The 112,151-nt window shown below is 70.0% G+C and carries 113 protein-coding genes, 1 tRNA gene and 2 riboswitches (2 of these 116 only partly in view); of the genes, 45 read left to right on the top strand and 69 right to left on the bottom strand.

What is annotated here, in order from left to right; all coding sequences use genetic code 11:
• Positions 1-140, top strand: the end of a protein-coding gene (locus ACIBI9_RS34610; protein WP_397228310.1) for an ABC transporter permease. The gene continues 610 nt to the left of window position 1, outside the view; only the last 140 of its 750 coding nucleotides appear in the window; the start codon falls outside the window, past its left edge; the stop codon is at positions 138-140.
• Here the strand turns inward: ACIBI9_RS34610 and ACIBI9_RS34605 are convergent.
• From ACIBI9_RS34605 to ACIBI9_RS34595, 3 genes are all read right to left on the bottom strand, one after another.
• Positions 120-959, bottom strand: coding sequence for a MurR/RpiR family transcriptional regulator (locus ACIBI9_RS34605; RefSeq protein ID WP_397228308.1), 840 nt, complete (start codon positions 957-959; stop codon positions 120-122). The genes ACIBI9_RS34610 and ACIBI9_RS34605 overlap by 21 nt on opposite strands.
• Positions 960-1,062: 103 nt before the next feature.
• Complete coding sequence (gene hutU / locus ACIBI9_RS34600; protein ID WP_397228306.1) at positions 1,063-2,712, bottom strand: urocanate hydratase; 1,650 nt, start codon at positions 2,710-2,712, stop codon at positions 1,063-1,065.
• Positions 2,713-2,815: 103 nt separating this feature from the next.
• Complete coding sequence (locus tag ACIBI9_RS34595; RefSeq protein ID WP_397228304.1) at positions 2,816-4,525, bottom strand: ABC transporter ATP-binding protein; 1,710 nt, start codon at positions 4,523-4,525, stop codon at positions 2,816-2,818.
• A gap of 228 nt (positions 4,526-4,753) precedes the next feature.
• Between ACIBI9_RS34595 and ACIBI9_RS34590 the strand changes: the two genes are divergently transcribed.
• The 5 genes from ACIBI9_RS34590 to ACIBI9_RS34570 all read left to right on the top strand — a co-directional run bounded on the left by ACIBI9_RS34590 (position 4,754) and on the right by ACIBI9_RS34570 (position 10,417).
• Positions 4,754-6,130 carry a DUF4331 domain-containing protein gene (locus tag ACIBI9_RS34590; protein ID WP_397228302.1) on the top strand — a complete coding sequence of 459 codons (1,377 nt, stop codon included), beginning with the start codon at positions 4,754-4,756 and terminating at the stop codon, positions 6,128-6,130.
• A gap of 154 nt (positions 6,131-6,284) precedes the next feature.
• Entirely contained in the window at positions 6,285-7,484 is a 1,200-nt protein-coding gene (locus ACIBI9_RS34585; protein WP_397228300.1) for a tetratricopeptide repeat protein, read from the top strand.
• Positions 7,481-8,944, top strand: coding sequence for a nickel/cobalt transporter (locus ACIBI9_RS34580; RefSeq protein ID WP_397228298.1), 1,464 nt, complete (start codon positions 7,481-7,483; stop codon positions 8,942-8,944). Before ACIBI9_RS34585 ends, ACIBI9_RS34580 begins: the two co-directional genes overlap by 4 nt.
• A gap of 59 nt (positions 8,945-9,003) precedes the next feature.
• Positions 9,004-9,579: a PadR family transcriptional regulator gene (locus tag ACIBI9_RS34575; RefSeq protein ID WP_397228296.1), complete on the top strand. Its 576-nt coding sequence runs from the start codon at positions 9,004-9,006 to the stop codon at positions 9,577-9,579.
• A 37-nt stretch (positions 9,580-9,616) separates the two neighbouring features.
• Positions 9,617-10,417, top strand: a complete 801-nt coding sequence (locus ACIBI9_RS34570) for an SGNH/GDSL hydrolase family protein (RefSeq protein ID WP_397228294.1) — start codon at positions 9,617-9,619, stop codon at positions 10,415-10,417.
• Here the strand turns inward: ACIBI9_RS34570 and ACIBI9_RS34565 are convergent.
• The 4 genes from ACIBI9_RS34565 to ACIBI9_RS34550 are packed head-to-tail and all read right to left on the bottom strand — an operon-like array spanning position 10,384 to position 12,909.
• On the bottom strand, positions 10,384-11,076 hold the full coding sequence (locus ACIBI9_RS34565; RefSeq protein ID WP_397228292.1) for a nucleotidyl transferase AbiEii/AbiGii toxin family protein: 693 nt from the start codon (positions 11,074-11,076) through the stop codon (positions 10,384-10,386). The genes ACIBI9_RS34570 and ACIBI9_RS34565 overlap by 34 nt on opposite strands.
• Entirely contained in the window at positions 11,076-11,399 is a 324-nt protein-coding gene (locus ACIBI9_RS34560; RefSeq protein ID WP_397228290.1) for a hypothetical protein, read from the bottom strand. The genes ACIBI9_RS34565 and ACIBI9_RS34560 overlap by 1 nt, the downstream gene beginning before the upstream one ends.
• A 3-nt stretch (positions 11,400-11,402) precedes the next feature.
• Complete coding sequence (locus tag ACIBI9_RS34555; protein WP_397228288.1) at positions 11,403-12,158, bottom strand: hypothetical protein; 756 nt, start codon at positions 12,156-12,158, stop codon at positions 11,403-11,405.
• Between the two features lie 46 nt (positions 12,159-12,204).
• Positions 12,205-12,909, bottom strand: a complete 705-nt coding sequence (locus tag ACIBI9_RS34550) for a FadR/GntR family transcriptional regulator (RefSeq protein ID WP_397228286.1) — start codon at positions 12,907-12,909, stop codon at positions 12,205-12,207.
• A 125-nt stretch (positions 12,910-13,034) separates the two neighbouring features.
• Here ACIBI9_RS34550 and ACIBI9_RS34545 point away from each other — a divergent pair, with 125 nt between their 5' ends.
• Genes ACIBI9_RS34545 through ACIBI9_RS34530 form a run of 4 tightly spaced genes read left to right on the top strand, consistent with a single transcriptional unit; the run spans position 13,035 to position 17,253 of the window.
• On the top strand, positions 13,035-14,405 hold the full coding sequence (locus ACIBI9_RS34545; protein WP_397228284.1) for a glutamine synthetase family protein: 1,371 nt from the start codon (positions 13,035-13,037) through the stop codon (positions 14,403-14,405).
• 9 nt (positions 14,406-14,414) lie between these two features.
• Positions 14,415-15,758, top strand: a complete 1,344-nt coding sequence (locus tag ACIBI9_RS34540; protein WP_397228282.1) for an aldehyde dehydrogenase family protein — start codon at positions 14,415-14,417, stop codon at positions 15,756-15,758.
• Between the two features lie 13 nt (positions 15,759-15,771).
• On the top strand, positions 15,772-16,536 hold the full coding sequence (locus tag ACIBI9_RS34535) for a 3-oxoacyl-ACP reductase (RefSeq protein ID WP_397228280.1): 765 nt from the start codon (positions 15,772-15,774) through the stop codon (positions 16,534-16,536).
• Between the two features lie 27 nt (positions 16,537-16,563).
• On the top strand, positions 16,564-17,253 hold the full coding sequence (locus tag ACIBI9_RS34530) for a gamma-glutamyl-gamma-aminobutyrate hydrolase family protein (RefSeq protein ID WP_397228278.1): 690 nt from the start codon (positions 16,564-16,566) through the stop codon (positions 17,251-17,253).
• 6 nt (positions 17,254-17,259) lie between these two features.
• On the opposite strand, the gene ACIBI9_RS34525 is transcribed toward ACIBI9_RS34530, so the two are convergent.
• Complete coding sequence (locus tag ACIBI9_RS34525; protein WP_397228276.1) at positions 17,260-18,090, bottom strand: hypothetical protein; 831 nt, start codon at positions 18,088-18,090, stop codon at positions 17,260-17,262.
• A 94-nt stretch (positions 18,091-18,184) separates the two neighbouring features.
• Positions 18,185-18,282, top strand: a riboswitch (glycine riboswitch).
• Positions 18,283-18,312: 30 nt separating this feature from the next.
• Positions 18,313-18,412: riboswitch (glycine riboswitch) on the top strand.
• A 34-nt stretch (positions 18,413-18,446) separates the two neighbouring features.
• On the opposite strand from ACIBI9_RS34525, the gene gcvT reads away from it, so the two are divergent.
• From gcvT to ACIBI9_RS34510, 3 genes are read left to right on the top strand one after another with little or no spacing between them, the layout of a single operon-like run.
• Positions 18,447-19,532 (top strand): glycine cleavage system aminomethyltransferase GcvT, encoded by a 1,086-nt coding sequence (gene gcvT, locus ACIBI9_RS34520; RefSeq protein WP_397228274.1) that lies wholly within the window; start codon positions 18,447-18,449, stop codon positions 19,530-19,532.
• Positions 19,529-19,918: a glycine cleavage system protein GcvH gene (gene gcvH, locus ACIBI9_RS34515; RefSeq protein ID WP_397228272.1), complete on the top strand. Its 390-nt coding sequence runs from the start codon at positions 19,529-19,531 to the stop codon at positions 19,916-19,918. Before gcvT ends, gcvH begins: the two co-directional genes overlap by 4 nt.
• A gap of 55 nt (positions 19,919-19,973) precedes the next feature.
• Positions 19,974-21,350 (top strand): L-serine ammonia-lyase, encoded by a 1,377-nt coding sequence (locus tag ACIBI9_RS34510; protein WP_397228270.1) that lies wholly within the window; start codon positions 19,974-19,976, stop codon positions 21,348-21,350.
• Positions 21,351-21,359: 9 nt separating this feature from the next.
• Here ACIBI9_RS34510 and ACIBI9_RS34505 read toward each other — a convergent pair whose 3' ends face one another.
• The 4 genes from ACIBI9_RS34505 to ACIBI9_RS34490 form a co-directional block, all read right to left on the bottom strand.
• Entirely contained in the window at positions 21,360-21,749 is a 390-nt protein-coding gene (locus ACIBI9_RS34505; RefSeq protein WP_397228268.1) for a hypothetical protein, read from the bottom strand.
• A 2-nt stretch (positions 21,750-21,751) separates the two neighbouring features.
• Positions 21,752-21,916, bottom strand: a complete 165-nt coding sequence (locus ACIBI9_RS34500; protein ID WP_397228266.1) for a hypothetical protein — start codon at positions 21,914-21,916, stop codon at positions 21,752-21,754.
• Positions 21,917-22,058: 142 nt separating this feature from the next.
• Positions 22,059-22,610, bottom strand: coding sequence for a hypothetical protein (locus ACIBI9_RS34495; protein ID WP_397228264.1), 552 nt, complete (start codon positions 22,608-22,610; stop codon positions 22,059-22,061).
• Positions 22,607-23,206, bottom strand: a complete 600-nt coding sequence (locus ACIBI9_RS34490; protein WP_397228262.1) for a DUF6286 domain-containing protein — start codon at positions 23,204-23,206, stop codon at positions 22,607-22,609. The genes ACIBI9_RS34495 and ACIBI9_RS34490 overlap by 4 nt, the downstream gene beginning before the upstream one ends.
• A 136-nt stretch (positions 23,207-23,342) precedes the next feature.
• Here ACIBI9_RS34490 and ACIBI9_RS34485 point away from each other — a divergent pair, with 136 nt between their 5' ends.
• The gene (locus ACIBI9_RS34485; protein WP_397228260.1) at positions 23,343-24,536 is read left to right on the top strand and encodes an amino acid deaminase/aldolase; all 1,194 of its coding nucleotides are present in this window, start codon (positions 23,343-23,345) and stop codon (positions 24,534-24,536) included.
• Between the two features lie 24 nt (positions 24,537-24,560).
• Here ACIBI9_RS34485 and ACIBI9_RS34480 read toward each other — a convergent pair whose 3' ends face one another.
• Positions 24,561-24,890, bottom strand: a complete 330-nt coding sequence (locus ACIBI9_RS34480) for a DUF3618 domain-containing protein (RefSeq protein ID WP_397228258.1) — start codon at positions 24,888-24,890, stop codon at positions 24,561-24,563.
• A 152-nt stretch (positions 24,891-25,042) separates the two neighbouring features.
• On the opposite strand from ACIBI9_RS34480, the gene bcp reads away from it, so the two are divergent.
• Together bcp and ACIBI9_RS34470 are read left to right on the top strand one after the other, a co-directional pair.
• Positions 25,043-25,516: a thioredoxin-dependent thiol peroxidase gene (gene bcp, locus ACIBI9_RS34475; protein WP_397228256.1), complete on the top strand. Its 474-nt coding sequence runs from the start codon at positions 25,043-25,045 to the stop codon at positions 25,514-25,516.
• Between the two features lie 106 nt (positions 25,517-25,622).
• Positions 25,623-25,705: transfer RNA gene (locus ACIBI9_RS34470), tRNA-Leu, on the top strand.
• Between the two features lie 474 nt (positions 25,706-26,179).
• On the opposite strand, the gene ACIBI9_RS34465 is transcribed toward ACIBI9_RS34470, so the two are convergent.
• Entirely contained in the window at positions 26,180-26,659 is a 480-nt protein-coding gene (locus tag ACIBI9_RS34465) for a hypothetical protein (protein WP_397228254.1), read from the bottom strand.
• A 176-nt stretch (positions 26,660-26,835) separates the two neighbouring features.
• Here ACIBI9_RS34465 and ACIBI9_RS34460 point away from each other — a divergent pair, with 176 nt between their 5' ends.
• The 4 genes from ACIBI9_RS34460 (at position 26,836) to ACIBI9_RS34445 (ending at position 32,030) form a co-directional block, all read left to right on the top strand.
• On the top strand, positions 26,836-28,008 hold the full coding sequence (locus ACIBI9_RS34460) for a sensor histidine kinase (RefSeq protein ID WP_397228252.1): 1,173 nt from the start codon (positions 26,836-26,838) through the stop codon (positions 28,006-28,008).
• A 14-nt stretch (positions 28,009-28,022) separates the two neighbouring features.
• Positions 28,023-28,673, top strand: coding sequence for a response regulator transcription factor (locus tag ACIBI9_RS34455; RefSeq protein ID WP_397228479.1), 651 nt, complete (start codon positions 28,023-28,025; stop codon positions 28,671-28,673).
• Positions 28,674-28,780: 107 nt separating this feature from the next.
• Positions 28,781-29,536 (top strand): ABC transporter ATP-binding protein, encoded by a 756-nt coding sequence (locus ACIBI9_RS34450; RefSeq protein ID WP_397228250.1) that lies wholly within the window; start codon positions 28,781-28,783, stop codon positions 29,534-29,536.
• A 4-nt stretch (positions 29,537-29,540) separates the two neighbouring features.
• Positions 29,541-32,030 (top strand): ABC transporter permease, encoded by a 2,490-nt coding sequence (locus ACIBI9_RS34445; protein ID WP_397228248.1) that lies wholly within the window; start codon positions 29,541-29,543, stop codon positions 32,028-32,030.
• An 83-nt stretch (positions 32,031-32,113) separates the two neighbouring features.
• Here ACIBI9_RS34445 and ACIBI9_RS34440 read toward each other — a convergent pair whose 3' ends face one another.
• From ACIBI9_RS34440 to rph, 5 genes are all read right to left on the bottom strand, one after another.
• A complete protein-coding gene (locus ACIBI9_RS34440; RefSeq protein ID WP_397228246.1) occupies positions 32,114-32,383 on the bottom strand; it encodes a hypothetical protein in 270 nt (89 codons plus the stop codon).
• On the bottom strand, positions 32,380-33,039 hold the full coding sequence (locus tag ACIBI9_RS34435) for a toxin glutamine deamidase domain-containing protein (RefSeq protein WP_397228477.1): 660 nt from the start codon (positions 33,037-33,039) through the stop codon (positions 32,380-32,382). Before ACIBI9_RS34435 ends, ACIBI9_RS34440 begins: the two co-directional genes overlap by 4 nt.
• 531 nt (positions 33,040-33,570) lie before the next feature.
• Positions 33,571-35,286, bottom strand: coding sequence for a molybdopterin-dependent oxidoreductase (locus ACIBI9_RS34430; RefSeq protein ID WP_397228244.1), 1,716 nt, complete (start codon positions 35,284-35,286; stop codon positions 33,571-33,573).
• A gap of 46 nt (positions 35,287-35,332) precedes the next feature.
• The gene (gene rdgB, locus ACIBI9_RS34425; protein ID WP_397228242.1) at positions 35,333-35,923 is read right to left on the bottom strand and encodes an RdgB/HAM1 family non-canonical purine NTP pyrophosphatase; all 591 of its coding nucleotides are present in this window, start codon (positions 35,921-35,923) and stop codon (positions 35,333-35,335) included.
• Complete coding sequence (rph, locus tag ACIBI9_RS34420; RefSeq protein WP_397228475.1) at positions 35,920-36,639, bottom strand: ribonuclease PH; 720 nt, start codon at positions 36,637-36,639, stop codon at positions 35,920-35,922. The genes rdgB and rph overlap by 4 nt, the downstream gene beginning before the upstream one ends.
• A 53-nt stretch (positions 36,640-36,692) precedes the next feature.
• On the opposite strand from rph, the gene ACIBI9_RS34415 reads away from it, so the two are divergent.
• Positions 36,693-37,946, top strand: coding sequence for an MFS transporter (locus tag ACIBI9_RS34415; RefSeq protein WP_397228240.1), 1,254 nt, complete (start codon positions 36,693-36,695; stop codon positions 37,944-37,946).
• Here ACIBI9_RS34415 and ACIBI9_RS34410 read toward each other — a convergent pair.
• The 3 genes from ACIBI9_RS34410 to ACIBI9_RS34400 all read right to left on the bottom strand — a co-directional run bounded on the left by ACIBI9_RS34410 (position 37,931) and on the right by ACIBI9_RS34400 (position 40,486).
• Positions 37,931-38,683 (bottom strand): MBL fold metallo-hydrolase, encoded by a 753-nt coding sequence (locus ACIBI9_RS34410; protein ID WP_397228238.1) that lies wholly within the window; start codon positions 38,681-38,683, stop codon positions 37,931-37,933. The two genes, ACIBI9_RS34415 and ACIBI9_RS34410, sit on opposite strands and share 16 nt — an antisense overlap.
• Positions 38,680-39,591, bottom strand: a complete 912-nt coding sequence (murI, locus tag ACIBI9_RS34405) for a glutamate racemase (RefSeq protein ID WP_397228236.1) — start codon at positions 39,589-39,591, stop codon at positions 38,680-38,682. The genes ACIBI9_RS34410 and murI overlap by 4 nt, the downstream gene beginning before the upstream one ends.
• 103 nt (positions 39,592-39,694) lie before the next feature.
• Complete coding sequence (locus tag ACIBI9_RS34400; RefSeq protein ID WP_397228234.1) at positions 39,695-40,486, bottom strand: thioesterase family protein; 792 nt, start codon at positions 40,484-40,486, stop codon at positions 39,695-39,697.
• A 110-nt stretch (positions 40,487-40,596) separates the two neighbouring features.
• On the opposite strand from ACIBI9_RS34400, the gene ACIBI9_RS34395 reads away from it, so the two are divergent.
• Both ACIBI9_RS34395 and ACIBI9_RS34390 read left to right on the top strand, forming a co-directional pair.
• Positions 40,597-40,923: a hypothetical protein gene (locus ACIBI9_RS34395; RefSeq protein WP_397228232.1), complete on the top strand. Its 327-nt coding sequence runs from the start codon at positions 40,597-40,599 to the stop codon at positions 40,921-40,923.
• 85 nt (positions 40,924-41,008) lie between these two features.
• Positions 41,009-42,907, top strand: coding sequence for a hypothetical protein (locus ACIBI9_RS34390; protein ID WP_397228474.1), 1,899 nt, complete (start codon positions 41,009-41,011; stop codon positions 42,905-42,907).
• Positions 42,908-42,971: 64 nt separating this feature from the next.
• On the opposite strand, the gene ACIBI9_RS34385 is transcribed toward ACIBI9_RS34390, so the two are convergent.
• The 5 genes from ACIBI9_RS34385 to clpS all read right to left on the bottom strand — a co-directional run bounded on the left by ACIBI9_RS34385 (position 42,972) and on the right by clpS (position 45,591).
• Positions 42,972-43,919, bottom strand: a complete 948-nt coding sequence (locus tag ACIBI9_RS34385) for a PLP-dependent cysteine synthase family protein (RefSeq protein WP_397228230.1) — start codon at positions 43,917-43,919, stop codon at positions 42,972-42,974.
• Position 43,920: 1 nt separating this feature from the next.
• Entirely contained in the window at positions 43,921-44,193 is a 273-nt protein-coding gene (locus ACIBI9_RS34380; protein WP_185071430.1) for a MoaD/ThiS family protein, read from the bottom strand.
• A gap of 140 nt (positions 44,194-44,333) precedes the next feature.
• The gene (locus tag ACIBI9_RS34375; protein ID WP_397228228.1) at positions 44,334-44,735 is read right to left on the bottom strand and encodes a Mov34/MPN/PAD-1 family protein; all 402 of its coding nucleotides are present in this window, start codon (positions 44,733-44,735) and stop codon (positions 44,334-44,336) included.
• 9 nt (positions 44,736-44,744) lie between these two features.
• A complete protein-coding gene (locus ACIBI9_RS34370; protein ID WP_397228226.1) occupies positions 44,745-45,269 on the bottom strand; it encodes a DUF2017 domain-containing protein in 525 nt (174 codons plus the stop codon).
• A gap of 28 nt (positions 45,270-45,297) precedes the next feature.
• Entirely contained in the window at positions 45,298-45,591 is a 294-nt protein-coding gene (gene clpS / locus ACIBI9_RS34365) for an ATP-dependent Clp protease adapter ClpS (RefSeq protein ID WP_394495657.1), read from the bottom strand.
• A 46-nt stretch (positions 45,592-45,637) separates the two neighbouring features.
• Between clpS and ACIBI9_RS34360 the strand changes: the two genes are divergently transcribed.
• The 3 genes from ACIBI9_RS34360 to ACIBI9_RS34350 all read left to right on the top strand — a co-directional run bounded on the left by ACIBI9_RS34360 (position 45,638) and on the right by ACIBI9_RS34350 (position 48,198).
• Complete coding sequence (locus ACIBI9_RS34360) at positions 45,638-46,921, top strand: nicotinate phosphoribosyltransferase (RefSeq protein WP_397228224.1); 1,284 nt, start codon at positions 45,638-45,640, stop codon at positions 46,919-46,921.
• A 61-nt stretch (positions 46,922-46,982) separates the two neighbouring features.
• Positions 46,983-47,552 (top strand): nicotinamidase, encoded by a 570-nt coding sequence (locus tag ACIBI9_RS34355; RefSeq protein ID WP_397228222.1) that lies wholly within the window; start codon positions 46,983-46,985, stop codon positions 47,550-47,552.
• Positions 47,553-47,685: 133 nt separating this feature from the next.
• Entirely contained in the window at positions 47,686-48,198 is a 513-nt protein-coding gene (locus ACIBI9_RS34350; protein WP_397228220.1) for a hypothetical protein, read from the top strand.
• Here ACIBI9_RS34350 and ACIBI9_RS34345 read toward each other — a convergent pair whose 3' ends face one another.
• Positions 48,199-48,576, bottom strand: coding sequence for an STAS domain-containing protein (locus ACIBI9_RS34345; RefSeq protein ID WP_397228218.1), 378 nt, complete (start codon positions 48,574-48,576; stop codon positions 48,199-48,201).
• A gap of 173 nt (positions 48,577-48,749) precedes the next feature.
• Positions 48,750-48,974, bottom strand: coding sequence for a hypothetical protein (locus ACIBI9_RS34340; RefSeq protein ID WP_397228216.1), 225 nt, complete (start codon positions 48,972-48,974; stop codon positions 48,750-48,752).
• A gap of 394 nt (positions 48,975-49,368) precedes the next feature.
• Here ACIBI9_RS34340 and ACIBI9_RS34335 point away from each other — a divergent pair, with 394 nt between their 5' ends.
• From ACIBI9_RS34335 to ACIBI9_RS34325, 3 genes are read left to right on the top strand one after another with little or no spacing between them, the layout of a single operon-like run.
• Positions 49,369-50,466 carry a helix-turn-helix domain-containing protein gene (locus ACIBI9_RS34335; protein ID WP_397228214.1) on the top strand — a complete coding sequence of 366 codons (1,098 nt, stop codon included), beginning with the start codon at positions 49,369-49,371 and terminating at the stop codon, positions 50,464-50,466.
• Positions 50,459-51,601: a hypothetical protein gene (locus tag ACIBI9_RS34330; RefSeq protein WP_397228212.1), complete on the top strand. Its 1,143-nt coding sequence runs from the start codon at positions 50,459-50,461 to the stop codon at positions 51,599-51,601. Before ACIBI9_RS34335 ends, ACIBI9_RS34330 begins: the two co-directional genes overlap by 8 nt.
• A 26-nt stretch (positions 51,602-51,627) precedes the next feature.
• Positions 51,628-52,128 carry a GNAT family N-acetyltransferase gene (locus ACIBI9_RS34325; protein WP_397228210.1) on the top strand — a complete coding sequence of 167 codons (501 nt, stop codon included), beginning with the start codon at positions 51,628-51,630 and terminating at the stop codon, positions 52,126-52,128.
• Between the two features lie 11 nt (positions 52,129-52,139).
• Here the strand turns inward: ACIBI9_RS34325 and ACIBI9_RS34320 are convergent, their stop codons facing one another.
• The 6 genes from ACIBI9_RS34320 to ACIBI9_RS34295 form a co-directional block, all read right to left on the bottom strand.
• The gene (locus tag ACIBI9_RS34320) at positions 52,140-53,891 is read right to left on the bottom strand and encodes a DEAD/DEAH box helicase (RefSeq protein ID WP_397228208.1); all 1,752 of its coding nucleotides are present in this window, start codon (positions 53,889-53,891) and stop codon (positions 52,140-52,142) included.
• A gap of 209 nt (positions 53,892-54,100) precedes the next feature.
• Complete coding sequence (locus tag ACIBI9_RS34315; protein ID WP_397228206.1) at positions 54,101-55,021, bottom strand: hypothetical protein; 921 nt, start codon at positions 55,019-55,021, stop codon at positions 54,101-54,103.
• An 82-nt stretch (positions 55,022-55,103) separates the two neighbouring features.
• Complete coding sequence (locus ACIBI9_RS34310; protein ID WP_397228204.1) at positions 55,104-56,486, bottom strand: MFS transporter; 1,383 nt, start codon at positions 56,484-56,486, stop codon at positions 55,104-55,106.
• A gap of 25 nt (positions 56,487-56,511) precedes the next feature.
• Positions 56,512-57,381 carry a zinc metalloprotease gene (locus tag ACIBI9_RS34305; RefSeq protein ID WP_397228202.1) on the bottom strand — a complete coding sequence of 290 codons (870 nt, stop codon included), beginning with the start codon at positions 57,379-57,381 and terminating at the stop codon, positions 56,512-56,514.
• A 93-nt stretch (positions 57,382-57,474) separates the two neighbouring features.
• Positions 57,475-57,738, bottom strand: a complete 264-nt coding sequence (locus tag ACIBI9_RS34300) for a DUF3039 domain-containing protein (protein WP_376775871.1) — start codon at positions 57,736-57,738, stop codon at positions 57,475-57,477.
• An 89-nt stretch (positions 57,739-57,827) separates the two neighbouring features.
• Entirely contained in the window at positions 57,828-59,423 is a 1,596-nt protein-coding gene (locus ACIBI9_RS34295; protein ID WP_397228200.1) for a DHA2 family efflux MFS transporter permease subunit, read from the bottom strand.
• Positions 59,424-59,581: 158 nt separating this feature from the next.
• Between ACIBI9_RS34295 and ACIBI9_RS34290 the strand changes: the two genes are divergently transcribed.
• Positions 59,582-60,190 carry a TetR family transcriptional regulator gene (locus tag ACIBI9_RS34290; protein ID WP_397228198.1) on the top strand — a complete coding sequence of 203 codons (609 nt, stop codon included), beginning with the start codon at positions 59,582-59,584 and terminating at the stop codon, positions 60,188-60,190.
• Here the strand turns inward: ACIBI9_RS34290 and ACIBI9_RS34285 are convergent, their stop codons facing one another.
• A complete protein-coding gene (locus tag ACIBI9_RS34285) occupies positions 60,191-60,769 on the bottom strand; it encodes a YqgE/AlgH family protein (RefSeq protein WP_185071411.1) in 579 nt (192 codons plus the stop codon).
• Positions 60,770-60,880: 111 nt separating this feature from the next.
• On the opposite strand from ACIBI9_RS34285, the gene ACIBI9_RS34280 reads away from it, so the two are divergent.
• Entirely contained in the window at positions 60,881-61,390 is a 510-nt protein-coding gene (locus ACIBI9_RS34280) for a hypothetical protein (protein ID WP_397228196.1), read from the top strand.
• A 1-nt stretch (position 61,391) separates the two neighbouring features.
• Here ACIBI9_RS34280 and ACIBI9_RS34275 read toward each other — a convergent pair whose 3' ends face one another.
• Positions 61,392-62,012 carry a TetR/AcrR family transcriptional regulator gene (locus ACIBI9_RS34275; RefSeq protein ID WP_397228194.1) on the bottom strand — a complete coding sequence of 207 codons (621 nt, stop codon included), beginning with the start codon at positions 62,010-62,012 and terminating at the stop codon, positions 61,392-61,394.
• Between the two features lie 159 nt (positions 62,013-62,171).
• Between ACIBI9_RS34275 and ACIBI9_RS34270 the strand changes: the two genes are divergently transcribed.
• Genes ACIBI9_RS34270 through ACIBI9_RS34255 form a run of 4 tightly spaced genes read left to right on the top strand, consistent with a single transcriptional unit; the run spans position 62,172 to position 66,558 of the window.
• Positions 62,172-62,924: an IclR family transcriptional regulator gene (locus ACIBI9_RS34270; protein WP_397228192.1), complete on the top strand. Its 753-nt coding sequence runs from the start codon at positions 62,172-62,174 to the stop codon at positions 62,922-62,924.
• A gap of 56 nt (positions 62,925-62,980) precedes the next feature.
• Positions 62,981-64,453, top strand: coding sequence for a glycerol kinase GlpK (gene glpK, locus ACIBI9_RS34265; RefSeq protein WP_397228190.1), 1,473 nt, complete (start codon positions 62,981-62,983; stop codon positions 64,451-64,453).
• A gap of 32 nt (positions 64,454-64,485) precedes the next feature.
• Positions 64,486-66,042 carry a glycerol-3-phosphate dehydrogenase/oxidase gene (locus ACIBI9_RS34260; protein WP_397228188.1) on the top strand — a complete coding sequence of 519 codons (1,557 nt, stop codon included), beginning with the start codon at positions 64,486-64,488 and terminating at the stop codon, positions 66,040-66,042.
• 36 nt (positions 66,043-66,078) lie between these two features.
• On the top strand, positions 66,079-66,558 hold the full coding sequence (locus ACIBI9_RS34255) for a hypothetical protein (protein WP_397228186.1): 480 nt from the start codon (positions 66,079-66,081) through the stop codon (positions 66,556-66,558).
• Positions 66,559-66,680: 122 nt separating this feature from the next.
• Here ACIBI9_RS34255 and ACIBI9_RS34250 read toward each other — a convergent pair whose 3' ends face one another.
• From ACIBI9_RS34250 to ACIBI9_RS34230, 5 genes are read right to left on the bottom strand one after another with little or no spacing between them, the layout of a single operon-like run.
• Positions 66,681-66,863: a hypothetical protein gene (locus ACIBI9_RS34250; RefSeq protein ID WP_397228184.1), complete on the bottom strand. Its 183-nt coding sequence runs from the start codon at positions 66,861-66,863 to the stop codon at positions 66,681-66,683.
• Between the two features lie 48 nt (positions 66,864-66,911).
• Positions 66,912-68,321 carry an NAD-dependent malic enzyme gene (locus ACIBI9_RS34245; RefSeq protein WP_364840052.1) on the bottom strand — a complete coding sequence of 470 codons (1,410 nt, stop codon included), beginning with the start codon at positions 68,319-68,321 and terminating at the stop codon, positions 66,912-66,914.
• Positions 68,322-68,376: 55 nt separating this feature from the next.
• A complete protein-coding gene (locus ACIBI9_RS34240) occupies positions 68,377-69,006 on the bottom strand; it encodes an AAA family ATPase (protein ID WP_397228182.1) in 630 nt (209 codons plus the stop codon).
• Positions 69,007-69,015: 9 nt separating this feature from the next.
• Complete coding sequence (locus tag ACIBI9_RS34235; protein ID WP_397228180.1) at positions 69,016-69,954, bottom strand: tetratricopeptide repeat protein; 939 nt, start codon at positions 69,952-69,954, stop codon at positions 69,016-69,018.
• Positions 69,955-69,989: 35 nt separating this feature from the next.
• A complete protein-coding gene (locus tag ACIBI9_RS34230; RefSeq protein ID WP_318787341.1) occupies positions 69,990-70,511 on the bottom strand; it encodes a MarR family transcriptional regulator in 522 nt (173 codons plus the stop codon).
• A 230-nt stretch (positions 70,512-70,741) separates the two neighbouring features.
• On the opposite strand from ACIBI9_RS34230, the gene ACIBI9_RS34225 reads away from it, so the two are divergent.
• The 3 genes from ACIBI9_RS34225 to ACIBI9_RS34215 all read left to right on the top strand — a co-directional run bounded on the left by ACIBI9_RS34225 (position 70,742) and on the right by ACIBI9_RS34215 (position 73,164).
• Positions 70,742-72,103 (top strand): hypothetical protein, encoded by a 1,362-nt coding sequence (locus ACIBI9_RS34225; RefSeq protein WP_397228178.1) that lies wholly within the window; start codon positions 70,742-70,744, stop codon positions 72,101-72,103.
• Between the two features lie 77 nt (positions 72,104-72,180).
• Positions 72,181-72,852 (top strand): DUF4230 domain-containing protein, encoded by a 672-nt coding sequence (locus ACIBI9_RS34220; RefSeq protein ID WP_397228176.1) that lies wholly within the window; start codon positions 72,181-72,183, stop codon positions 72,850-72,852.
• A gap of 159 nt (positions 72,853-73,011) precedes the next feature.
• Entirely contained in the window at positions 73,012-73,164 is a 153-nt protein-coding gene (locus ACIBI9_RS34215; protein ID WP_363962810.1) for a hypothetical protein, read from the top strand.
• A 161-nt stretch (positions 73,165-73,325) separates the two neighbouring features.
• On the opposite strand, the gene ACIBI9_RS34210 is transcribed toward ACIBI9_RS34215, so the two are convergent.
• Complete coding sequence (locus ACIBI9_RS34210) at positions 73,326-73,838, bottom strand: zinc-binding dehydrogenase (protein ID WP_397228174.1); 513 nt, start codon at positions 73,836-73,838, stop codon at positions 73,326-73,328.
• A gap of 42 nt (positions 73,839-73,880) precedes the next feature.
• Positions 73,881-75,068: an acetyl-CoA C-acetyltransferase gene (locus tag ACIBI9_RS34205; RefSeq protein WP_397228172.1), complete on the bottom strand. Its 1,188-nt coding sequence runs from the start codon at positions 75,066-75,068 to the stop codon at positions 73,881-73,883.
• A gap of 84 nt (positions 75,069-75,152) precedes the next feature.
• Between ACIBI9_RS34205 and mce the strand changes: the two genes are divergently transcribed.
• The 3 genes from mce (at position 75,153) to ACIBI9_RS34190 (ending at position 78,323) form a co-directional block, all read left to right on the top strand.
• On the top strand, positions 75,153-75,575 hold the full coding sequence (gene mce, locus ACIBI9_RS34200; RefSeq protein ID WP_397228170.1) for a methylmalonyl-CoA epimerase: 423 nt from the start codon (positions 75,153-75,155) through the stop codon (positions 75,573-75,575).
• 206 nt (positions 75,576-75,781) lie between these two features.
• The gene (locus ACIBI9_RS34195) at positions 75,782-77,065 is read left to right on the top strand and encodes a DivIVA domain-containing protein (RefSeq protein WP_397228168.1); all 1,284 of its coding nucleotides are present in this window, start codon (positions 75,782-75,784) and stop codon (positions 77,063-77,065) included.
• Between the two features lie 121 nt (positions 77,066-77,186).
• Positions 77,187-78,323, top strand: a complete 1,137-nt coding sequence (locus ACIBI9_RS34190) for an AI-2E family transporter (protein WP_397228166.1) — start codon at positions 77,187-77,189, stop codon at positions 78,321-78,323.
• Positions 78,324-78,539: 216 nt separating this feature from the next.
• Here the strand turns inward: ACIBI9_RS34190 and ACIBI9_RS34185 are convergent, their stop codons facing one another.
• From ACIBI9_RS34185 to ACIBI9_RS34155, 7 genes are all read right to left on the bottom strand, one after another.
• Positions 78,540-79,325, bottom strand: coding sequence for an alpha/beta fold hydrolase (locus ACIBI9_RS34185; RefSeq protein ID WP_397228164.1), 786 nt, complete (start codon positions 79,323-79,325; stop codon positions 78,540-78,542).
• A gap of 160 nt (positions 79,326-79,485) precedes the next feature.
• The gene (locus ACIBI9_RS34180) at positions 79,486-80,244 is read right to left on the bottom strand and encodes an SDR family NAD(P)-dependent oxidoreductase (protein WP_350730050.1); all 759 of its coding nucleotides are present in this window, start codon (positions 80,242-80,244) and stop codon (positions 79,486-79,488) included.
• Between the two features lie 108 nt (positions 80,245-80,352).
• Positions 80,353-86,640, bottom strand: coding sequence for an RHS repeat domain-containing protein (locus tag ACIBI9_RS34175; protein ID WP_397228162.1), 6,288 nt, complete (start codon positions 86,638-86,640; stop codon positions 80,353-80,355).
• A 52-nt stretch (positions 86,641-86,692) separates the two neighbouring features.
• Entirely contained in the window at positions 86,693-89,905 is a 3,213-nt protein-coding gene (locus ACIBI9_RS34170; RefSeq protein WP_397228160.1) for a LamG-like jellyroll fold domain-containing protein, read from the bottom strand.
• 235 nt (positions 89,906-90,140) lie between these two features.
• The gene (locus tag ACIBI9_RS34165; RefSeq protein WP_397228158.1) at positions 90,141-90,845 is read right to left on the bottom strand and encodes an alpha/beta hydrolase; all 705 of its coding nucleotides are present in this window, start codon (positions 90,843-90,845) and stop codon (positions 90,141-90,143) included.
• Between the two features lie 14 nt (positions 90,846-90,859).
• Positions 90,860-91,150: an ATP/GTP-binding protein gene (locus tag ACIBI9_RS34160; RefSeq protein WP_319720101.1), complete on the bottom strand. Its 291-nt coding sequence runs from the start codon at positions 91,148-91,150 to the stop codon at positions 90,860-90,862.
• Positions 91,147-92,592 carry a 3-hydroxybutyryl-CoA dehydrogenase gene (locus tag ACIBI9_RS34155; RefSeq protein ID WP_397228156.1) on the bottom strand — a complete coding sequence of 482 codons (1,446 nt, stop codon included), beginning with the start codon at positions 92,590-92,592 and terminating at the stop codon, positions 91,147-91,149. The genes ACIBI9_RS34160 and ACIBI9_RS34155 overlap by 4 nt, the downstream gene beginning before the upstream one ends.
• Positions 92,593-92,628: 36 nt before the next feature.
• Between ACIBI9_RS34155 and nucS the strand changes: the two genes are divergently transcribed.
• Complete coding sequence (gene nucS, locus ACIBI9_RS34150; RefSeq protein WP_397228154.1) at positions 92,629-93,291, top strand: endonuclease NucS; 663 nt, start codon at positions 92,629-92,631, stop codon at positions 93,289-93,291.
• A gap of 83 nt (positions 93,292-93,374) precedes the next feature.
• Here nucS and ACIBI9_RS34145 read toward each other — a convergent pair whose 3' ends face one another.
• Positions 93,375-94,526 (bottom strand): nucleotide disphospho-sugar-binding domain-containing protein, encoded by a 1,152-nt coding sequence (locus tag ACIBI9_RS34145; RefSeq protein ID WP_397228152.1) that lies wholly within the window; start codon positions 94,524-94,526, stop codon positions 93,375-93,377.
• A gap of 152 nt (positions 94,527-94,678) precedes the next feature.
• Between ACIBI9_RS34145 and ACIBI9_RS34140 the strand changes: the two genes are divergently transcribed.
• Together ACIBI9_RS34140 and ACIBI9_RS34135 are read left to right on the top strand one after the other, a co-directional pair.
• On the top strand, positions 94,679-96,151 hold the full coding sequence (locus tag ACIBI9_RS34140; RefSeq protein ID WP_397228150.1) for an aldehyde dehydrogenase family protein: 1,473 nt from the start codon (positions 94,679-94,681) through the stop codon (positions 96,149-96,151).
• Between the two features lie 144 nt (positions 96,152-96,295).
• Positions 96,296-96,838, top strand: coding sequence for a TetR/AcrR family transcriptional regulator (locus tag ACIBI9_RS34135; protein ID WP_363962798.1), 543 nt, complete (start codon positions 96,296-96,298; stop codon positions 96,836-96,838).
• A gap of 102 nt (positions 96,839-96,940) precedes the next feature.
• On the opposite strand, the gene ACIBI9_RS34130 is transcribed toward ACIBI9_RS34135, so the two are convergent.
• The 4 genes from ACIBI9_RS34130 to ACIBI9_RS34115 form a co-directional block, all read right to left on the bottom strand.
• Positions 96,941-97,258, bottom strand: coding sequence for an STAS domain-containing protein (locus ACIBI9_RS34130; protein WP_397228148.1), 318 nt, complete (start codon positions 97,256-97,258; stop codon positions 96,941-96,943).
• A gap of 76 nt (positions 97,259-97,334) precedes the next feature.
• Positions 97,335-98,501, bottom strand: a complete 1,167-nt coding sequence (locus ACIBI9_RS34125) for a sensor histidine kinase (RefSeq protein ID WP_397228146.1) — start codon at positions 98,499-98,501, stop codon at positions 97,335-97,337.
• Positions 98,502-99,611: an ABC transporter permease gene (locus ACIBI9_RS34120; protein ID WP_397228144.1), complete on the bottom strand. Its 1,110-nt coding sequence runs from the start codon at positions 99,609-99,611 to the stop codon at positions 98,502-98,504. It abuts the gene before it with no gap.
• Positions 99,608-100,504, bottom strand: coding sequence for an ABC transporter ATP-binding protein (locus ACIBI9_RS34115; protein ID WP_397228142.1), 897 nt, complete (start codon positions 100,502-100,504; stop codon positions 99,608-99,610). Before ACIBI9_RS34115 ends, ACIBI9_RS34120 begins: the two co-directional genes overlap by 4 nt.
• Before the next feature lie 127 nt (positions 100,505-100,631).
• Between ACIBI9_RS34115 and ACIBI9_RS34110 the strand changes: the two genes are divergently transcribed.
• Positions 100,632-101,222, top strand: a complete 591-nt coding sequence (locus ACIBI9_RS34110) for a cob(I)yrinic acid a,c-diamide adenosyltransferase (RefSeq protein ID WP_397228140.1) — start codon at positions 100,632-100,634, stop codon at positions 101,220-101,222.
• Positions 101,223-101,283: 61 nt separating this feature from the next.
• Here the strand turns inward: ACIBI9_RS34110 and ACIBI9_RS34105 are convergent, their stop codons facing one another.
• The 13 genes from ACIBI9_RS34105 to glyA form a co-directional block, all read right to left on the bottom strand.
• On the bottom strand, positions 101,284-101,652 hold the full coding sequence (locus tag ACIBI9_RS34105) for a DUF2550 domain-containing protein (protein WP_397228138.1): 369 nt from the start codon (positions 101,650-101,652) through the stop codon (positions 101,284-101,286).
• 32 nt (positions 101,653-101,684) lie between these two features.
• The gene (locus tag ACIBI9_RS34100; RefSeq protein WP_043616272.1) at positions 101,685-102,086 is read right to left on the bottom strand and encodes a F0F1 ATP synthase subunit epsilon; all 402 of its coding nucleotides are present in this window, start codon (positions 102,084-102,086) and stop codon (positions 101,685-101,687) included.
• A 101-nt stretch (positions 102,087-102,187) separates the two neighbouring features.
• Positions 102,188-103,636 carry a F0F1 ATP synthase subunit beta gene (atpD, locus tag ACIBI9_RS34095; RefSeq protein ID WP_397228136.1) on the bottom strand — a complete coding sequence of 483 codons (1,449 nt, stop codon included), beginning with the start codon at positions 103,634-103,636 and terminating at the stop codon, positions 102,188-102,190.
• A 1-nt stretch (position 103,637) separates the two neighbouring features.
• Positions 103,638-104,540: a F0F1 ATP synthase subunit gamma gene (locus tag ACIBI9_RS34090; protein WP_397228134.1), complete on the bottom strand. Its 903-nt coding sequence runs from the start codon at positions 104,538-104,540 to the stop codon at positions 103,638-103,640.
• A 3-nt stretch (positions 104,541-104,543) separates the two neighbouring features.
• A complete protein-coding gene (gene atpA, locus ACIBI9_RS34085; protein ID WP_397228132.1) occupies positions 104,544-106,193 on the bottom strand; it encodes a F0F1 ATP synthase subunit alpha in 1,650 nt (549 codons plus the stop codon).
• 23 nt (positions 106,194-106,216) lie between these two features.
• Positions 106,217-107,026 (bottom strand): F0F1 ATP synthase subunit delta, encoded by an 810-nt coding sequence (locus ACIBI9_RS34080; protein ID WP_397228130.1) that lies wholly within the window; start codon positions 107,024-107,026, stop codon positions 106,217-106,219.
• Complete coding sequence (locus tag ACIBI9_RS34075) at positions 107,026-107,574, bottom strand: F0F1 ATP synthase subunit B (protein WP_397228128.1); 549 nt, start codon at positions 107,572-107,574, stop codon at positions 107,026-107,028. Before ACIBI9_RS34075 ends, ACIBI9_RS34080 begins: the two co-directional genes overlap by 1 nt.
• 34 nt (positions 107,575-107,608) lie before the next feature.
• Positions 107,609-107,839: an ATP synthase F0 subunit C gene (gene atpE, locus ACIBI9_RS34070; protein WP_344876161.1), complete on the bottom strand. Its 231-nt coding sequence runs from the start codon at positions 107,837-107,839 to the stop codon at positions 107,609-107,611.
• A gap of 71 nt (positions 107,840-107,910) precedes the next feature.
• A complete protein-coding gene (atpB, locus tag ACIBI9_RS34065; protein WP_350730018.1) occupies positions 107,911-108,711 on the bottom strand; it encodes a F0F1 ATP synthase subunit A in 801 nt (266 codons plus the stop codon).
• A gap of 73 nt (positions 108,712-108,784) precedes the next feature.
• Positions 108,785-109,000, bottom strand: coding sequence for an AtpZ/AtpI family protein (locus ACIBI9_RS34060; protein ID WP_350730017.1), 216 nt, complete (start codon positions 108,998-109,000; stop codon positions 108,785-108,787).
• 67 nt (positions 109,001-109,067) lie between these two features.
• On the bottom strand, positions 109,068-109,490 hold the full coding sequence (locus tag ACIBI9_RS34055) for a hypothetical protein (protein ID WP_397228125.1): 423 nt from the start codon (positions 109,488-109,490) through the stop codon (positions 109,068-109,070).
• Positions 109,491-109,620: 130 nt separating this feature from the next.
• Complete coding sequence (locus ACIBI9_RS34050; RefSeq protein WP_397228123.1) at positions 109,621-110,901, bottom strand: glycosyltransferase family 4 protein; 1,281 nt, start codon at positions 110,899-110,901, stop codon at positions 109,621-109,623.
• Between the two features lie 57 nt (positions 110,902-110,958).
• Positions 110,959-112,151, bottom strand: partial view of a serine hydroxymethyltransferase gene (glyA, locus tag ACIBI9_RS34045; RefSeq protein ID WP_397228121.1) — the 3' portion only. Its footprint extends 73 nt past the window's final position; only the last 1,193 of its 1,266 coding nucleotides appear in the window; the start codon falls outside the window, past its right edge; its stop codon occupies positions 110,959-110,961.

The following is a 112,151-nucleotide window of genomic DNA, read 5'->3' as shown; positions in this document are numbered from 1 at the left end:
ACGCGGTCGAGGCGGGGCGGGCGCTGTTCGCCGGCCGGTTGTCGGATTCGTCGATCCCGATCGCGTTCGCGGTGTTCATCGTGCTGGCGGTGCTCACCACGATCTGGTCGATGCGCTCGCTACGCAGGATCGCCGGGTAGGAACGTACCGGTCTCGTCGGTCATCCGCTCGTACTCCTCCAGTCGGGCCTGGGTGCGCAGCGGCGCCGCGTCGGCCATGGCCTCGACCAGGGCCATGGCCAGGGCGAGCGGCGCCGCGTGCGAGTCGAACACGAGCCGGTCGCCGACGGGGGCGTCCAGCACGACCTCCGCCGGAAAATCCGACTTATCCGTTATCGCGGCCACCCGCAGCCCCATCTTCTCCGCGTACTCCAGCGCCTGCACGGCCTCCGCCGGATATCTCGGCAGGACCACGGCCACCACCCACTCCGCGCCCGCCCTGCGGGCGGCGTGCAGCCCGTCGACCAGCTCCGACCCGCCGTGCGTGAGCAGCCGCACGTCGGGGTGGATGCGGCGGGCGTAGTACGCGAAGGTGGTGGCCAGCCCGCAGGAGACCCGCAGCCCCACCACGGGCAGCGGCTCGGTGGCGGCCAGCTGCTCGCCGAGCTCCTTGAGCGGGAAGGCCGCCAGCCGCTCCCTGACGATCGCGAGGTTGCGGATCTCGCAGTCGATGGCCCCGCGCAGCAGGCTCTCCTGCGGCTCCGCCACCCCCGCGCCGCCGCCCAGCACGAGCGGGCGCAGCGCCTGGCGCAGCTCGGGGTATCCGGCGAACCCCAGCACCATGGCGAACCGGGTCACGGACGGCTGGCTCACCCCGGCCCGCTCGGCCAGCTCAACGCTGGACAGGAAGATCGCCTCATCGAGATGCTCGGTGAGGTAGTGCGCGATCCTCCGCTGCACGGGCGACAGCCTCCGGCCATCCAGCAGCACACCCAGCCCACCGTGATATCCGTCCGCCACGCCACCTCCAACGCTTCCCGCCCCGCATTCTCATCCCACCACCCTCACAACCCCCATCCCACCCACCGCGCGCGGGGTCGGTGGATGGCGGAGGGGCGGAGGGTCAGGACTCGCGCATCGGGATGCGGACGCCGCGGGCGGCGGCCACGTCGGCGGCCTCCTCGTAGCCCGCGTCCACGTGCCGCATGACCCCCGTCCCGGGGTCGTTGGTCAGCACGCGGTTCAGCTTCTCCCCCGCCAGCGCCGTCCCGTCGGCCACCGTCACCTGGCCGGCGTGGATGGAGCGCCCGATCCCGACCCCGCCCCCGTGGTGGATGGACACCCAGGCGGCCCCGGAGGCCGTGTTGAGCATGGCGTTGAGCAGGGGCCAGTCCGCGATCGCGTCCGACCCGTCCGCCATGGCCTCCGTCTCGCGATACGGCGAGGCCACGGAGCCGCTGTCGAGGTGGTCGCGCCCGATCACGATGGGCGCCCGCAGCTCGCCCGAGGCCACCATGTCGTTGAAGCGCTCTCCCGCGACGTTCCGCTCGCCGTACCCGAGCCAGCAGATCCGCGCGGGCAGCCCCTGGAAGTGGACCTTCTCCCCGGCCTTCCTGATCCACCGGGCGAGTGGCTCGTTGTCGGGGAAGAGCTCCAGGATGGCCCGGTCGGTCGCGGCGATGTCGGCGGGATCGCCGCTCAGGGCGGCCCACCGGAACGGGCCCTTGCCCTCGCAGAACAGCGGCCTGATGTACGCGGGCACGAACCCCGGGAAGTCGAAGGCCCGCCCGTAGCCGGCCAGCTGCGCCTCGCCCCGGATGGAGTTGCCGTAGTCGAACACCTCCGCCCCGGCGTCCTTGAACCCGACCATCGCCTCCACGTGCCGCGCCATCGAGGTCCGGGCCCGCTCGGTGAAGCCGGCCGGGTCCTTGTCCCGCTCCGAGGCCATGTCCTCGAAGGCGACCCCCAGCGGCAGGTACATCAGCGGGTCGTGCGCCGAGGTCTGGTCGGTGACGATGTCGATCTCGGCCCCGCGGGCGAGCAGGTCGGGCACGGCCTCCGCGGCGTTCGCGACGACCCCGATGGACAGGGGACGGCGCTCGTCGCGCGCCGCGTACGCCAGCCGCAGCGCCTCGTCCAGCGACGACGCCTCCACGTCGAGGTAGCGGTGCTCGATCCGCCTGGCCACCGAGCGCGGGTCGCAGTCGACGCAGATCGCCACCCCGCCGTTCATGGTGACGGCCAGGGGCTGGGCGCCGCCCATCCCGCCGAGCCCGGCCGTCAGCGTGATCGTCCCGGCCAGCGACCCGCCGAAGCGCTTCGCGGCCACGGCCGCGAACGTCTCGTACGTCCCCTGCAGGATGCCCTGCGTGCCGATGTAGATCCACGACCCGGCGGTCATCTGCCCGTACATGGTGAGCCCGGCCGCCTCCAGCCGCCGGAACTCCTCCCAGTTGGCCCAGTCGGGCACGAGGTTGGAGTTGGCGATGAGCACCCGGGGCGCCCACTCGTGGGTGCGGAACACGCCCACCGGGCGCCCCGACTGGACCAGGAGGGTCTCGTCGCCCTCGAGCGTCGTCAGCGTCCTGACCATCGCGTCGAACGACGCCCAGTCACGCGCGGCCTTGCCCGAGCCGCCGTAGACGACCAGCTGCTCGGGGTGCTCGGCGACCTCCGGGTCCAGGTTGTTCTGGAGCATGCGGAGCGCCGCCTCCTGCGGCCACCCCTTGGCGGTGATCGTCGTGCCTCGCGGCGCGCGCACGCTGCGGCTCATCGTGACCCTCCTGAATGAAAACATTCACATTTGTCACCCGCAGGGTACAACGGACCGCGTTCCAGCGGTCCGTTGCAGGCAGCGGAATCTGCGCCTACGACGATCAGCTGACGAGGAACTGGGTGGCGGCCAACTCCCGGTACAGCTCGTCCTCGCCGACCAGCGAGTCGTGCGTCCCGACCGCCCGTACGCCGCCCCCTTCCATGACCACGATCCGGTCCGCGTTCGTCACGGTGGACAGCCGGTGGGCGATCACCAGCACGGTCGTCTCCGTGGCCACCTCGGCGATGACCTCGCGCAGCCGCAGCTCGTTGACCGCGTCGAGCTGGGAGGTGGCCTCGTCGAGCAGCAGCAGCCGGGGCTTGCGCAGCAGCGCCCTGGCGATGGCGACGCGCTGACGCTCGCCGCCCGACAGCAGCACGCCGCGGTGCCCGACCGGCGTCTCCAGCCCTTCGGGCAGCCTGTCCACCAGGTCGTCGAGCCGGGTGCGGGCGACGGCCCGGCGCAGCTCGTCCTCGGTGGCGTCCTGGGCGGCGAAGAGCAGGTTCTCCCGGAGGGTGCCGGCCAGCACGGGGGCGTCCTGCTCGACGTACCCGAGGGCGGCCCGCAGCTCGCCCAGCGGCCAGTCGCGGATGTCGCGCCCGCCGACGGTGATCAGCCCCTTCTGGTGGTCGTAGAAGCGCTCGATCAGCGCGAACACCGTCGACTTGCCCGCGCCCGACGGCCCCACCAGCGCGGTCAGCCCGCCGGGCGGCACCTCGAAGGTGACCCCGTCGTGCACGGTCGGCCGGTCGTCGCCGTACTTGAAGACCACGTCCTGGAACGTCACCCCGACCGGCTCGGGCGTGGTCCCCGCGACGGCGGCGCTGACCGGCTCAGCGGGCAGGTCCTCGATCTCCTTGATCCGCTTCATCGCGGCCAGCCCCTGCTGGAGCTGGACGCCGCCCTGGACGAGCTGCCCGATCGGCGGCACCAGGTAGAACAGGTACAGCAGGAACGCGATCAGCGACGACACCTCCAGCGTGCCCGACGCGACCCTGGCCCCGCCGACGGCCAGCACGGCGAGGAACGCGATCTGCACCGCCATCCACGTCGCCACTCCCGCGAGCGACGTCCAACCGGCGACCTGCAGCCCCCGGTCGCGGGCGCGCACCGCCGCGTCGCCCACCACCGCGATCTCCCGCTCCTCCGCGCCGCTGGCCTTGACGGTCCGGTACGCCTGCAGCGCCCGGTCCAGCACGGCCCCCATCTCGCCCACGGCCTCCTGGGCATGGGTCTGCGCGCGCTGGATCCTCGGCATGATCAGCGAGACGAGCCCGCCGATCACCATCACTATGAGCAGCGTGACCAGCAGCAGCACGCCGTCCATGGTCGCCATCATGACGATGGCCCCGACCAGCATGAACGCGGCGCTGACGGACTCGACGATCCCGTTGGTCAGCACGGCCCGCAGCAAGGTCGTGTCACCCGTCACCCGCGACAGCAGGTCGCCGGGCTTGAGCCGGTCCACGTCGGCGACCTTGAGCCGCAGCATCCGGTCGACGAGCTTGCGCCGGGCGCCGAGGACGATGCCCTCGCCCGTGCGCTCCATCAGATAGCTTCCGGCGGCCGACACGACCGCGCCGATCAGCACCGCCGCGGTCAGCCCCAACAGCGGCCCGGCCATCGAGCCGGCCTTGCCGAACGCGTCCACGACGTACTTGGCCAGCAACGGCATCGCGAGGCCCGCCGCCGAGCCGATCAAGCCCAATAATCCGCCCAGAAGCAGGATCTTCCGGTGCGGGCGGACGTAGGCGAGCAACTCCTTGACCACCACATCTCCTTCCACGACATGTCTCGATTTGCTTCAACGAACGGGACCGCGCGATCCGCACCGCTTCGACAGGGTCAACCTAAATTGACGACCTAAGTATGTCAACTTTCATTGACCCTCATTCTTGAGGAGGAGACGACATCCGGAAGCGTCCGGCAGACGAATAGGGCGTCGAGGAACCCGGCCGGAACCTCGCAGTACACGATCAGCCCTTCGAAAGGACCGAAAATGGAGCTCCGGATCAACCGGCGCGCTCTAGTCGGACTTGGCCTCGCCGCAGCTGTCGCCGCGTCGTCGTTGGCCGTGCTCCGCACCGACTCCGGCATCGCTTCCTCGCACCGCGAGGCTCCCATGATCGCGGGCGACCCCCAGCACGACAACACGGACGTGTACGCGTTCGTGAGCCCTGACAAGGCCGACACGGTGACCCTGCTGGCCAACTGGATCCCGTTCGAGGAGCCGCACGGCGGCCCGAACTTCTACCCGTTCGCCACCAAGTCCCGCTACAACATAAAGATCGACAACGACGGCGACGCCAGGCCCGACATCACGTACGAGTGGACGTTCCGCAACGAGGACAAGCGTGGCAACACCACGTTCCTGTACAACAACGGCCCCGTCACCTCGCTCGACGACCCCAACCTGCTCTTCCGCCAGCGCTACACGCTCAGGAAGATCACCCCCAGCGGCACCCGGACGCTGGTCGGCGACGGCATCGTCGCGCCGAGCAACGTCGGCCCGGCCTCGATGCCCGACTACGGCACCCTGCGCGCCCAGTCCATCAAGAGCCTGCCCGGCGGCGGCAAGTCCTTCGCCGGCCAGGCGGACGAGGCGTTCTTCCTGGACCTGCGCGTGTTCGACCTGCTCTACGGCGGCAACCTGTCCGAGGTCGGCCAGGACACCACCAGGGGCTACAACGTGAACAGCGTCGCCCTCCAGGTGCCCTCCTCCGAGCTGGCGCTCAAGGGCGACGTCAGGCGCAACCCGGTGATCGGCGTCTGCTCGACCACCGACAAGTTCAACGGCAGCAGGTACGTGCAGGTCTCGCGCCTGTGCAACCCGCTGGTGAACGAGGTCGTCTCGCCCGCCGGGCTCAAGGACGCCTTCAACGCCCTGCCCCCGGAGAAGGACGCCGACGTGGCACCGCTGGTCAAGCGGGTCACCGACCCCGAGGTGGCCAGGCTGCTGGAGGCCATCTACGGCATCAAGGCCCCCGCGACCCCGCGCAACGACCTGGTCGAGATCTTCCTGACCGGCATCGCCAAGCAGAACGGCCCGATCAAGGCCGACCTGAACTCGCAGGTGCTCAACAAGGACGCGGGCAAGCTGCGCCCCTCCGAGATGCTGCGGCTGAACATGGCGATCCCGCCCGCGAAGGACCCGAACCGCCTCGGCGTGCTGGCCGGTGACCTGCAGGGGTTCCCGAACGGCCGCCGCCTCATCGACGACGTCGTTGACATCGAGCTGCAGGCCGTGGCCGGCGCCGCGCTGACCGGCAAGCTCGTGCCCGGGCTGACGGACAAGGTGGACAAGAACGACAAGCCGATTCTGCAGTCGTTCCCGTACATCCCGCTGCCCAGCAACGTCGCGGTGAACCAGCGCTGACTCCCCGACCGGCCTGCTCCCTCTCCAAGCGGGCCGGTCAGCCCCCGGCGGCAGGCCACCCGTCTCCCACCGTCTGCCGCCGACATGAGGCCGGCCGGCCGTGCTCCCCGTCACGGCCGGCCGGCCGACTCCCCAGCACCCTGGAGCCTTGGACATGCGTGCCTTCGTGATATTCGCCGGGCTTGCCCTTCTCGGGGCCATGGCCTTCACGATCTTCTCCTTCTCGGCGGCGCCCGCGCCGGGGCCGGTGGCGGACAAGCCGTCCACCGAGACACTGCAGGAGCGGCTCAAGCGCCTGCCGGGCGACTACCGCGGCTGGGCCCAGCTCTCCTCCCAGTACGTCGACCAGGCCAGGATCACCGGCGACCCGTCGTACTACACGAAGGCGGAGGGCGCGATCACCACCGCCGCCAAGCTGAAGGCCGAGGACGACACGGTGCTCACCGGCCAGGCGGCGCTGGCCGCCGGCCGCCACGAGTTCGCCGAGGCGGTACGGCTGGCCGAGCGCGCGATCGACGCCAACCCGTACGGCGCCCCGGCCTACGGCGTGCTGGCCGACGCGAAGACGCAGCTCGGGGACCTGCCCGGAGCGCAGCGAGCCGTGGACGAGATGCTGGGCCTGCGCCCCGGAGTGGCGGCGTTCGCCCGCGCCTCGTACGCGGCCGAGCTACGCGGCGACAGGGCCGGAGCCCGCAAATACCTCGAAATGGCGCAGAGCGACGCGTGGCAGCCGGCCGACCTCGCCTACGCCCGCTACTACCTGGGCGAGCTGGCCCTCCACTCCGGCGACCTGGCCACGGCGGCCGACTGGTACGCCAAGGCCCTGCAGGCCTACCCCGGCTACACCCCGGCGCTCGCCGGCCAGGCCAGGACCGCCGCGCTGAGCGGCCGGCTGACCGAGGCGCTCGACCTCTACCGGAGCGTCGTCGAACGTCTCCCGCTCCCCCAATACCTGATCGAGCAGGGCGAGACCCAGATCAAGGCGGGCCGGCCCGCCGACTGGACCCTGCTGAAGGCGCAGCGCGAGCTGTTCCAGGCCGCGGGCGTGCGTGACGACCTGACCTGGGCCGAGTTCGAGGCCGACCACGGGGACCCGGCGCTGGCAGTCGAGCACGCCAGGGCCGAGTACGCGCGCAACCCGAACCTCGTCGCCGCCGACGCCCTCGCCTGGGCCCTGTTCAAGGCGGGCAAGCCGGCCGAGGCGCTGCCGTACGCCAAGAAGGCCACGGCGACCGGCTGGCAGAACCCGCTGCTGAAGTACCACCGCGCCAAGATCGAGCAGGCGCTGGGCCGGTCCGTCAAGGTGGACACCGGCTTCGACCCGACACTGTCCGCACTGGCGAGGTTCTCATGAGAGTCATCCGGCTCGGCCTGCTGTCCGTCGCGACGGGCCTGGTGCTGTCGCTGTGCCTGAGCGTCGTCCTGGTCGCCGCGGCCAAGGCGGCGCCCGTGGTGATGCACCCGCTGGGCAGCTTCACCGTCAACCACTACAACGGGCTGCGGATCTCGCCCTCTGACGTGCGCAACCTCGCCGTCGTGGACGCGGCCGAACTGCCCACGCTGCAGGCCAAGCCGCAAGTGGACGCCTCGTACGCGGCCCGCCGCTGCGGCGCGCTGGCTGCCGCCCAGCGGCTCACGGTGGCGGGCAGGACGGTGCCGTGGCGGGTGGCCGGCTCCGACTTCGCCTATGTGCCCGGCCAAGGGGGTCTCCAGACCAGCCGCCTGACCTGCCGGCTTGTGGCCGGAGTCCGTGCCTCGGGGGCCGTGGAGTTCGCCGACGGGTTCGAGCAGGACAGGATCGGCTGGCGGGAGATCACGGCGGTGGGCGACGGGGTGCGCCTGGCCCGCTCGTCGGTGCCGTCGGTGAGCGTGAGCAAGGAGCTGCACGCGTACCCCGAGGACCTGCTGGCCGACCCGCTCGACCAGCGCACCGCGACGATGACCGTCGTACCCGGCGCGGGCCTGCCCGGTCAGGCCGGCTCCGGCGCTCCCGGCGGCACCGTGCCCGGCGGGATCGGCATCGGCGGGCCGATCGGGGACGCGCTGGCCGCCCTGGACCGGACGTTCGCCGGGCTGATCGGCTCAGACACGCTGACGCTCCCGCTCGGGCTGCTGGCGGTCGGGCTGGCCGTGGTGCTGGGCGCCGGGCACGCGCTGATCCCCGGGCACGGCAAGACCATCATGGCCGCGTACCTGGCCGGGCGGCGCGGGCGCCCGCGCGACGCTCTCGTGGTGGGCGCGACGGTGACGGCCACGCACACGGTCGGGGTGCTGGTGGTGGGGCTGCTGCTGAGCGCGTTCACGGCGCTGGCGGGCGAGTCCGTGCTGGCGTGGCTGGGGGTGGCCAGCGGCGCGCTGATCGCCGTCATCGGCTTCCGCCTCCTCCTGAACGCCCGCCGCGGCACCTCCCCACACGGCCACGGACACGACCACGGACACGGACACGGTCATGGGCACGGCCACGGACATGGCCACGGCGGCGAGGAGGCGACAAAACGAACAGGGCTGGTGGGGCTCGGCATCGCGGGCGGGCTCGTCCCCAGCCCCTCGGCCCTCGTCGTCCTCCTCGGCGCCATCGCGCTCGGCCGCACCTGGTTCGGCGTGGCGCTGGTGACCGCGTACGGCATCGGCATGGCCGCCACCCTCACCGTCACCGGCCTCCTGCTGGTCAAGCTGGTGGACCGCCTGGAACAGCGCGCCTCGGCGGGCCGCCGCCTGGCCGCCAGGCTCTCGGGCCTGGCTCCGGTGGGCACGGCCGCGATGGTGGTGCTGCTCGGCGCGGGCCTGGCCCTCCGCTCGGTGGCCACCCTCTAGCGCCGGTACGCCCGCGCGCCTATAGTCACATCCGTGACTACTCAAAAAGTTGAGTATCCATGGCTCTGAAGCACGCCGTGCTGGCGGCGCTGCTCGGCGGCGAGTACAGCGGCTACCAGCTCACCAAGATCTTCGACGTCGGCGTCTCCAACTTCTGGTACGCCTCCCCCCAGCAGCTCTACGCCGAGCTGACCAAGCTGGAGGCCGACGGGCTGATCGCGGGCCGCGAGGTCGTCCAGCGGGGCCGCCCCAACAAGCGGGTGTTCACGGTCACCGAGGCCGGGGCCGCCGAGCTGGCGGCCTTCGCGGCGACCCCGTCCAAGCACCTGCTCATCCGCGACGACCTGGCCGTCAAGGTGCACGCCGTGGACCGGGTCGACCCCGCGCCGGTGATCGAGCAGCTCCTGGAACGCGCCGAGGAGGCCGCGGCCAAGCTCGCGTTCTTCGAGCAGGCCCTGCTGCGCATGCGCGGCGACCTGGACGAGGAGACGTTCCTGCGCCGGGGCGAGCACGTCGGCCCCTACCTGTCCTGCCTGGCCGGCTGCCGCCTGGAACGCGAGATGCTCGACTGGTGCCGGGAGACCGCCCGGACCCTGACCGAACGCGCGGCCCGCGCGGAGAGGACGAGACCATGACCCGCACGCGCCGCGTCCCGGCCGGAAGGACCGCCTCATGACCTACGCGCGTTACGTCGCCATCGGTGACAGCCAGACCGAGGGGCTCGGGGACGGCGACGACGTCACCGGCCACCGCGGCTGGGCCGACCGCCTCGCCGAGCACCTGGCCGCCGCCAACCCGGACCTGCTCTACGCCAATCTCGCGGTCCGCGGCCGCCAGGCGGCTGAGATCCAGGCCGAGCAACTGCCCGCCGCCCTGGCACTGCGCCCCGACCTGGTCACGGTCATGGCGGGCATGAACGACATCATCCGCCCCGGCTTCGACGCCGCCAGGGTGGCGGGCATCGTGGAGGACATGATCGTCCAGTTGACGGCCGCGGGCGTGCACGTGGTCACCATGACCTTCCCCGACATCGCCAGGATCGCCCCGATGGCCCGCCCGCTCCGGCCCAGGCTGATCGACTTCAACGCCCGCGTCCGCGTCGCCGCCGCCCGCCCGGGGGTCACGCTGCTGGACACGTTCCCGCTCGACTTCACGGACGCCCGGATGTGGAGCGCCGACCGGCTGCACGCGAGCCCGGCCGGGCACACCCGCTTCGCCGCCGCCGTCGCCCATGCTCTGGAGCTGCCCGGCAGCGACGACACCTGGATGGCACCCCTGACGCCGCTGCCCGCCCTGGGCACCTGGCGCGCGGCGTCGGTGGAGCTGCGCTGGCTGGCCACCTTCGCCGGCCCGTGGATCGGCCGCCGCCTCCGCGGCCGCTCCTCCGGCGACGGTCGCACCGCCAAACGCCCGCTGCTCACCCCGGTGATCATCGGAAATCAGTCGATATCCGGCAAATCCGGGTCGTCGTAGTCGATGTCCCCGTCATCCAGCCGCCGCAGCTTGATGTCCTCCACCCACTCCTGTGTGAACCGGCGGATCTCCTTGATCCGGTCCTCGTCCACGCCGTAGGCCTCGAACGCCTCGTCCGCCATGATGTCGACGAATTCCAGCCGTGCGAGAAGGTCATGCACCGAGAAGTATTCGTGGTGCATGGCGGCGAGTTGCTCAAGCGCGCGATAGGTGTAAAGGTGCCCCACGGCGGCGATGTCGATGATGTCGCGGGCGAGGCTGCGCTCGTGCACGGCGCGCATCTTCAGCCCGACGGCGTCGTCCAGGCCGACCACTTGCAAGGTGCCGCACGTGATGGGCGGCTGCTGGAGCGCCTCGCGGAGCAGGTCGAACTCACAGGCCTCACCGGTCGCCAGGTCCTCGACCATCAAGCGACCCATACGCGGCGTGACCTCGATGACCGACGCGCGTAACCCGGCGTTCTGGAACGCTCCAACAACGCCTTGGGCCACATCGGGCAGCGGCATCTCCACTGCGGTGGCGAAATCAAAGTCCTTGCTCGGCCGGTCGGTGAAGCCATGAGCCTTGATCGCATGGCCGCCTGCGAGCACCAGACCGTAGCGCTCGCAGACCGGCAGCACGGCATGAAGCAACCGCTCCTGAAAGGGCGGGAAGCGCATCAGGCACACGTCTCCCGCGGCAGCGAGAGCTTCTTCTCCCAGACATGGCGGTAGCCGGGTCCGAGCCCCCTTCTCAGCACGGGCCAGTCACCGACGAGGAGATCCGCGTTCAGGTACGTCTCGTAATCGACCCGCCGGCCAGTGGTGATCACGGTGCGGTACATCTCCATCCGCACCCCGGGCTTGGACAGGTCGAACTCTGTCAGCCCCGACCACGCCAGATGCATCGGCAGCGCGACGACGCCCTCGGCCGGGCCATGAAGGTCGCCCAAGGAATCCGGGACCTTCTCCTCAAGCCCCTCGTAGATCGAAGGAAGTGCCATGACTCAAGTATGCCGACGGCCGCGCCGCGTGGAAGGGAGATCGTGACGCCCTGAGAGGAACTCCTGGAAGGCGATCTTGGCCCTGATCGCCGGCCGCCGCCACCGCTCCTCCCGGTGGATGGCCCTGGCCATCTTGCGCGGCGAGCGCTGGGCGAAGAACCAGCGGGCCCACGGGGAGCCGGGGCGGGCCAGCCGCAGCGCGCCCACCACCAGCATCGGCGGCACGAACAGGCCGGCCATCCCCGTCCAGATCTTGCCCTTGAGCAGGGTGACGACGGCGAGAGCCAGGTTGGCCACGATGAGCGCGGCCGGATTGACCGGGGTGCCGTAGTCCCAGGTCAGGGGGCGCAGGCCGATGAGGAGCAGGCCGGTGACGGCGATCGCGATGAAGACCGCGTCCACCGAGGTCCGTCCCTCCTCCTCCCAGTAGACGTCGTGCAGGTGCAGGATCAGCGCGAACTCGTCCAGCACGAGCGCGGATCCTATGCCGAAGATGCAGGCCGCGGCGGCGTAGCCGACCTGCGAGGCGGAGGACACGATGAGCCCGCTGACCCCTCCGACCAGCATCAGCACGACTCCGAACACCACGTGGTGGATGTGCATCTCGCCCACGTTCACGTTGCGGAACCAGCCGACCTTCGCCCTGATCAGGCGGACGTTGATGCGCGTGGCGATGAACGCCACGATGAGCGTGACGAAATAACAGAACAGCGGCAGCCGTCCTGTGGCGACGATGTTGTGCTCGAACCAGTTCCCCATGACTCTAGAAAGAGATGGTACGAGGACCCCTGCACCTTCTTGACCGTCAAGCGAGGAAGGCCCGCAAAAGAGCTGCTGTGCCTTCTAGATGCTCGGTGACCGCCCGGCGGGCCCCGTCGGGGTCGCCGGCCAGGATGGCGTCCACGATGGCCTGGTGCTGGATGGCGGCGTGATCCAGGTTGACCTGGAGCATGGGGATCGCGTTCAGCAGGTCGCTCACCCGCGAGCGGGCGTCCGCGCACGCCGTGGCGAGCAGGGTCGAGCCGGTCAGCTCGGCGATGGACAGGTGGAAGGCCGTGTCGAGGCGGCGGTAGTCCTCGATCGGGGCCTCGTTCAGCTCCGACAGCCGGTGCAGGAGCATCTCCCGCCTGTCCTCCGAGAGGCCGGACGTGGCCAGCACCTGGGCCGCCCCGCACTCCACCGCCAGGCGGAACGTGAGCGCGTCCGACAGGTCGTCGCTACCCATCTCCGCCACGACCTGCCGCAGGTCGCCCGCGTCCGGTTTGGGCGGGACGTACGTGACGAAGGCACCCCCATACCGGCCCCTCCGCACGTCGAGGTAGCCCGCGTCCGACAGCGCGCGGATCGCCTCGCGCAGGGTGACCCGGCTGATGCCGAGCTGCACGGCCAGCTCGCGCTCCGGCGGAAGCTTGTCGCCGGGCGGGACCACACCGAGCTTGATGGCCTGGAGCAGCCGTTCCACCGTCTCCTCGAAGGCGTTGCCGGCCCGCACCGGGCGCAACACCGTCATCAAACGCGCCGACTCGTCCAACGTGTCCTCAGGTCTTGACAACGGATCCCGCCATACACATCAATGGTCTAAGACTAGCCCAATCAACGGGAAAGCGCCTCTGGCCAGATCGGAGCGGGGATAGCGTGAGCGAGAGATCGAGCACCGGGTTCCTTTCCGTCAGCGAGCTGCGCGACGAGGTGGCGCTCGGGCGCATCGACACCGTGCTCCTCGCGATCGCCGACATGCAGGGCAGGCTGCAGGGCAAGAGGCTGTCCGCCCGCTATTTCCTCGAAGAGGTGCTGAACCACGGCTCCGAGGGGTGCAACTACCTGCTCGCCGTGGACGTGGACATGAACACCGTCGACGGGTACGCGATGTCGTCCTGGGAGCGGGGCTACGGCGACTTCGTGATGAAGCCGGACCTCGCCACGTTGCGCAGGGTGCCGTGGCACGAGGGGACCGCCATGCTGATGGCCGACCTCGCCTGGGAGGGCGGCGGCGACGTGACCGCCTCGCCCCGGCAGATCCTGCGCAGGCAGCTCGCCCGCCTCGCCGAGCGGGGGCTGGGCGCGTACGTGGGCACCGAGCTGGAGTTCTGCGTCTACGAGGACAGCTACGAGGACGCCTGGAAGCGCGGCTACCGGGACATGTCACCGTCCAACCTCTACAACGTGGACTATTCGCTGCTCGGCACCGCCCGCATCGAGCCGCTGCTGAGGCGGATCCGCCGCAACATGGAGGGCGCCGGCCTGTACGTCGAGTCCGCCAAGGGCGAATGCAACCTGGGCCAGCACGAGATCGCCTTCCGCTACGACGAGGCGCTCAGGACCTGCGACCACCACGTCATCTACAAGAACGGCGCGAAGGAGATCGCCGCCCAGGAGGGCAAGTCGATCACCTTCATGGCCAAACCCAACCAGCGCGAGGGCAACTCCTGCCACATCCACATCTCGCTGCGCGGCAGCGACGGGGATCCGGTGATGGCGGGCGACGGGCCGTACGGGCTCTCCCCGCTCGGCGCCCACTTCATCGCCGGGCAGCTCGCCTGCCTGCGCGAGCTCACCCTCCTGTACGCCCCCAACATCAACTCCTACAAGCGCTACGTCCCCGGCAGCTTCGCGCCCACGGCCGTCAAGTGGGGCGTGGACAACCGCACCTGCTCCCTCCGGCTCGTCGGCCACGGCCTGTCGCTGCGCGTGGAGAACCGGGTGCCGGGCGGCGACGTCAACCCGTACCTCGCGGTGTCCGCGCTGATCGCGGCCGGGCTGCACGGCATCGACAACGAGCTGCCGCTGGAGAGCGCGTTCGAGGGCAACGCCTACGACTCCGGCGCCGAGAGCGTGCCCCACACGCTGCGGGACGCGCTGGCGCTGTTCGAGGGGTCGAAGCTGGCCCGCGAGACGTTCGGCGAGGACGTGGTCGAGCACTACGCGAACAACGCGCGCGTGGAGCTGGCCGCGTTCGACGCGGCGGTGACGGATTGGGAGCTGTTCCGTGGTTTCGAGCGGATGTGAAAGAAGCACATGAAGATCGTTAATCCGGCGACGGAGGACGTCCTCGCCGACGTCGAGCTGGCCGACGCCGCCGAGGTGGACCGGGCGGTGGAGCGTGCCAGGGACGCGTACGTGACCTGGCGCGAGGTGTCGCCCGGGGACCGGGCGCGGCTGCTGCGCAGGTTCGCCGACCTGGTGGACGAGCACGGCGACGAGCTGGCCCGGCTGGAGCTGGCCAACGCCGGGCACCCGATCGGGAACGCCCGGTGGGAGGCCGGCAACGTACGCGACGTGCTGCACTTCTACGCCGGCGCCCCCGAGCGCAACCACGGCAAGCAGATCCCGGTGCCGGGCGGCGTGGACATCACGTTCCAGGAGCCGCTGGGCGTCGTCGGCGTCATCGTGCCGTGGAACTTCCCCATGGTGATCATGACCTGGGGCGTCGCCCCGGCGCTCGCGGCCGGCAACACGGTGATCGTCAAGCCGGCCGAATGGACCCCGCTGAGCGCGCTGAGGCTGGCCGAGCTGGCCCTCGCCGCGGGCCTCCCCGAGGGGGTGCTCCAGGTGCTGCCTGGGGCAGGGGAGGTCGCGGGGGCCCGGCTCGTCGAGCACCCCGGCGTGGCGAAGATCGTCTTCACCGGCTCGACCGAGGTGGGCAAGGAGATCGCCGCCAAGGCGGCGCGGCAGGTCAAGCGGGTCACGCTGGAGCTGGGCGGCAAGTCCGCCAACATCGTCTTCGCCGACGCGGACCTCGACAAGGCCGCGAGGACGGCGCCGTACGCGGTCTTCGACAACTCGGGCCAGGACTGCTGCGCCCGCTCCCGCCTCCTCGTCCAGGCCGAGGTGTACGACGAGTTCATGGAGCGCCTGTCGGCGGCCGTGCGGGGCGTCAAGGTCGGCGACCCGCTCGACGAGGGCACCGAGATGGGCCCGCTGATCAGCGCCGAGCACCTCGACCGGGTGCGCGGCTTCGTCCAGGGCACCCCCTACCTGCAGGGGTCCTGTCCCGAGGGCAGGGGCTACTGGTTCCCGCCGACCGTGCTGACCCCGGAGCTCACCGACCCGGCCTTCACCGAGGAGATCTTCGGTCCTGTCGTGTCCGTGGTGCGCTTCGAGGACGAGGCGGAGGCCGTGCGCATCGCGAACGACACCCCGTACGGCCTGAGCGGCTCCATCTGGACCCGCGACGTCGGGCGGGCACTACGCGTGGCCAGGGCCGTCGAGTCGGGCGCGCTCTCGGTCAACTCGCACTCGTCGGTCCGCTACTGGACCCCCTTCGGCGGCTTCAAGCAGTCCGGTCTCGGCAGGGAGCTCGGCCCTGACGCCCTGGCGGCGTTCACCGAGACCAAGAACGTCTTCATCGCATCGGAGTGAACAGGTGACTTATATGCGGCGTTTGCAGGATCGGGTGGCCGTCATCACCGGCGCGGGCAGCGGCATCGGGCTGGCCACGGCACGCAGGTTCGCCGAGGAGGGCGCCAAGGTCGTCTGCGTGGACGTCGACGAGGAGGCGGGCGTCAAGGCCGCGAACGAGGTCGGCGGCCTCTTCGTCAAGGCCGACGTCACCGACGAGGACGACGTCGTCAGGATGTTCCGGACGGCCTTCGACACCTACGGCAGCGTGGACATCGCCTTCAACAACGCCGGCATCTCGCCGCCCGACGACGACTCGATCCTGGAGACCGGCATCGACGCCTGGCGCCGGGTCCAGGAGGTGAACCTGACCAGCGTCTACCTCTGCTGCAAGCACGCCATCCCGTACATGCGGCGGCAGGGCAAGGGCTCGATCATCAACACCGCGTCGTTCGTGGCCGTCATGGGGTCGGCGACCTCGCAGATCTCCTACACGGCGTCCAAGGGCGGCGTGCTGGCCATGTCGCGCGAGCTGGGCGTGCAGTTCGCCCAGGAGGGCATCAGGGTGAACGCGCTGTGCCCCGGGCCGGTGAACACGCCACTGCTGCAGGAGCTGTTCGCCAAGGACCCGGAGCGGGCGCAGCGGCGGCTGGTGCACATCCCCGTCGGGCGCTTCGCCGAGGCCTCGGAGATCGCGGCGGCGGTGGCGTTCCTGGCCAGCGACGACGCGTCGTTCATCACGGGTAGTGAGTTCCTGGTGGACGGGGGCATCTCCGGCGCCTACGTCACGCCGCTCTAGCTCTGGTCCGGGTTCTCGGGGGTCATCGTGCAGCGTCCCGTCATCGGCATCACGTCGTACGTCGAGCCGGCGAAGTTCACGGTCTGGGACATGACCGTGGCGCTCCTGCCGTACATGTACGTGGAGCAGGTCGTACGCGCCGGCGGGCAGCCCATCGTGCTGCCGCCGGCCGGCGAGCCGGCGCAGGTCGTCGGCCGCCTGGACGGCCTGATCCTGGCCGGTGGCGGGGACGTCGATCCGGCCCGGTACGGGCAGGAGCCGGGGGATCAAACCGGCTATATCCGCAAATTTCGGGATGAGGCCGAGTTTGGGCTGATCGCGGCGGCCCTCGACGCCGGCCTCCCCTACCTCGGCATCTGCCGCGGCCTCCAGGTGCTCAACATCGCCCTCGGGGGCAGCCTCCACCAGCACCTCCCCGACGTCGTGGGACACACCGGCCACTCCCCCGCCCCCGGCCGGTTCGGCCCGCTGCCCGTCACGCCCGTCCCCGGCAGCCGCCTGGCCAAGGCGCTGGGCACGGAGCCCGTGACCGTCCCCCACTACCACCACCAGGCCATCGACCGGCTCGCGCCCGGCCTCACGGTCACCGCCACCGCCGATGACGGCACGATCGAGGCGGTCGAGCTGGACTCGGCCCCCTTCGCCGTGGCCGTGCAGTGGCACCCCGAGGCGGCCGAGGACGGCGCCCTCTTCGAGGCGCTCGTGGCGGCCTGCTGACCGCTCTCACCCCACGGGTCTGAGCACGCCGTTCAGGGCCACGGCCCCGGCTCCGTGCCTGGCGTCGAGGTCGCGGCGCTGCTCGTCGGTGACCACCCAGACCTGCGCGTTCACCTGGTTGCTCCGCACGCCGGACGACACCGAGACGAGACGGTCGCCCAGTTCGGCCTGGACCTCCCGCTGGATCGCCTCCAGCTCGCTCTGGCTGCGCGCCGCGCCGCTGACGCACAGCGCGCCGCCCCACACCTCGCGGATCCACGCCTCGCGGCCGGACAGGTCGCCCGTGAACTTCAGGTTGAGCACCAGCCGCCGCGGGTCGTTGGCCTCCGGCGACTCCGCGGGGAGCCCCTTCATGTAGCTCTGGTCCAGCCAGGCGCCCGCGAACTCCCCTGCCGTGCCGGCCCGCGCCAACGCCTGGTCCAGCGCCTGCTGGGTCGCCTTGGCGGGATCGACGGGCCGCCAGCCGCCCTCCGGCGCCGGGCACGGGCTGGTGAGGTCCTCCTCCTGAGCGGGGGCCGACTTCGCGGGAGCGCCCGGCGGCTCGGTGAGCGTCAGTCTGGTGCCGTCCCAGGTGCCCACGACGCGGTACCGGCCCCACTTCACGCCGCCCTGCGACTCGTGATCCACCTTGCCCCAGTCCCAGCCGACGACGTCAGGACCGCCGCACTGCGGCGGCAACGACTCCATGACCATCATGCACAGCTGCGGGCCGTGCCCGCCGCCTTCGAGCACCGTCAGGTTCGCCTCATAACGGGGCGGGGACGCGGCCTCCGATGCGCCGCAGCCCGTGAGGGCCAGGGTGGTCAGCAGGCCGAAAGCCGTCGTTCGCCGATTCATACCCCTTCGACGTCACCACCCCCCGGAGTGGTTCATGAGCGATCAGAACGCGACAACAACCCCATCACGGCACTAGGCTGACGGGCATCACCGGCGAAACCGTGCGGGAGAGTGCCCTGACAGCCGGTCAGGGTCCCTGAAGGAGCAAGCCCTCCCCGCAAACCTCTCAAGGCAAAGGACCGCGCGGACGCCGGACGGGAAATCTGCCACGCTTCCCGTCCGGAGGTGACCTCTGGAAAGCAGGCCCGCGGGGCCTCGCCGAAGGTGAAAGTCCGGCAAAACTCGGGCGAAGCTCTCAGGCATCGATGACAGAGGGGGAGGATGCTGGCATCCAATCCTGTGCAGAGGTGCGACAAATGTCCCGATCTACACCGCTACGAGACGTTCACGAGAGCCTCGGCGCCACGCTCACCGACTTCGCCGGGTGGCTCATGCCGCTCCGGTACGGGAGTGAGTCCGCGGAGCACAACGCCGTTCGCCAGGCGGCCGGGCTGTTCGACCTCTCCCACATGGGCGAAATCTTCCTGACCGGGCCGCAGGCCGGGCAGGCGCTCGACTACGCGCTGGTCGGCCACCTGTCGGCGCTGGCGACAGGGCGGGCCAGGTACACCATGATCGTCAACGAGCGCGGCGGGGTGCTCGACGACCTCATCGTCTACCGGCTCGACGACGACGAGTTCATGGTCGTGGCAAACGCCTCGAACTACGAAAAAGTGGCAAAAGAGCTGATTGAGCGGTCGAAGGCGTTCGACGTGCTGGTCGAGGACCGGTCGGACCAGTACGCGCTGATCGCCGTACAGGGGCCCCGATCCCAGGAGATCCTCGCCACGCTCACCGACGCCGACCTCGACGGGCTCAAGTACTACGCGGGCCTGCCCGACCTGGTCGACGGGCGGCAGGCGCTGATCGCCCGCACCGGCTACACCGGCGAGGACGGGTTCGAGCTGTTCGTCGCCAACCAGGACGCGGTGCCGCTCTGGCACGCCCTCATGGCGGCGGGTGAGCCGTACGGGCTCAAGCCCGCCGGCCTGTCCAGCCGCGACACCCTCAGGCTCGAGGCCGGGATGCCGCTCTACGGCAACGAACTGAGCGCCGAGCTGACCCCGTTCGACGCGGGGCTGGGCAGAGTGGTGAAATTCGACAAGCCGGGCGACTTCGTCGGCCGGTCGGCGCTCGAGGCGGTCAAGGACGACCCGCCCCGGCGCCGGCTCGTCGGCCTGGTCGCGCGGGGACGCCGGGTGCCGCGCCACGGCTACCCGGTCACCAAAGACGGCGCCGTCGTCGGCGAGGTCACCAGCGGTGCGCCCTCCCAGAGCCTGGGCAGGCCCATCGCGATGGCCTACGTGGACACCGGCGCCGAATCAGGCCTGGCCGTGGACATCCGGGGCAGCCATGAACCTATGGATTTGGTAGAGCTGCCCTTCTACAGGAGGAACAAGTGAGCAACATCCCTGACGACCTGAGCTACACCAAGGAGCACGAGTGGGTGGCCGGCCTCGACGACGGCCTCACCGTGACGATCGGCGTCACGGCCTTCGCCGCCAACTCTCTTGGTGACGTCGTCTTCGTGCAGCTCCCCGACGTCGGCTCGACCGTGGAGCCGGGCGACTCCGTCGGCGAGGTGGAGTCGACCAAGTCGGTGAACGAGATCTACACCCCCGTCGGGGGTGAGGTCGTCGAGGTGAACCAGGCCGTGGTCGACGACCCCAGCCTGGTCAACAGTGACCCGTACGGCGATGGCTGGATGTTCCGGGTGCGCGTCGAGGGCGACGCCGAGGACGTGCTCTCCGCCGAGGAGTACACGGCGCTCACCTCAGGCGATTCCTGACCTTTTTGCCGGGGCCCTGCGCGGGGCCCCGGCCCCAGCATGAAAGGCGCCATCAATGGCGATCAGCGTCTTCGACCTTTTCAAAATCGGCATCGGCCCGTCGAGCTCCCACACGGGAGGCCCGATGGCGGCCGCGCACAAGTTCGCCCGCGGGCTGCACGACGACGGCCTGCTCTCCCGGGTCACGCGGGTCGAGGCCATCCTGTACGGCTCGCTCGGCCTGACCGGCAAGGGCCACGGCAGCGACAAGGCGGTCCTGCTCGGCCTGTCCGGTGAGAAGCCCGAGCTGGTCGACGTCGACTCCATCGACGGCCGCCTGGCCGAGATGCGCGAGTCGGGCACGGTCAAGCTGTACGGGACGCACGAGATCCGCTTCGTCGTGGGCGAGCACCTCGTCTTCGAACGCAAGATCTCGCTGCCCGAGCACCCGAACGGCATGCGCTTCACCGCGTACGACGCCGACGGCGAGAAGCTGAGGGAGAAGGTCTACTTCTCGGTGGGCGGCGGCTTCGTCGTGGACGAGAAGGCCACGGGCGCCGACCGCATCAAGCCGGACGACACCGTACTGCCCCACCCCTTCACCACGGGCGAGGAGCTGCTCAAGCACTGCTCGAACACGGGCCTGTCGATCTCCGCGCTGATGCTGGAGAACGAGAAGGCGTTCGGACGCACCGAGGAGGAGATCCGCTCGGGCCTGCTGCGGCTCTGGGCGGTCATGTCGGAGTGCGTGCGCCGCGGCATCTCCAAGGAGGGCGTCCTGCCCGGCGGTCTCAAGGTCAAGCGCCGCGCCAACCAGCTCCACCGCCGCCTGCAGTCGGAGCCGGCGGAGAAGGACCCGCTGCAGGCCATGGACTGGGTCACGCTGTTCGCCTTGGCGGTCAACGAGGAGAACGCCGCCGGGGGCCGCATCGTCACCGCGCCCACCAACGGCGCCGCCGGCATCATCCCGGCTGTCCTGACGTACTACACCCGTTTCGTCCCGCACGCGGACGAGGAGGGCGTGGTCCGCTTCCTGTTGACGGCGGGCGCGATCGGCGTGCTGTTCAAGGAGAACGCCTCGATCTCGGGCGCCGAGGTCGGCTGCCAGGGTGAGGTCGGCTCCGCCTGCTCGATGGCCTCGGCCGGCCTCACGGAGGCCCTCGGGGGCACGCCCGAGCAGGTCGAGAACGCGGCCGAGATCGGCATCGAGCACAACCTGGGCCTGACCTGCGACCCGATCGGCGGCCTGGTCCAGATCCCGTGCATCGAGCGCAACGCGGTGGCCTCCAACAAGGCCATCACGGCCGCCCGGATCGCCCTGCGCGGCGACGGCCGCCACTTCGTGCCGCTGGATCGTGCCATCAAGACGATGCGGGACACCGGGCGGGACATGCTGGACAAGTACAAGGAGACCTCGCGCGGCGGCCTGGCCGTGAACGTGATCGAGTGCTGACCCCGGGAGCTAGGACAGCCTGGCGCAGGTCGCGTACGGAGTCACCCTGAATTGTGTGCTGCCGGCGGTCAGGAATTGAAGTCGCCATCCGTCGTTCGCGGCGGTGGGCGCATCGATGATCTCGTCGATGTTGGCGTTCGGCGGGATGTTTCCGCTGATGATATATCCGCCACCGAGCACCACTTTGCCGGCGGGGCACATGACGGTGATGACATTCGACAGGCCCATCGGGAGCGTCACTTCCGCCCCGGTGACTTTCTCATAATCTCTGGGCGCGTTCGTCGTCTGCTGGGCGGTCTGCGTGCAGTTGATGGTCTGGCTGTTGCCCACCTGGTTGCGGTCGCCATGGGCGCCGTTGGTGTTCTGTGCCGTGGGGATGCACAGCACCGACGGTGACACGTTCAGGTTCGGAGCAGGTCCGAGAGCACCCTCGGGTTCGGTACGACATTGTCGATGACGTCTATGACCGGACGGCCGTCGGCCAGGGCCGGTGACGAAATGCCGCCGGAAATGGCGGCACCGGCCGAAATGGCGAGAGCCGCGGCGAGTTTTCCTGTTCCGTTCATGCGAATCTCCTGTTTTTGCGCGTCCGCGCCGACAGGATGAAAAGTAGTCTCCGCCGATCACCGGCCGGCCTGATCGACACGCGGCCGGAGATCGTTGGCGAATGTTTTATGCGGAACGCCGCCGGGAATATCCACCCGCGTTTCAGCGGCGGACGTGCAGGCGGACGACGGTGCACGCGTCGTCGTCGCGGACCTCGCGGCGGATCCTGCCGACGATGTCGTGGTCCAGTTTGCTCACCACCGCGCCCACGTCCGCGGTGGACGGGCACGTCAGGGTGACGCGCAGGCCGTTCTCGGCGACCCGGACCGCCGACCGGCCGAGTCCTTCCACGCCCTTCAGCCCGACGAAGAGCATGGCGGTGCCCGTGCCGTCGCGGGCGCCGCGGCGGCCCCAGCCGAGGCTGAGCAGGAACCAGCGGAGCGAGACCAGCGACAGGAGCAGGAAGCTCAGCGCCAGCATCCACAGGGGCCAGGGCTCGTCGGCGAGCACCCGGCGGGTCTGGGCCGGGAGGAGCTTGGCGGTGGCGGGCAGGTCGAAGAGGTGGCCGTGGCCGCGGAGCCAGGCGTACGCGCCCAGGCCCAGCAGCGTGCCGCCCACGATGGCCAGGCCGACGCGGTTGCCCGCGTACTGCCGCATCCCGGCCCCCTTGCCGCGGGAGGGCGTTCGTTGCGCGTCCGTACGTTCGGGCATCATGCGCCCTTTCTGCGCAGCCGGACCACGACCTCGCCCGTGCCGAGCGTGCCCACGCCCGCCAGCCGGTCACCCACCGCCGTGCCGACCTGCCTGAGCATCGCGCCGGAGCTCTCCGTCCCCGTCATGACCGTGACCTCGATGGTGCTCCTGCGCAGCCGTACCTGTGCCCGGTCGACGCCGGACACCTGCTGGGCGGCCGCGCGGAGCGTGCGGCGCAGGCCCGAGCGGGTGATGCCGATGACGATCCGCGGGTCGGACGTCTCCACCGGCACCAGCCTCGACTGGCCGGGCACGATCGCCAGCAGCAGCATCAGCGTGCCCGCGCCCGCCACGGCCACGGCGGCGGTGGACAGCTCGGGCCAGGTGGTCCTGCCCGCGAGCTCGACCAGTTTGTTCACGGGGACCCAGCCGAGCCGGTGGCCGAGCAGCCCCGACACGATCTCGGCCGCCGTCGCTCCCAGCCCGGCGGCCAGCGTGAGCGCGACGAGGGCTCCAGGGAGGGTTCGCGCCGGTCTGAGCGCCCTGCTCGCCCGGCGCAGCCCGGTGTGCCGCGCGGGGACGGCGGCGCCGGGGACTGTCTGCTGAAGCGTGGTCATCACAACGACACACGTACACGGGTCCCGCGTGGCCGGAACCGCGCCCCCGCCGCCCGTTTGCCCGAACATTACGGGGCAGGCAACAAGGTGAACAACACTCATATTCTTTTGCCCGATATGCCGTTACGCTGCCCATATGGACGACCGCCAGCGCTATGACCGCGCCACGGCGGCCCTCGAGCCGCCGTTCGCGATCCTCGATCTGGCGGCCATGCGGGCCAACGCGGCCGACCTCGTACGGCGGGCGGCGGGCAAGCCGATCCGGGTGGCCAGCAAGTCGGTCCGCAGCCGTCCCGTGCTCGAACGCATCCTGGCCATGGACGGCTTCCGGGGCATCATGGCCTTCACGCTCCCCGAGGCGCTGTGGCTGGCCTCCCACGGGTTCACGGACATCCTGGTGGCCTACCCGACGGCCGACCGGCACGCGCTGGCCGAGCTGGCCGGGGACGAGAACGCGGCCAGGCACATCACCGTGACCATCGACTCGACCGCCCACCTGGACTTCGCCGAGGCGGCCGTGGCCGGGGTGAAGCCCCGGGCCGAGATCCGGACCTGCATCGACATCGACGCCGGATATATCGCCTTTGGCGGGAAATTTCGGGCTGGGGTGCTCCGCTCGCCGATCCGCGAGCCGGAAGAGGCCGCCGACCTGGCCGCCGCCGTCGCCAAGCGCCCCGGGTTCCGGGTGGCCGGACTGATGGCGTACGAGGCCCAGATCGGCGGGGTCGGCGACGCCCCGCCCGCGAACGCCGTCTACACCCGCGCCGTCCGCATCATGCAGGCCCGCTCCGCCAGGGACCTCATCCTCAGGCGCGGCCGCATCGTGAACGCCGTCCGCCAGATCACCGACCTGGAGTTCGTCAACGGCGGCGGCACCGGGTCCGTCGAGCGCACCGTACGCGAGAAGGCCATCACGGAGGTGGCGGCCGGATCGGGATTCTTCCACCCGAGGCTGTTCGACTTCTACCGCCGCTTCACCGGGCACCCGGCCGCGCTCTTCGCCCTGCCGGTGGTGCGCCGCCCGAACGTGGACACCGTGACCGTGCTCGGCGGCGGCTACCTGGCCTCGGGCACGCCGGACGCGAGCCGCCTGCCCCAGCCGTACCTGCCGGCCGGGCTGCACTACGCCCGCGACGAGGGGGCGGGAGAGGTGCAGACCCCGCTGCTCGGCCAGGCCGCCCAGGACCTGCGGATCGGGGACCGGGTGTGGTTCAGGCACGCCAAGGCGGGCGAGATGTGCGAGCGCTTCGACGCGCTCCACCTCATCGACGGCGACACGCTGGTGGAGACGGTGCCCACGTACCGGGGCGAGGGCCGGACCTTCCTCTGACCGCCCCCGCCGGGCCCCCGCGGGTCAGCGGCGTCTGCGGCGGCGCCAGAGCACGATGGCCGCCCCCACGACCAGCACCGCGCCGATCCCGATCAGCACCGGCGCCAGGTCGGGCCGCTCCTCCTCCCACATCTGGTCGGGATGGTCGCCGGCTTCGACCGGCCGCGGCGTCACCCCCAGCGCGTCGCCGACGGACGCCACGAAATGCGTGGCCCTGCTCTTGACGTCGGACACCGTGCGCTCGGCGACCCGCTTGGGGCTCACCCGGTCGGCTATGGCGTCGACCGTCTGCGCCAACTCCGCGCGCGTCCGCGCGATCCGTCGCTCCAGCTCGTCCGGATCGGTGTCAGCCATGGCTCTCCTCTCGGCCTCACACGTGGCCGCGCCCGCTCCGCGTGCCGTGCGAGCTCGGTCGTTCGTGGTGCTGATCAGTCTGTCAGGTCGGCGCACCGTACGGCACGGCGGCCAGGCCGGTAGGTTGGCGGGAAGGAACTCAGGAGGGCCCATTGACCGAAACCAAGCTCGCGCCCGGCGACGCCGCGCCCGAGTTCACGCTACCCGCCGCCGACGGCGAGACCGTCTCACTTGACGCCTACCGCGGCAAGCGGGTGATCCTCTATTTCTACCCTGCCGCGATGACGCCCGGCTGCACCAAGCAGGCCTGCGACTTCCGCGACAATCTCGGCCAGCTGACGGCCGAGGGTTTCGTCGTTCTCGGCGTGTCTAAGGACAAACCGGAAAAACTTGCCAAATTCGCCGAACATGACGCACTGACCTTCCCCTTGTTGTCCGACCCCGACCTGACCGTGCATCAGGCCTACGGCGCGTACGGCCCGAAGAAGCTGTACGGCAAGGAGGTCGTGGGGGTCATCCGCTCGACGTTCGTCATCGACGCCGACGGAAAGGTGGAGCAGGCGCTCTACAACGTGAAGGCCACGGGCCACGTGGCCGGGCTCAAGAAGAAGCTCGGCCTGAGCTGAACACCCCGGCGGGCCCTCCGCCGAGGGCCCGTACCCGTCTTCACATGCGCTCCTCTTCCCCGCTGAGAGCGCTAAACTATGTCAGGCCCGCATTGGCGGGGGCTGCGCGGGCGTGGCGAAATGGCATACGCGGCAGGTTTAGGTCCTGTTGGTGGAGACACCGTGGGGGTTCGAGTCCCCCCGCCCGCACACCTGTACGCCGGATCGGCCTCTGTTTCGCCCGGCAAAAGTCGCTGTCTGCGAGTGGCGGTTCGGGCACAACAGCCTCAGGTTCTCTCGCCGGATTGTCCAGCGGATTGCCATTGATGTGGTCCACCTCAAGGATCAGTGGTTTTCCTTGCCAGGTTTCTCCGGTCCCGCACATGACGCAACGTGAGGGCACGCCGATCTCGTCCAGAGCACGTCGCAGCACCGCGACTGGAGTACGACTCGCCCGAAGGGGGCGCTCCGAGAGAACGGCAGCGCGCTCTCTCGATGCCCGGGAAGGTGATTGAAATGTGATGCATACTTTGATCCGACGGCTGATATGCGAATGCGCCCCACCACTACGTGGAATTTCGAGGTGACCGAGCACTTCGCAAACACTCGTCGATACCGACAGGGCTTCGGTAATCGACCGAGCCCGGCACACGAATCCGGCATCGACCATTTACCGCACCGCGCCTAGCCGCTGCTGGTGGGAACGGGAATCGGGGCCGGTGGGATGTCAGCCCGCGGGGCCTTCGGCACCACCCAGCCGCACGAGACGCCGTCCTTCTCCTCCTCGCAGGCGGACTCGAGGCGCTCGGGCACCTGGAAGCGCCTGGGCAGCCGGTCCGGCTCCTGCCAGTACATCCCGTGCACCTCGTCCCGGTGCGCGAATCCGCTGACCACGGCCACGGCGGTGCCGCCCAGCAGGGCGCCGATCACGAGGCCGATGAGTCCGGCGCCAAGGACCTGGGCCTGCTTCTGCCGGAAGAACTCCCGGTAGGAGTCAGGGCGCCGGGGCGGCGCGAGAGGCATCGTGAAGCCGGGGCCCGGAGGGGCCTCGCCGTACTTCAGCCTGCTCGGCTCTCCAGGCTCGTGAAGCTCGTCCGCAGGGGTCGGGTCGCGCGGTGCTTCCTCTTCACCGCGCGACCCGGCGTCGCGATCATGATCCGCCATCACGATCTCCCTTTACTCGCCCGCTAGAGGGGCGCTCCCAGAGACAAGAATGCCCAAGTCACCGTAAGCCCGGCGTAAGACCCCGGTCTGTCCCCCGCCACGTAAGACCTGGGTCGTAGACACACTTCCACCTCCAGGCGGAACAACGGTCAGACGGCGGTACATATCGTGATGGTGTGTTCGGCAAGGTGCGGGCGTGGTCGAGACGCCACGAGAAGCTGGCGGGCGTCCTCCGGGTCGCCCCGCTCGCCACGCTGTGCGCGATCCTGGCGATCCCGTACGCGTCCGTCCCCGCGACCGCGGCCAGCGGCCCCTACCTGGGCGTGGCCGGATACGCGGCCCTGTCGGCGGCGCTGCTGCTGCCGCTGCTCTGGCGCGACCGCGCGGTCGCCTCGTTCGCCGCGATCGCGCTGATCAGCTTCGGGCAGTGGCTGGCGGGCGTCAACCCGCTGGCCGCCAACCTCGCCGTGCTGGTCGCGCTCTGGGCGGTGGCGTACCGGTGCTCGTTCCGCTGGTCGCTGGCCGCGGGGCTGGTGACGGAGCTGGGGGTGTTCCTGGCCCTGGCCAGGTGGGACACGCCCACCTTGGGGATGTTCCTCAGCGCCTCGATCTTCACGGTGACGGTCTGGCTGACCGGCCTGTACGCCAGCACGCGCCGGCGCTACCTGGAAGGGCTCGAAGAGCGCGCGGAACGGGCGGAACGCGAGCGCGACCAGCAGGCCAGGATGGCCGCCGCGGCCGAGCGCGCCAGGATCGCCAGGGAGCTGCACGACGTCGTGGCCCACAACGTCAGCGTGATGGTGGTGCAGGCCGACGGCGCGGGCTACGCCCTCGACAGCGATCCCGAGCAGGCCCGCGAGGCCGTCAGGGCCATCTCCAAGACCGGCCGCGCCGCGCTCGCCGAGATGCGCAGGCTGGTCGGCGTCCTGCGCGAGGGCGAGCAGGCGAGCACCGACTACACCCCTCAGCCGGGCCTCGGCCAGCTGGAGGACCTCGTGCGCGGCTCGGCCGTGCCCGCGCGGCTCCAGGTCGGCGGCGCGCCCGTCGAGCTGCCCGAGGGCCAGCAGCTCGCGGTCTACCGCATCGTCCAGGAGGCCCTCACGAACGCGCTCAAGCACGGCGGCCCGGGCGTCCAGGCGCTCGTGGAGATCGACTACAGCGGCCCCGAGCTCGTCGTACGCGTGACCGACGACGGCAGGGGCGCGTCGGCCCCCAGGAGCGTCGACGGTCACGGCCTGATCGGCATGCGCGAGCGGGTCGGCATGTACGGCGGCGCCGTGTCGGCGGAGCCCCTGCGGGGCGGCGGGTTCGAGGTTCTGGCCAGGTTGCCCATGATCAAGGCGGCATAGAGGAGGTGACCGGGTTGATTCGCGTGATGCTGGTCGACGATCAGGAGCTGCTGCGTGCCGGGTTCAGGATGGTGCTCGCGGCCCAGCCGGACATCGAAGTGGTGGCCGAGGCCGGCGACGGGGCCGCGGCGCTGGAACTGCTGGAGACCACCGAGGTGGACGTCGTGCTCATGGACGTGCGCATGCCGGTCATGGACGGCGTCGAGGCCACCAGCCGCATCCAGGGCCCGAAGGTGCTGATCCTGACCACGTTCGACCTCGACGAGTACGCGTTCGCCGCGGTCAAGGCGGGGGCCGCCGGGTTCCTGCTGAAGGACGTGCCGCCGGCCGACCTGGTCGACGCGATCAAGATCGTGCACGCGGGCGACTCGGTGGTGTCGCCGAGCACGTTACGGCGGATGCTGGACAGGTTCGCCGCGCAGCTCCCGACGGACGAGCCGGTGGCGACGGCCGACCTGACGCCACGCGAGCGCGAGGTCCTGCTCATGGTGGGCCGAGGCCTGTCCAACATGGAGATCGCCGGCCGCCTGCAGGTGGCGGAGGCGACGGTGAAGACGCACCTGGGGCGGGTGCTGGCCAAGCTCGGGCTGCGGGATCGGGCCCAGGTCGTGGTGTACGCGTACGAGGCCGGGCTGATCGTGCCGTCACATCGGCCGAAAGTCTGACCGGAGTCATCTGAAGTCCTACACGAAGTCCATCCGCAGGTCCCATGGATCTCGAAATTTCCACTCCTAGCGTGGTTCGCGTTGAAAAACCGCGACAAGGAGTGAAAGTGACGCTCACCGATACCCGGCGCCAGGCACCGCCCGCGGTGGTGGCCAGAGATCTGACCAAGGTGTACGGCGAAGGCGACGCCCGGGTGCACGCCCTGCGCACGGTGAACGTGTCCTTCGCCACCGGGGCCTTCACCGCCATCATGGGCCCGTCGGGCTCCGGCAAGTCCACGCTGATGCACTGCCTGGCCGGACTCGACGCCGCCACCTCGGGCACCGTGCACATCGGCGACGTGGAGCTGACCGGGCTGACCGACCGGCAGCTCACGCTGCTGCGCCGCGAGCGGATCGGGTTCGTCTTCCAGGCCTTCAACCTGCTGCCCACGCTCACCGCCGAGCAGAACATCCGCCTGCCGCTGGACATCGCCGCCCGCCAGGCGGACCAGCAGCTGTTCGACCGGGTGATCGAGACCGTCGGGCTGAAGGACCGGCTCGGGCACCGGCCGAGCGAGCTGTCCGGCGGCCAGCAGCAGCGCGTGGCCGTGGCCAGGGCACTGATCAGCAAGCCCCAGGTGATCTTCGCCGACGAGCCCACGGGGAACCTGGACTCCCGCAGCGGCGCCGAGGTCCTGTCCTTCCTGCGCACCTCCGTACGCGAGCTGGGCCAGACCATCGTCATGGTCACGCACGACCCGGTGGCCGCCTCGTACGCCGACCGCGTGGTGTTCCTGCGCGACGGCGAGTTGGTCAGCGAGATCGGCGCACCGACGCCGCAGTCCGTGCTGGACACGCTCGTGCAGCTGGAAAGGGCGTGACGAGGTGCTGAAGACGGCACGGGCCGGGCTGCGCGCGCACAAGCTCAGGCTGCTGCTCACCTCGCTGGCGATCATGCTGGGCGTGGGGTTCATCGCGGGCACGTTCGTGCTCAACGACACGGTGCAGGCCGGGTTCGCGCAGCGTGTCACGGCCGACGCGGGCAAGGTGGACGTGGCCGTGCTGACCAAGGGCTCCGACGCGGTGCTGCCGGAGCGCGTCCTGGAACAGGTGCGCGCCCTGGAAGGCGTCACGGAGGCCCAGGGCCTGATCCGCGCCGCCGCGCCCGTGCTCGGCAAGGACGGCAAGGCCGTCGGGAACGCCCCCACCACGGCCCTGTCCGTCGTCCAGGGGCCGCTCGACCGCACCGACATCGTCTCGGGCACCGGCCCCGGAACCGACGACCAGGCCGCCGTGCTGGACGAGAACACCGCCAAGGCCCAGGGCTTCAAGCTCGGCGACACGATCACGGTGCTCGACGCCAAGCAGCGCAAGCACCAGTTCAGGCTCGTCGGTCTGCTCGACCCCGGCGTGGACCAGGAGCTCTCCTACACCGGCGCGGTGGGCTTCACCGCCGCCACCGCGCAGCGGATGACGGGCGCGGAGGGCTACCGCGAGATCGACGTGGCGGGCCGGGCCCCCGGGCTGAAGGAGGCCGTCGCGGCGGCCGTGGGCGGCGCGTACGTGGTCAAGACCGGCGACGAGCTGGCCGACGACCTGGCCAAGGCGGCCGGGGTTGAGACCCGCATGCTCACGCTGGGCCTGCTGATGTTCGGCGTCGTGGCGATGATGGTGGCCGCGCTGGTCATCTACAACACCTTCAACATCCTCGTCGCGCAGCGCACCAGGGAGATGGCGCTGCTGCGGTGCATCGGGGCCACGCGCGGGCAGGTGTTCGGCTCGATCGTGCTGGAGTCCGCGGTGGTGGGGCTGATCGCCTCCGCGCTCGGCCTGGTCATCGGGTACGGCCTGGCCTCGCTCACGCTGACGGTCCTGGCCTCGTTCGACGCCCCGCTGCCCACGGACGCGGCCGTCGCCCTCAGCCCCGCCACGATCGGGATCGGCCTGGCCGTCGGTCTGGCGGTCACGTTGGGCGCGGCCCTGCTGCCCGCCAGGTCGGCCACCCGGGTCGCGCCGATCGCGGCGCTGCGCAGCCAGGTGGAGGAGCAGACGTTCCGGGCGAGCCTCGTACGCGGCGTCTTCGCCGCGCTCTTCCTGGTGGCGGGCCTCGGCACGACGGCCGTCGGCGTCTTCGCGCTCCCGCCCGGCCAGCAGGTCTCGCTCTTCGTCGTCATGGCCGGGGGCGTGCTGACGTTCCTGGCCGTGCTGATCCTGGGCCCGGTGCTGATCAAGCCGCTGAGCACGCTGGTCGGCTGGATCCCCGGCAGGCTGTTCGGGGTGCCGGGGCGGCTCGCGGTGGACAACTCGGGCCGCAACCCCAAGCGGGCCGCGACCACCACGGTCGCGCTGACCATCGGCGTGACGCTCATGACGCTGATCTCGGTGGTGACCGCGTCCACCAGGCTGACGTTGACGGCCAAGCTGGACGACCAGTTCCCGATCGACTACATGCTGGCCGGCCAGCAGCGCGACGCGGTCATCCCCCGGTCCGTGGCCACGGAGCTGCGCGGCAAGCCGGAGCTGGCCTCCGTGGCGCAGCTGCGCGCCACCAAGGCCGAGGTCTCGGGCCGGCGCCTCGACGTCGGCACGTTCAGCGGGGCGATCAACCCGTACGTGACCTCCGGCTCCATGAAGGGCTTCGGCCCCGGGCAGGTGGCGGTGGACGACAGCGTGGCCAAGGAGCTGGGCGTGCGGCTCGGCGACTCCGTCCCGCTGAGGACCAAGGGCGCCGGGGTCGTCTCGCTGAAGGTGGTCGCGCTGCTCGACGGGAGCCAGTCGTCACTGTCTCCGGTCACGGTCGCGGAGGCGGCGTTCGACACGTACTTCGGCGCTCTGCCCGACTCCCGCGTCCTGATCAACATCAAGGACGGCGTGCCGCCCGAGCGGGCCCGCAAGGTGGTGGACACCGCCGTCGCGGCCTACCCGACCGTGCAGGTGTCCAGCTCGACGGAGGTACGCGGCCAGTTCGACGAGACGCTGGACATGCTGCTGATGATCATCACTGGGCTGCTGGGGCTGGCGATCCTGATCTCGCTCCTGGGCATCGCCAACACGCTCTCCCTGTCGGTCCACGAGCGCACCAGGGAGTCGGCGCTGCTGCGCGCCCTTGGCCTGACCCGGCCGCAGCTGCGCCGGATGCTGTCCGTCGAGGCGCTGGTGCTCGGGCTGATCGGAGCGCTGGTGGGGGTGGTGCTCGGCGGGGTCTTCGGCTGGGCCGCGATCACGGCGATGCTGGACGGGGCCGTCCTGTCGGTGCCCACCGGGCAGATCGCGCTGTTCGTGCTGCTGTCGGGGGCGGCCGGCGTGCTGGCCGCCGTACTCCCGGCCCGCCGCGCGGCCCGCGCCTCGATCGTCGGCTCCCTCGCCTCCGGCTGACCTCGGCGAAGGCGGTCGGGCGCCCCACGCGGAGGCGGTGCCCGGCCCTCATGGCCCAGCCCTATCGCGGGCCGGTGGCGGGCTCAGCGTGGCGTGCGGCCGGGCCAGAGGTCGGCGATCGACTCGGGGTCGAGGAGCGGCCGGGCGACCACCTCGCCGGTGGCGCGGTCGATCACGATGCACCCGCCCCCGATCGTCTCCGGCAGCGTGGCCGGGTCGTCGGGTTCGAGCTCGCGTACCCACGCCACATATCCGTCGCGGAACCCGTGCACCCCGACCGGCACCGCCTCGTCGGGCGACAGCACGCCGTTGAAGTACTCCTCGGCCAGCGCCCGAGCCTGGTCGAGGTTCACCGTGGCCGTCCCTGCCGGTCGAGTATCACGCAGAACACCCCGGTCACCGTCATGTAGGCCGGTTCGACGGACATGTGCCCCCTCTGAGCGTCGATCCAGATCACCTCGCCGTCGTAATTGACCGCGTTCCAGGCGTGGGAGCCGCCTCCGGGCCAGCGCACCACGATGACGGCACCGGCCCCGTGCCCGGCGTCGCGCAGCCGCCGCGCGATCATCGGATAGGCGTGCCGTCCCTGCCCCGTGTACTGGAAGCGCTGCCCGATCCACCGCTCGATCCTGGTCAGGCTCCCCTGCTCTCCGGTCAGCAGGGGCCGGCCGATCCGGTCGTACTCCGGGAATCTGGGCGCGGCCGTGGCGGGCTCGCCGTGCCAGGTGGACAGCACGGCCAGCGCGCAGTCGGCGGCGTTGGAGGCCCGGAACGGGTCGTCGGCGGGCCCGCCGCCGTTGATCAGCCGCACCCAGGTGCCGCGCGGGTCGGGGAAGCGATCGCCGGGCCGCAGCGCCTCGGCGAGGTCCTGCTCCACCTGCGGGTCCGGCTGGGCGAGCCCGCCCGGCTCCCCGTACGGCCTGCAGTCGGCGAGCCTGGACGGCCGCCGCGTCCGGTCGAACCAGTCGCCCTCCTCGACGTCGAGGAGGTCACCCGGCGTGTCGGACATGTCGGACACGCAAGGACGCTCGAACCGGAGGTCGCGATCGTGCCGAGACCGATGATCGCTGTCGGGCCCATGATCGTGCCTGGACCAGTGATCGTGCCCGGACCGATGATCGCGGTCGTATCGGGGATCGCGATCGGACCCAGAGTCCCGGCCGGGCCGGCGGTCGCGGTCAGAACCGGAGTCGCGGTCGGGTCGACGGTCGCGGTCAGACCCGGGGTCTCCGTCGGGCCGGGGGTCGGCGGGTGCTTCGGGCTCTAAGGTGGCCGGGCCTCCCGGAGAGCGCGCGGAGGTGGTGCCGGTCTCGGCGGCGCGCTCGTAGTCGAGCCACCGCACCCCCTCCGCCACCACAGGGTTGTACTGTCCGTCTGGAAGGACCCACCGGACGCCCGGCTTGCGCTCGCGGAACACGTCCTGCCTCCTGTCATGCTCGACGACCGATCGTAGAGGGGTCGCCGTGGCGGGGAGGGGAAGTCCGCAAGATTCTCCGCCAGAACCACCGGCCGTACCTGCGGAAACAGGGACAAGCGGGACTCAGGTCACCTTGACCGTGATGGTGTGCCACCCGGTCGCGCCGTCGGGCGCGGGCGGGGCCTCCTGCTCGGTCTGGGTACGCCCGGCGGCGTCGGTCGCCCGCACCTGGATCGTGTGCTCCCCCGCCGTGGCGTCCCAGTCGATCGACCACTGCCGCCAGGTGTCGGGCCCCGCTACCACGGCCAGCCTCGCCTGCCGCCACTGCCCCTGATCGACCCTGACCTCCACGGCGTCCACCCCGGTGTGCTGCGCCCAGGCCACACCGGCGATCGTGGCACGTCCGGCCTTCAGTGAATCGCCCGACTTGGGCACGTCGATCCGCGACTGCGTCTTGATGGGGCCCTTGGCCGCCCAACCGCGCGGCGTCCAGTACGCCTCGTCCTGGTCGAACCTGGTCACCTTGATGTCCACGACCCACTTGGTGGCCGACACGTACCCGTACAGACCGGGCACCACCTGGCGCACGGGGAAGCCGTGAGCCACGGGGAGGGCCTCGCCGTTCATCGCGATCGCGAACAGCGCGTCGCGGCCGTCCATGATTACGTCGACCGGGGTGCCGCAGGTGAAGCCGTCGGCCGAGGTGGACAGGAGCATGTCGGCGCCGGACCGGAGCCCGGCCCGGCGCAGCACCTCGGCCATGCGGACGCCGAGCCAGCGGGCGTTGCCGACGTACTCGCCGCCGACCTCGTTGGAGACGCAGGTGAGCGTGACGTCGGCCTCGGTGAGCGGCATGCCGAGAAGCTCCTGGTACGTGAGCTCGACCGGCCGGGCGACCATTCCGTGGATGCGCAGCTTCCAGGCGTTGGGATCCACCTGGGGGACGACCAGCGCCGTGTCGACCCTATAGAAGTCCCGATTATTCGTAATAAATGGAGACAAGCCCCTGATGTGGAGATCCGCGCCTGCCGGAATGGGCTTGGCCGGGGTCGCGGGCCTGGGCAGCGCCACCCTCACCCGCGCGGCGTCCACGGCCCGCCGCCCACCGAGCGACTGCCCGAGCACGGCGCTCCCGATCGCGACCACCGCCCCACCGGTGGCTCCGGTCAGCAGCCGCCGCCGGTCGAACGTCCACAGGTCCGCCCCGGCCAGCATCACCGCGGGCCGCTCCACACCGTCACGGCCCTCGCCACGACCGTCCGCAGGGGCACCGGCAGTGTCAGCGGCACCGGCGTTTTCGGCGGCGCCGGCAGACTCCGTGGCTTCGGCTGACTCCCTGGCATCGGCCGACTCAGTGGCATTGGCGGACCGGCCCGTCGGAGGGGTGAAGGACTCGCCCGCTGCTCGCCGTACCAGCCATCTCAGTGTCCAGGCGCCGGCCGCCGCGCCCACCACGGTCGGCAGCGCGTCCAGGATCCCGGCACCGGGCCGGGTCAGCACCGCCACCAGGCCGATCGCCGCGAAGACGGCCAGCCCGGCGAAGCCGTAGGCGAGCCTGCGGACGGCCAGCGTCCCGATGAGGGGCGCGATCCCGCCGAGCACCACGATCAGCACGCCGGCGATGAGGACCGTCTTGTCGTTCTCGCCGAACGCCCTGATCGCGAAGTCCTTGACCGGAGCGGGCGTCAGATCGATCGTCGCGTCGCCCACCGCCACCACGGGCGATGACTTGGGCCCGGCGAACGCGGCCACGAGCTGCGCGATCCCGAGAGCCACGCCCCCGGTCACCAGCCCCATCAGGGCCCTCGCCCAGGCGGGCACCACCGAATTACTCTGCACAGTCCGACGTTACGCCGCCCGGCGCCGAGCGGTTCTTACACGGTGGTTACGAGCTGAGCAGATCGCGTACGAGGGGCTCCAACGCGCGGAAGGCCCGGCCCCGGTGGCTGATCGAGTCCTTCTCCTCCGGCGACATCTCGGCCGTCGTGCGCTCCTCGCCGTCGGGGACGAAGATCGGGTCGTAGCCGAACCCGTTGGACCCCCGGCGGGCGGAGATCAGGTGACCCTGGAGCGCGCCCTCCACCACCCGGGACTCCCCCGAAGGCAGCGCCAGCGCGGCGGCGCAGGCGAAGTGCGCGGTCAGCTTGTCGGCGGGCACGTCGGAGACCTGCGCGAGCAGCAGGTCCAGGTTGGCCTGGTCGTCGCCGTGCCGCCCCGACCAGCGGGCGGAGAAGACGCCAGGCATGCCGCCCAGCACGTCGACGCAGAGCCCCGAGTCGTCGGCCACCGCGGGCAGCCCCGACCCCTGAGCCACGGCGTGCGCCTTGAGCAGCGCGTTTTCCTCGAACGTGACGCCGGTCTCGGCGACCTCGCCGATCGAGGGGAACTCCTCGAGCCCGACGATGTCGAACCCGGACAGGATCCGGCGCAGCTCCGCTATCTTGCCCGCGTTGCGGGTGGCCAGGACGATCCTCATGAGCCCAGGGCCTCCTGCTGGATCAGCGCCAGCTCCTCGCAGCCGCCCGCCGCCAGGTCGAGGAGCTGGTTGAGCGCCGCGCGGTCGAAGGGGGCGCCCTCGGCGGTGCCCTGCACCTCGACGAAGCTGCCCTCGCCGGTCATCACGACGTTCATGTCGGTCTCGGCGGCGACGTCTTCGGTGTAGCAGAGGTCGAGCATCGGGACCGAGCCGACCACCCCGACGGACACGGCCGCGACCGAGCCGATCAGCGGCTCGCCCGGGCACATCCGGCGCTCGCGCATCCAGGCGATCGCGTCGGCGAGCGCGACATAGGCACCGGTGATCGCGGCGGTCCTGGTGCCGCCGTCGGCGTCCAGCACGTCGCAGTCGAGCAGAATGGAGTTTTCCCCCAACGCTTTGTAATCGACGCAAGCGCGGAGCGAACGCCCGATCAGCCGGGAAATCTCGTGGGTCCGGCCGCCGATTTTGCCGCGGACCGATTCGCGATCGTTACGAGTATTGGTCGCCCTGGGCAGCATGGCGTATTCGGCCGTAACCCACCCTTGACCGCTGCCCCTGCGCCACCGGGGAACGCTGTCCTGGACCGAGGCCGCGCACAACACCCGCGTGTTGCCGAATTCGACCAGCACTGATCCCTCGGCGTGGGCGAGCCAACGCCTGGTGATGGTTATGGGACGAAGCTGGTCAGGGTTGCGGCCATCCTGTCGGGACATGCAGATCACCCTATCTCCGCGCCACGACACTCTTGACCAAATGTGTCCGCCACATGGATCCTTACGCAATGACAACGGGGGTGTTGCGTAACCCTGACTTCCTCCGGTTCCTCGGTTCGCACGTTGCCAGTGAACTCGGGGCGAATATTTCCCGTGTTGCGCTCCCTCTGGCTGCCGTGCTCGCGCTGAATGCCGGTCCGGTGGAGATCGGGGTCCTGTCAGCACTGCAGACGACGGCGTTCCTGCTGATCGGCCTGCCCGCGGGGGTGTGGGTCGACCGCATGCGCCGGCGGCGCGTGATGCTGGTCTCCGACCTGGTCAGGTTCCTGCTGCTCACGAGCATCCCGCTGGCCGCGGAGCTGGGGCTGCTGACGATCGGCCTGATGTTCGCCGTCGCGCTGCTGGCCGGCGTGGCCCAGGTCTTCAACGACGTGGCCGACCAGACGTACCTGCCGGAGCTGGTCGGCACCGCGCAGCTCAGCGACGGCAACTCCAAGCTGGAGATCGTGCGGTCGGGCTCGTTCCTGTCCGGGCCGGCCGTGGGGGGCGCGCTGGTGCAGCTGCTGGGGGCGCCGCGCACGCTGTTCGCCACCGCGCTCGGCGCGCTCGCCTCGGTGCTCTTCCTGGGCACGATCAAGGTCCCCGACAAGCCGCCCGCCGTCGCCGAGCGCACCCCGCTGCTGCGCGGCATCGGCGAGGGCCTCTCGTACCTGTGGCGAGACCGGCTGCTGCGCATGTTAGCCACCTCGACGGTGGCCGGAAACCTGTGCACCAGCGCCGTGCTCGGCCTGTCGGTGCTGTTCCTGGCCCAGGTGGTCAAGCTGCCCCCCAGCACCATCGGCCTGCTGCTCATGTCGGGCGGCATCGGCGGCCTGATCGGCGGCCTGACCGGCTCGTGGCTGTCCAGGCGGTACGGCACCGCCAGGATGACCTGGCTGGCGGTCACCCTGGGCTCGCCCTTCGGCCTGCTGCTGCCGATGACGCAGGCCGACTGGCGCGTGGTGTGCTTCGCGATCACTTCGATCGCGCTCACTTGGAGCGCGACATTGTCGAACGTGGGCCAGATCACCTACCGGCAGACCGTGACCCCCGAGCACCTGCTCGGCCGGGTCAACGCGTCGGTGAGGTTCGTGACCTGGGGCATCATGCCGCTGGGCGCGCTGCTCGGCGGCCTTCTGGCCCAGCAGATCGGGGTGCGCGAGGCCCTGTGGGTGATCATGGCGGCCCGGCTGCTGACCTTCGTGCCGCTGCTGTTCTCCCCGTTGCCCCGCATGCGCGACTTCACCCAGGTTCAGGCCAGGTCGTAGACCGCCCCGCTGCGGGCCAGCTCGATCGGGCCGCCGAAACCGCCTCCCATCGCCTCCTCGAGCACGGTGGCCTGATCGTTCCACGGGACGAGGTGGGTGAGCACGAGCCGGTCGACGCCGGCCTCGGCCGCGTGCCGGGCGGCCTGGCGGCCGGTCAGGTGCAGGTCGGCGGGCAGGTCCGGGCCTTCCACGAACGACGCCTCGCACAGCAGCAGGTCGGCGCCCGTGGCCAGCTTCACCAGCTCGCTCGACTCGCCGGTGTCGCCGGAGTAGGCCACGCACCGGCCGCCGCCGGTCACGCGGAAGCCGTACGCCTCGACCGGGTGGTTGACCAGCCCGGCGGTCAGCGTGAACGGCCCGATCTCGAACGAGCCCGGCGCCAGCGGCACGAAGTCGAACGCGGTCTCCAGGCCAGGCTCGTCCGGCATCCCGTAGGCGGCCGACAGCCGGGCGGGCGCGTCGGCCGGCGCGTAGACGGGCACGGTGGGGTACGGCGCGCCGGGCCCGTACGTGCGGACCACGTGGTAGGAGCACAGGTCGAGACAGTGGTCGGCATGCAGGTGTGACAGGCAGATCGCGTCCACCTCGTACGGGCTGATGTGGCGTTGGAGCGCGCCGAGCGACCCGTTGCCGAGGTCGAGCAGCATCCTGAACCCGTCGACCTCGAGGAGGTAGCAGGACGCGGGGCTGTCGGGCCCGGGGAAGCTGCCCGAGCACCCGACGATGGTCACCTTCATGTGGGCTCCTTCCCGATGCGACGCTCCGCGTCGCGACCCGGCCGCAGGAACCCGGTGTCGTCGCTTCTCAGTCCCGACACCGGCGCGGCCGAGTGGCCGTTAGAGGTAGTACCCCCCACTGGTGCGACTTCGACCACATCGATCTCCGGCCCCAGGAAACGTCGCCCGAGCCGGGCGAAGAGCAGGGAGTCGCCGGTGGCGCGGAAGCGGTGCCGGGGGGTGGCCTCGCCTCCTGCCGCCAGATCGCGGTCGTGCAGGATCCGATAGACGTCCTTGGCCGTCTCTTCGGCGCTGGAGACCAGCGTGACACCGTCGCCGACGACATAGGAGATGGCGCCGGTGAGCAGCGGGTAGTGGGTGCAGCCGAGGATGAGGGTGTCGCACCCGGCGGCCCTGATGGGCTCCAGGTACTCGCCCAGGACCTCGATGAGCTCGTCGCTCATCGTCTCCCCGCGCTCGACGTACTCCACCAGGCGTGGGGCGGCCACGCCGGTGAGGTGCACGTCGGGCGCCGCGGTGAAGGCGTCGTGGTAGGCCATGGACTCGATCGTGGCCCTGGTGGCGATCACGCCGACCCTGCCCGTACGGGTGGCTCGCACCGCGCGCCTGGTGGCGGGCTGGATCACCTCGACGACCGGCACGTCATAACGCTCGCGGGCGTCGCGCAGCACCGCGGCGCTGGCGCTGTTGCAGGCGATCACGAGCATCTTCACGCCGTGCTCGACGAGGTGGTCCATCACCTCCAGGGCGTAGGCGCGGACCTCCGCGATGCGTTTCGGCCCGTACGGCTGACGGGCCGTGTCGGCCACGTACGTAATGGACTCATGGGGCAACTGGTCGATGATCGCGCGAGCGACCGTCAGGCCGCCGACCCCGCTGTCGAAGATCCCAATACTCGCGTCCGGCACGCTCTAGAGGGTAGGCGACCTGCACGATCAACTCTGCGTAAGAATGCTCACAGGTACGCCACGCAGGCGTGCGGCGGTGTTGCGTTGGTCACATCCGGGCCGGTCAGCCGCGTCCGACCCGGGCGAGTTGGCGCGACTGGGCGACGAGGCGGCCCGTGGAGTCGCGTACCTCGACCTCCTCGTCGAACCAGCCGTCCGAGATCAGCCGGCCGCTGCCGAGCAGGGTGAGCCAGCCGGGGGCGGGCAGCGCCCGCAGGTGCCAGGTGAGGTCCACGGTCGGCGCCCAGCCCCGCGCGCCCGCCGAGAACACCACCGGCGGCAGCGCGTCCACGGCCAGCGCCAGCACGTACGGGTCCGGGTCCTGCGGCTCGGCCATCCTGAAGTACGCCCGCGACTCCGGCCTGCCGCTGGGCTCGCCCTTCAGCCAGCCGATCGTGGGCGGGTCGAAGAGCAGCTCCATCCGGGCGTTCAGGTTCATGCCCGACTCGGGCTTGGGGTCGGGGAGCTTGGCGCAGTCCTCGATGCTGGGCATGTCGTACGCCGGTTTTTCAGCATAAATCGGCTCGACCTCGTTCAACGTGGCCGTCGTGATCAGTCCCTCGATGTGCGCCACGTCGTCCTGCACCAGCGTGGCCCTGGCGAACGCGGCCGTCCTGCCCGCCTTGAGCGGCTCGATCCTGACCTGCGCGGGCCCGGCGACCGGCGCCTTCAGGAACTGCGCCGTCGTGCTCACCGGATGCTCGAACGGCGAGGCGTCCACCGCCGCGCGCAGGATCACGGCCATCAGGTAGCCCCCGTTGAGCGGGCCGCCGATCGCGTATCCGGGGTCGAGGCACACGTCGTACGTCCCCTCGTCGATCCTGATCGCCTGAGTCGCCTCGTCGAACTTGGTCATCCGCGCCTGCCTCAACTCCGGAATTATGTTCTAGCGCTCGCATAGTCTATGACATCCCCTCATCAGCGTGCCTACCTGCGAAAACGTGATCCGGTTGAGAAAGTTCGATCATGGCAAGTGTCACCGAACTCCTCGGTCAGTCCGTCTGGGACTCCGACGGGATATGGGTCGGCCACGTGGTGGACATCCGCGTGATCAAGCACAAGGGCGAGCTCCAGAAGAGCCACACCGTCTACGGACTGATCGTCTCCAGCCGCCGCGCGCCGCTGCTGCTCGGTCTCACCCGGGACAACCAGGACCGCGCGTCCTGGTTCTCCCGCACGCTGTCCCGTCTGGTCTATGTGGGCTGCACATTCGTGCCGTGGTCGTGCGTCGCCGACTACGGAACCGGCGAGGTCCACATCAATGCGCTCAGAAAGGAACTCAGCAGGGTGTGAATCTCACTTCAGCACATTGCAAGCGCCCGTCTAGCAACATCAGCTAACTTCTCTGTGGTCAAAAGTCCACATTGTGAGTTGAGTGATGTCTGCGAATAATCCCCCCTACGGCCAAGATCCCGACCGGACCACGGCGTACAACTGGAACCAGGGGCAGCAGCCGGAGAACCCCCCGACGATGCCTCAGTCATCGGGACAGCCGTACCCGCCGCAGCAGCCCTACCAGCAGGGGGGTTACGGCCAGCAGGCGTCCTACGGGCAGCAGCAGCCGTACAACCCGCAGCAGGGTTACGGGCAGCAGCAGCCCACCCATGACGCCGGCTACGGGCAGCAGAGCTCGTACGGCCAGCAGCAGAACTGGCAGCAGGGCCAGCAGCAGGCCCAGCAGCAGGCCCAGGGCGGCTGGCAACAGCAGCAACCGCAGCAGGGCTGGCAGCAGCAGGGCCAGGGCTGGCAGCAGGAACAGCAGCAGCAAGGTTGGCAGAACGACCAGTACGCCCAGGGCGGCTGGCAGCAGCAGGGTCCCGAGGGGTTCGGCCCGGCGCAGCCGGCCAAGAAGGGCCGCAAGACCTGGATCGTCGCCGCGGCCGCCGCGCTCGCGGTGATCCTGCTCGGCGGCGGCGCCGTGTGGGCCATGGGCGCCATCGGCGGCGGCGGCACGCAGCCGAACGAGGTCCTGCCCGCCAACTCGATCGCCTACGCCCGGCTCGACCTTGACCCGGCCGCGAACCAGAAGCTGGCGCTGTTCCAGATCGCCAGGAAGTTCACGGTCACCAAGGACTCCTTCACCGGCGAGGACCCGCGCAAGGCGCTCTTCGACACGATCAACTCCGACTCCGAGTCCAAGGTCGACTTCGCCAAGGACGTCGACCCCTGGCTGGGCAGCAGGGTCGGCTTCGCCGCCGTGCCCTCGGGCAAGGAGGAGCCCGACTTCGCGGTGGCCGTCCAGATCAAGGACGAGGCGCAGGCCAAGGCGGGTATCGCCAAGCTGATGAAGGACGAGAAGTACGGCCTCGCCTTCCGCGAGGACTACGCGCTGCTGAGCTCGACCCAGGAGCTGGCCGACAAGTACGCGAAGTCCGAGGGCAGCCTGGCGGACAACGCCGAGTTCAACGACGACATGGGCGCGGTCGGCGAGCAGGGCGTGCTGTCGTTCTGGGCCGACATGGGCGGGCTCATGGAGGTGGCCAAGAAGGAGGTCCCGGCCGAGCAGGCCGCCCTCGTGGACCAGGTCAAGGACGCCAGGTTCGCCGGCGCGCTGCGCTTCGACAGCGCGTACGTCGAGCTCGCCGGCCTCGTGCGCGGCGCCAAGGGCATGACCCCCGAGGGCGACCTGCCCAAGGCCAGCCTGGGCACGCTGCCCGCCACGACGGCGGCCGCCGTGTCGATCTCCGGCCTCGACCAGATGGTCACCAAGCAGTGGGATCAGATCCAGAAGCAGGCCGCGGCGACCGGTGGCGCCGAGGTCAAGCAGATGCTGGAGCAGGCGCAGAGCCAGCTCGGGCTGCAGCTGCCCGGCGACCTGGCCACGATCTTCGGCAAGAACTTCACGCTCGCCGTGGACAGCCAGGGCCTGGGCGGCGACCAGATCAAGGGCGGCGTGCGCATCGTCACCGACCCGGCCAAGGCGCAGGCCATCGTCGACAAGGTCCAGAAGGCGCTGACCTCCCAGGGCCAGACCGCGCCGCAGATCGCCAAGGTCGCCGGCGACGGCGTCTTCACCGTGGCGACGACGGACGAGTACGCCAAGCAGCTGGCCGGTGAGGGCACGCTGGGCGACTCGGAGACGTTCCAGACGGCGATCCCCAACGCGGACGACGCCAACTACGCCGTCTTCGTGGACCTGGACAAGGTGGAGAGCCTTTACCTCAAGTCCATGGAGGGCGACGACAAGGCCAACCTGCAGGTGCTGCGTGCCGTCGGGATGAGTGGCACGCAGACCGACACCGAGGCGACGTTCTCGCTGCGGCTCCTGTTCAACTGAGCGGCTTCAACGAATGAGACAGGCGGCCGGTCCTTCGTGGACCGGCCGCCTGTCTCATGCTGTCTCAGGCCCAGAGCTGGCCTTCGAGGCGCTCTTCCGCCTCCTCCAGGGTGCCCTCGTAGGCGCCCGTGGACAGGTATTTCCAGCCGCCGTCGGCCACCACGAACACGACGTCGGCGCGTTCGCCCGCCTTGACCGCCTTCCTGGCCACGCCCAGCGCCGCGTGCAGCGCCGCGCCGGTCGAGACGCCGGCGAAGATGCCCTCGGAGGCCAGCAGCTCGCGCGTGCGCCGCAGCGCGTCGGCCGAGCCCACGGAGAAGCGGGTGGTCAGCACGGACTCGTCGTAGAGCTCGGGGATGAAGCCCTCGTCGACGTTGCGCAGCCCGTAGACCAGCTCGCCGTAACGCGGCTCGGCGGCGACGATCTGCACGCCCGGCACCCGCTCGCGCAGGAACCGCCCGACGCCCATCAGCGTGCCCGTCGTGCCGAGCCCGGCCACGAAGTGGGTGACGGTGGGCAGGTCCTCGAGGATCTCCGGGCCGGTGGTCTCGTAGTGCGAGCGCCAGTTGGCCGGGTTTCCGTACTGGTAGAGCATCACCCAGGAGGGATTCTGGGCCGCCAGCTCCTTGGCCACGCGCACGGCCTCGTTGGAGCCGCCCGCCGCGGGCGAGGAGATGATCTCCGCACCCCACATGCGCAGGAGCTGACGGCGCTCCTCCGAGGTGTTCTCGGGCATCACGCAGATCAGCTTGTAGCCCTTGAGCTTGGCCGACATGGCGAGCGAGATGCCGGTGTTGCCGCTGGTGGGCTCGAGGATCGTGCAGCCGGGCGTGAGCCGGCCGTCCTTCTCGGCCTCCTCGATCATCCACAGGGCGGGCCTGTCCTTGATCGACCCGGTCGGGTTGCGGTCCTCGAGCTTGGCCCAGATCCGCACGTCGGCGGAGGGCGACAAGCGCGGCAGCCCCACGAGGGGCGTGCGGCCGACCGAGTCGATCAGCGAGTCGAACCGCATGTCACCCGCCGGCGACGGCAGGCAGCACGGTCACCGTGTCGCCGTCGGACAGCGGCGTGCCCAGGCCGCCCAGGAAGCGCACGTCCTCGTCGTTCAGGTAGACGTTGACGAAGCGGCGCAGGCTGCCCGCGTCGACCAGGCGCTCCTTGATGCCGGGGTGGCGCGACTCCAGATTGCTGATCAGCTCTTCGAGGGTGGCGCCCTCGGCGTCGACGGCCTTGGCGCCGCCGGTGTAATTACGCAGGATGGTCGGAATGCGAACCTCGATGGCCATCGCGCTCAGTCTCCTCAGATCAGGTCGTCGTCCCATCGGCAGCAACACCGATGGCTGAATGGGGATTCCGGGCTAATGACAGTCGTACACAACGACAGCCGGAGTATGCGCGAAGAGGAAGCTCTGCACCGGCCTGGCCATCATGGGAGAAACCTTACCTCTTCCTCAGTAATCACTCCGTCGAGGATCCGGTAGGAGCGGAACTCCACCTCGACCTCGTCCCGCGTGGAGACCAGGACGTAGTGGGCGTTCGGCTCGGAGGCGTAGGAGACGTCGGTGCGTGACGGGTACGCCTCGGTGGCCGTGTGGGAGTGGTAGATCACGACGGGCTCCTCGTCGCGGTCGTCCATCTCACGCCAGACGCGCAGCTGCTCCATGGAGTCGAAACGGTAGAAGGTGGGCGAGCGCTCGGCGTTCTCCATGGGGACGAACCGCTCGGGGACACCGTCCTTGCCCGCGATCACCCCGCACGCCTCGTCGGGGTGGTCGGCACGGGCATGGGCGACGATCTTGTCCACCAGTTCCTGCGAGATCGACAGCATGCCCGGAAGTTACCAGAGCGCCCGGACCAGGCTGTCCTGGAGGTAGGTCAGCCAGTCATAGGTGAGGTAGGCCGGGTAGCGGGGGTCGTCCTCGGACATCACGGCGATCTCGTCGTGGACCTCCTCGGTCACGTCGAGCTTGGTGCCGAGCGTCAGGCGCACGTCGTTGAGCGAGCGCAGCCAGGCCTGGGCCTGCTCGGGCGTGAGCTCCGCGCGGCCGGACCTGGCGGTGTCGAAGACGGTCTGCGCGTCGGACCGTTTGCCGTCGCGCAGGGTGGCCTCGGTGTAGCGGCGGAACTCCGCCGAATCCTTCTCGTCCTCGTACGCCGACGGGAACAGCCTGGCCAGCACCGGGTCGGTCGGCGCCTCTCCCTCGCCGATGCCCAGCGCCCGCTCCAGCGGGTCGTCGCTGGTCCGCCCCGGCTCCACGATGCCCAGCATCATCGACACGAGCGAGCGCAGGAGCGAGACCTCCGCGGCCTCGAACTCCGCGACGACGACGCCGCCCTTGCCCGGCGAGAACCCCGATGTCACCCGCGCCGCCTCACTGACCTCATGTGCCTCACTTGACCGAATCCGGCTGGACCGTCGCCCACAGGCCGTAGGAGTGGAGAATCTGCACATCGCGTTCCATCTCTTCCCGCGTGCCACTGGACACGACGGCCTTGCCCTTCTGGTGTACGTCCAGCATGAGTTTTTCGGCCTTCTCCCTCGTGTAGCCGAAGACCGATTGGAAGACATAGGTCACGTAGGACATGAGGTTGACCGGGTCGTTCCAGACGATGGTCACCCATGGCAGATCGGGTCGGACGTCCGATGACGGACGCTCAACGGCGATTGGAGCGGTGCTACCCACATCCCCGAGTCTGCCCTATCTGGGCCGTAGTCTTCGAGTCGTGACAATGACCATGAGCACTGCGTTGCTCACAGATCACTATGAGCTGACGATGCTCCAGGCGGCGCTCCGGAGCGGGGCGGCGCACAGGCGCGCCGTTTTCGAGGTGTTCGCCAGACATCTGCCGGGTGGCAGGCGCTACGGGGTTGTCGCCGGGACAGGACGTGTCCTGGACGAGCTAGAACGCTTCCGTTTCAGTGAGGAAGAACTCACCTATTTGCGGCAGAGGCATGTCGTCGACGACGACACTCTGGCGTTTCTCGCCGATTACCGGTTTTCCGGGAACGTCTACGGCTACCGCGAGGGCGACCTCTACTTCCCCGCTTCCCCGATCATGATCGTGGAGGGCACCTTCGCGGAGGCCGTGCTGCTGGAGACCCTCACGCTGTCGATCCTGAACCATGACTGCGCCATCGCCTCGGCAGCCTCCCGCATGACCAACGCCGCGGGCAAGCGGCCGATCATCGAGATGGGCTCGCGCCGCACCCACGAGGGCGCCGCCGTGGCCGCCGCGCGGGCCGCGTACATCGCCGGTTTCGCCTCCACCTCCAACCTCATGGCCGGGTACGTCTACGGCGTGCCCACGGCCGGTACGGCGGCGCACGCGTTCACGTTGCTGCACGACTCGGAGAAGGACGCGTTCGAGGCCCAGATCGCCTCGCTCGGCCGCAAGACGACGCTGCTGGTGGACACGTACGACGTGACCGAGGCGGTGCGCACGGCCGTGGAGCTGGCGGGGCCCGAGCTGGGCGCGGTCCGCATAGACTCCGGCGACCTGGCCGCCGCCGCGCAGGAGGTGCGCGAGCAGCTCGACGCGCTCGGGGCCTTCGACACCCGCATCCTGGTCACCTCCGACCTGGACGAGTACGCCATCGCCGCGCTCGCCGCCGCCCCCGTCGACGGTTACGGCGTCGGCACGTCCCTGGTGACCGGCTCCGGCGTGCCCACGGCGGCCCTGGTGTACAAGCTGGTGGCGAGGGAGACGGCCATGGGCAAGCTGGAGGCCGTGGCCAAGCGCTCGGTGGGCAAGCCGTCGCGCGGAGGTCGCAAGCAGGCGTACCGGCTCCTGGACGAGACGGGCAACGTGGAGACCGAGCTGATCACCACCGGCGGCCTGGCCCCGGAAGGCGGCATCCCCTTGCTGCACGAGCTGGTGCGTGACGGGCAGGTCGTGGGCAGGGAGCCCCTGTCCGCCGCCCGCGAGCGCCACGCCACCGCCGTCGCCAGCCTCCCCCAGGAGGCCCTGCACCTCGGCAGGGGGTACGCGGCCGTCCCCACGGAGTTCGCCTGAGGCGCCCCGCGGCAGTGGGGTGACGAGGTGAAAGGCGGGCCCTGTTATTAGAGTGCTGAATATGGGGACCGCATTGATCATCGTCGATGTGCAGAACGACTTCTGCGAGGGCGGCAGCCTGCCCGTGGCCGGCGGCTCGGAGGTGGCGGCGGCGATCACTCGCCACGTGACCGAACACGGCTATGACCACGTGGTGGCGACCCGCGACTACCACATCTCGCCCGGCGACCACTTCGCCGAATCACCCGATTACGTCTCCACGTGGCCGGCGCACTGCGTGGCCGGCACCCCGGGGGCCGACTTCCACCCGTCGTTCGACGTGTCGGAGGTGGAGGAGGTGTTCAGCAAGGGCGCCTACGCCGCCGCGTACAGCGGTTTCGAGGGCCTTTCGAGCGACGGGGTCCCGCTGGCCGAGTGGCTCGGGGAGCGCGGGGTGCACGAGGTGGACGTGGTCGGGATCGCCACGGACCACTGCGTGCGCGCGACGGCGCTCGACGCGGTCAAGCACGGGCTGGCGGTGCGGGTGCTGCTGGACCTGACGGCCGGCGTCGCCCCGACGACCACGGAGGTGGCGCTGGCGGAGCTGAAGGACGCGGGCGCCACCCTCCGGGGAGCGCCCGTCCTGGGCTGATCAGCAGCACCCTTGATCGCGAAGCGTATGCGATAGGCAACGCTGCGTTCATGTGATATTCAAGAGGACGAACCCCCTCCGGAGCCGTAGTAATACGGAGAGTCACAAACTCCTTTTCGCGGGAGGTAGATACATGCTGGCCATCTCCCTGGGCGTGGCCTGGCTCGTCCTCGGCCCGCTCTGCCTGTGGCTGCTGGTCCGGGGCAGCACCGGCGAGCGGTTGGCCGCGATCGTGACGCTGGCGCTGCTGGAAGGCGGGACGATCGCGATGGGCGCCGAAGAACGGCCGCCGCCCGCCCCTCAGGCGATCGTGGCGAACGTCATGCCTTCCTGCCAGGAGCGCGTCCCGGTCCCCCGTTCGGCGAAGGTGGCCCACGAGATCGTGCTGACCTGGGCGGCGGCGCCGCAGGAGTGCGGGGCGGCCGAGGTCGTGGTCCGGGCCGAGGGACGCAAGCTGCGCCTGTGGCTGTACGAGGGGCCCAACGTCGGCAGGCACATGGCCGCGCTCACCACGCACCACCAGCGCGTGTTCACGCTGCCCGTGCACGTCGAAGGCGGCAGGGCCGCGCTGAGGCTTCCCCTGCGGGAGAAGCCGGATTACGTCCTGACCGATGGCCGCACCGGGCGGCGCATCCCCCAGACGTAGTCAGGGCTTGGCCACGGCGAGCCGCAGCGCGTCGTCGAACCGGGCGAAGACCTCGAACGCGTGCCGCAGCCCGGTGATCGACAGCACTCTGGCCATGACCCCCTGAACCCCTCCGAGCAGCAGCCGGGTCCCTCTCGACTCGCACCGCTGCATGACGCCTACGAGCTCGTTCATCCCCATGGAGTCGCAGAACGAGAGCTCGCCCAGGTCCAGGATCAGGAAGGGCTTGGGGGGAAGCGCCCAGACGGGCTCGAGATGCTCGCGCAGCACCCGCAGGGCGTTGACGTCGAGTTCGCCCTCGAGCTTGAGGATGACGGCGTTTCGCGAGAGGCCGGAAGTCACGGTCAGCGTCGGCTTTCTGGTGACCTCAGACGACATGGGCAAAGTCCTTCTGCGTATCCGAGACAAGCCAAGAGTGGTTGTTGCCTCTTCTGTCGAGTTTCTAACAGATGGGCACCGCTCTGTGGCCAAACGCACAGAGTCACCCATCGTCACAGGCGACCGGCACGCGCGCAGCGCCGGGGGGCGGAGCGCCGCGCGCGACGGCTCCCTCAGACTGTCCCGAAGGTGATCACATAGGCGGCGAGCAGCACGGACAGGACGATCACCAGGACGCCCGTGCCACTGATCACCATGACGACGTTGGTTCGCTTCACCATCCAGCGGATGGCCGCCGCTGCCAGTGTGATCAAGGTCGCCAGGAGGAAGAGGGTCACGGCTCTGGTATCGGTTGATGTTGGTATTGCCACCGAGAGGTGGAGGGCTAGTGTGGTCATGAAGGTTTTCCCTGGTGCGGATACGCGCTCTGACAGAAACCTCGCTCGCGGGCACCTCCGCCGATGATTGGGCTCGTCGCGGGGGTGTCCGCTGTCTTTCTGCGTGGGGATGCCGCTCGTACCGGGTGTGGCTCATCGGACCCTCGCCACGAACCACCTCCACCCATATTCAGCTAACTTCAGTGAACCTTCCCCAATTAGAGGTTTACCCCGACTGAACCGCCCTATTCGTACACAGCGGTGACAGCTGAATGGTTAGACTGATGGCTCTTGTGCTCACCGATTGGCGCAGGTTGGCTGTTCTGTTAGGCCTTAGCTGCGGATTCTTCATCGATTTCGCCGCCGGGTTGATGTTCACTAGAGATTACTGAAGTTCACCACCAATGGGGCTGGCATGAGCGGCGTCAATTCCGCGCTGGCGCGCCGATTGCGCGAGCTGCGCGAGAGCCACTGGCCTGACCTGCGCGTCACCCAGGCACAGCTGCGCGACGCGTTCCAGGTCAGCGTCGCGCTGATCTCGTCATGGGAGTCGGCTCATACGAGCAAGATCCCGCCCTTACACCGGCTGGAGAAGTACGCCGCGTTCTTCGCGACCAAGCGATCGATCTCCAACGGCAGGGCACACGTGCTCCCCGTGTCCGACCTGACACCGAGCGAGCTCGAGGACCACCGCCACCTGCTCACCGAGCTGAACCGGCTGCGCCAGGCCGCGCTGAGGTCCCAGGCCTCGGGCGAGAGCGCCGAGCCGGCGGCGGCGCGCGACGCGCTCCAGACCGGTCCCTGGCACTTCCGCGACGGGGAGCCGATCACGGTCATCTGCTCGCAGGTGCCGGAGGAGGACCGGACCAAGATCCCGTACGCGGACCCGTCGAGCCCCGACTACATCGAGCTGTACAAGTATTCGGACCTCGACTCCCTCTTCGAATTGTGGGGCCATCTCCGAGCCGCGAATCCGCGCAGCCCGGTGAAACTGGTCTCCACCGAGGATCTGCGTTCCGACGACCTGACGACGCACGTGGTGCTCCTGGGCGGCGTCGACTACAACGCGGTGACCGGGGCGGTGCTCGCGCAGGCCGAACTCCCCGTGCGGCAGGTGCCCGACTGGGAGGGGGAAAAGGGACCGTATTTCGAGGTCATCGAGGGAGGCGACACGCGCAGGCACTACACCGTCACCGCCGGATCCGGCGATAATCTGCAACTCCTTGAGGACGTCGGGTTCTTCTACCGCGGCGTCAATCCCGACAATGTCGAGCGCACGTTGACCATTTGCAATGGGATGTACGGCAGAGGCGTCTACGGTGCGGTGCGGGCCCTGACCGACGAGCGATTCCGCGACCGCAACGCCGTCTATCTGCGGGACCGTTTCGGCGCCGCCGCGGCCTACAGCATTCTCACGCGCGTCAGGATCAGGGACCGCGTGGTCGTCACACCTGATTGGAACCTGGACACGTTCCGGCTGCATGAGTGGTCGGAGCCCTCTCGTGGTGACTGAGCTCGGATCGGAGCATCACCACGGCTCCCACCGGGCCCTGATCGAGGTCCACCCGCGAGTCGCGAAGTCCGGCCGCGTCGACGCCATCGTCGTGCCGACCATCAGGCATCCGCGCTGGCTGAGCCACGCGATCCGACTGGCGATCGCCCTGGACTGCCCCCTCGTGACCCTGCACAGCAAGTGGAGCAAGCCGGGCCTGGCCAACCTCCTGATGCCGACCGGCCTGCGGTTCATCTCCGTCGACATCGACAACCCGGCCCGGCTCAACCTGCCCGACTTCGCGACGACGGCCCTGCTGAAGGGCACGCCGTTCGCCCGCGCGACCGACCTCAGCGCCAAGCGCAACACGGGCCTGCTCCTGGCGCGTCTGATGGGCTGGCGGCGCATCGTCTTCCTGGACGACGACATCGAGGTCGGTGGGCACGAGGAGGTCGCGCACGCGGCCGCCCTGCTCGACTCCTACGACGCCGTGGGCATGCACATCGGCGGCTACCCGGACAACTCGGTGGTGTGCCACGCCCACCGGCAGACCGGCGGGCATCAGGAGTCGTTCGTGGGCGGCGGCGCCCTGGCCGTCGAGACGACCCGCGGCCCCTCGTTCTTCCCGAACATCTACAACGAGGACTGGTTCTACCTGCTGGGCGAGAAATCGGTGCGCCCGCTCGCGGTCACGGGAATGGTCAAGCAGCGCGCGTACGACCCTTTCGACCGCCCCGTCCGCGCCCGGGACCAGGAGCTCGGCGACGTGCTGGCCGAGGGCGTCTACTGGCTGCTCGACGGAGACGAGGGCGCGGGCTGGCAGGCCGCCGCCGACCCCGCGTACTGGGTGGGCGCCCTCGCCAGGCGCGGTGACTTCGTCAAGGACGTGCTGCGCCGCGTCAGAGAGCTCCCGCCGGGCGCGACGACGAGCCGCCGGGCCATGGAGGAGTCGCTGCTGGCCGCGCTGGGCCGCCTCAACCGCATCACGCCGCAGTTCTGCGTCAAGTACCTGGAGGCGTGGGCGGCCGACCGCGACGAGTGGGCCGCCCACTTCGCCAAGATCCCGCAACTCGGGCCGAGCGTGGCCGATGCCATGAAATGGCTGGTCAGACCTGGTGCACAACAATTGCGTCAGTGGACCTCATTTGATTCATAAGCGGGCGAACCGGGAATCTGTCGTCCGTGGGGCCACGTGACATCCGCCAGGCCGTCCATCCGGACCTCCCTGCCATGGTCGACTCGCTCGGGCAGGAGGGCTACTTCACCGACCGGCTGGCCAGGCAGGACTCCGGTCACGGGGTCCTGCTCGTCGCCTGGGAGAGCGGGGTGGCGGTCGGCGACGTCTACGTGTGGCTGGGGCCCGCGGAGGAGCCGGAACTGCGTACCCACTTACCGGGCGTGGCGCTGCTCACGCACCTGGAGGTCGTGCCCTGGATGCGTAACCGGGGCATCGGCACCGCGCTGCTCTGGGCCGCCGAGGAGCGGCTCCTGGCCGACGGTCACGACCAGGTCGCCCTCGGCGTCGGCCTGGACAACCCCGACGCCCTGAGGTTGTACCAGCGCCGCGGCTACGCCGAGTGGCCGCACGGCGAGGTGGCCACCACCGACGTCGTCTACCACCCGAACGGCGGGCTCGAGCTCCGGCCCGAGCTGTGCCGCATCCTCGTCAGAAAGCTCGGTTGAGCGCGAGCCGGCTAGCGGCGCTGGGTGGCCCAGCGGCGGATGGTGTCGATCCGCTCCTGGATCTGCTCCGACGTCGCCTGCGCGATCGGCGGCCCGCCGCATGAGCGGCGCAGCTCCGAGTGGATGACCCCGTGCGGCTGGCCCGTGCGGTGGTTCCACGCGCCCACCAGGCCGTTGAGCTCGCGCCGCAGCTCGGCGATCTGCTCGTGCGGCGCCAGCGTCTCGCGCGGCTGCTCCTCCGCCTGCTTGCGCCTGGCCGCCTGCTGGTCGGACTGCCGCTTGCGCAGCAGCGTCGCCACCTGGTCGGGCTCCAGCAGCCCCGGCAGGCCGAGGAAGTCCTCCTCCTCCGCCGAGCCGACCGCCGCGCCCGTGCCGAACTCGCCGCCGTCGAACAGCACCCGGTCGAACGTGGCCGACGTCTCCATCGTCTCGAACGGGAGCTCGTCGCCCAGGACGTCGGGATTGTCCTTCTGGCGGTTGGCCTGCTCGAGGAGGCTGTCGTCGAGCCCGTCCTCGGGAGGCCGCTTGTTGAGCACGTGGTCGCGCTCGACCTCCATCTCGTTGGCCAGCCCCATGAGCGTGGGCACCGAGGGGAGGAAGACCGAGGCGGTCTCGCCGCGCTTGCGGGCACGCACGAAGCGGCCCACGGCCTGGGCGAAGAAGAGCGGGGTCGAGGTGGAGGTGGCGTAGACGCCCACGCACAGGCGGGGGATGTCGACACCCTCCGACACCATGCGGACGGCCACCAGCCAGCGGTCCGGCGAGGCCGTGAACTGCTTGATCTTCTTCGACGCGCCCGGGTCGTCGGAGAGGACCACGGTGGCGCCCTCGCCGGTGATGTTGCGCAGGTGGCGGGCGTAGGCCCGGGCCGTCTCGTGGTCGGTGGCGATGACCAGGCCGCCCGCGTCGGGCACGCCCCTGCGCACCTCGGTGAGCCGCCGGTCGGCGGCCTGCATGACCTGGCGGATCCAGTCGCCCTTCGGGTCGAGCGCGGCCCGCCACGCCTGCGAGAGCTGGTCCTTGGTGAGCGGCGTGCCGAGCGTCGCGGCGATCTCGTCGCCCGCCCGCGTGCGCCACTTCATCTCGCCGGAGTAGGCCAGGAAGATGACCGGGCGCACGACGCCGTCGTCGAGCGCGGGGCCGTAGCCGTAGGAGTAGTCGGCGACGCTGCGCTTGAGGCCCTCGCCGTCCTCCTCGTAGGCGACGAACGGGATCGGGTTGTCGTCGGACCTGAACGGCGTGCCGGTGAGCTGGAGGCGGCGCGTGGCGGGCTCGAACGCCTCGCTCACGCCGTCGCCCCACGACTTGGCGTCGCCCGCGTGGTGGATCTCGTCGAAGATCACCAGCGTCTTGCGCGCCTCCGTGCGCGCCCGGTGCAGCGCGGGGTGCATGGCGACCTGCGCGTACGTCACCGCCACCCCGGTGTAGTCGCGCGAGGTCGTGCCCTGGCTGTTCTTGAACTCGGGGTCGATGCCGATGCCGACCCGCGCGGCGGCGTCGGCCCACTGCCGCTTGAGGTGCTCGGTGGGCGTGACGATCGTGATCGCCCTGATCACGCCGTTGGCGAGCAGCTCGCTGGCGATGCGCAGGGCGTAGGTCGTCTTCCCCGCGCCCGGGGTCGCCACGGTGAGGAAGTCACGCGGCTCGCGCCTGAAGTAGAGGTCGAACGCCTCCTGCTGCCACGCACGGAGCTTGGGGGCGGTGCCCCATGCGGCTCGGTCGGGATAGGAAGGCGAAAGGTGGGACGCGGCGAAGGTGCTCACCGCATCACCTCTGGGGTTCGTGTGCTTCGCTCTCTCACAGTGACCCGATAGTAATCGGGCCGACCGACAAGACGTGCCGTGAGCCGAGGATTCTGGCCAAGCTCTTCCTCACGTGATAAGCCCCACGGACAAGAAACCTGCTCATCAGCCTGCCGCCCCACCGTCGTGCCGGGTCAAGGCCCGTAGCGGCAGTCCATTTAGCAGGTTTCTCATCCGTACTTGATCTTCGTCATGACCGTGTCGAGGGCCTGTCTGCGTGCGGTTTCCTCGGGTTGGAGCAGCCCGAGGAGCATGACGGCGGAGCCCGCGCGAGTGAGAAGCGTCACTCTCAGGAACGCCGGCCGGTTGGCCACATCCTGATATTCCGCCCGCAGCGCCCGGGTGTGGCCGCCGGGGAGCTCCTTGTCCTCGACGACGGTCACCCGGTCTCCTTTGAGCAGCAGCCTGGAGTAGAGCTCCGCCGCCTCCGCCGTGGCCTTCTTGGCGTCCGCCACGGCCCCGGGGACCGGCCTGGCCATGACGAGCCCGCCGCCGCCGTCCCTGGCCACGGAGGTGAAGCCCGTCACGGGCGGCATCGCTTCCTGGCTCCATCCCTGCGGCAGCGTCACCGACACCTTGGCCAGGGAGTCGCTCAGCTGCCCGGTCTCCGCCGACGGCGCCGTGATCCGCAACACCACGACGGTCGCCCCCGCCACCAGGCCCACGCCCGCCAGCAGGGCCACCGACACGACCGCCCACCGCCACAGCGCCCTCCCGGACGCGCCCGTGCGCCGCCCGGGGTCCGCGGGAGAGCCGTAGAGGCGCGCGGACGGGGGAAGGGAGTCCCAGGGCTCGAAGTCGCGGTCCAGGCCGTAGGCGGCGGTTCTGCGGATCTGCGGGTTCCACGGCTCCTCGGGCTCGAAGGCCAGGGGGTCGGGCTCGCCGCGGACCGGCTCCGGGGCGCTGGAACGGGCATGCCGCCGTACCGGCTCCGGGTCGGGGTCCGGCACGGCCTCCAGAGGGCCCGCACGCCCCCGCCGCGGCTCCTCCTCGTGGGGCGCGCCCCACGCGTACCGCGGAGGAGGACGGCGGTGTCTGGGAGCGGGCTGAGGCGGCCAGACCCGGCGGTCACTATCGGCGTCATCCTCCATGGCACCTCCCTGACCGCTGTCCTATCACTCCGCGCGACGAGGGTCAGGAGAACCGTGATCGGTGTGACAGGAGGGGCGGAATTCAGCGGGTGCGTCCCGCGAGCAGGGTCGCGCCGAGGGCGATGGCGGCCATGAGGAGCGAGATCACGACGAACCCGGTGGCGATCTCGTCCGGGGCGTGCCCGATCAGGTTGACCAGCGCGCCCGCGACCCCGATCGCCAGGGCGGAGCCGAGCATGTCCGTGACCGAGAGGGCGGCGGAGTTCGCCCCCTGCTCGTTGACCGGGGACTGCCGCAGCGCGGTGACGCTGACCGTGGTCATGCCGAAGCCCATCCCGAATCCGGCCACGATCCACGCGGGCACCGCGATCCACCCGGTCACCCCGGGAACGACGCAGAGCATGCAGATCAGGATCGAGACGGTGACGCACCCCGCCCCCAGCCGGATCCGCTTGTACGCCTCCCCCTGCCGCCTGCTCTGCAGGAACGACCCCGCGGACCACCCCAGCGCCCCGGTCGTCAGCGCGATCCCCGCGAGCTTGAGGTCGAAGGACTTCACCTCCTGCAGCGCCAGCGGGATGAAGGAGTTCACCCCGAAGAAGGCGGCCGAGAAGAAGCCCCGCATCAGCACGGTCGTGGGCAGCCCGCGCGCGAACCGCAGCGCCCTGGGAGGCAGCAGCCGGTACAGCCCGTAGATCAGGAACGCCAGGCCCGCGACGGCCTCCAGGGCCCCGGCCACGGGGCTTTTGTGCAGAAGGTCCACGCCCTGCAGCAGCGCCCCGGCCCCGCCCGCCGTGGCGGTGGCGGCCAGCGTCATCGCGACCGGCCTGGAGCGCGGGCCGCTCGACGGCTCATGGGACGAGGACGGCATGCGCAGCGCGGGCACGAGCATCACCAGCGCGGGCACGACCAGCGGGATGATCCCGTAGAAGACGTACCGCCAGCCCCACTGCACGGCCACGAACCCGGCCACGGCCGGCCCCACCATGGCGGGCACCACCCAGGCCGCGGAGACGGCCGCGAAGACCTTGGGCCGCAGGGCCTCCGGATAGACCCGCGCGATCATCACGAGCAGCGCCACGATCGAGGCGCCCGCGCCCAGCCCCTGCACGGCCCGCGCCACGAGGAACAGCTCCGCCGAGTGCGCCGCCCCGGCCAGCGCCATCCCCGCCACGAACAGCACCACCCCCGACAGGAACGGCAGCTGGTAGCCGCGGCGGTCCGACCAGAGGCCCGCCACCACGTTCGCGAAGAGGCTGGCGATGAGGAAGGCCGAGAAGCTGATCCCGTACAGGTCGAGGGCGTTCAGCTCGTGGGCCACCGCCGGCATGACGACCCCGACCGACATGCCCTCGAAGGCGACCAAGGTGATCGTCAGCACGATGCCGACCGTCGCGATGCGGTATTCGGGGCTGAGGATGCGGGTGGATTCGTAGGGAGTGTCGAGTGCCTTTGGACCTGTCACCTACACATCGTAATTTGCCGGAAATCTAGGCCGATGGGGTGGTGTTTCGGTACACCGCCCACATCTGGTGCATGCGCTCCGCCTGCCCGGCGGTGAACTCCGACATGCACTTGTCGTGCGCGTAGTCCATGAAGTTGTGCGCCGGGTCGATGCCGGGGTGCTGCGCGCAGCTGTCCTTGTCCGCCGGGCAGGCCTCGGTCGGCCGGGCCTCCATCGGAGTGTCGGCGATGCCGTCGCCGGGCAGCTCGCAGCCGTTCTCGAACGTATGGAAGAGGCCGAGCCAGTGCCCGATCTCGTGCACGCCGGTGAAGCCGCGGTTGTAGTTGCTCATCGCGCCGCCGGGCAGGCTGCGCCAGTCGATCACGACGCCGTCCAGCCTGGGCGCCTCGTGATACCAGTACGGGTAGCTGGCGAAGCCCAGCATCTGCTCGCTGAGCTGGGCGATGTAGAGGTTGAGCGTGTCGGCGCCGCCCTGGTGCAGCGCCACCTTCATCAGCCGCTCGTTGCCGACGGGGTCGTTGAACCACAAGGCGTTGTCGGTGACCGAGATGCCGTCGAGGCGGAAGCGCACGCCGGTGTCGACGCCGCCGTAGGTGCCGCCGTACGCGGAGTTGAGCGCGTCGATCTGGGCCTTGACGTCCTCGTCGGTGACCTTGCGTTCACCGCGCGTGATGACGTGCACCCGCGTGGGCACGGTGACCTGGGTGGGCGTCGTGACGCCGGCGAGCCGCTTGCCCAGCTCGACCAGGACCTTGGACACGTCTTCCGGCTTGGGCGAGCGCGGCCCGTTCCTACGGGGGACGTGGCCCGCGCACCGCGACGCCTGCGCCGCCTCGGTACGCGGCGGCGGCGTGAACCCGACCGCGAGCAGACATGCCAACGAGACGGCGGTCACGCGCCGGACCATGCAAAACCCCCACCACTACGATCAGAGCCTCTATGGCTACCGACCGTAGCTTGACCTGGGGAGATTACCGGTCAGCAACACTCACTGCTTGTTGTCGCCGCCGTCGCCGCCGCCCGGGGGCAGGCCGTCGTAGATCTCCTTGCACTCCGGGCAGACCGGATATTTCTTCGGGTCGCGGCTGGGCACCCAGACCTTGCCGCACAGGGCCCGGATGGGCGTGCCCGTGACCATGCTCTCGGTGATCTTGTGCTTGTCCGCGTAGTGGGCGAACCGCTCGTGATCGCCGTCGCCGTGCGACGTCCGGGGCGTGGTCTCCTGCTCTGGGAGGATCTTCGTGGTGCTCACCCCACAGAGTTTATGCCCGACCGCGACCAGGTCCCTCATATAGCGATACGGCCCCCGCCGCGTGGCGGGGACCGTACGTGGAACCAGGCTCAGCCCATGTGGACGGGCGCGCTCTCGGTCTTCCTGCCGGCCTTGACGAACAGCGTCAGTACGGCGGTCAGCACCGCGATGCCGGTGCTGACCAGGAAGGCCAGGTGCATGCCGTCCATGAACGCGTTGTGCACGGCGTCGCCGATCTGCTGCGGCACGCCGGGCGGGACGGCGCCGAACGCGGCGGCCTTCTCCAGCCCCGTCATCTGGGCGGGCGGGATGGCCTGGGCCGCCGGGCCGAGGTAGCCGGGCAGCTTGTCGGAGATCTCGCCGGCCATCACGGCGCCCAGGATCGCGGTGCCGAGCGCGCCGCCGACCTGCATGGCCGACTGCTGCACGCCACCGGCGACGCCGGTCAGGTTGACCGGGGCGTTGCCCACGATGATCTCCGTGGCGCCCACGAACACCGGCGACATGCCGAAGGCCAGCAGCAGGAACGGGATGCCGCTCTCGATGAACGACGCGTCGATGCTGAGCTGGGACATGAGGAACATCGAGAGCGCGGTGATCAGCAGACCCGCCGCCATCGTGATCTTCGCCCCGAGCCTGCCGATCGCCATGCCCGCCAGCGGCGAGGCGACGATCATGCCGGCGCTCATCGGCAGCATGCGCAGACCGGCCTCCAGCGGGGACAGGCCGTGCACGCCCTGGAAGAAGAAGCCGAGGAAGAACATCGCGCCGAACATGGCGAACGCGACCATCATCATCAGCACGGTGCCGATGGAGATCGAGGCGTTCTTGAACAGCGACAGCGGCACCAGCGGCTGCCTGGCCCTGCTCTGCCAGAGGACGAACGCGCCGATCAGCACCGCGAACAGGGCCGCGAAGGTCAGCGTCGTGCTGTCGCCCCAGCCCCACTCGGGGGCCTTGATGATCGTCCAGACGAGCGAGAACATCGCGCCGGACAGCAGCAGCACGCCGAGCCAGTCGATCCGCGCCAGCGTCTGCGCACGGTTGTCCTTGATCAGGATGGTGCCGAGGACGAGGGCGGCCAGGCCGACGGGGGCGTTGATGAAGAAGACCGTCTCCCAGCTCGCGTTCTCGACCAGCAGGCCGCCCACGATCGGGCCGGCGGCGCTGGACAGGCCGATGATCGCACCCCAGGCGCCCATGGCCTGGTTGAGCTTCTCGCCCGGGAACGCTCCACGCAGCAGCGCCAAGGCGGCCGGCTGGAGCAGCGCGCCGAACAGGCCCTGCAGCACCCGCAGGGCGATCAGCGCGCCCACCGGGGAGAGGCCGGGAATGATGTCGGCCAGCTCGGCGCTGAGCCCGATGCCCACCGAGGAGATGGCGAACCCCGCCACGCCGATCAGGAAGACGCGCTTGTGCCCGAACAGGTCGCCGAGCTTGCCGGCGGTGATCAGGAACACCGCCAGCGCCAGCAGGTAGCCGCTGGTCACCCACTGCAGATCCGACAGCGAAGCCTTGAGGTCGGCCTGGATGGACGGGTTGGCGATGCCGACGACCGTGCCGTCCAGCATGACCATGATGACGCCCAAGCTGACCGCCAGCAGCACGAGCCAGGGATTGCCGCCGGCCCCCGATTTCACCGGGCCGTGCGACGACGGCGCGTCCACCGCCTTCGCCTGAGCCATGAGGTCCCCCTAAGTACAAAACAGCCCCACACCGGGGCATAGATCTCGTAAGCCTCAGGTAATCTATGGCAGCCGCTGACTAATGACAAACGACTTTTATTCGTCGTCGTATGACTTATGGCACACTGTGACAGAAAGGTTTCGAGGGAGTGACCGCTGTGGGTCTACGGGAACGCAAGAAGGAGAAGACACGCCTGGCGATCCTCGACGTCGCGCTCGACCTGTTCCTCGAACAAGGATACGAGTCGACCACGGTCGAGCAGATCGCGGGGGCGGTCGAGATCTCCCCGCGCACGTTCTTCCGCTACTTCACCAGCAAGGATCACCTGGCGCTGTGGCATCACGACCACGGCGAGGAGATCATGCTCGAGACGCTGGCGTCCCGCCCGGAGGACGAGTCGCCCTTCACCTCGCTCATGCACGCCATGCGCGCGGTCGTGGGCGACCTGGAGGGATCAACGCCCGAGGACAGGGCGAGGTTCCTGAAGCTGCGGCGGCTCATGGAGGACCACCCGAGGCTGGTGGGCATGTCGGTGGCCAGGGGCGCGGCGACCGAGCGCCGCCTCATCGAGGTGATCGCCGCACGCAGGGGCGTGGACCCCGACGAGGACCTGCTCACGCCCCTGATCGTGGCGTTCGCCGCCTGCACCCTGCGCGTCGGCTTCGAGTGCCCGCGCCGCGACAGCGGTCTGCCGGAGATCACGCAGCGGATGGCGGAGACCATCGAGCTGGCCGAGCGCTCGCTGCGGCCCGGCTGGGACCGCTAGCTAGTTCATCGTCGGGTCGTCCGGGCAGGTCGCCACGAAGGCCAGCTCGCCGGGCTGCCGCCGCAGCACGTGCCGCCAGAGCGCGCGCGGATCCGCGTGGAAGGTGTCGCCGGCCTCCGAGTCGACCACGTACCAGGCGCCTTCGGCGATCTCGCTCTCCAGCTGGCCGGACGACCAGCCCGCGTACCCCGCGAAGATGCGCATCTGCGCGATCTCCCCCTGCAGGATCTCCGGCGGCGCGTCCAGATCCACCGTCCCGAGCCTCGAGACGGCCGGGGTGCCCGCATGCAGCCTGCGCCAGCCGAGCGGCTCCTCGCCGCTGGGGACCGCCGCCAGCGCGAGCGCGCTGTCCGTCTGTACGGGCCCGCCCTCGAAGAGCACGGAGGGCCCGGTCACCAGCGGATCCCACACGGGCAGCACCTGCGTGACGGAGATGTCGCTCGGCCTGTTGAGCACCACTCCCAAGGTGCCGCCGTCGTGGTCGTGTTCGAGGATCAGCACGACGCTACGCCGGAAGTTGGGGTCGTCGAGAAGCGGCGTCGCCACCAACAAACCGCCGACGTAGATCGCTTCCGCCATACCTCCATCATGAAGGGTTCGCGAAGCTCGCGCTCCCCCAGTGCGCCGATGTTACTTTTCGTGCGCACTTGGGCACCTTCTGTAGCAAAGATCACTCGTTGGGGGGAGCTCATGCATATCAGGACACGTCTCGTGCTGGCCGCACTCCCGGTGTGCGCGGTCCTGCTTTTCCCCCAGAGCGCCGAGGCGTGGCCCTGGCATGAGGATCGCGGCGACCCGTTCACGATGAGGGTGGACGACGTGCACTGCCGCTCGGGGCGCGCGCATGTCACCCTGCACAACCTGACCCAGCAGCCCGTACGCTTCGACGTCCAGGCCGACGGGGTCAGCGTGGCGAACGGGTCCATCGCGGCCCACAAGTCGATCGTCAGGCAGGTGCCGGTGGCCAAGGGCAGCACCGCGGACGTCGAGGCGTACTCGCTGGGCGACCCGCAGCGGAACACGCTCGTCGACTCCACCCGCGTCAAGAACGACTGCCCCTGGGGGCACCACCTGGACAACCTGCCCTTCACCGGCCCGCCCGCCGACCTCATGGGCAAGCTGGCGACGGCGGGCGGCCTGATCGTGGTGGGCGGCATCCTGTGGTGGTACGGCTCCATCTGGCCGCGTTCGACCCCGTGAGCTAAGGCTCTTCCACGACGAACGCGCCGGCCCTGGCGGCGGCCAGCGTGCGCGCCACGGACCGCTCCGCGTCCTTCTCGTTCACCGGCTCCCTGGTGACCACCAGCCGGTAGTAGAGCGGAGCGGAGATCGCGCGGATCACCTCCGCGCCGTCGGTGCCCGCGGGCAGCTCGCCCCGCCTGACGGCCAGGTCCACGACGTTGGCCCACTCCGCGATCCTGCGCAGGTAGAAGGCGCGCAGCGCGCCGGCGGCCTGCTCGTCGCTGGTGGCGGCGGCGATCACCGCCTGGAACGTGGCACCGAGCCGCCCGTCGTTGATCGCCGCCAGGACGGACAGCGCGTTGGCCCGCAGGTCGGCCTCGACGCCACCCGTGTCGGAATGGGGCGTGGACTGGTTGGCCAGCTCGGTCATGAGATCGGTGACCAGGCCCGCCCTGCTCCCCCAGCGCCGGTAAACCGTGGTCTTGCCGACGCCCGCCCTGGCCGCCACCTGGTCCATGGTCAGGCCATGGAAGCCGTGCTCGACCAGCTCGTCCTGCGTGGCCTCCATGACGGCCGCGCGCACCCGCGCCGTGCGGCCCCCGGGCCGCACGGTTCCCGCCGAACGGGAAGGTTGGTCCATCTAGTCTCCTTGTCGCAACGTTCCATTTTAACGGAACTGTCATCCCATTAAGGATTGACGGCGCATTTCCCCCACCTCCTGGACGCGGCCATGCGAAGATCGGTTCCATCCCTTAAGCCGTTCGGCAATACCGAACGAAACTGCGCTAGTCTGCGGGCTGTGGGAGAGACGATTCAGTCGGTCGAGCGGGCGGCCGCGATCCTGAGGCTGCTCGCCTCGGGGCCGCGCCAGCTCGGGGTGGCCGAGCTGGCCAGGGCGCTGGGCCTGCCCAAGGGCACGCTGCACGGCATCCTGCGCACGCTGGTCCACGTCGGGTTCGTCGAGCAGGACCCGGTGAGCGGGAAATACCGGCTCGGCGCCACGCTGCTCCACCTGGGCAGCAGCTATCTCGACGTCAACGAGCTGCGCACCCGCGCCATCAACTGGGCCGACGCCCTCGCGGGGCGCAGCAGGGAGAGCGCCTGGATCGGCACCCTCCACGAGGGCCACGTGCTGGTGATCCACCACGTGTTCCGGCCCGACGACAGCATGCAGACCCTCCAGGTGGGCACCTACCTGCCGACCCACGCCAGTGCGCTCGGCAAGGTCCTGCTCGCCCACGACCCGTACGGCGAGCCGCCCGCGCCGCCGCTCCAGCCGTACACGAAGAACACGATCGTCGACCCCCCGGCGCTGGAGAAGGAGCTCGACCTGGTCAGGACGCGCGGCTGGGCCGCCGAGACGGAGGAGCTCACCGAGGGCGAGGTGGCCATCGCCGCGCCCATCAAGGACCCGCGCGGCCTGGTGGTGGGCGCCATCGGCATCCGCGGCGCCGTCGAGCGACTGGCCCCCGACGGCGCCCTGCACATGGAGTTCGTCTCGTACGTACGGGACGCCGCCCGCGCTATCACCCGCTCACTTGAACATCCCTAAGGCCACGAAATAGCATTCGTTCGGCATTGCCGAACCAGAACCAAGCGAGGAACCCCGTGCCTCGACCTCAATACGTCGCAGCCATCGACCAGGGCACCACCTCCAGCCGCTGCATCGTCTTCGACCAGGCCGGCAACATCATCTCCGTCGCCCAGCGCGAGCACCGCCAGATCTTCCCCAAGCCCGGCTGGGTCGAGCACGACGCGGCCGAGATCTGGCAGGCCGTGCAGGGCGTGCTTGCCGAGGCCGTCAGCGGCGCCGACATCGAGGACGGCCAGATCGCCGCGCTGGGCATCACCAACCAGCGCGAGACCACCGTGCTCTGGGAGCGGGCGACCGGCCGGCCCGTGTGCCCCGCGATCGTCTGGCAGGACACCCGCACGGACCAGCTGACCCGCGCGCTGGCCGAGCACGAGGGACTGTTCAAGGAGAAGGCGGGGCTGCCGCTGACGACGTACTTCTCCGGGCCGAAGATCCGCTGGCTGCTGGACGCCTACGGGCTGCGGGAGCGGGCCGAGCGCGGCGAGGTGCTGTTCGGGACGATGGACAGCTGGCTGCTGTGGAACCTCACCGGCCGCCACGTCACCGACGTGACCAACGCCAGCCGTACGATGCTGATGAACATCCACACGCTGGCCTGGGACGACGAGCTGCTCGACGCGCTGGGCGTGCCCCGCGCGATGCTGCCGGAGATCCGCCCGTCCGCCGAGGTCTACGGCCGCACCGCGGCGGGCATCCCCGTCGCCTCGGCCCTCGGCGACCAGCAGGCGGCGCTGTTCGGCCAGACGTGCTTCGCGCCCGGCGAGACCAAGAGCACCTACGGCTCCGGCAGCTTCCTGCTGATGAACACCGGCCACGAGCCCGTCGTCTCCAAGCACGGCCTGCTGACCACGGTCGGCTACCAGATCGGCGAGGGCCCGGCCACCTACGCGCTGGAGGGCGCGATCGCGGTCACCGGGTCGCTGGTGCAGTGGCTGCGTGACAACCTGGGCCTGATCTCCAGCGCGGCCGAGATCGAGACGCTGGCCAGGACGGTCGACGACAACGGCGGCTGCTACTTCGTACCGGCCTTCTCCGGGCTGTTCGCGCCGCACTGGCGCTCGGACGCGCGCGGGGTGATCGCGGGGCTGACCGGGTTCGTCACCAAGGGGCACATCGCGCGGGCTGTGCTGGAGGCCACGGCGTGGCAGACCCGCGAGGTGGTCGACGCGATGAACGCCGACTCGGGGCTCGACCTGACCACGCTGCGCGCCGACGGCGGCATGACCGCGAACAACCTGCTCATGCAGACCCTCGCCGACGTGCTCGCGGTGCCGGTGATCCGGCCCATGGTGGCCGAGACGACCGCCCTGGGCGCCGCCTACGCCGCCGGGCTGGCGACCGGCTACTGGCCCGACGTCGACAGCCTGCGCGCCAACTGGCACAAGGCCGCCGAGTGGCGCCCGGCCATCGACGAGGCGGCGCGCGAGCACGAATACCGCAACTGGAAGAAGGCCGTGGCCCGGACCCTCGACTGGGTCGAGCAGTAGCTGGTCGAGCAGTAGGTCAATAACTAGGGAGCATGGCAATGACGACGACGACCGCCGCCGACCGCGCGGAGACCCGTGAGGAGCTCTCGCGCACCGCCTACGACCTGCTCGTGATCGGCGGCGGCATCCTCGGCACCTCCGTGACCTGGATGGCCGCGCAGGCCGGGCTGCGGGTGGCGATGGTCGACGCGGGCGACTTCGCCGGCGCGACCTCCAGCGCCTCCTCCAAGCTGGTCCACGGAGGTCTGCGTTACCTGCAGACCGGCAACGTCAGGCTGGTCGCCGAGAACCACCGCGAGCGCCGCGCCCTGGCCGCCGACATCGCGCCGCACCTGGTCAAGCCGCTGACGTTCCTGGTGCCGATCTACAAGGGCGGGCCGCACGGGGCGGCCAAGCTGGGCGCGGGGGTGTTCCTGTATTCGGCGCTGTCGGTGTTCGGCGACGGCATGGGCAAGGTGATCACGCCCCACCAGGCGCTGGCCAAGGTGCCCGCCCTGCGTACCGAGGGGCTGCGGGCCGCCGCCGTCTACGGCGACCACCAGATGAACGACAGCCGCGTCGCGGTCATGACCGTACGGGCCGCCGTGGACGCGGGCGCCGTCGTGCTCAACCACGCCGAGGTCGTCGGGCTGCGCAAGACGGGCGGCACGGTCACGGGAGCCGACCTGCGCGACCGGCTCGACGGGGCCGAATTCGGGGTCTCCGCCCGGCTCGTCCTGAACGCCACCGGGCCCTGGGTGGACCACCTGCGGCGCATGGAGGACCCGGACGCCGCGCCGAGCATCCGGCTGTCCAAGGGCGCCCACCTGGTGCTGCGCCGCCACGAACCCTGGAAGGCGGCGCTTACCACGCCGATCGACAAGTACCGGGTGTCGTTCGCCATCCCGTGGGAGGACCACCTGCTGCTCGGCACCACGGACGAGGCGTACGAGGGCGATCCGGGCGGGGTGCGCGCCACCGAGGCCGACATCGCGCAGATCCTCGACGAGGCCGGTCACTCCGTACGCGACGCCCAGCTCAGGCGCGAGGACATCACCTACGCCTTCGCCGGGCTGCGCGTCCTGCCCGGCGGCCCCGGGCAGGTGACGGCCGCCAAGCGGGAGACCGTGGTGACCCGGGGAGCGGGCGGCATGCTCTCGGTGGCGGGCGGCAAGTGGACCACCTACCGCCACATCGGCAGGCACGTCCTCGACACGCTCGCCCACCTGCCCGGCCGGCCCCTGGGCGACGACCTGGCCGACATCCTGCCCGCCGTACCCCTGCCGGGCCTGGCCAGCCCCGACGCGGTGGCCCTGCGGCTGTGGACCGACCGCGACCCGGGCGCGCGCATGGACCCCCTGGTGGCCAGGCACCTGGCCACGCACTACGGGTCGATCGCGTTCGACCTGGCCCGGCTCATCCGCGAGGACCCCGCCCTCGGCGAGCGCATCCACCCGGACGGCCCCGACATCTGGGCCCAGGCGGTCTACGCGCGCGACCGCGAGTGGGCGGCCACGGTGGACGACGTCGTACGCCGCCGCACGACGCTCACGGTGCGCGGGCTCGACACGCCTGACGTGCGTGATCGCATCTCCGCCCTGCTCACCTGACCCGGATCTGGGCAGGGGGTAGTCATGTGCACTCCGATGAACGAAGCCCTGCTCAGGCACTTCCGCGACCTGCGTGACGGCGACCACGGAGGGGCCGTCACGCGGGAGGACAAAGAACACGTTTTCGCCACGGCGGCCGAGCTGCTCGACCCTGTGGCCCGCAGAGCCCTCGACGAGCTCAACGCCGACCTGCTGCTGGGCACCGGCGAGGTGGTGGCCAGCGGGGTCACCCGGTCTCGCGAGGGCGGGCTCAACGCGATGTGGTCGCTGACGTGGCCGGAACAGCGCGCCACCCACAACCAGCCGATCGCGATCGTCGCCCACTACGGCTGCGACTTCCACCACCCGCACCTGCGGGGCAACACGGTGGGCGACTGGCCGCTGAACGTCTTCGACCCTGCGGACGCCGAGTCCCAGCTCGACACGCTGCGCGCCATCGCCGCCGGCGACGCCCACAACCTCGTCTTCCAGGAGAGCTACCACCTCATCCCAGCCATAACCACCCAACCCGCCTGACACCCACCCCCGGGCGCCTGCACAGCGAGCAACCCCACGAGCGCCGGTACGGCGAGCGACCGCGCGGCGGAACCCGGCGCACGCGGACGGCGGGCGAGCGCGACCTCCCCCAGAGGAGCCACTCACCCCACGACGCCCAGCAACCACCCACGCCCGAGCGCCGGTACGGCGAGCAGCCGCGCGGTGGAGTCCGGCGCAACGTGGACGGCGGGACGGGTGGGTGCCACGGAGCCGGTCAAAGGATCGCCGTAACGGCGGCCGGCCACGTGCGGGTCACGGGCGTCTCCCTGGAGGCCCTCAACCACGGGCGGCGGTTGGCGCCACCCGTGCTCCGCCGTAAAAAATGATGCGGATTACGCTTCGGTGAAGCCTCGGGCGCGCCCGCCGGCTGATTCGCGCACCGCCGCCGCCACAGCCCCCGCCACGTCGGGGTGGAAGACGCTGGGGACGATGTAGTTGGGCCCCAGCTCCTCCGGCGTGACCACGGCGGCGAGCGCGCCGGCCGCGGCCAGCAGCATCTCCTGCGTCACTCCGTTGGCCTGCGCGTCCAGCAGCCCCCGGAAGACGCCCGGGAAGGCCAGCACGTTGTTGATCTGGTTGGGGTAGTCGGAGCGCCCCGTGGCCACCACGGCCGCGTGCTCGCGCGCGTCGTCCGGCGACACCTCGGGCTCCGGGTTGGCCAGCGCGAACACCACCGCGTCCTTGGCCATCGTCGCGATGTCGTCGCCCGTCAGGATGCCCGGCGCCGAGACGCCCACGAAGACGTCGGCGTCCTTGACCGCCCCCCGCAGGTCGCCCGCGTAGCCCTCGGCGTTGGTGTGGTCGGCGATCCACTGCAGCGACTCGTCGAGGTCGTCGCGCCCGCGGTGGACGGCGCCCAGGTAGTCGCAGACGATCACGTTGCGGGCCCCGGCGGCCAGCAGCAGGCGCAGCACCGCGTTGCCGGCCGCTCCCGCGCCCGCCATGGTGATCTTGACGGACTCGATGTCCTTGTCGACGACCCGCAGCGCGTTGGTGAGCGCCGCGAGCACGCAGATCGCCGTGCCGTGCTGGTCGTCGTGGAAGACGGGGATGTCGAGCAGCTCGCGCAGCCGCCGCTCCACCTCGAAGCAGCGCGGCGCGCCGATGTCCTCCAGGTTGATCCCGCCGAACCCGGGCGCGATCACCTGCACCGTGCGGACGATCTCGTCGACGTCCTGCGTGTCGAGGCAGATCGGCCAGGCGTCGATGCCCGCGAACCGTTTGAACAGCGCCGCCTTGCCCTCCATGACCGGCAGCGCCGCCTCGGGGCCGATGTTGCCCAGACCCAGCACGGCCGAGCCGTCGGTGACGACGGCCACGGTGTTGCGCTTGATGGTCAGGCGCCGGGCGTCCTCCTTGTTGCGCGCGATGGCCATCGACACGCGCGCCACACCAGGGGTGTAGGCCATGGACAGCTCGTCGCGGTTGCGCAGCGGCACCTTGGACTTCATCTCGATCTTGCCGCCGAGATGCATGAGGAACGTGCGGTCGGACACCTTGTGGATGACGACGCCCTCGACCGCCTCGAGCTGGTCGACGATGGCCTGGGCGTGGTCGGTGTCCCTGGCCGCGCAGGTCACGTCGATGCGGAGCTTCTCGTGGCCCGCGTTGGTGACGTCGAGGGCTGTTACGACGCCCCCGGCCGACTCTACGGCGTGGGTGAGCTGGCTGACGGCCTTGCCGCCGGCCGGCACCTCGAGACGCACGGTGATGGAGTACGACACACTCGGGACGGTCGCCACGTCAATCGCTCCTTCGGGACTGACCAAGAATTCCCCCATGATAGGGGGCGCCAGGTCAATCCAGTGCCTCGGCAGCTGTGACAATGACCTCGACGCAGGTGGGAACTGGGATCGTGGTGCTGTCGACGACCAGATGATATTGACAGGAGTCCGTCGGATCCGCCCGATAGAAGTGCCGTACGTAGGCCATCCTCGCGCGGTCGTTGTCCTCGATGATCCGGCGGGCCTCGCGCTCGCTCATCCCCGCCAGCGTGGCCGTCTGCCGGATCCTGCGCTGGAGCGGGGCGTCGAGCCTGACGTGGAGCGCGCCCGGGTGGTCGGCCAGCACCACGGCCCCCGCCCGGCCGAGGAACACCCCGCCCCGATCGCGGGCCATGTCCTTGAGCATGCGTTCGGTACGGCGGACGAACTCCTCCGGCGCGTGCGGCATCGCGCCGGGCACGTACATGTCGACGCCGCCGAACGTGACGGTCGGCAGCCGCATCGCCCCCGAGAGCAGCCGCCCGAGGCCGTGCTCGGCCCGGTCGTCGTGGGCGAGCGCCTCTTCCAGCGTGCAGCCCAGCTCCTGGGCGACCGCGCTGGGGATGGCGCGGTCGACGAAGGGCACGCCGAGGCGCTCCGCGACGGCCGGGCCGATCTGGCTACCGGCCGTGCCGTATGTCGCGGATATGGTAACGACCCGCATACAACCAGGTTAGAACAGTGCGCTCGCCAAAGCTCTACGGGCTTTCGCCAAAGATGGGTCGTCGGCCGGCAACGCGTCGAACAAGCCGAGCAGGTGACGTCTGGCCTTGTCGCGCTCGTCGCCCGAGGTGCGCTTGACCACGGCGATGACGCGGTCGAAGGCCTCGTCGACCGAGCCGGACAGCATCTCCAGGTCAGCGGCCAGCAGCTGCGCCTCGATGTCGGCCGGATCCTGCAGGCGCCGCTGGACGTCGGCGGGGTCGGCGCTCTCGGTGCGCTTGATGAGGCTGACGCCGGCCAGGCCCATCTTGGCGTCCTCGTTGCCCGGCGCGCGGGCCAGCAGCCGCTCGTACGCCGCCGCGGCCGAGTCGAGGTCACCGCTGTCGATGGCCTGCTCGGCGGCCACCAGGTCGGGGTCGGCGGGCGGCCCCGCGGGCGCCTCCTCCTCGCCGGCCGCCGCCGGAGGCCGGGCGTCGGGGTTGGCCTGGTAGAACTGCTCGACCGCGCCCATCAGCTCGTCGAGCCAGCGGCGCACCTCCTGCTCGGGCAGCACCTGCTGGAAGCCGGTGACGGCCTGCCCCTGGAAGATGGCCAGCACGGTCGGCACGGCCTGCACGCGCAGCGCCTGGGCGATCTGCGGGCTGGTGTCGACGTTGACCTTGGCCAGCACGGCCCGGCCGCCGAGATCGCCGACGACCTTCTCCAGCACCGGGCTGAGCTGGGCGCTGCCCGGCGCCCGCGGCGACCACAGGTCGAGGACCACGGGCATGGTCATCGAGCGGTCGATGACCTCGGTCGTGAAGGTCTCCTCGGTCACATCGACGATCGAGGCCGACGCGGCCGCCTGGGGACCCGCCGCCTCCCGCCGGGCCTGCGCCTCGAGAGCCTGCTTGCGCGCGCCCAGGTCAATCGCTCCGTAGAGCGACCCGGGCCTAGAGAAGTCCGCCATGCTCTTCATCTTGCCGCATCACCGGGGCGGCGCAGTCACCCGCCGCCCTCTTGGAAGTCACCCGCCGCCACCCGGAGGGTACGCAACTGGGTGAACATCCGGTCGAGTTCGTCCTCGGCGTACATGGTCAGGCCGAACTCGGCGCCCATCAGGTCGCGGGTGGCCCGCTCCACGACGTCCCGGCCGGCCTTGGTGATCTCGGCGAGCACGCCGCGCCCGTCCCGCGGGTTGGGCAGCCGGCAGACGAATCCGGACTTCTCCAGCCTGTCCACCGTGTTCGTGACGCTGGTGGGGTGGACCATGAGCCGTTCGCCGATCTTCGACAGCGGGAGCGCGCCTGTCTTGCTGAATGTCAGCAGGACCAGCGCCTCGTATCGGGCGAAGGTCAGGTCGTACGGCTTCAGGAGCGAGTCGAGCTGCGACAGCAGGATCTGGTGGGCTCTCATGATCGAGGTCACGGCGGCCATGGCGGAGGAGGGCCCGAAGTGGGCACGCCAGCTCTCCGCGGCCCGGTCGATGGGGTCGAACGGCAGGTTGAGCGGCTTGGGGTGCGACACAGCGCATACGGTAGCGCGCCCCTCGTCCCGGTTCGTCTGGTGACCTGGAGCGACAGGCTTCCCCGCTTGACCAAGAATCCGGACGTCAATCATCACGCTCAGTTATGGTTCTCGTACGTATGGTGACGCAGAAGCCAAGTCCATCGGCCTGTGGGGACAGGCCGGACTCATTCGCTTCAGCCTTGCCGAGGGGCACGGGGGGTGCTTGATGAAGGTCAACGGGGAAAAGGGTGCGTGAGCACGCGGGCGTTTCACGAGAGGAGCTGAAGCAGAGCGCGGCCGTCACGGTGGCCGTGCTCCTGGCGCTCGGGCTGCTGGCGGCGTGGAACGTCCTGATACCTGGCGTGGACGCGTGGGAGAACATCGTGGCCGCGGTCATCGGCTCGTTGCGGATGACCGGGCCGGTGGCCGCCGCGTTCGCGGCATGGGTGGCGCTGCGCAAGCGCAGGGCGTTGCGCGGCCGCTCGCTCACGACGTGGCGGGCGCTCAAGGCGCCGCTGGCGATCGTGGTGGTGGTGCTGGGTTCGTTCGGTGCGACGGTGCTGGTGTTGGCGGTCAAGACGGTGCTCACCGACCAGTCGGGGCGGCTGAGCCTTTCCGGCCTGGGCATGGGCATGGCGGGGCTGGCCCTCTATTCGGTGATCGGCTGGGTGGCCGGCTGGGTGGTGCCTAAGGTGTTCACGCCGCCGCTGGCCGGGCTGGCCTGCTATGGAGTGTTCTCGTGGCTGGCCGACGACCGGGGCTGGGCGGACAAGCTGGCGCCCGGCACCGGGGAGCCGTACGACCTGTTCCAGGGGTTGAGCGGGGCGCCGTTCTTCGACCAGACGATCTGGCTGCTCGGCATCACGGCGGCGCTGCTGCTGGGCTGGGCGGCGCTGGTGACCAAGCAGGCGACGGTGCTGGCGTGCGCGCTGCTGTCCGTGCTGGCGGCCGGGATGGGCGTGTCGCGGGTCCTGGCCCAGCCGAAGCCGGCCGCGGCCGTGGACATCGCCTACAGCTGCCAGGACTGGCCGATCACGGTGTGCGTGCACCCGGGGATGCGGGCGGGGCTGACCGAGCTGGGGGCGGCGTTCACGCAGATCGCCTCCCGGCTGGCGGGGACGCCCGCCGCGTTCACGCGGGTGGAGCAGCGGCCGCTGGAGGAGGAGCTGAAGCCGTCGAACGGCCTCGCGCCCATCCACGTGCCCGACCTGTCCGCGGGGTTCGCGGAGGAGGCGGCGTACGAGTACATCGAGTCCCTGGCCGCCCGCTGCCCGGGCTCGGTGGCGGACGGTTACCGGGAGATCGTGATGGCGTGGCTGCGCGGGGAGCCCCTGCCCGGCGGGCCGCTGCCCGAGCACCAGTACGCGGCGTCGTGGTTCTCGTGGCTGAGCGAGCACCAGCGCAGGGAGTGGCTGCGCATGTTCTACAGCGACTTCCGGAACTGCGGGCTGTCGAGCATGTACTTCGGCGGCGGCGGGGGCGCGGCACGGGTGCAGGTGGCGCCGTCGGCCCGCCCGACACCGGAGTCGAGCCACGTCTACCCGGTGTACCCGGAGGGCGAAGGCACTCCGAACTCGGCCCCCAGCACGTCCATGGCCGGTCTCAGCTAGGCGGCCGGCGACGCGGGATCGGAAGATGTCACCAAACGGCTGGCAATGATGATCGCCCGGCGGGTAGTCATGCACGCATGACGACTTCCCGTACGACGCCGCTCGAGGTGACATCCGCGCGGCGCCGCAGGTGGCGATACGTGGCGGGTTTCCTGGTCCTGGCGGTCCTGCTCGTGGTGGGCGGCCGCCTGGCCTGGACCTGGCTCAACCCGCTCGGCGAGCAGGTCATCGACCGCAGCCAGCCCGTGCTCCTGCAGTCCATCAAGGACCTCAGCCGCTTCGAGGCCGCCACAGGGAACTTCCAGGTGGTCGTGGACCTGGAGAAGGACGCCAACTTCCTGCCCGACGCGATCAAGGGCACCCGCACGCTGTTCGTCGGAGCGGGCGCGGTGGACGCGTACGTGGACTTCTCCGGCCTGGCCGGGGACGCCGTGACGGTCACGGAGGACCGCACCCAGGCGACCGTGCGCCTGCCCCGCGCCCAGCTGGAGAAGCCCAACCTGGACAACAGCCGCTCGTACGTGTTCGCGCAGCAGCGCGGGCTGTTCGACCGGGTGCAGGACTTCCTGTCCGGGTCGCCCGGGGACCAGCGGGAGCTCTATCTGCTGGCGGAGAAGAAGATCACGGAGGCGGCGGTGGCGAGCGACCTGCGTGCCCGGGCGGACACCAACACCAAGGCCATGATGACCGGCCTACTGAAGTCGCTCGGCTTCACGAAGGTCACGGTGAAGTTCACGGACGAGCCCTAGGGGTGGCTCACGGCCGCCTTAGTCGCTCGGTGCGCCTGCCTAAGTACCTCCCTATCTGCCCTTACGCCCTGACATAAGGCATCCGCCCGATGTGTCCGGGAGGGCCTTAGGAGGAGTCTTAAGAGTGCAGGGAAGAAGCACGAGCCACAAGGGGCCTCCATGAACGCCGAACTCGAGTACACCGTGATGCAGCACCACGCCTCCGAGCTCCGCCGCGCCGCGGCCGAGCAGCGGCGGGTGCGCGAGGCGCAGAAGAGCCTGCGGCCGGAGCGCCGCAACCGCTCGGTCTTCGCCAAGTTCCTCGCCTCATGACCGTCCACAAGCAGCCCGGCCGCAACCTCCCTCGCGGCCGGGCTGAACAGCCCCCGTAGGGGGCGACGTCAGGGACCCGAATCCTGGTGGGTCCCTGAATCGCGGAGCCCCGGTCCATTCCTGGTCGGACCGGGGCATCGCGCTGTCCGGGCCGAGGCGGCTCAGACGGTGACGACGGCCTTGCCGCGCACCTCTCCCCGCTCCAGGCCGCGGACGGCCTCGGGGACCTCGCTGAGCGGGTACGTCCGGTCGACGACCGGCGTGACCCGGCCGGAGCCGACGAGCTCCGCCACGGCTCGCAGGTCGGCCTCCCGGGGCGCCATGAAGACCACGCGCAGCCGCCGGCGGGCGAACGGGTCCGGCAGCACCGTACGGAGCCGGCGGTCGGTGCCGGCCGGCCACCGCCCGCCGCGTTCGCCCCCGACGATGACCACCGTCCCGCGGGGCGTGAGGGCGCGGCGCAGGTGGCGCAGCGCGCGGTTGCCCGCCGTGTCGACGATGACGTCGTAGCGGCTCCCCCGGCCGGCGAAGTCCTCGCGGGCGTGGTCGACGACGTCGGGCCGCGCCGATCGACCGTACGAGGTCCGCCTTCGCCGCGCCGCACACGCCCGTGACCTCCGCCCCGGACGCCTTGGCGATCTGCACCGCGTACGCCCCCACTCCCCGAAGGGCATGCGAAAGGCCCCGGGGCTCTCCCCGGGGCCCGCGCCTCTCTCCTACTGCTTGGGGACCGAGATGATCAGGGCGTCACCCTGGCCGCCGCCGCCGCAGAGCCCGGCGGCGCCCAGGCCGCCGCCCCGGCGCTTCAGCTCGTACGCCAGCGTCAGCACGATCCGCGCGCCCGAGGCCCCGATCGGGTGGCCCAGGGCGATGCCGCCCCCGTTGACGTTGACCTTGTCCAGCGGCACGTCCAGCTCCTTGGCGGACTGCAGGACCACGCTGGCGAAGGCCTCGTTGATCTCGACCAGGTCCAGGTCGGCGGCCGTCGCGCCCTGCTTCGACAGCGCGTGCTTGATGGCGTTGGCCGGCTGGGACTGCAGGGACGCGTCCGGCCCCGCGACGTTGCCGTGCCTGCCGATCTCCGCCAGCCACTCCAGGCCGAGCTCCTCGGCCTTCGACTTCGACATGACCACGACGGCGCAGGCCCCGTCCGAGATCTGCGAGGCGGAGCCGGCCGTGATCGTCCCGTCGGCGGCGAAGGCCGGGCGGAGCTTGGCCAGGGTCTCCGGGGTGGTGTCACCGCGTACGCCCTCGTCCTCCTTGACGATCAGTGGCTCGCCGCGGCGCTGCGGGATCTCCACCGGGACGATCTCCTCGTCGAAGACGCCGTTCTTGACGGCGGCGGCGGCCAGCTGGTGGGAGCGGGCCGACAGGGCGTCCTGCTCCTCGCGGCCGATGCCGAGCCGGGCGTTGTAGTGCTCGGTCGACTCACCCATCGCGCGCTGGTCGAACGCGCAGAACAGGCCGTCGTGGGCCATCGAGTCGACGACCTGCGAGCCGCCGTACTTGACGCCCTTGCGCAGGCCGGGCAGGAGGTGGGGGGCGTTGGTCATGGACTCCATGCCGCCGGCCACCACGATGTCGAACTCGCCCGCGCGGATGAGCTGGTCGGCCAGCGCGATGGCGTCCAGGCCCGACAGGCAGACCTTGTTGATGGTGATGGAGGGGACGGTCATGGGGATGCCGGCCTTGACGGCGGCCTGGCGGGAGGGGATCTGGCCCGCGCCGGCCTGCAGGACCTGGCCCATGATCACGTACTCGACGGCATCCGGCGCGACCCTGGCACGCTCCAGCGCGGCCTTGATGGCGATGCCCCCGAGCTCCACGGCAGGCAATCCCGACAGGGATCCCAGGAGCTTGCCGATGGGCGTGCGAGCTCCGGCCACGATGACGGAACTGGACATGACAGGGGCCTCCTACGCTCACGTCGGGTTCTTTGACACCATACCCACGAGTAGGCGGACGCTCGCTATGGAGGTGGGCCACATATGTTCATGCGGATCGACCACATCGGAATCGCGTGCAAGGACATCGAAGAGAAGATCGCGTTCTTCTCGGAGACGTTCGAGCTGACCGTGGTCGCCAGGGAGGTCAACGAGGAGCAGGGCGTGAAGGAGGCCATGCTGCGCATCTCCGACGGCGAAGGTGGGGGCTCCTACATTCAGCTTCTGGAACCTCTCTCTGAGGACTCCCCTGTGGGAAAATTCCTCGCTAAGCGGGGCGAGGGCGTCCACCATGTGGCATTCGGGGTTCCCGATGTCGCCCAGGCGATGGTTAAGATCAACGAGAAGGGTGTGAGGCTCCTGGACGAGCGTCCCAGGCACGGGTCGATGGGCTCCGAGATCGCGTTCCTGCACCCCAAGGACGTGGGAGGAATGCTGACGGAGTTGGTGCAGGCGGCCAGGCCCTAACCCCGGCCCTGACAAATGTTAAAAAACGTTCATATGTAACTAGTCACGCAGAAAGTTGGACGGGGCTTCGCAGGTGGCACCAGCGGAGTACGCTTGACCTTCCACCGGACATGGAGCCTGCCCTTAGGCACAGGCTCCTGGATCGGATGCCCCGAACCCCCCGTCCGGCCCGTGTAGCCGTCTCGACAACCCAGGATTGAGCCTCCATGCAGTCCGACATCGACGCCCAGCTCAACAATTTCTTCGAGGACGCCCCCGCACGCGAGTTCGACGTGGTGCTCCGCGGTTACGACCGGCATCAGGTCCACGATCATCTGAAGCAGCTAGACGGAGAGCTACGGCAGTCCCGCGAGCAGGTGGCGAGCCTGCAGCGTGATCTGTCCGACTCCCAGCGCCAGCTGCAGGAGCAGGAGCGCCCCACCTACTCCGGCCTCGGCGCCCGCATCGAGCAGCTGCTCCGCCTGGCCGAGGAGCAGGCCACCGAGCTCGTCCAGGCCGCCAGGTCCGAGGCCAACGAGATCAAGGCCGCGGCCAAGGTCGAGGCCGCCGACCTGCGGGCCGCCGCCGAGGCCGAGGCCGCCGAGAAGCGCGCCGTGGCCACGCGGGAGAGCGACGAGATGCGCTCCGCCGCCGACCGCGACGCCGAGGAGACCCGCTCGACCGCCCGCCGCGAGGCCGACGAGCTGACCAACACCACCGAGCGCGAGGTCGCCAAGCTGCGGGCCACCGCCGACCACGAGGTGGCGGAGAAGCGGGCCGACGCCGAGCGGGAGATCGCCAAGCTCCGCACCACCGCCGAGCGCGAGGTCGCCCAGCTGCGGGCCTCGACCAAGCGCGAGCGCGACGAGGTGCTGACCACCGCCAAGCGGCAGGCCGACGAGATGCGCGCGCAGGCTCAGCGGGTGCTGGAGGAGTCGGAGGCCAAGCGGGCGCAGGACGAGGCGGAGTTCGAGATCCAGCTCGCCTCCCGCCGCGAGGAGGCCGAGCGCCAGGAGGCCGAGCGCCACGCCACCGCGCAGGCCAACACCCAGCGCATGGTCGCCGAGGCCGAGCAGCGCGCGGCCACGGCCGAGTCGCGGGCCACGAAGGCCACGCAGCAGGCCGAGCAGACCCGCCGCGAGGCCGACCTGCACGCCAAGCAGCTCGTCGCCAACGCTCGCAAGAGCTCCGAGACGATCGTCGCCGAGGCCAAGACGAGCGCCGACACCATCGTCACCGAGGCGAAGAACGAGGCCGAGCGCACCCGCACGACGATGCAGCGCCAGGTCGACGAGCTCACGCGCCAGCGCGACAGCATCACCAGCCACCTGGCCCAGCTGCGCCAGCTGCTCGGCGGCGCGGCGCTGCCCGGCATGGAGCCGGAGCCCGCGGTCACGGCGGCCCCGGCCAAGCCCGCGCTCGCCGCTCCCGCGGCCGAGGCCCCGGCCACGACGCCCGCGGCGAAGGTCGAGACCAAGTCCGAGGACGACGCCGAATGGTGGCAGGAGTAACCACCGGCCCACAGGTCGGGACCGCACACGGGGGCTGAAGAGCAGGTTGGAGAGAGCCTGGCGATCCGATGGTCGCTAGGCTCTCTCTTTGCTATTTGCCGACAATCTCGGGAGTGTCGCTTTGTCCGCGGATGTCGAACCCACCGCCCCGGAGCCCAAGGAGTCCGCAGGAAGCGCTGCCCGCGCCCAGGAGGAGGGTGATGGCGGGCCTCAGCCGTACGGACTGCCAGGGAAGCCGCTCGCCCGCGGCCCCTTCCTGTTCGGGCTGGTCGGCGGGCTGGGGGTGCTGACGGCGATCGCGATCGCCCAGATGGTCGTCGCGTCGCTGAGCACGATCATCCTGGTCGTCGTGGCGATGTTCCTGGCCGTCGGCCTCAACCCGGCCGTCGAGGCCCTCCAGCGCCGCGGCCTCGCCCGGCGGGGGGCGATCTCGATCGTGTTCGCCGGGGTCATCGTGGCGTTCGCGCTGTTCGGCCTGGCCGTGGTGCCGCCGGTGAGCCAGCAGCTGTCGGAGTTCGTGGCGGCGGTGCCCACGTACGTCACCGAGCTCGGCAAGAATCCCACGCTGCACCAGCTCGATTCCGAGTACCAGATCCTGGCGCAGCTCAAGACGTTCCTGACGTCCACGCTGGGGCCGTCGCTGGCCAGCGGCATCATGGGCGCGGGGCTGGTGGTGCTGAACGGCGTCTACACCACGGTGACGCTGCTGGTGCTCATGCTCTACTTCCTCGGGTCGCTGCAGACGATCAAGGACTACCTGCTCAAGCTCGTACCGGCCTCCCGCAGGACCCGGACGAGGGCGATCAGCGAGCAGATCCTCTCCGGCATCGGCGGGTACGTGGCGGGCAACGTGCTCATCTCGGTCATCGCGGGCTTCCTGACCTGGATCTTCCTGTCGGTGGCGGGGGTGCAGTACGCGCTCGCGCTCGCCCTGGTCGTGGCGCTGACGGACCTGATCCCGCTGGTGGGCGCCACGATCGGCGCGGTGCTCGTGACCGGCGTCGCGCTGCTGCAGTCGGTGCCGGCGGGGATCGCCTGTGCGGTCTTCTTCGTGGTCTATCAGCAGGTGGAGAACTACTTCATCTATCCGAGGGTGATGAAGCGTTCGGTGGACGTGGCGCCGGCGGTGACGGTGATCGCGGCGCTGTTCGGCGGGGCGCTGCTGGGGATCGTCGGCGCGCTGCTGGCCATTCCGGTGGCGGCGGCTATCGCGTTGATCGTCCGTGAGGTGGTCCTGCCGCGCCAGGACCACGCCTGAGGGGTTCCTGGGGACGTCCGAGCCCCGGTGGCCCACTGTGTCCCCGTCGGCCGTCTCACTCCGGCTGAGGTCCTCGGGGGATGGAGGGAGAGCTGAGGTCCTTCGGGGGGAAAGGGAGAGCTGGGGTCCTTCGGTGACGGAAGGCTGAGGTCCTTGGGGCGAGGAAGGGCGCGCCGGCGGGCGGCCGTTGCTCCTCGGGCGCCGGGTGCGGTGTGGTCAGGGGCGAGGGGTGGCCAGGTCGGTGCGGAGGAACTCGGTGATTGCCGTGTTGAACGCCTCCGGCTGCTCCACCGCGCTCAGATGGCCGGCCTTCGGGATGATCTCCAGGCGTCCGTCGGGCACGGCGCGCGCCATCGCCTCCGCGTCGGCGGGGGGCGAGAGCTCGTCCTCCTCCCCCACCACGACCAGCAGCGGCACCTTCAGCGCGCTCAGCGTGTCGAACGAGTCGGGCCGCGCGGCCATGGCCCGTTGCGCCCAGGCGACCGCGCCCGGCGGCGCGGACTGCACGAGCCCCTTGACGCGCCCGAACACCATGGCCCGGCGCTCCTTGGTGGTCGGCCCGATGAGCGCCGGGAGCACCTCGCTGACCAGCACCTCGCTGCCCTCGGCGAGCACGGCCTGCGCGATGCGCTCCCTGTTCTCCCTCGCCGGGGGCGGGTCGGCGCCGGCCTTGGTGTCGGCCAGGATCACGCCGAGCACCCGGTCGGGGTGCCGGCGGCAGAACGCCATGGTCACGTAGCCGCCCATCGAAAGCCCGCCGACCACCGCCCGCTCGATGCCCTCGTCATCGAGCAGCCTGGCGACGTCGTCGGCCATCAGGTCGAGCGAGGGCTCGTCGTCGCCCAGCCGCGACCCGCCGAAGCCGCGCAGGTCGGGTGTGATGACCCTGCAGGCCTTGGCCAGCCCCTCGCGCTGGGCCAGCCACATGGCCGACGAGAGCGGGAACGCGTGAAGCAGCACAACCGGGAGCCCGGTTCCGGCCGATCTCGTGTAGAGCTGCACGGACCACACGGTAGCCCGGTTCACGGCCGCAAGCACTCAATGTCGTATGCCTATATCTGCCGAAAACCGAGACTGCTTCGCTAAAGCTCCCCATAAAGGCGGCATTTCGCCAATGTCGGCTATAAAACTGGCATTGGCCGGCGAATAATCGCGTACACAATTAGATGGCGGTGGCGCCGCCGTCCACGAACAGCACCTGGCCCGTCATGTACGCCGAAGCCGAGCTGGCCAGGAACACGGCCGGCTGGGCCATCTCCGCCACCGTCCCCCAGCGCCGCATGGGCACCGTGGCGACCGTGGCGGCGCCGGAGGTCTCGTCCTCCCAGAGGTTCCGGTTGAGGTCGGTGGCCGTCCAGCCGGGGCACAGCGCGTTGACCCGCACCCCCGCCCGCGCCCACTCGACGGCCAGCGTCTTGGTCAGCGCCACCAGCCCGGCCTTGGCGGCGGCGTACGGGGCGAGGAAGGGCGCGCCGAGCGCCGCCACCGACGCCACGTTGATGACCGTGCCGCCGCCCCGCTCCAGCAGATGGGGCGCGACCGTGTGACAGACGATCATGGCCGAGTCGAGGTTGAGCCGCATCAGCTTGTCCCACCCCGACAGCCGCAGGTCCTTGAACTCCACGAGGAAGTTGGACCCGCCCGCGTTGTTGACGACGATGTCGAGGTGCCCCAGCCCGTCGATGGCCGCCGCGACGGCCCCCGCGGCGGCGTCGCGGTCGGTGAGGTCGGCGGGGATGACGACCGCGCGCCTGCCCAGCGCCTCGACCTCCTTGGCCACCTCGGCCAGGCTCTCGGCCGACCGGGACACGAGCGCCACGTCGGCCCCCGCCTCCGCGTAGGCGAGCGCGATGCCCCGCCCGATCCCCTTCGACGCCCCGGTGACCAGAGCCTGCTTCCCACTGAGATCGAACGCGCCCACGCTGCCTCCTAGAGTCATTACCGAACAAGATTCTAGGGACATGGCACCCAAGAACGCCACCGGCGCGGAACCCGTGAGGGTCCCGCGCCGGTGTCCGGTCAGTTGGGGCTAACCTCCCAAGCCCCAGATGATGATGTCGAGTGCGTCGGCCAGTCCGCTCTTGTCCAGGTACTGGTTGACCTTGAAGCCGGTTTCGGCGATCGTGCCCGTTCTCGTGTTCTCGGGCTCGATCTTCTCCGGCCTGAAGACCTGCCGCTCACCCTGGCCGGAGCCACCGGGGCGGGCCGCAGGCGGCGGTCCGTCCGGATACATCCGCCCGTCGCGGTAGACGGTGTAGGACTGGGTCGGCTGGGTCGAGCCGTCGTTGCGGTAGATCTGGCTCGGCCGTGGCTGCATCGGCTGCCGGCTGTCCCTGGGCGGCGTCTGCCGCTGCTGCGCCCTGTGGCTGGTCGGCCGCTGCGCCGGACGCTGCCGTGCCCGCTGGATCCCGCTGGGGAGCCGGCCGGCCCGCCTGTTGCGCGTCCTGGCCGCCGCCGCGGCCCGGCGCTTCGCCGCCGCCTCAGTGGCCTTTCTCTTCGCCTCTCTTCTCGCCGCCGCCGCTGCCCGCCGCTGTGCCCGTGCCGTCGCCGCCTTCCTGGCCCTCTCGGCCGCCCTCTTCTTGGCCTGTTCCTGGAGCTTCTTCCTGGCCGCGGCCGCGGCCTTCTTCCGCGCCGCTTCCAGGGCCCGCTTCTTGGCCTCGGCAGCGGCTCTTCTCCTGGCCTCCGCCAGTGCCCGGCGCCGCGCTGCCGCGAGGGCGGCCCGCCTGGCCGCCGCACGCGCCGCCGCGATGGCGGCCCGCCTGGCGGCGGCCATCGCCAGCCTCCTGGCGATGATCTGCGCCGAGACCCGCACCACCACGGCCGCGACGAACCAGAACAGCTGGCCGTCGGGGTCGCTCATGGTGACGGGGCTGTTGTTGGCGTAGGCGTAGGCGTTGAGCTGCTGCGGGTTCTGCTCCTCCATGACGGGGTCGACCGACAGGAAGCGCCCGTTCTTGGGGTCGTACTCGCGGGCCCCGAGGTGGACCAGCCCGGTCGTGGAATCCTGCGTGCCTCCCACGAATCCACGCTGCCCCGGCCAGAACGCCGGTGGCGATCCCCGGTTCTCGCCGAACGGCGTCGTCCTCCGTACGGCCAGCTCACCGGTGCCGGCGTTCACCGCCGCCTGAGCGGTGCCCTGGTGGTCGTTGACCAGGAAGTAGACCTGGTTGTCCGGCGTGCGCACCGCGATGGGCTCGCCGCCGATGGTGTAGTAGCGGGTCTGCTCGACGGCGTCCTTGGCGAAGTCGAAGCGCAACTCCATGTCGTCGATGTAGAGCGTGGCGTCGGTCGTGGTCTTGCGGATCAGCCGGTCGCCCTCCGCGTTGTACACGAAGGACGTCGTCTTGCCCGCCTCCGTCACCGACTCCAGGTTGCCCTCGGCGTCCCAGACCAGGGCCTGGTCGGAGTTGCCGACCTTGCGCCTGGTGGTGTTGCCCGCGGCGTCGTACTCGAAGAGGTCCGACCCGACGGCCTGCAGCGCGTGCGGCTGCTTGCCGCCCGCGGCCGGGTAGGTGGAGGTACGGGTGGTCTCGCCCGCGCCGCCCCAGGCGTGCTTGATCTCCTTGAGCCGGTTGCCGGCGGCGTCGTACTCGTAGCTGAGCGCGTACGGGGCCACGCCGCCGATCTTGTCGGACTGCGGGCTGCCGCTAGCGCAGTCGTCGGTGGCCGTCCACGCCGAGGTCATCCGGCGCAGATGGTCGTACTTGAAGCACTGCGTGTCCTGGCCGCTCGCGCCCTTGTCGGCGATCCTGGTGATGTTGCCGACCGCGTCGTAGCTGTAGTTGAGGTCCAGGTCGGTCGCCGTGGCGCCCTCCCTGTCCACCCGCATCCTGGACATCCTGCGGGTGGCCTCGTCATGGGTGTAGGTGAGCCAGGTCTTCTTGCCTCCCGTGCTCAGCTCCTGCTGCAGGGTCTCGCCCAGCTTGGAGTAGCGGGTCGCGGTCACGTACGTGGACAGGCCGCTGACCTTGGTCGGCTGGCTGAGCTCGTCGTAGGTGTAGACGACCTGCTCCTCCGCCAGGCCGCCCGCGGCCGGGAAGCTGACGGACTGGACCTGGTCGTCGATCGTGTAGCGGGTGTTGAGCTGGTACGAGCCCGCCAGCTTGCCCTCCCGCTCGGGGATGGTGACGGTCTCGCGCAGCGTGCGGTAGTCGGAGTCGATGGCGTTGATCTCGGCCTTGTACGCCTGCCCGCCCGCGTAGCGGATGCTGGCGTTCATGTGGCCCTTGGCCAGCGCGTCGTACTGCCACTCGGCGAGGAGCGGACCGGTCGCGGAGCCGTCGCGCAGCTCCTTCTTGCGGCCCAGCGCGTCATAGACGTAGTACAACGTCTTGCCGCGCGAGTCGGTCGTGGTGACCAGCTCGTCGGCGTCGTTGTACGTCATCGTGGTGACGCCCTTGTCGGGGTCCTCCATCTTGATCTCGCGGCCGCGCATGTCGTAGTGGTGGCGCCACACGTTGCCCGCCGCGTCGGTCACCGTGGACAGGCGTCCGGCGTGGTCGTAGGTGTACTTGGTGGACTCGTACTCGCCCGTCGGGGTGGCGCCCTTGTACTGGCGCAACTCGATGAGCCGGTCCTCGGCGTCGCCGATGCGGGTCGTGGCGGTGCCTCCGGGCGGCGGCGTGATGTTGACCCGGTCGCCCTGCTGCGTGGTGCTGACCCGGTACTTCTCCTGGCCCTTCGCCTTGAGGATCTGCGCGTTGGCGTCACCGCTGCCGTCGAAGGTCACCACGACCTGGTTGGGCACGTCCGCGTCGGCCACGGCGAGCAGGTCGGTGGAGGGGGTCCCGGTGGCGAAGTAACCGGTGTTGGACTTGGTCGCCTCGCCGAGCGAGTTGTAGATGGTGTCGGTGATCGTGCGCCCGTCACGCAGCGCCGGGTCCTGCGTCTGCTCGTCGCGGGGCGCGGGCTCCTGGGTCTGGCGCTTGCGCATCAGGCCGTCGTACAGCTCGTGGCTCGCGCTGTAGGTGCCGTCCGCGTTCAGCGTCTTCGTGGTGACGAAGCTGGGACCGTCGGTGCGCATCGAGTAGACGTACTCGGTGCTGGGCGACTGATTGGCCGCCTTGCTGCGGTCGGGCTGCCACACCTTGACCAGGCGGCCGAGCGCGTCGTACTCCATGTCGATGCGGCGGTTGTTCGCGTCGATCTCGGCGTACGGCTCTCCCCAGGCCGGTTCGAGCAGGGTGCGCTCGACGTGGCCCAGCTGGTTGGTCTCCTTGATCTCGGTCGGAGGCGCGCCCGCCGTCGGGGTGTAGGTGGTGGTGGACTTGGTGCCGAGCGCGTCGGTCTCGCTGGTCTCGCGGCCGTAGGCGTCGTAGGTGTGGGTGCTCTCGACGATCGTCGCGCCGTCCCCGGAGACGGTGTTCTCGACCGTGGTCACGTCACCCTTGGTCGGCGCCTGGCCGTACGCCTTGTTGTCGTACTGGACCTTCTGGTCGGAGATGACCTCACCGGCGGCCAGCGTGGACACGGCGGTGCCGCAGCCGGCGGCGACCTTCTGGATCCGGCTCGTGTAGTCGAGCATCCAGCTGGTGTCGTTGCGGGCGTAGGTGTAGCGGGTGCACTGGTCGTCGTCGGTCGTGGCCAGGTCGCCCTTCTCCTCCACCTGGGTGAGCAGGCCCTTGGTGTCGTACTCGCGCTGCTCGCCGGTACGCCGCCACTTGCCTCCCTCCAGCGCGGTGCGGGTGACCATGGACTTGGGCTCGACCACGTAGGCGGCCTTGGTGACACCGCTCTGCGTGGACTCGGCGGTCTTGACGGACCAGGGCTCCTCGAGCGTGGCGCTCAGGATGGCCCCGCCGTCGCCGTCGTAGACGATCTCCTCGCGCTCGAAGCCCGCGAGCTGGTCGAGGTCGTCGAGCTTGACGCCCTCGGAGTCCGTGACCTGCGCGCTGCGCTTGGAGCCGTCGGCCTGCTTGTCACCGTCCATGCCGCGGAAGTAGCGGAACTCCGTCAGCGTGCGCTTGGTGTCCTGCCCGTCGCCCTGGCGCACCCGGACCCGGCCGTAGCCCCGGAACTCCGACCACGTGCGGTGCTCGGGCTTGACGAGGACGTTGTCGGCGTAGTGCCAGGCGGTCCCGTCGAGGTACTCGTAGTCGGTGACGACGTTGGGGGCGCCGCCGACGCGGTCCACTTCCGTCGTCTGCGTGACCACGTACTTGTGGAACCAGTCGGTCACCTCGGCCTCGTTCGGCGGTGACCAGCGCTGCGGGAAGCAGCGCCTGGCGTTCTTGTCGGCGACGGGCACGTCGCCGGGCTTGCAGTCGGCGGCGGAGTAGTTGACGCGCAGCTCACCGCCGGACTCGTTGTTCACAGCCTGCACGCGCCACTTGACCAGCGGGGCGCGGCCCTCGTTGGCGTCCACCCGGTTGGGCAGCTGGACGCCGATGAAGGTGACCTTGGGCAGCGTGATCGTGCCGCCCACGTGACCGCTCTGCTGGATCGACGCCAGCCACAGCGCCGGGCTCATGCCGTCGCCCGAGGCGGGGAACTGGTGCGCCAGCGTCCAGGAGTCCACCGGGGTGTACTGGCCCGAGGCGTTGATGATCTGCGTGGTGACCTTGACCAGGCGCTTGCGCGTGAAGAACGTCGGCGCCAGGCGGTCGATGCACTTCACGCCGGAGTCACAGATCTGGTCGAACGGGACGTCCGGCCAGCTGCTGGCGGTCTCCTTCTTGAGCTGGTCGGCGGCACAGGTGATGGTGCCGCTGGGCAGGCAGCGCTCGGCCACGTCGAAGACGACGCGGGCGGCGGGAGCCTTGGTGAACAGCTCGTTCTGCAGGTAGCCGTAGTCGATGCGGGTGAGGTAGCCCGCGCGGTCGTACACGGTGCCCAGCTCGGGCTTCATGTTGCGGCCGTAGTAGTTCTTCTCCTGCGCGTACCAGTACGTGGTGGCGTTGCCGTGCGTGTCCACCGCGTAGTCGAGGTTCCACCGGTACGCCTGCTGGCACCAGGCGTTGGCCGGGGTGCTGTTGTAGCAGGGCTCGCCGCTGTTGTTGCCGAACACCGGCACCGTCTGGACCGACTTCGTCTCCGGCTTGCCGGTGACCCAGCCGGGCAGGCGGTTCAGGCCGAAGGTGTACTGGTTGCCGTCGGCGCCGGTGACGCGCCAGTACTCGCCGTTGTTGTCACCGTTGGTGGCCCCGGTCAGGTACTCGATCCGGGTGCCGTCGTCGCGCTTGGGCCGCCACTGCTTGCTCGTGGCGTCCTTGACCAGCTCGACGGCCGAGTTGCCGAGCGACAGGGTGACGTTCTCCCCGTCCCAGCACAGGTCGCCGGTCTTCTTGCCGTCGACCATGCAGGACTTGTAGCGGCGCTCGATGTAGCCGCTGGGGTTCATCTCGAAGCCCTCACCGACCCAGGACGCCTGGTTGTTGGTGGAGGCGGTGCGACCGTCCACGCTCTGGGAGGAGTAGTCGATCGACAGCTCCGGCTCGTCGCCGCCCAGCGCGGGAGGGGTGCGCAGGTCATAGTCCCAGTTGAAGTCACCGGTCTGGGGCCCGACGCCCCAGCTCGCCGACGGCGCGAGCGAGGTGGCGGAGTGGTCGCCCGACTGGCCGGAGGCGGCCGCCGTCACCGCGTACAGGCCGGCCGACTCGAAGTCGGCCGTCAGCGTGCCCGCCTTCGGGTCGTTCTCCGTCTTGACCGGCTGGGGCGCGGCGCAGCCGTCCGCGCCGGTCAGAGCGCATTCCTCCAGCTTGACCACGCGGAGCCGGGCGCCGTAGTCGCCGCCGTAGGCGTAGCGGAAGCCGGAGTAGTCGATCTGCAGGCGGTTCTTCTTGCCGGACGCGGCCTTGAGGCTCGCTCCCTGGCCGGGCGATACGCGCATCGCGAGGCCGAGCAGCTTGGAGTCGAGGAGTTCGACGCGTACGGGGTCGGAGGTCTCGGCCTTGGCGGCGGCGGCGCCCTTCTGCGGGGCCAGCTTCACGGGGAAGCCGGTCGCCGCCAGGGTGCTCGCCCCGGTGCCGCCCAGCTCCGCCGCCTGGGGTTTGGGCCAGGCGACGCCTGGTGGCGCCTTCCACGCCTGTTTCTCGACGGGATCGGCCAGCGGGGGCAGGACCGGGACGCTCGTGCCCTTGACCGGCTTCTCGTTCTGCACCGAGGGGGCCGGCCGGGACGCGGCCTGCGCGGGCATGGCGTACGTGAGGGGGACGACGAGGGCGATGGAGAGCACCGCCGCGAGTCTGCGAGGCCAGGGCGACTCGGGCTTGGGCTCCAGGAAACGGTTCCAGTAAGGGTCGTGATAGTCGGGTTTGTCGGGTTCGTTAGGTCGATTCCAGCGGGATTCGGGCAGGTCTAACTCACTCGGCAGGTCCATGAACCTCTCCCAGTCGGGGGGCAGATCGGGACTTACTGGGGTGGGTGGGAACTTACTGGGCGGCCAGCTGAGCGATCTGCTCGGCGCTCAGCACGCCGTCATACGTGCGGACGTCGTCCACGGCACCTGGCCAGTAGCCGGTGAAGGCGCCCGCAGTCTTGGTCCGGCCCAGCTGCAGCTGGCCGGTGGCGTTCCACGCGCTCGCGTGGGACGTGATGGTGGTGGTCGAGAGCTGACCGTTGACGTAGATGCGCAGCTCTCCGGCCAGCGCGTCGTAGACGCCGGCGACGTGCGTCCACTCCAGCGGGTTGGGGATGGCGTCGGAGCGGGTGCGTACGAGGGCGGCGGTGTCGGTGTCGGCGGCCCTCATACCGAGGGTCCACCGCTGCTGCTCCTTGTCGAAGCCGAGCTGGAACCCGGCCGCCCGGCTGCCCGGCTGGGCCACGGCGGCGGTGTCGGCGGTGGGCAGGTAGTCGAGCTGGACCCAGGCGGCCACGGTGAAGCTCGACCTGGTGTTCACGGCGGGGCCGGTGGTCTGGGCGTAGCCGTTGACGCCGTCGAGCGCCAGCGCGCCGTCCAGCCAGCCGTCCGTCCACGAGGCGCCCCCGGCGAGCGTCGCGGCCGTGGAGCGGCCGGAGGACTCCGCGGCGGACGTGCCCGACTCCTCGTCCAGCTTCCAGTGGCCGACCAGCGTGGCGGCGCTGTTGACCAGGTCGGCGACCTCGTCGGCGAACATGGCGCGGCCGTAGACGCGGACCTCGTCCACGTCGCCCGGCCAGGACTCCGCGGCGGCGCCGTTGACCTTGCCGCGGCCGATGGTGAGCGGCCCGGTGGCGTTCCACGGCTGGGTGAAGGCGACCGTGGACTCCTGTTTGCCGTTGACGTAGAGCGAGATCTGGCCTGCGGCGGAGTCGTAGACGCCGGCCAGGTGGGTCCACTCGTTGAGCCTCGGGGCGGCGGCCGACAGGGCCTTGGCCGTCGTGGCGCCGTCGGCGTCGGAGCCCGCGCGGACCAGGGCCCAGCGGTCGTCGGGCTTCGAGTACTGGAGCGCGAAGCCGCCGGTCCTGGAGCCTTCCTGGGTGACGACCGTGGCGGTGGCGGCGTTGCCGGTCAGGCGGGCCCAGGCGGTGACGGTGAAGTTGCGGCTGGTGTCGGCGATCGGGCCGGAGGTCTGCGCGTACGTGTTGGCCAGGCGCAGCCCCATGCCCGTCTTCCCGGTCGTCCACGTGGCGCCGTACAGCGTCGCCGGGTGGGCGTTCGCGGCGTCGGCGGCCACGGTGCCCTGGCCCTCGTCCAGGGCCCAGTGGCCGCTGGGCGCGCGGCCCGAGTTGACGTTGAAGACGTACGTGCGGATCGGGCCGAGCTGGCCCGCGCGGTCCTTGCTACGCACCGACAGCACGTTGGGGCCGTCGTGGCGCGGGGTGAGCGCGATCGTCGCCGTGCCGTCCGCGGCGGGCGCGACCTCGGACTTGGGCGTGGTGTCCAGCCCGTAGACGTACGCGGCCACGTCGGTGACGCCGTTGGGCTCGAACTTGAACGTGCCCGCCAGGCCGACGCCGTCATTCCAGGTGTCCTCGGAGTACTCGGGCGAGGTCACGACCGGCTCCCTGCCGGGGGCGGTGGCGTCCACGGTGGCCTCGCACCAGGGGCTCCAGGCGCTGTTGGCCCTGCCGTCCTCGGCCCGGACGCGCCAGCGGATCAGCGCGCCGTCCGCGTACAGGTTGACGGGGATCGTCGCGTAGTAGGCGGAGCCGGACGAACCCGTCGCGGTGACGTACTCGCCGGTCTTCGTCCCGGCGGCGTTGTACCACTCGAAGCGGCCCTTGACCGAGTTGTCGGCGTCCTTGAGCTTGGCCCACAGCTTGGGCGTGGCCGTGCTGATGACCGGCCGCCCGTCACCGGAGACGCAGGGGCCGCCCGGGTCCGACCAGGCGTCGGCGGCCACGGGGTCGGTCGGGATCGAGTTGTACTCGATGACGGCGACCGGGTTGTTCTTGAACTTCTTCCAGGCCCAGACGTCGGTCTCGCTGGTGGCATAGAGACCGATGGTCATGGTGTTCCACTTCTTGGCGGCGGCGTCGGCGGCCCACGACGTGACGTCGAACTCCACACCGCCGGGCGCGCAGGTCCCCGTGCCATAGCCCTTGGCCACGTTCACCGTGGAGAGCAACTTGGTCTTCGCCGGCGGGTTCTTCCAGGTGGTGCTCTTGCTGATCGCGCCGGTCCCCCAGGCCTCCACCTTGCGGGCGCTGCACGAGTACGACCACGTCTCATAGGTGCGCAGCGTCGCCTTGATGATCTGCTTGCCGTGAATCGTGGCGCCGGTGGCCATCTGGAAGAACGAGCGGTTCGTCTGGGTGGAGCTGATGTGGCCGACGCGGGCGATGTCGCTGGCGTTGAGGTAGTTCGAGTTGGGCCAGTTGCTCCAGACCGCCGTCCACGAGCCGCGGGCGGCCGAGAAGTACGGGTCCAGATAGACGGGGAACTTGGTCTTCGGATCTGCCAGCATCTTGCTGTCCGGCCTCAGCCGCAGTTGCCTGCCCGCCAGTTCCACGCCCATCGCGGCCTCGCGGGCCTCCGGGGAACGGCCTTCCCTGAGCGCCTTCGGGCCGGAGATGCCCTCGGAATCCCACATCTTCGGCGTGGGCGCGATGAAGATCGTCCCTCCGCTCTCGTCGACGGCCTCCAGGTTGCCCGCCTTGTCCGTCTTCACCGACAGGCCGGTGACCGAGAGGGGGTAGGCGAGCTCGGTCAGGCCCGCCGCGGCGGCCCGGGACTTGACCACCAGCACGTGGGAGAAGCCGTCCACGTCCGCGGTGACCTGGAGGTCCACGCCCGGCATGACCTCGGGGTAGGTGGCGGTGTCGCCGTTCAGCGTGGGCCTGGGCAGCGTGCCCTGCCAGCCCAGCTCCAGCGTCTTGGCGCCGCGCGCCATGCGGGCGAGCGGCCCGGAGCCGCCGCCGGAGAACGTCAGGTCGGCCGCCGTGGCGACCGTCTCGACCGCGCCGTCCGGGCGCAGGCGGAGCGTGGTGTCCACCGGGACCCAGCCGCCGGACTTGCGTACGCGCACCGGGCGGACGTGCTGCTCCAGGGTGAACGTGCCGTCGGGCTTGGCCCAGACCTGGCGGGTCTCGCTGCGCTGTGTTTCCACCTCGACGGGCTTGCCGGTGCTGCGGGCGAGGGCGAGCGCGGAGTCCTCGGGTGGTTGGACGGTCTTCGGTGGTTCCACTGTCTTCGCCGCGACGGCGGGCACCGGATCAGGCACCGCCAAGATCGTGAAAGCTAACGCCGCCGCAACCAACCCACGAACTGCCCGCATACGTCCTCACCCATGGTGAGCAGGGGTTACGCGCGGGAAGGCGGACCCGCCCGGCGTCTCCACGATCTTCGGTTGACGATCGGATTTTCACTCTGCCCCCACGAGAGGTCTAGAGTTTTGCTCATTCTGCTCAAATTTCCTTCACAACCCTGATTTGTCCGGAAATTTCCGTCATGGCGGATCAGGCGTCCGTGGGCAGCGGCCACGCGGCCGGGTTGACCCGCTTGACGATCTCGTTCAGGACGATGCGGACGTACGGCTCCCCCACCCACAGGTGCTTGGCCCCGTCCACCCCGATGACCTCGGCCTGCGGCACCCGCGCGAACCTCGCGCGGGCCTCCTCGGGCCGCAGGTAGTCGTCGAACTCGGGCACCAGCACCACCAGCGGCCGGCCGAACCGCGCCCAGGCGTCCAGGTCGTGGTCGGTGGCCCGGTGCAGCGGCGGCGAGAGCAGGATCGCGCCCTCCACCAGCGGGTCGTGCGCCCACTTCAGCGTCAGCTCCGTGCCGAACGACCAGCCGACCACCCACACCTGGGGCAGGTCGTGGTACTCGGCGTACTCCAGCGCCGCCGCCACGTCGAACCGCTCGCCCTCTCCCCCGTCGAACGTCCCCTCCGAGGTGCCGCGCTCGGAGGAGGTGCCCCGGGTGTTGAAGCGCAGCACGGCCAGGTCGGCGAGGGCGGGCAGCCGGTTGGCGGCCTTCTTGTAGACGTGGCTGTCCATGAACCCGCCGTGGGTGGGCAGCGGGTGCAGCGTCACCAGCGTCGCGACGGGGGGACGGTCGAGGGGCAGGGCCAGCTCGCCGACCAGGGTCAGGCCGTCGCCCGTCTCCAGCTCGATCGGCTCGCGCCGGGCGGGCAGCACGGTGGCCGCGCGAATCTCCACTTCGGGGGTTCCCTTCAATAACGGGTGCGGCCGGGGCCGCGGTCGAGTCTCTTGCGCCAGCAGGCGGTGTGCCAGTGGCGGCGCTCCTCGTCGCCTCCCGGCCAGTTGGGCCAGGCGACGAGGTGCGACTGGCCGCTGCGGATCTCCTGGTCGCAGCCCGGACATCGGTAGTCCTTGGTCGAGGAGGCGCCGGTGAGCATGCGTACCTTCCACTCGCCGTCGGGCCATTCCTCCACCTTGTCCAGCCCGGTCGGGAAGCCGAAGGGACGGGAGGACTCCCTGCGGCGGGCACGGCGGGGGCTCATGGACGCGGGAATCGGCTGACGCCGGCGGTGACGAGCTGGTCGAGCAGGAGGGCGGGTGCGAAGGCGGGCTCGCGGTATTCGGCGTAGAGGGCTCTCAGCCCGTCACGGACCTTCGCCAGGCCCAGCGACTCCAGCATCTCGAACGGCCCGGCGGGATAGCCGCAGCCCAGGCGCATCGCCGCGTCGATGTCCTCGATCAAGGCGTACCCGGAGTCGTACATCCGCACGGCGTCGTTGAGGTAGGGGAAGAGCAGGGCGTCGACCACGAACCCCGCCCGGTCCTTGCACGGCACCGGCGTCAGCCCGGCGATCTTCACCAGGTCCCTGGCGGCGCTCGCGGCCTCCTCCGAGGTCAGCACCGTGGAGGCGAGCTCGGCCACCTGGTCGCCGACGAGGTGCACGCCGACCATCCTGGCGGGGTCGGGGAGGCGTACGGCGTGCTCGATCACGGGGCGGTCGGCCAGATGCAGCACGACGTCGGGATCCTCGGACTCCTTGAACCCGGCCGCCCGCAGCCGCTCCACCAGCCCGTCGCCGTCGTCCCCTGCCACGCCGAACGTGCCCAGCCGCGACTTCGCCGGCGTCTCCCGCGGCGGGTCGCCGTAGAAGCCCCGGCCGGACTTGCGGCCCAGCAGCCCGGCCGTGACCAGCTCGCGCAGCAGCGGCGCGGGCGCGTGCCGCCGGTCGCGCGTCTCGTCGAACAGCACCCCCATCACCTCGTACGCGGTGTCGAGCCCGATCAGGTCGAGCAGCGTGAACGGGCCCATCGGCAGCCCCACGCCCAGCTTCATCGCGGCGTCGATGTCGTCGCGCCCGGCCACGCCCAGCTCCATGAGCGCGGCGGCCTGGTTGAGGTAGGGCAGGAGCAGCCGGTTGACCACGAACCCGGCCCGGTCGCCCACCGCCACCGCCGTCTTGCCCAGCCTGCCCGCCAGCGCCGCGATGTCCGCCACCACGCCGGGCGCGGTCACCACCGTCCCCACGACCTCGACCAGCTTCATCACCGGCGCCGGGTTGAAGAAGTGCATGCCCACGACCTGACCCGGGCGGCCGGTGGCGGCGGCGATGGCGGTGACGGACAGGGAGGAGGAGTTGGTGGCCAGGACGGTCTCGGGCTCGCAGATCCGGTCGAGGTCCTTGAACAGCGCGATCTTGTAGTCGAGGATCTCGGGGATCGCCTCCACCACCAGATCGACGTCCCGCAGGTCCTCGCGCGAGGTGGTCAGCGTGACGCGGCCGAGGATCTCGTCGCGCTGCCCGGGCTCCAGCTTGCCCTTGTCGACGGCCTTGCCGGTGGAACGCTCGAGATGCCCGCGGCCCCTGGCCAGCGCCTCGGCGTCGGCCTCGACCCCGATCACGCGCAGGCCGGCCCGCGCGAACACCTCGGCGATCCCGGCTCCCATCGTGCCGAGCCCGACCACACCCACCCGTTCGAACGCCATGCGTCCAGTTTTCCAGAGCCGCTAAGGTGGGGCGTCATGCGGCTGGTCATCGCGCGATGCAGCGTGGATTACATCGGACGGCTCACGGCGCACCTCCCCATGGCGCCCCGGCTCGTATTGATCAAGGCGGACGGGAGCGTGAGCATCCACGCCGACGACCGCGCCTTCAAGCCGCTCAACTGGATGAACCCGCCGTGCAAGCTCAAGGAGGACGACGGCACCTGGACCGTCACCCACGGCAAGACCGGCGAGAAGCTGGTGCTGACGATGGAGGAGATCCTCCACGACTCCAGCCACGAGCTGGGCGTCGATCCCGGGCTGATCAAGGACGGCGTGGAGGCCCACCTGCAGGAGCTGCTCGCGGAGCACATCACGACGCTGGGGGACGGCTACTCGCTGATCCGGCGCGAGTACATGACGGCGATCGGGCCGGTGGACATCCTGTGCCGGGACGCCCTGGGGGCGACCGTGGCGGTGGAGATCAAGCGGCGGGGGGAGATCGACGGCGTCGAGCAGCTCACCCGCTATCTGGAGCTGCTCAACCGCGACCCGCTGCTGGCACCCGTACGCGGCGTCTTCGCGGCGCAGGAGATCAAGCCGCAGGCGCGCGTGCTCGCCACCGACCGCGGCATCGACTGCGTCACCCTCGACTACGACGCGCTGCGCGGCATCGAGCCGGAGAATCCGACCCTTTTCTAGCGCCGGACTCGGCCATGGAGCGAGCCGGGCGCGCCGCCTCGGGCCTCGGCAGTCCGTGGGAGGGTCCGAGGGCGGGCCGTCCTTCAGGCGGTGAGCTTGTGGAGGACATCGGCGATTTCCTGGGGATCGGGCTGGGCGGCCATCTCGGCGGCGACGGCCGAGGCGGCGAGGCCGTAGCGGGGGTCGGAGAGGAGCTCGCGGCAGCGGTCCGCCACCGCCTCCGGCCTGAGCTCATCCGGCAGCAGGCTCAGCCCCGCGCCCGCCCTGACGACCGCGTCAGCGTTGTCGAACTGGTCGTCGAACTGCGGCAGGACGAGCTGCGGGCAGCCGGCGGCGAGCGCCGTGAGGTTGCTGCCCTGCCCGCCGTGGTTGATCGCGACCGCGCAGCCGGGCAGCACGTGGGCCAGCGGCATCCGCCCGGCGGCCAGGACGGCCGGGGGAAGCGGCGGCCAGCCGGCCACGATCGCGTCGTCCACCGCCACCAGCAGCTCCACGTCCAGCTCGGCCAGCCGCTCCAGCATCGGCAGCACGAGCTCGCGCACGCCGCGCGGGCCGAGCCGGGGAATGAGCGTCCCCATCGTGACGCAGATCCGCGGCCTGCGCCCCTGCTCGAACGCCCACGCCGGCACGTGCGCGTCCCCGTTGTACGGGATGTGACGCAGGCTCTGGTGCCCGGCGGCGTGCGGCAGCCGCAGGCTCGGCGGCCAGGGGTTCAGCACCTCGTCCGGCTCGGGGAGGGCGGCCAGGCCGGCCGCCGCGAGCTCCTCGCGCAGCGCCTCCGCCGCGCCTGCCCGATACGCGTCCAGCGGCGCCACGCCCCACTGGTACTCGACGAGCGGCACCCCGTGCGCCGCCGCCGCGACGGGACCGGCGAACTCCGCCCGCTCGCTCACCACGAGGTCCGGCCGCCAGGCCGCCACCAGCGCCCGCATGCCGGGCAGACCGCTGGCCGCGAGCCGCCCGAAGCGCCGCCCGTGCCCGCACGCACCCTCCTCGCCCCGCGGAATGCCGCCGGCGTCCGGGGCTCCGGCGCCCCGCTCCTCGGCCGCCAGCGTCACGAAGTCGGCGGCCGGGCCACAGGTGGCGACCGGAAGGCCGGAGCGGCAGACGGTGGGCACGAAGTTCTCGGCGGCGGCCACCAGGACCTCGTGGCCGAGCGACCGCAGCGACCAGGCCAGCGGGACCAGCGGGAAGAAGTGCCCCGGCAGGGCGACGGTCGTGAACAGGATGCGCATCGGTCTCCCCGTTGGACAGTACGTGGCCGACCCCCGGGCAGTCGGGCGACGGCCCGGCCGCCGCGGGCCTCGGCCAGCGTAGGGGCGGCCAGGCCGCGCGGCGACCGAAACCCGTGCTAGTAAGCGTTGGCTTACCGGACTATCGTGACGTCATGACGACGCTCACGTTCGACTCGCTCAACCCGGCGACCGGCGAGGTCGTCGGCACCCATCCCAAACAGGGCCCCGACGCCGTGCACGAGGCCGTGGGCCGCGCGGCGGAGGCGGCGGCCTGGTGGGCCGGGCTCGGCCACGCCGCGCGCAGGCAGCGGCTGCTCGACTACAAGGCCGTCCTCACCCGGCACCTGAGAGAGCTGGCCAGGCTCGTGCACGAGGAGACGGGCAAGCCGGTGGGCGACGCGACGCTGGAGATCGTGCTGGCGGTCACCCACCTCGACTGGGCCGCCCGCAACGCCCGCAAGGTGCTGGGCCGCCGCCGGGTCAGCACCGGCATGATCGGCCTCAACCTGGCCGCCACGCTCGAATACCTCCCTCTCGGCGTGGTCGGGGTGATCGGCCCGTGGAACTACCCGGTCTTCACCCCCATGGGCTCCATCGCCTACGCCCTCGCCGCCGGCAACGCCGTGGTGTTCAAGCCCAGCGAGCTCACCCCGGGCATCGGCGTGCGGCTGGCCGAGCTGTTCGCGGAGTCGGTGCCCGAGCATCCCGTGTTCCAGACCGTGACCGGACTGGGCGAGACCGGGGCGGCGCTGGCCGCCGATCCGAGGGTCGGCAAGGTGGCCTTCACCGGCTCGACCGCCACCGCCAAGCGGGTCATGGCGGCCTGCGCCGAGAACCTGACGCCCATTGTGGCCGAGTGCGGCGGCAAGGACGCGTTCATCGTGGACGCCGACGCCGACCTCGCCAGGGCGGCCGACGCGTGCCTGTGGGGCGCGATGTCCAACGCCGGCCAGACCTGCGTGGGCGTCGAACGCGTCTACGTCGTCGACGCGGCCTATGAAAGTTTCATGCGCGAGCTGTCCGACCGGGTGACAAAGGTGAAAGCCGGCGAGGACTACGGCCCGATCACGATGCCAAGCCAGGTGGACATCATCAAGCGCCACATCGACGACGCCACCAAGTCCGGAAAAATCGTGACCGGCGGCCCCGGCTCCGTCCGCGCCCCCTACGTGGAGCCCGTGATCGTCGAGGACGTGCCGGAGGACTCCCCTGCGGTGCGCGAGGAGACGTTCGGCCCGACGATCACCGTCCGCCGCACCCGCGACGCCCAGGAGGCCCTGGAACTGGCCAACGCCTCCGCGTACGGCCTGGGTGGGACGGTTTTCTCCCGGAACACGCGCAGGGCGATGGAGCTCGCCCGCAGGATGCGTACCGGGATGACCGCCATCAATTCGGTCATCTCGTTTGCCGGAGTTCCTGCGCTGCCCTTCGGCGGAGTGGGAGACTCGGGGTTCGGACGGATCCACGGGGCCGACGGTCTACGCGAGTTCGCCCGGCCCAAAGCGATCTCCCGCCAGCGCTTCGCGATGCCGGGGATGAACCTGACCTCGTTCACCCGAGGGCCCTCTGAGCTTGAGCGGCTGATCAGGCTCGTGACCCTCTTGCATGGGCGACGTAAAAGATAATCTTCTTACCCTTTCCCAAAACGGATCATCCGTCCATAATTGTGTGCTCTGGGGGCCACGATCATGTTGGACGGGTGGAATGTGAACCGGTCTTACCGGGGAATGTCGGCTGAGCAAAGGCTGGCAGACAGACGCGAGCGGCTGATGACGGCCGCCTACACGCTATACGCGAAGCCAGGGTTCACGGCGACGACCATCGAAAGGCTGTGCTCGGAGGCGCGGATCTCCAACCGCGCCTTCTACGAATGTTTCGGTGGGCGCGAGGAACTCCTCCAAGCGCTGCACGAGCGCTGCGTGGAAGAAAGCCTGGCCGTGGTGGCCAAAGCGGTCCAGGAGGCGCCGAAGACACTTGACGATCGAGTCAAGGCGGGGATTCGCGCCTATATCGAGTTCACGACGGCGGACTGGCGGCGGGCCCGTATCATGCACGTTGAGGTTCGCCGATCAGGAGATGTCCTGACACTGTCCCGTCAACGCGCGGTGGACGCGTTCGCACGGCTGGTCGAGGAGGCATCAGCCGATTTCCCCCACGCCGCGGGGCTCAATCGGCGGTTGGTGGCACTGGGAGTAATTGGAGCGCTACAAGAGTTACTCATCGAGTGGCTGCACTCGGACGAACAGCCGCCGATCGACGAACTCGCCGACGTGGCCGTGCACATCTTCATCCGCAGCCTCGGCACGCCGTGACCATTCGCCGGCCATTCACAATGGACGGCCCGTAATCACCATTTCGTATCACTCAAAAAGAGCGGGCAACGGCTGATCGTCGCCCGCTCTCGATATGTCACATCAGGCCACCGCGGCCGCGGGAACTTCCATGTGCAGCACCCGATTCAGCCGGGTCACCGCCAGTATCCGCATGATCCGCGGGGGCACCCCCCGAAGAACGAGGCGGCGCTGCACGCTCAGCGCGCGCCGATGCGAGCCCACCAGCACTCCGAGGCCGGTCGCGTCGATCATCTCCAGCTGGGAGAGATCCAGGATCAGGTCGCCTTCACCGGAATCGAGAGCCTCGTGCAGGTGCTCCCGCACGCCGGCCGACGTGCCGGCGTCGAGCCTGGCGCCGATCCGCACCACCTGGGCACTCGGATTGCCCCGGACGCGCATGCCACCTCCTCAATCACACACGGTGTAGTCACCTCCGCACACACGGCGTTCGACGAGGTGAACCCGTGTTCGTCCCCTACCCACTCAGCGGAAGTGACACGACTGCGTTCAGGATGAACTCTCCGTCCTCCGTCGGATGGGCGCTCAGCTTGCCGCCCACGGCGGCCAGGCGCTCCCCCATGCCCGTCAGCCCGCTCCCGAGGTCGGCGGCCCGCCGCCGCTGCACCCCGTCGTTGCGGACGCTCAGCTCCGCCTCCTGCGCCGTGAAGCGGATCGAGATGTCGCAGAACGTCGCGGTGCTGTGCTTGAGCACGTTGGTCACCGCCTCGCGAACCGCGTAGGCGAACACCGGCGCCACTCCGGCGGGCAGCTCCCGGTAGGGCAGATGAACCTCGCAGCGGACCCCGGCCGCCTCGAGCACGCTTTTCACGCTGTTCAGCTCGGCGGCCAGGTCAAGCTCGCGGTAGCCCCGTACGGCCTGCCGCAGCTCTCTGAGCGCCTTCCTGGTCAGCGCGTTGACCTCGGCCATCTCGTCCTTGGCCGCGCCGGCGTCGACGTCCGACAGCCGTACGGCCAGCTCGGTCTTGACGGCGATGGCGGACAGCTGGTGGCCGACCAGATCGTGCAGGTCCCTGGCGAAGCGCAGCCGCTCCTCGGCCAGGGCCAGCCGCGTGTGCGCCTCGCGACCCTCATGAGCCTGTACGGCGAGCGACCAGATCCACATCCACATCCGGTTGGACGGCGGCATGATCGCGCACCAGATGGCGTACGAGATCATGTAGAAGACCAGCGCCTGACCGACGCTCAGGTCCGAACCCATGACGGCCGCCCCGAGCGCCGCGACCGTCACGCCGATCCCGACGCCCGCCGCCCACGTGGCGACGGCCAGCAGGTAGACCGTGCGCCTGGAGACCTGGAGCGTGGCCAGGCCCAGCCAGCAGACGAGCACGAACCCCCAGCCGAACGGCTCGCCCCCGCCCAGCACCGCCGCGACCACCGCGAAGACCCCCGCCAGCACCACCTCCCGGGTGCGGTAGCGGCGGTCCAGCGCCGCGCTGATGATGCGCGGGCAGAGCCAGGTGAAAGAGATCAGGGCGATCACGGCGGGCACGGCACGCCACCACTGGAGCCTCCCCTCCCCGAAGGCGACCACCGACGTCATGATGACCAGCAGCCACACCGCGACGAAGTTCGAGAGGAGCACTTTCCAGGTGAGGCGCCGCGCCCGCTTGATCGCGTCCATCTAGCCCGCGCGCAGCACGTCGCCGAGCTTGAGCCGGGCCCCCGTCCGGAGCACGGCCCGCTCGTAGATCTTGGCGCCGAAGCCCAGGACCGCGACCACGGCCAGCGCCATGGCCGCCATCGACAGCCCGGCCTGCCACATCGGCACCTCGCTCGCCGCCATCCGCACCGGCATGATCATGGAGGAGAACGGCGGAACGTACGACAGGACCGTGGCCAGCGTACCCGTCGGGTCCTTGGTGGCGTAGAAGGCCACGAAGTACGTGACCATGATGACCATGGTGAGCGGCGTCATCACGCTGCTCACCTCCTCCTGGCGCGAGACCAGCGAGGCGAGAGCGGCGGCCAGCGTGGCGAAGAAGGCGTACCCGAGCACGAACCACACCAGCACGCCCGCCGCCAGCCCCGGGATCCCGGGCGGGAAGTCGGAGGCAATCCCGGAGGCCGCGGAGGCGGCCAGGCCGACGGCCAGGATCGTGACCAGGTTGATCAGGCCGAGCACGCCCAGCCCGATGATCTTGCCGCCGAGCAGCTGCCACGGCCGGATCGTGGAGAGCAGGATCTCCACGATCCTGCTGCCCTTCTCCTCCACCACGCCCATGGCCACCATCATGACCTGACCCATGAGCAGCATGAAGAGCACGAGGACGAGGACCACGGCGATCCCGGCGCGGGCGGCCTCGTAGCGGGTGTCGGCGCCCACGGACTCCATCTTCAGCGGCGGGATCGACACGCCCGCGGCGCCGAGCTTCACCTCGCGGTTCACGCTCTGCAGGAGCACGCCGAGCTCGCTGTCGATCTCGCCGTCCGTGAGCACCCGGGTCCCGTCGACCAGCACCGCGTCCACGTCCCCGTCGAGCACGGCCTGCTTGGCGGCGGCCTCGTCGGGGAAGCTGCGCCACTCGACCTCCGCGTCCGGCGCGGCGGCCTTCAGCGGCAGCTGCTGGGAGTTGACGGTGCCGAGCGTGTACGAGTCCGGCCCGCCGAGGATCTTGGGTGCGAAGGTCACCGCCGCCACCAGCACGGCCGTGATGACCAGGCCGATCGCGAACGCCTTGGTCCGCACCTGCGTGGTGATCTCCCGCCGGGCGACCAGCATCAGTCCGTTCACGCCACGGCCTCCTTGAAGATCTCGGTGAGGGTCGGCTGCTCGACCCCGAAGTGCTCGACGTGCCCCGCCTTCATCGCGCGGCGCAGGATCTCCTGGTCGTCGCCGTCCGTGGTGTGCAGGACGTGACGGTCGCCGTTCACGGTGACGGTGCCCGGCAGGCCGTCCGCCCAGCCGGGGGACGGATCGCGGACGACCACCCGCAGCGTGTCGCCCTCGGCGGCCCGCAGGTCGGACACCGTGCCCGTGGCCACCATGCGGCCGCCCGAGACGATGCCCACCGAGTCGCACAGCCGCTCGACCAGCTCGAGCTGGTGGCTGGAGAAGATCACCGGCACCCCGCCCCGGCAGCGCTCCTGCAGCGCCGTGGCCAGCGCGTCCACCGCGATCGGGTCGAGCCCGGAGAACGGCTCGTCCAGCACCAGCACCTCGGGGTCGTGCACCAGCGCCACCGCGAGCTGCACGCGCTGCTGGTTGCCCAGCGAGAGCGCCTGGACCGCGTCGCCCCTGCGCTCGGTGAGCCCGAGCCGCTCCAGCAGGTCGTCGGTGGCCTTCTTCGCGGCCGCCACGCTCAGACCGTGCAGGCGGCCGAAATACTCGATCTGCTCGGCGACCCGCATCTTCTGGTAAAGCCCCCGCTCCTCCGGCATGTAGCCGAAGCGCCGCCGGTCGTCGTAGCCGAGCGGCCTGCCCTCCCAGCTCACCGAGCCCGAGTCGGCCTGAAGCACGCCCATCACGATGCGCATGGTCGTCGTCTTGCCGGCGCCGTTCGCGCCCACGAAGCCGAACATCTCGCCAGGCCGTACGGCGAAGCTGATGCCGTCCAGGGCGACCTTCCCGCCGGGGGCCTCGGGGCCGCCCGCGAAGCGCTTGCGCAGCTCGCTGATCTCGAGCATCAGGTCATCTCCTTCGTCATGGGTAAATCGTGGCTTTGAAGACGTTCGCCCTGCTAGTCGCCGAAATCACGGGCCCAACATGGATCCTGCGTCCCTCGCCGATGACATTTGTCATTAACCTGATGCCATGACGCGCGCCGACAAGGACAAACCGGTCGTTCTCTCCCGCATCTACACCCGGGCCGGCGACGACGGCACCACCGCGCTGAGCGACATGAGCCGGGCGTCCAAGACCGATCCGCGGCTGGCCGCCTACGCCGACGTGGAGGAGGCCAACGCCCACCTGGGGCTCGCGCTCTCGTTCGGCACGCTGCCCGCGGAGCTCGTCGAGGTGCTCGCCCGCGTCCAGAACGAGCTGTTCGACGTGGGGGCGGACCTGGCCACGCCGGTGGTGGAGGATCCGGAGTTCCCGCCGCTGCGGGTGGAGCAGTCGTACATCGACTGGCTGGAAGAGCAGTGCGACCGGTTCAACGCCGACCTCAAGCCCCTGCGCAGCTTCGTGCTGCCCGGCGGCGACCCCGCGACGGCCGCGCTTCACGTGGCCAGGGTCACCGTCCGCAGGGCGGAGCGCTCGACGTGGGCGGCCCTGCAGGCGCACGACGACACGAACGCGCTGACCGCGAAATACCTCAACCGCCTGTCGGACCTGCTCTTCATCGCCTGCCGGGTCGCCCACGCGGGCGAGGAGATCCTCTGGAAGCCCGGCGGCACCCGCTGAGGCCCTGCGACACCGGGCCGCCCGCCCTCGATCAGGGCCAGGCGACGTCCAGACAGCAGGGCTAGGCGACGTCCAGATAGGCGCTGGGCGGCGCGGACTCCAGCCATGCGAGGAAGCCCGTCATCGCGTCGGCGCTCATCGCGAGCGAGATCCCGCGCGTGGTGCCACCGCAGTCGACCGCGAAAAGCCCGCCGTCGATCTCACGGCGGGCGGAAATGACGAGGCCGCGCCTCGCGATCGCGTGGCGCGGCCTCAGTCGCACACCCAGAAGCGGGATCCAGTGGAGCTCCCCGTCGGCGTAGCGGGCTACCCCACTCTGCCAGCCCCTGTCGCCCACCCGTAGCCGACAGGCCACACTGCCCCTGGAACGGGCCAGAGTGACCCCGCGCAGGACGATGAGGGCGGCAAACAATACGAGAATCAGAACCATCGTAACCATGCCGCCCCCAAAGCCTGGATCTATTAAACCTCTTCGCCCGCCGCGCGAAGCCGGGCCCTGGCACGCTTGGCCTCGATCGCCGCGTCGGCGTCTTCCTGGTTGGCCTCGATCGAGGCCTGGGCCCGGTCGAGAGCGTCACGGGCAGCCGCGACGTCGACCTCGGAACCGAGCTCGGCCACCTCGGCGAGCACCGACACCTCATCGTCGGCCACGGAGATGAAACCGCCGTGCACGGCCGCCACGAGGTCGCCTTCGCCCTCCCGCTTGACGCGAAGCACGCCGCCCTCGACGAGGACGCCGAGCACAGGTGCGTGTTGCGGCATAATACCGATCTCGCCGTCCACGGTCTTGGCAATCACCATGTCGGCCTCGCCCGACCAGATCTCACGCTCGGGTGAGACAACCCCTACGCGTAGCTTCGCCACTTGTGTAGGTTCCTTTCCGATCTGGTGGTGGTGCCCCGTTCATACCCCAAAGCACCACCGTAGGTGCAGCGGGCCGCCGAAGACGACCCGCTGCAGGGCGATTAACTACGCTCGAGTTCCTTGGCCTTGGCCACGGCCTGCTCGATGCCACCGACCATGAAGAACGCCTGCTCGGGCAGGTGGTCGTACTCACCCGCGCACAGGCCCTTGAAGGAGGCGATGGTCTCGTCCAGCGGAACGGTCTCGCCCGGCTGGCCGGTGAAGGCCTCGGCCGCGTACATCGGGTGCGACAGGAAGCGCTCGATGCGGCGGGCCCGCTGGACGGTGACCTTGTCCTCCTCGGACAGCTCGTCGATACCGAGGATCGCGATGATGTCCTGGAGCTCGCGGTACTTCTGCAGGATCCGCTTGGTCTCCTGGGCCACCCGGTAGTGCTCCTCGCCCACGATCTGCGGGTCGAGGATCCGGGAGGTGGAGTCGAGCGGGTCCACCGCGGGGTAGATGCCCTTCTCCGAGATCGGCCGCGAGAGAACGGTCTGCGCGTCGAGGTGCGCGAACGCGTTGTGCGGGGCCGGGTCGGTGATGTCGTCCGCGGGCACGTAGATCGCCTGCATGGAGGTGATCGAGTGACCGCGCGTCGAGGTGATGCGCTCCTGGAGCACACCCATCTCGTCGGCCAGCGTGGGCTGGTAACCCACGGCGGACGGCATACGGCCGAGCAGCGTGGAGACCTCGGAACCGGCCTGCGTGAAGCGGAAGATGTTGTCGATGAAGAGCAGCACGTCCTGCTTCTGCACGTCGCGGAAGTACTCCGCCATGGTCAGCGCCGACAGGGCGACCCGCAGACGGGTGCCCGGCGGCTCGTCCATCTGACCGAAGACGAGCGCGGTGTCCTTGAGGACGTCCGCCTCCTCCATCTCCAGCCAGAGGTCGTTGCCCTCACGGGTGCGCTCGCCGACACCGGCGAAGCACGAGGTGCCACCGAAGTTACGGGCGACGCGGCGGATCATCTCCTGGATGAGGACGGTCTTGCCCACACCCGCGCCGCCGAACAGGCCGATCTTCCCACCCTGCACGTACGGGGTGAGCAGGTCGATGACCTTGATGCCCGTGACGAGCAGCTCCGTGCGCGACTCGAGCTGGTCGAACGCCGGGGACGGCCGGTGGATGCCCCACCGCTCGTTGATCTTGAGCGACGAGGTGGGCACGTCGAGCGTCTCGCCCAGCGCGTTCCACACGTGGCCCTTGACGACGTCGCCCACCGGCACCGAGATCGGGGCGCCGGTGTCCTGAACCGCCTGGCCGCGGACCAGGCCGTCGGTGGGCTGCATCGAGATGGTCCGGACCAGGTTGTCACCCAGGTGCTGGGCGACCTCCAGGGTCAGGGTCTTGGTCTCCTCGCCGAGGGTCACCTCGACCTTGAGCGCGTTATAGATGTCGGGCATCGCCTCGACGGGGAACTCCACGTCGACGACGGCGCCGGTGACACGTGCCACGCGGCCTGTGCCGGCCGCCGCGGCCTCTACAGTTTCAACAGCCTCTGCAGTCATTTCACTCTTTCCCCGCTGCGGCGTCAGCGAGCGCGTTGGCGCCACCGACGATCTCGCTGATTTCCTGGGTGATCTCGGCCTGGCGAGCCTGGTTCATCTGCTGGGTGAGCACCCGCATCAGCTCGTTGGCGTTGTCGGTCGCGGACTTCATCGCGCGCCGCCGCGCGGCCTCCTCGGAGGCCGCAGACTGCAGCAGCGCCGTGAAGATGCGCGACTCCACGTAACGCGGCAGGAGCGACTCCAGCACGTCGGCAGCGGTCGGCTCGAACTCGAAGTACGGCGGGATCGCGGTCGACTCCGTCGCCTCGGTCTCCTCGACCTCCAGCGGCAGAATGCGCTTGACCACGACGTTCTGGGTCAGCATCGAGACGAACTCGGTCGAGACGATGTGGATCTCGTCGATCCCGTTCTCGTCCTTGAACGAGTCGATCAGCGTCTGCGCGATCTCCTTGGCGTCGGCGTAGGCCGGGTTCCTGGAGAAGGCGACCCACTGCCCGCCCATGTCGCGGCCGCGGAAGGAGTGCCAGGTGACACCCTTGCGCCCGGTGACGAACGGGACCACGGTCAGACCGCGGGTCTCCAGCAGCCCGCGCAGGGCCTCGGCCTCGCGCAGCACGTTGGCGTTGAAGCCGCCGCAGAACCCGCTGTCGCTGGTGACGATGAGGACGCCCGCCTTGGTGGGGTTCTCCTTCGCCACGGTCAGCGGATGGTCGACGCTCGCCGCGTTGCTGACGACGCCGGTGACGGCGCGAGTGATCTCACGCTCGTACGGCAGCGCCGCCTGCATCCGCAGCTGCGCCTTCACGATCCGCGAGGAGGCGATGAGCTCCTGGGCACGCGTGATCTTCGCGGTCGACTTGACCGAGCTGATCCGCCGCCGCAGCAGCCTTAGCTGGGCACCCATGTCCTACTTCTTCTCCGCCGGACGGACGACCTTCTTGATCTTCTCCTGGCCGACCTCTTCGGCACCCAGCGGCGCCACCGGCTCGTCCTTGACCAGCAGCTCGCCCGAAGAGGTGGTGAAGCCCTTCTTGAAGTCCGTGACAGCGTCCTTCAGAGCGGTCACCGTGTCGTCGGCCAGGTCCCTGGTCTCACGGATGGTGTCGAAGATGCCCTTGTGCGAGGACTGGATGTAGTCCAGGAACTCCGACTCGAAGCGACGGACGTCCTCGATCGGCACGTCGTCCAGCTCGCCCGTGGTGCCGGCCCAGATCGAGGCCACCTCGCGCTCCAGCGAGAACGGGCTGTACTGGGGCTGCTTGAGCAGCTCGACCAGCCGCTGACCGCGCTCCAGCTGAGCCTTGGACGCGGCGTCCAGGTCGGAGGCGAAGGCCGCGAAGGCCTCCAGGTCACGGTACTGCGACAGCGACAGACGCAGCGTGCCCGCGACCTTGCGCATGGCCTTGGCCTGCGCGGAGCCGCCGACTCGGGACACCGAGACGCCGACGTTGATGGCGGGCCGCACACCGGCGTTGAACAGGTCGGTCTCGAGGAAGACCTGGCCGTCGGTGATGGAGATGACGTTGGTCGGGATGAACGCCGAGACGTCGTTGCCCTTGGTCTCGATGACCGGCAGGCCGGTCATGGAGCCACCGCCCATGTCGTCGGAGAGCTTGGCGCAGCGCTCCAGCAGACGGGAGTGGAGGTAGAAGACGTCGCCGGGGAAGGCCTCACGGCCCGGCGGGCGGCGCAGCAGCAGGGAGACGGCGCGGTACGCGTCCGCCTGCTTGGTCAGGTCGTCGAAGACGATCAGGACGTGCTTGCCCTGGTACATCCAGTGCTGACCGATCGCCGAGCCGGCGTAGGGCGCGATGTACTTGTAACCAGCGGGGTCGGAGGCCGGGGCGGCGACGATGGTGGTGTACTCCATCGCGCCGGCCTCCTCCAGCCGGGCGCGCACCTGCGCGATGGTCGAACCCTTCTGGCCGACCGCGACGTAGACGCAGCGGACCTGCTTGGCGGGGTCGCCGGAGGCCCAGTTCTCGCGCTGGTTGAGGATGGTGTCGACGGCGATCGCGGTCTTGCCGGTGCCGCGGTCACCGATGATCAGCTGGCGCTGACCACGGCCGATCGCGGTCATGGCGTCGATCGCCTTGATGCCGGTCGCCAGCGACTCCTTCACGGGCTGCCGCTGGACGACGGTGGGCGCCTGAAGCTCGAGGGCGCGAACGGCCTCGGCCTCGATGGCGCCCTTGCCGTCGAGCGGGATGCCCAGGGGGTCGACCACGCGGCCGAGGAAGTTGTCGCCGACGGGCACGGACAGGACCTCGCCCGTCCGGCGGACCGTCTGGCCTTCCTCGATCTTGCTGAAGTCGCCCAGGATAACGACACCGATCTCGCGGGTGTCGAGGTTAAGCGCCAGGCCGCGCGTGCCGTCCTCGAACTCGAGCAGTTCGTTCGCCATCGCCGAGGGAAGGCCGGAGACATGGGCAATGCCGTCGCCGGCGTCGACGACGGTCCCGATCTCCTCGCGCGCGGCGCCTTCCGGTTCGTACGCCTGGACGAAGCGCTCAAGCGCGTCCCGGATCTCGTCCGGCCGGATCGTAAGCTCCGCCATCTCTACTCTGTCTCCCTATTCGCCTAGCCGGCCAACCGGCGGCGGACTTCTTCGATTCGTCCCACAATGGTGGTGTCGATGATCTCGTCGCCGATGCGGACCGAGAACCCACCGAGCACTCGCTTGTCCACCTCGACGTTCAGGTGCACGTCACGGCCGTAGGAGGCGCTCAACCACGCCGTGAGGCGCTGCTTCTGGGCCTCGGTCAGCTCGACCGCGCTACGTACCACCGCCACGAGGCGCTGGCGCTGCTGGGCCACGAGCTGGATGAACTCCTCCAGGCCCGTCTCCAGGCTACGCCCACGCGGATGCACTGCGACCTGCTTGAGCAGGCGCAGGCTGGTCGGAGCGACCTTCCCGCCGAGCAGGTCGCCGAGCAGCTGCTCCTTGCCCGCCTCCGGCGCGGCCTGGTCGGCGAGCGCGCGGCGCAGGTCGGGGTTGGCGGCGACGATGCGGCCGAAGCGGAAGAGCTCGTCCTCCACGTCGTCGAGCCTGGACTGGCTCTCCGCCTCCGCGGCCGCGGCGACGACGCCGAGCCGTTCGATCGCGTCGGCCAGGTCACCGGCCCGCGACCACCGGACCGAGACCGCGGCCTCGGTCGTGGCGATCGCGGCCTCGCTGACCTTGCCCGCGAGCAGCGCGCGCACGGTGGCCGCCTTCTGCTCGCCGGGCCTGGCCGGGTCGGACAGCGCCCGGCGCAGGCCGTGTTCGCGGTCGAGCAGATCCGCGATCGCGAACAGCTCGTCGGAGAGCGCACCGAGGTCGGCACTGCCGGCGACCGCGTTGAACCGCTCCTCGACCTCTGCCAGCGACGTCCTGCTCAGACCTCTCATTAGCGCACCGCCTGCGGCGTGGACTCGAGCTCGTCGAGGAACCGGTCGACGATGCGGCTCTGCCGGGCCTCGTCCTCGAGGGACTCGCCGACGATGCGGCCGGCCAGCTCGGTCGACAGGCGGCCGATCTCGGTGCGGAGCTGGGCGAAGGCCGCCTGGCGGTCCGCCTCGATCTGCGCGTGCGCGGCCTCGACGAGGCGGCGGGCCTCGGCCTGCGCCTCCTCACGGAGCTCGACCTTGATCTGCGCGGCCTGCTCGCGAGCTTCCTCGCGCAGCCGGGCCGCCTCGTGCCTGGCCTCGGCCAGCTGGTCGCGGTACTGCTGCTGCAGGGCCTGCGCCTCGGCCTGGGCCTCCTCGGCTCTCTTGATGCCACCCTCGATGGCGTCGGTCCGCTCGCCCAGCGTCTTCTGGATACGCGGGACGAGGATCTTGCCGACGACGACGAGGACGACGAGGAACGAGAAGATGCCGACGACGAGCTCGAAAGTGTGCGGAAGGAGCGGGTTAGCGCCCTCCTCCGCCGCGAGGAGCGTAGCTGCCTTAGTCATGGTTGCAGCCTTTCGTCAGGGGTTTCTTCTGGCCTTAGATGTTCGCGAAGATGAACGGCGCGACCAGACCGAGCAGGGCGAGGGCCTCGGTGAGAACGAAGCCGAGGAGCATGTTCTGGCGAATCAGGCCGTAAGCCTCGGGCTGGCGCGCGATGGCCTGCACGCCCTGACCGAAGATGATGCCGACGCCGATGCCGGGGCCGATGGCGGCGAGACCGTAACCGATGGCGGTGACGTTGCCGGAGACCTCAGCGAGAACGCTCATTGCTGTATTCCTTTACTGGACGGCCGGTGAAGCGGAGTCTCACCGGTCATGGATATTCCGGTACGTGGATCTCAGTGCTCTGCGTGCAGGGAGCCGCCGATGTACATCGAGGCCAGCATCGCGAAGAGGAACGCCTGCAGGAACTGGATGAACATCTCGAAGGCCGTGAAGATGATGGTCATGACCACGCCGATCACGCCCACCCCGGCGCCGAGCGGCGTCAGCTTCTCGAACAGGAACCAGAAGCCGACCATGCTGAAGAAGGCCAGCAGCATGTGACCGGCGAACATGTTCGCGAAGAGTCGGACCGCGTGCGTGAATGGCGCGATGATCAGGTTCGACAGGAACTCGATCGGCGAGAGCAGCAGGTAGATCGGCTTGGGCAGTCCCGGCGGGAACATCAGGTTCTTGAAGTAGCCGATCGGGCCCTGGTGCTTCATGCCCAGATAGACCTTGAGCACGTAGATCGAGCCCGCGAGGACGATCGGGAAGGCGATGTGCGAGGCCACCGGGAACTGGAGAATCGGGATGACGCCCATGATGTTCCAGATGAAGACCAGGAAGAACAGCGTCAGCAGCAGGCCCATCCACCGGTCGGCGTCCTTGCCCAGGAAGGGCCGGGCGACCTGGTCGCGGACGAACATGTAGCCGTACTCGGCGACGTTCTGCACACCCCTCGGGACGATCTTGGGGTTGGCGAAGGCGGCCCAGCAGAAGCCGATCACCAGGACCGCGCTGAGGATGGCGAGGAGAACCGGCTTGGTGAACCAGTCGACCCCGGGAATGATCGGGGTAAAGGAGTTGAACAGCTCGTCAGGCGTTGGGGCCCGGAACTGGTCTTCAGGAGGAGCGAGGACCGTCAGCGCAATCACGCGGCGTTCCCTTCAACGTCGTAGTGTGGATCACAAGGGTTTTCCTCAGCGAAGCGATCTACTGCCGTATGGGCTAGCGACCGAACTTCCGGTATGCCAGGTAGCCACCGAGCACCAGCCCCAGGACGATGCCTATGGGGAAGAACGCGGACATGTCCAACCACCGGTCCAGCAACCAGCCGGCGCCTCCGTAGATGGCCATCCCGGCGATCAAGTAGCTCGGGACTGACCACATGGCATCGGCGAAGTCGCGACCGTCCTTTTCGGGTCGGCGTTCCTGTGCGCTCATCGCGGCCTTGACGATAGCAGGCAAGTAGCGGACTAGTCATATCGGACCCCGCCCGTTTTACCTGCCGTCATGAATCGCCCTTCCCCGGGACCCCGGCTTCGGGGTCGACATAGAGGATCTTGGTCTTCATGAAGGCACGTACTTCAAAACCGGTCCAGACAAGGGTGCAGACCACGACGGTCCAGGCGAACGCCTGGGTGTTCCAGACCGTGGTGTCGCGGAACGAGGCCAGCACGACCATGATGGCGACGACCTTGACGAGATAGCTGACCATGGCCGCGATCGCCATCATCTGGGGAGAGACCCGAGCGGCATAGGACACCGCTACCACGCTGACGCTGAAGAAAACCCCGACGAGCAAGGTGCCGATCGCGGCTCCCAGCGCTCCCTTGCCGCCAATCGTCAGGAGCGACACAGCCACGGCGACCACCCCAACCGCGAAGGTCGGAATCGCGGCGCTCTTGAGTACGCGCACGTCGTTGGCCTGCATCGGTGCTCCATCAACAAGTTATCAAGCGAGCGTTTGCTACCTCCAGAACCGGTGGGTCTGGAGTCCCTGCTCGTGAAAGATATCACAAGCTCACAGAAGACCGCTTTTACCTGCCGTTTCTAGTTCGCGATCAAGAACGGCTCGGAAAGGCTGGAATGACCGGTTTGCCCTCAGCGCTCGCGCGAGCGCCGTCCGACGGCGGCGCCTGTCTCCTGACCTGGGGATCTTCGGGCAGGATCGGCGGCATCGGCCCGGTGGGAGGCCCGTCGTCGTCGGGGTTGTTGTCGCGCGGCGCCGCGTGCGCCCCGCCCCTGCCCCGCCAGCGCGGCAGGGCCATCAGCACCAGGACGGCCAGGGCGAGCACGATGACCGCGGGGAAGAGCAGGACGGGCACGCCGACCCTGGACATGCCGACGATGCCGAACGAGAACAGGAACGTCCAGGCGTACATGATGAGCACCGAACGCCGGTGCGAGTGGCCGATGTCCATCAGCCGGTGGTGCAGGTGACCGCGGTCGGGCGCGAACGGCGACAGGCCCTGCGACGTGCGCCGCACGACGGCGGTGATCAGGTCCATGAGCGGCAGGACCAGCACCGCCGCGGGGACGAGCAGCGGCAGCAGCACGGGGAACTTGTTCATCTCCACGATGGCCGAGGTGTCGACCGGCGTCACCGTGACGATGGAGGATGCGAGCACGAGCCCGATCAGCATGGCGCCCGTGTCGCCCATGAAGATCTTCGCCGGGTGGAAGTTGTGCGGCAGGAAGCCCAGGCAGGCGCCGATGAGGACGGCGGCGATGGCGGCCGTCGCGGTGATGTTGCTGCCGGTGATGTCCTGGCTGATGATGATCGAGTAGGCCCAGGTGGCCATGCCCGCGATGCACACGATCCCGGCGGCCAGGCCGTCGAGCCCGTCGACGAAGTTGACCGCGTTGATCGTCACGACCACGACCAGGATGGTGATGATCGTGCTGAGCGTGTAGTCGAGGCTGGTCGAGCCGCCCCAGCTCTCCGGCAGCGGGATCGAGGTCAGCCGCATGCCGAAGAAGACCAGCACCCCCGCCGCCGCGATCTGGCCGGCGAGCTTGATGAGGGCGTCCATGCCCCACCAGTCGTCGAGGAAGCCGGTGAAGGTGATGAGCCCGCCCGCGATGATCAGCGCGGGCACCGGATTGGCGCCCGTGCCCGCCAGGGCCTCGCCCGAATGGGTCATCTGGCCGGCCAGCAGCAGGCCCACGACCAGCCCGCCGTACATGGCCAGGCCGCCCAGCCTGGGCGTGGGTGTGGTGTGCACGTCGCGATCGCGAATCTCCGGCATGGCGCCGATGCGGATGGCGAAGCGGCGCACCAACGGGACCAGCAGATAGGTCACCGCCGCGGCGATGAGCGCCATGAACAGGTATTCGCGCACGGACCTAGTTTCCCGGATCCTCCGGCCCGCTGGGACCGGAAAACGACACAGACCAGCTTAATATTCGCTGAGATATGGCTGATGGATGGCCAGAAGCGCCGAGATCCGTTCCCGGACCTCCCCAGCGCCGGCCGGATGTCGTACCGCCCGGGTCACCAATGTCCCGACCTCCTTCAATTCCTGGGGCCCCATGCCCTGGGTGGTCACGCACGGCGTGCCGACGCGGATCCCCGACGTGATCGACGGGGGCTCGGGGTCGTACGGGATCACGTTCCGGTTGAGCGTGATGCCGGCCGCCGCGCACCTGCGCTCGGCCTCGGCGCCCGACACGTTGAGATCCCGCAGGTCGATCAGCGCCAGATGGGTGTCCGTACCGCCCGAAACGGGCCGCATCCCCTGCCCGGCCAGCTCCTCCGTCAGCGCCTGCGCGTTCGCGACCACCTGCCTGGCGTATTCGGCGAACTCCGGGCGCATCGCCTCCGCGAACGCCACCGCCTTGGCCGCCACCACGTGCATCAACGGCCCGCCCTGGATGAACGGGAACACCGCCCGGTCGATCTTCCCGGCCAGCTCCTCCGTGCACAGGATGGCCCCGCCGCGCGGCCCGCGCAGCGCCTTGTGAGTGGTGAATGTCACGACGTCCGCGTACGGCACCGCCGACGGGATCGCGCCGCCGGCCATCAACCCGATCGGATGCGCCACGTCGGCCATCAACCATGCGCCCACCTCGTCCGCGATGCCGCGGAAGACCGAGAAATCGATCAGCCTGGGGTACGCCGTGGCGCCGCACACGATGAGCTTCGGCTGATGCCGCAGGGCCAGATCCCTGACTTCGTCGTAGTCGATGAGTTCGGTGTCACGCCGCACTCCGTACGACACGACGTCGAACCATCTTCCCGAGAAATTCACCTTGGAGCCGTGGGTGAGATGGCCGCCGTGCGGCAGCGCCATGGCCAGCATGGTGTCGCCGGGTTGCAGGAGCGCGGCGTAGGCGGCCAGGTTCGCGGAGGCGCCGGAATGGGGCTGCACGTTGGCGTGCTCCGCCCCGAACAGCTCGCGCGCCCGCTCTATCGCCAGCCGTTCGGCCCGGTCCACCACCTCGCAGCCGCCGTAGTAGCGCCGTCCGGGGTAGCCCTCGGCGTACTTGTTGGTGAGGGTGGAACCGAGGGCGGCCAGGACGGCTGGTGAGGTGAAGTTCTCACTCGCGATCAACTGGATCCCGCCGCGCACTCGCTCCAGCTCGTCGAGCA

The sequence above is a fragment of the Nonomuraea sp. NPDC050451 genome (assembly GCF_044458585.1).
Note: the sequence above shows the minus strand (reverse complement) of the source record. Positions and strands in the feature narration are given on the sequence as shown.

Coding starts and splice junctions, on each gene's coding strand:
- hutU (WP_397228306.1), bottom strand. CDS start 2,712: ATGAGCCGCAGCGTGCGCGCGCCGCGAGGCACGACGATCACCGCCAAG.
- ACIBI9_RS34590 (WP_397228302.1), top strand. CDS start 4,754: ATGGAGCTCCGGATCAACCGGCGCGCTCTAGTCGGACTTGGCCTCGCC.
- ACIBI9_RS34585 (WP_397228300.1), top strand. CDS start 6,285: ATGCGTGCCTTCGTGATATTCGCCGGGCTTGCCCTTCTCGGGGCCATG.
- ACIBI9_RS34580 (WP_397228298.1), top strand. CDS start 7,481: ATGAGAGTCATCCGGCTCGGCCTGCTGTCCGTCGCGACGGGCCTGGTG.
- ACIBI9_RS34575 (WP_397228296.1), top strand. CDS start 9,004: ATGGCTCTGAAGCACGCCGTGCTGGCGGCGCTGCTCGGCGGCGAGTAC.
- ACIBI9_RS34570 (WP_397228294.1), top strand. CDS start 9,617: ATGACCTACGCGCGTTACGTCGCCATCGGTGACAGCCAGACCGAGGGG.
- ACIBI9_RS34565 (WP_397228292.1), bottom strand. CDS start 11,076: ATGCGCTTCCCGCCCTTTCAGGAGCGGTTGCTTCATGCCGTGCTGCCG.
- ACIBI9_RS34560 (WP_397228290.1), bottom strand. CDS start 11,399: ATGGCACTTCCTTCGATCTACGAGGGGCTTGAGGAGAAGGTCCCGGAT.
- ACIBI9_RS34555 (WP_397228288.1), bottom strand. CDS start 12,158: ATGGGGAACTGGTTCGAGCACAACATCGTCGCCACAGGACGGCTGCCG.
- ACIBI9_RS34550 (WP_397228286.1), bottom strand. CDS start 12,909: ATGACGGTGTTGCGCCCGGTGCGGGCCGGCAACGCCTTCGAGGAGACG.
- ACIBI9_RS34540 (WP_397228282.1), top strand. CDS start 14,415: ATGAAGATCGTTAATCCGGCGACGGAGGACGTCCTCGCCGACGTCGAG.
- ACIBI9_RS34535 (WP_397228280.1), top strand. CDS start 15,772: ATGCGGCGTTTGCAGGATCGGGTGGCCGTCATCACCGGCGCGGGCAGC.
- ACIBI9_RS34525 (WP_397228276.1), bottom strand. CDS start 18,090: ATGAATCGGCGAACGACGGCTTTCGGCCTGCTGACCACCCTGGCCCTC.
- gcvT (WP_397228274.1), top strand. CDS start 18,447: ATGTCCCGATCTACACCGCTACGAGACGTTCACGAGAGCCTCGGCGCC.
- ACIBI9_RS34510 (WP_397228270.1), top strand. CDS start 19,974: ATGGCGATCAGCGTCTTCGACCTTTTCAAAATCGGCATCGGCCCGTCG.
- ACIBI9_RS34500 (WP_397228266.1), bottom strand. CDS start 21,916: ATGAACGGAACAGGAAAACTCGCCGCGGCTCTCGCCATTTCGGCCGGT.
- ACIBI9_RS34495 (WP_397228264.1), bottom strand. CDS start 22,610: ATGATGCCCGAACGTACGGACGCGCAACGAACGCCCTCCCGCGGCAAG.
- ACIBI9_RS34490 (WP_397228262.1), bottom strand. CDS start 23,206: ATGACCACGCTTCAGCAGACAGTCCCCGGCGCCGCCGTCCCCGCGCGG.
- ACIBI9_RS34485 (WP_397228260.1), top strand. CDS start 23,343: ATGGACGACCGCCAGCGCTATGACCGCGCCACGGCGGCCCTCGAGCCG.
- ACIBI9_RS34480 (WP_397228258.1), bottom strand. CDS start 24,890: ATGGCTGACACCGATCCGGACGAGCTGGAGCGACGGATCGCGCGGACG.
- ACIBI9_RS34465 (WP_397228254.1), bottom strand. CDS start 26,659: ATGGCGGATCATGATCGCGACGCCGGGTCGCGCGGTGAAGAGGAAGCA.
- ACIBI9_RS34435 (WP_397228477.1), bottom strand. CDS start 33,039: ATGTCCGACACGCCGGGTGACCTCCTCGACGTCGAGGAGGGCGACTGG.
- rdgB (WP_397228242.1), bottom strand. CDS start 35,923: ATGAGGATCGTCCTGGCCACCCGCAACGCGGGCAAGATAGCGGAGCTG.
- rph (WP_397228475.1), bottom strand. CDS start 36,639: ATGTCCCGACAGGATGGCCGCAACCCTGACCAGCTTCGTCCCATAACC.
- ACIBI9_RS34415 (WP_397228240.1), top strand. CDS start 36,693: ATGGATCCTTACGCAATGACAACGGGGGTGTTGCGTAACCCTGACTTC.
- ACIBI9_RS34410 (WP_397228238.1), bottom strand. CDS start 38,683: ATGAAGGTGACCATCGTCGGGTGCTCGGGCAGCTTCCCCGGGCCCGAC.
- ACIBI9_RS34400 (WP_397228234.1), bottom strand. CDS start 40,486: ATGACCAAGTTCGACGAGGCGACTCAGGCGATCAGGATCGACGAGGGG.
- ACIBI9_RS34395 (WP_397228232.1), top strand. CDS start 40,597: ATGGCAAGTGTCACCGAACTCCTCGGTCAGTCCGTCTGGGACTCCGAC.
- ACIBI9_RS34390 (WP_397228474.1), top strand. CDS start 41,009: ATGTCTGCGAATAATCCCCCCTACGGCCAAGATCCCGACCGGACCACG.
- ACIBI9_RS34385 (WP_397228230.1), bottom strand. CDS start 43,919: ATGCGGTTCGACTCGCTGATCGACTCGGTCGGCCGCACGCCCCTCGTG.
- ACIBI9_RS34380 (WP_185071430.1), bottom strand. CDS start 44,193: ATGGCCATCGAGGTTCGCATTCCGACCATCCTGCGTAATTACACCGGC.
- ACIBI9_RS34375 (WP_397228228.1), bottom strand. CDS start 44,735: ATGCTGTCGATCTCGCAGGAACTGGTGGACAAGATCGTCGCCCATGCC.
- ACIBI9_RS34360 (WP_397228224.1), top strand. CDS start 45,638: ATGACCATGAGCACTGCGTTGCTCACAGATCACTATGAGCTGACGATG.
- ACIBI9_RS34355 (WP_397228222.1), top strand. CDS start 46,983: ATGGGGACCGCATTGATCATCGTCGATGTGCAGAACGACTTCTGCGAG.
- ACIBI9_RS34350 (WP_397228220.1), top strand. CDS start 47,686: ATGCTGGCCATCTCCCTGGGCGTGGCCTGGCTCGTCCTCGGCCCGCTC.
- ACIBI9_RS34345 (WP_397228218.1), bottom strand. CDS start 48,576: ATGTCGTCTGAGGTCACCAGAAAGCCGACGCTGACCGTGACTTCCGGC.
- ACIBI9_RS34340 (WP_397228216.1), bottom strand. CDS start 48,974: ATGACCACACTAGCCCTCCACCTCTCGGTGGCAATACCAACATCAACC.
- ACIBI9_RS34335 (WP_397228214.1), top strand. CDS start 49,369: ATGAGCGGCGTCAATTCCGCGCTGGCGCGCCGATTGCGCGAGCTGCGC.
- ACIBI9_RS34315 (WP_397228206.1), bottom strand. CDS start 55,021: ATGGAGGATGACGCCGATAGTGACCGCCGGGTCTGGCCGCCTCAGCCC.
- ACIBI9_RS34295 (WP_397228200.1), bottom strand. CDS start 59,423: ATGGCTCAGGCGAAGGCGGTGGACGCGCCGTCGTCGCACGGCCCGGTG.
- ACIBI9_RS34285 (WP_185071411.1), bottom strand. CDS start 60,769: ATGGCGGAAGCGATCTACGTCGGCGGTTTGTTGGTGGCGACGCCGCTT.
- ACIBI9_RS34280 (WP_397228196.1), top strand. CDS start 60,881: ATGCATATCAGGACACGTCTCGTGCTGGCCGCACTCCCGGTGTGCGCG.
- ACIBI9_RS34275 (WP_397228194.1), bottom strand. CDS start 62,012: ATGGACCAACCTTCCCGTTCGGCGGGAACCGTGCGGCCCGGGGGCCGC.
- ACIBI9_RS34260 (WP_397228188.1), top strand. CDS start 64,486: ATGGCAATGACGACGACGACCGCCGCCGACCGCGCGGAGACCCGTGAG.
- ACIBI9_RS34255 (WP_397228186.1), top strand. CDS start 66,079: ATGAACGAAGCCCTGCTCAGGCACTTCCGCGACCTGCGTGACGGCGAC.
- ACIBI9_RS34240 (WP_397228182.1), bottom strand. CDS start 69,006: ATGCGGGTCGTTACCATATCCGCGACATACGGCACGGCCGGTAGCCAG.
- ACIBI9_RS34235 (WP_397228180.1), bottom strand. CDS start 69,954: ATGGCGGACTTCTCTAGGCCCGGGTCGCTCTACGGAGCGATTGACCTG.
- ACIBI9_RS34220 (WP_397228176.1), top strand. CDS start 72,181: ATGACGACTTCCCGTACGACGCCGCTCGAGGTGACATCCGCGCGGCGC.
- ACIBI9_RS34215 (WP_363962810.1), top strand. CDS start 73,012: ATGAACGCCGAACTCGAGTACACCGTGATGCAGCACCACGCCTCCGAG.
- ACIBI9_RS34210 (WP_397228174.1), bottom strand. CDS start 73,838: ATGCCCTTCGGGGAGTGGGGGCGTACGCGGTGCAGATCGCCAAGGCGT.
- ACIBI9_RS34205 (WP_397228172.1), bottom strand. CDS start 75,068: ATGTCCAGTTCCGTCATCGTGGCCGGAGCTCGCACGCCCATCGGCAAG.
- mce (WP_397228170.1), top strand. CDS start 75,153: ATGTTCATGCGGATCGACCACATCGGAATCGCGTGCAAGGACATCGAA.
- ACIBI9_RS34195 (WP_397228168.1), top strand. CDS start 75,782: ATGCAGTCCGACATCGACGCCCAGCTCAACAATTTCTTCGAGGACGCC.
- ACIBI9_RS34175 (WP_397228162.1), bottom strand. CDS start 86,640: ATGGACCTGCCGAGTGAGTTAGACCTGCCCGAATCCCGCTGGAATCGA.
- ACIBI9_RS34160 (WP_319720101.1), bottom strand. CDS start 91,150: ATGAGCCCCCGCCGTGCCCGCCGCAGGGAGTCCTCCCGTCCCTTCGGC.
- ACIBI9_RS34155 (WP_397228156.1), bottom strand. CDS start 92,592: ATGGCGTTCGAACGGGTGGGTGTGGTCGGGCTCGGCACGATGGGAGCC.
- nucS (WP_397228154.1), top strand. CDS start 92,629: ATGCGGCTGGTCATCGCGCGATGCAGCGTGGATTACATCGGACGGCTC.
- ACIBI9_RS34145 (WP_397228152.1), bottom strand. CDS start 94,526: ATGCGCATCCTGTTCACGACCGTCGCCCTGCCGGGGCACTTCTTCCCG.
- ACIBI9_RS34140 (WP_397228150.1), top strand. CDS start 94,679: ATGACGACGCTCACGTTCGACTCGCTCAACCCGGCGACCGGCGAGGTC.
- ACIBI9_RS34135 (WP_363962798.1), top strand. CDS start 96,296: ATGACGGCCGCCTACACGCTATACGCGAAGCCAGGGTTCACGGCGACG.
- ACIBI9_RS34130 (WP_397228148.1), bottom strand. CDS start 97,258: ATGCGCGTCCGGGGCAATCCGAGTGCCCAGGTGGTGCGGATCGGCGCC.
- ACIBI9_RS34125 (WP_397228146.1), bottom strand. CDS start 98,501: ATGGACGCGATCAAGCGGGCGCGGCGCCTCACCTGGAAAGTGCTCCTC.
- ACIBI9_RS34115 (WP_397228142.1), bottom strand. CDS start 100,504: ATGCTCGAGATCAGCGAGCTGCGCAAGCGCTTCGCGGGCGGCCCCGAG.
- ACIBI9_RS34110 (WP_397228140.1), top strand. CDS start 100,632: ATGACGCGCGCCGACAAGGACAAACCGGTCGTTCTCTCCCGCATCTAC.
- ACIBI9_RS34105 (WP_397228138.1), bottom strand. CDS start 101,652: ATGGTTCTGATTCTCGTATTGTTTGCCGCCCTCATCGTCCTGCGCGGG.
- atpD (WP_397228136.1), bottom strand. CDS start 103,636: ATGACTGCAGAGGCTGTTGAAACTGTAGAGGCCGCGGCGGCCGGCACA.
- ACIBI9_RS34090 (WP_397228134.1), bottom strand. CDS start 104,540: ATGGGTGCCCAGCTAAGGCTGCTGCGGCGGCGGATCAGCTCGGTCAAG.
- atpA (WP_397228132.1), bottom strand. CDS start 106,193: ATGGCGGAGCTTACGATCCGGCCGGACGAGATCCGGGACGCGCTTGAG.
- ACIBI9_RS34080 (WP_397228130.1), bottom strand. CDS start 107,026: ATGAGAGGTCTGAGCAGGACGTCGCTGGCAGAGGTCGAGGAGCGGTTC.
- ACIBI9_RS34075 (WP_397228128.1), bottom strand. CDS start 107,574: ATGACTAAGGCAGCTACGCTCCTCGCGGCGGAGGAGGGCGCTAACCCG.
- atpE (WP_344876161.1), bottom strand. CDS start 107,839: ATGAGCGTTCTCGCTGAGGTCTCCGGCAACGTCACCGCCATCGGTTAC.
- ACIBI9_RS34060 (WP_350730017.1), bottom strand. CDS start 109,000: ATGAGCGCACAGGAACGCCGACCCGAAAAGGACGGTCGCGACTTCGCC.
- ACIBI9_RS34055 (WP_397228125.1), bottom strand. CDS start 109,490: ATGCAGGCCAACGACGTGCGCGTACTCAAGAGCGCCGCGATTCCGACC.